This window comes from Xanthocytophaga agilis (genome assembly GCF_030068605.1).
Classification (GTDB): Bacteria; Bacteroidota; Bacteroidia; order Cytophagales; family 172606-1; genus Xanthocytophaga; species Xanthocytophaga agilis.
This window is the reverse complement of record NZ_JASJOU010000014.1, coordinates 1-115,343: the sequence shown is the minus strand read 5'-3', so window position 1 is coordinate 115,343 and position 115,343 is coordinate 1. Positions and strand designations below refer to the sequence as shown.

The following is a 115,343-nucleotide window of genomic DNA, read 5'->3' as shown; positions in this document are numbered from 1 at the left end:
GGAATTTCAATTATAATTTCTTTCTCAATTTCAAGAAAACATTCGGCAGTATCTAACCAGCCATCTTCCATTCCAAAAAGTATATAAATATTGGTTATTGTTTTTCCAGTAAGATCCTGAATAGTAACAAGATCTTCGTCATCTTCACTTTGCATAAGTAATCGAATATAACGATTCTGTAAAATTAAGAAGACATTTGCATAAAGTGTATGTTATGTATTATTTCCATTTCTTTTGTTAGACTGTACTCAGTATTGGATGTATATACCTCATCCTCGTTAGAATAAGGCATATACATCAAGACTCTTACAGATTTATTCCACCGGCAACTTCTATCCGCTGACCATTTACCCATTTTGCATCTTCTGAGCACAGAAAGGCAACCACACTGCCAATGTCATCAGCATTACCTACTCTTCCTAGAGCAGTCTGTGATGCGAGGAAATTTTTTGTTTGTGGGTTGTTTCGGATAGTAGCATTATTGAAGTCCGTTTCGATAGGTCCGGGAGCTACCACATTAGCCCGAATACCACGTTGTCCGTATTCTTTGGCAATATATCGGGTAAATACTTCAACAGCTCCTTTGCTGGCTGCATATACAGCATAACCGGGAACATAGAAACGAGCAGCACCAGAGGAAATAAATACCACGCCTCCCTTGTTGTTCATCATGCGTAAAGCCTTTTGTGTCAGAAAAAATACGCCTTTGAAATGGATGTTTACAAACTCATCAAAGGTATCTTCTGTTAACTGATCAATCGGAATAGAGGCTCCAATACCTGCATTGTTGATTAGAAAGTCAAACGTATCAGTTGACCAGATTGTGTTTAGTGTTTCCTTCACCTGTTGCAGAAACCCATCAAAGGCAGATATTTGGGCAACATCGAACTGTAGCGCTACCGCTTTACCACCTGATTGCGTTATGTCAGCCACTACCTTATCTGCTTCTGCTTTATTGGAAAGGTAGGTAAGTACTACATCTATTCCTTTGCCGGCCAGAGCCAATGCCATGTCTTTTCCCAGGCCACGGCTACCACCTGTGACCAATGCTATTTTTCGCGTTGTCATTGTTTAGTTGTTTTATGTATGACAAAGGTAATTCTTCAGACAGGGGAGCACCTAATACAATTCAAAGCAAAGCTTACGAAATTCAATCAATCCGAAATTGAGTTGGGCTTATCTGAAGATGCTTTTTAAAGAAGTTATTAAAATGTGTAGCCTCATTGAATCCTAGTGTATAGGCTATTTCTGAAACGTTCCAATGAGTACCTTTCAGAAGTATCTTGGCTTCCTGCAAAATGCGTTCGGCAATGATACCAGAGGTAGTTTTTTCGGTCGTCTCCCGTAAGGCCTTATTCAGATGATTCACATGGACAGACATCTGCCCGGCAAAATCAGCAGGGGTATGTAAGGCTACTCTTTGATTTGGGTTATCAATAGGAAACTGGCGTTCTAATAGCTCCAGAAACAGAAGAGCTATTCTCTGGGCAGCGTTGGGTTCTGTCTTTTTTATTTTTGGAGCAGGATGCATCTTCATCGCGCTAAGCAGAAGCTCAAACACCAGAACCCGTAACGCATCATATTTTTCCAGATATTCTGCAACCAGTTCATCCTGCATTTTTTCATAAATAGCACATGCCTTCATACATTCTTCATCTGATAATTCAAAGATATGGTTGCCATCCGGTTGAAATACTTTGTAGCCTTGTGGATTGCCAAAGTGATGAAAGAATGCAGAAGTAAATATGGAAATATATCCTGTCTGCTGATCGTCCAGCATTTCCATACTATAGGGGATCTGTGGACTGGAAAACAACAATGCCTGCTTTTTTATTTCTATGCTCTGATCTGCATAGTGAATCTTACGTCTACCAATGATCAGGCTCACTTTAAAGTAATCTCTGCGACTAAAAGGCAACAGGGAAACTTTTTTGCTTATAACATCTTCTATACGGAATACATTAAAATGTCCGATATCCTTTCTGAGTGTATCGGGCACCCAGTTAAATTTCTCCTGATAAAAGTCTTCCAGCGTTTGTGTCATTCTGCAATATTACGAAAATCAAAGCATGATTCTCTGCAGAATGTTTTCAAAAAACACTATTATCGAGATAAGATTTTATAAAGTAGCTTGTCAGAAGGTATATTTTCAATATTTCTCTTTTGGTCATTGCCATTAATACACACAAATAGTTGTATTTTCCATCAACCAATTATCCATCTACAAGCCTCTATGCCTGTCTGTAAGAACTGTACCCATACATTTAATGGATTGTTTTGTGACCAATGTGGTCAGCAGGAAAACAATGGTCGTTTTACCGGAAAGGAATTAGCAGGAGACTTTATTGCACAGGTATTTACATTTGAACTGCCTTTACTTCACACCATACAGCAGTTGCTAACCCGGCCTGGACGGTTTTGTGCAGAATATATACGAGGAAAACGTAAGCCCTATACCTCGCCTATCCAGTATTTTCTGATTATGGCTGGCTTGCATTTGCTGGTTCGGGTACTCACTAAATTTGATCCTATTGCCAACCAGTACAAGGCTATGGGCACCAAACCACCTACAGATAAAGCAATCCAAAGAGGAGAATCTGTTGGACACTTTATTTCAGAAAATCTAAACAACTTCTTCTTTATCCTGGTATTTATTTTTGCTTTCTTTTCCTGGCTCTTCTTTCGAAAGTCTAAGTTTACTTATACTGAAAATGTTGTCTTTGCCTTTTATATAGCAGGTACCTATACAATTTTTCCTACTATAGCCATATTTCTAAGTTATATTCACCCTTCCCTTTATTACTGTCTGTATCTATTTACAATCGTCTATCTATCCTGGTCACTTGTCGATTTTCATCAGCCTGTGAATCGTTTATTGGGTACTCTGAAAGGAGTTATTACCTCTGTGTTGAGTTATATTGTCTATATCCTTTTTGCCAGTACCGTTGGTATGATGTATTTCCACTGGATTCGTTAAAGAGATGGGGCTGATGCATTTTGCGACCACTTTGTATCCAGAACATCTATTAACTCTATTTTGATGGAACTCCCATTTAGCAGGATACCTTTAATAATAGTAGAAGCTCAGGTAGTTTACACTTTCTACACTTGATTACACTTGCGGTTACAGCATAATTATTTGATAATGAAACAAGTAACACCGAATACACATTTTTGCCATTTTTCGCAAAAGTTCCCAGGAACTATAAAGCAATAGCTATACTCCCTTCTATATATAGTATTATATTATAATAAATACACGTATATGAGAGATAAGTGTAACCCGTGTAACTACCCTTGTTTATAGAGACTTATCTGTGTAACCACAAATGTAACCAAGTGTTACCAGGTGTAACAGAGTTAAAGTTCGGGTAAGATGCGGGTAAAATTTTGGATAGACTTAACTAATTGAAAATGTAGTTAGGTAAGAAGGGTAAGATCTCTTATATATATTTAGATAATTTATTATAAAAAATAGTATATATAGTATACGTTTCCCATCATTCCTGCCTGTCAGGAGGGTTTTTGTCGAAAAAATCCTGTACATCTTACCTCATTTGGTTATCAGTAAGTTAAACCTACCCTGGATGTCACTCAAACCTACCAAGCCAACCCAAAAATCTTTCGTTGCAAATACAGAATGCGTTTTCTCATCTACAATTTTCATTTACATTCCTTTGTAGCATAGCTACTCTTTTTCATTATATTGCATATGAACCAATATTTCACAATCTTAATACATATTTACAACTACAACTTGATTAACTTAAAAACTAGTTAAATGAAACAAAAGTATTTACTTCTGTTATCAGCTTTCCTATTTCCTCTGCTTACAACTGCTCAGATCACACTGACTAAAAAAGATAAAATACAGAAGGTAGATGCTGCTCATCTCCTGGAAGTCAAAACCACCCATACATTGCTTTTGTCATGGTACGACTACAACTCTCACATACGCAAAAAAAAGTATGTAGGCTATGATAAATATCTTGTTTCATCTGTTAACAGTTTTGAGCTAAAAAGTGATAGCCTCTATATGAATGTACGATTACTAGATTCGTATCAGGATACACTTACAGGCCAGAAATATACCGTATCTGAGGCAAGCAAATATAAATTATACGCAACACGATCTATAAAAGCCATTCGCAAAGACACTTCTTTTCATTTTGCACTAGCGGATATTACAGAAATGCAGGTTCAGACCAAACAACCTGCAGGAGGAGGATTTGGTATTGCCGGATTGTATCTATTTTCAGCCATTTCTGCCGGAGGAGCTATCATTTCTGCCATCAATGGAAGTGAAGTAACGTATGTAATGCTTGGCATGGCAGTGGTGTGTTATGGAGCAGCAAGATATGTACAACACAGAGTACAATGGTGGGATGATTTTAAGATACAAAAAAAGAAATGGAGAATCACCGCTTCCTAATCCTATCTGCAAACTCAATTCTATCACCCAATGAAAATACTGTTTGAAACGGAAAGACTACAACTAAGAGAGATGTGTGAAGAAGACTGGACAAATGTATTTCAGATGAATACGAGTCCCGAAGTAATGCGGCTGATAGGTGACGGAAAAATAAAAACAGAGATAGAAGAAAGAACAGGCTTTACCAGAATCCTGCAAAACTACCATACGGGAACAGGCTTGGGTATCTGGGCTGTTGTAAAACGTAACAACAATCTTTTTATAGGCGCTGCTGGCATTACACCTTTGGCAGAAACAAATGAATTCCAGATAGGCTATCGGCTACAAGAACACTACTGGGGACAAGGTTATGCTACTGAAATAGCAAAAGGGCTGGTAGAGTACAGCTTCTTACAATTGCATCTTGACCGGATTGCAGCGACAACCAATCGGAATAACTATGCATCTATACGTGTACTGGAAAAGGCAGGTTTTCGTCTGGAAAAAACAATTATGTCAGCAAACTGGCCGATGAATTACTTTGTTCTTACTAAGCATTGAGAGTATGTTTACCCATTATCCGTATTACTCCTCTTGACTTATATCCAGATCATTAACGATTACGCTCACTATACATAGTTTCTGTATTTACCTTGCTCTCCTGACATCCCTTAACAGATGGTCTGTTGACTCTTATACATTCCTGTTATATTTCCAGAATTCTGTTTCTACATATTCTTATGGCTAACATAAAACGTATAACAGGGAGATAAGCTAAAGTAAACTCTGTTTACAGTTCATAATTAAAGTACGAAAAGCAAACTTCCCTCAGGTTGCCATATACTTCACATAATTTACTTTCTGTAATACTATTGGCAGACAACTCTACCAATGTGTCTGTCTGTATTGCAGGCAAGGTAGCAGCCTGTGTAAGTTCGTCTGTAATCACGACATAACTATGGCTTTCTATATGGTTTTTAAGCAGTCGATGGGCAACAACGACAGACTCGCCATATAGTTTTACGAATCCTCCAATTTTAAATTCACTGATCGTGCCATAATGGGCTATCATCTTTAAGGAAAGAGCTGTATGTTCTATCTCCAGATGAGACAACACCTCATTAAATGCATTGCGCATTTGTTCAAACTGCTTCAGAATCATAGAGACAGAAGGAGGCGGTCCATACCTATAGAAAAGGACAGCATCCCCTTCTACTTCTGCTATTTTCATATCCAGTTCATTAGCCTGAATAATAGCAGAAAGCAAACGATATACAATCGACTGTCCTAATCGGATATCTGTTTGGGACACAAATTCAGAATAGCCACTTATATCAGGGATTAGGATAAGCCCATCTCGTACAACCGACAATTCCGGACTATCTGAATAAAATGTACTTTGTGTAAGGGGTAAAGTTTGTATTGTCATTGAAAGAGCTTTGGATTACTATATAACACACATTGTATATATCCACGTTCCATGCTGGTTGAATGGATATGACAAAGGTGAGAGAAAGAATCCAGTAAAAAGTAGCCGAACCCCGTTTGGTTGTATCCAAAAATACGAAAAATTGCCAATCACATGACTTCTAATCAATGAGATACATATTTCAGTCCTATCACAGAACCAATCAGCGTACAAATAAAAAATAATCGCCAAAAGTTTGCAGGATCTTTAAAGACAATGATTCCAACCAGCACAGTACCCACAGCTCCAATCCCTGTCCATACAGCATACGCAGTACCGATGGGCAAGGTTTGTATTGCTTTCATCAGTAAGCCCAGACTAATCACCATGGATAACAGAAAACCTCCAAACCAGTAATACATCTCAGCTCCCTCTGTCTCCTTCACTTTCCCCAAACAGGAAGCAAATACCACTTCAAACATACCTGCAACAATCAATATAATCCAATTCATAGTTTTGCTGTTTTTTTCTGCAAAGGTCACAAATCGGATTGAGCAATAATTTTACAAATGATAAAAAATGCAGTGTGTTGCTTTTTGAAAGAAAAGAAAGCTACTGATTTGAACATCAGTGTAGAGTGGTAAATGTAAGAAAAATAAACTCTGCACCTCTGTTCTCTCCTGAAAGGGTTTCTCCATCCTTACATCTCTCTCCGTTATTGTCCTTCTGAAAGAATCTTGTGACAAATAGAGCCATGTTTCGTTTCTAAGAGAAAGAATATGCTCCAATCGGAAAGGCCGCCGGTCTTGTCACGAGTTCCTTTCAGGAGGACAACGAGGGGTTTACTTGTACTATGCTTTTCAGTTTTTGGTGTTAGATAAGAAGGTGCATAACTAAATAGAAAGTAACTGGTTCGAATGTCCACCGTGCCAGAAACGTTCTTCATTTCCAGAAAAAATGGTACAAGAAAGGGCGGTTGCTTTGAAAAACAGAAAAGAGAAAACCTTAATTTAACAAATTTGGAAAGACGCTGTTTGTATACTGAGATTTATCATGAGAACACATCATCTAAGCTCTGCCCGAATTCTGCTTAATGTAACCTGCGTGATTCCCAGATACGAAGCGATATGCCCTAACTGTACTCTCTGCAATAAATCAGGACTGTGTTTCATCAATTCTTTATACCGCTCCAGAGCCGTTCTAAACTGTCTGGAGATGAGCCTTTCCTCTGTCTTAACCAATTCCTGTTCGGCAAACTTTCTTCCCCAATTGGCAATATGGATGTCTTCATCAAACAGGTGCCTCAGTCGTTGTGTATTGAGTTCATACAAATCGGATTTTTCCAGCAGTTCTATATTTTCATATCCTTTCTGATCCTCTACATAACTTTTCATGGAAATAACCGTATCTCCTTCCTTTCCAAACCAGAACGTTATCTCCGTATTTTCCAAACTGGCATAAGCCCTGGCAATACCTTTCTGTATAAAATAGATATTCGACTCAACCTTATCTGCTTTTAATAAAATATATCCTTTGGGATAGCTCACACTGCCAACGCTTTCTTTTAAAGCCTTCTTTGACTTTTCGGGTATTTGATAGATTTTATCCAGAATTGCGTCTATATCCATTCTGTAGCGACTTTGTGGGAATAAACGATTATGATTTCTGTGATTAACATATCAACGTTTCCGGATACTATATCAATAATCGGAATTTGTTCCAGAATTATTACTTATCCCATGATCATGACTCGTGTTGTGATCATCATTACTAAACGAATCATACGTTGTTCCAAAATCATGAGTTGTCTCGTGACTATAAGATGTATCAAAATTAGTATTTACTTCGTGATCATGCGTCATCTTATGGGTATGATCCATTTCAGAGCTATGTTGCTGGTGATCAATTGTAGGATTGTTTTCTGCCACATCAGATATACTATTACTATGCAAAGTATCCTGTTCATTAGTGTATATTTGTACCCCTAGTTGCTCTCCTGCATCTATCAGATAACTTGTTTCTGCCACATCATACTGAACAAACGTAAAATCTGCTTCGGAATTTGTGGGTGCAACTTGCTGATCCTGCGTACTTGATTTCTTCTTGCCTCGTATAAGATCAACAATTCGTTGAAGGAGACTTTTCAGCAAGCTATAAAATGAGTGATTGTTTGTATTCATATGCATGGTAGTTGTTGTATCTATAACAGATCTTAAAGGGTATGGGAAAATTAACTAATTTTTCTGCATAGTGCAGAGGATTTCTTATATAGGCCTGAAATTGCTTCACTCTGCACATAGTTAAGCCAGTGTTGTTGCTTTGACCTGAACTATGCGCATGAAACTTTTTGCGGTGAATTCCGATCAAACACAAAACTTGCGGTTAATTCTATGCAAAAACTTTTTTGCGGTTAATTCAACTCATCGGCAAATTTGCGGTAAACTCCAGGCAAAACTATTTTCTTCCAGATAAACCAAACCACTTCTTCCATTTGCCGTTTGCATAGAACTATGCACAGGATCCAATCATGAAACAAACTATGCTCAACTAAAAACCTGCCTGTAAGTATGCACAGACAAATATCAATTCACTCTTCTATAACTTCCGCAAACATGGTAAATATACCCTATACTATATTTATCTATAGATTTATACCCTCAGGCTCTGCTTTCTTCTGAAGCCGGTAGTCTCTTGGACTAACGCCTACATATTTTTTGAACAATTTACTCAAATGGCTTTCATCTGTAAATGCCAGTTCGTAGGCAATCTCGGATACAGTGAGGTCACTGAATTCCAATCGCGTTTGTACCAGTTTGAGTTTATACTGAATAATGTGCTGGTGAATGCTTTCACCTGTGTGCTTTTTAAAATACTCTCCGATATAGGTTGGTGAAATAGCAAACTGTTCGGCCAGATGTTCACGGGTCAACAGTGTAGGATTATGAATATTGGCATGGATATAATTGACCATCTTATTAAATATAACTGCCGAAGGCTTGGTAATCACCTCTGCTGAAACTTCATTTTCTACATTCCTGACTATAATATTCAGTATAATCAGTAATGTATTCCTCAGGTTGTCCTGATAGTAAGGGCTCTTTCGGGTATATTCATTGAGCATATTGCTCATCAATGCACACACCATCATACTATCGTTATCATCTTTCACCAGAGGTCCTCCATATTGGTTATGGTTGTGAAAGATAAATTCCAGCTTCTGAAGCCATTCCTTTAGAAGCAATTGCTCAGCTGGATTTTTCTGCTCATGAAAAAACAATTCGTTAAACCGTACAAAGCAGAATTTGGAATGTCCTTTTACATACAACGAATGACTATCCTGAGGAGTAAGCAGGAACAGCTGGCCCTTTGGATATTCGCGGCTATGTTCATTGATCCGTTGCAGAACAGAACCTGCCTGAATACAGAGTAATTCAAAGAAATTATGCTTGTGTGGAGGGTTCTCCCAATCATCTACTTCAAAAACAAGTACCTCGAAAGGCTGGACAGGCTGTTCTGTTTTCATTTCTACTTGCTTACATTAACTTCCACCGAATATACAGACGATACCTCATTTCATACAAGTTACAGAGCGACGCATTGCCGTTACTTTGTACCATTAATCAACATAAACAACAACCGTATGAAACGTGTTATAAAATCTGTAGTACTCGGTACAGTAATGTTTACCTCTTCTCTTTTTCTATTAGGTAGCTGTAAAAACGACGACGAAAAACCAGTCAAAGAAGTTCCGTCAACCCTAACCTTTTTCAGTGGCGCCCTCTATCCGGAAGGCATCGCCTATCATAGTCAGTCACAAACTTTTGTTATAAGCTCTATTAAACAAGGTACTATAGGCACAGTAGATTTTACAGGTAAGTATACCCTACTTGTCAATGATCCTTCACTGATCTCTACATATGGAATCAAAGTGTCTGGCAACTTTGCGTATGTATGTACCGGAGATATTGGAAATGGGGCAAAGTCCAGCAGTGCGACTACAGGCAAGGTAGCCAAGGTATTAAAAATTGATCTGAGCCAGAAACGGCTTGTGCAAACCTATGACCTGAGTTCGTTAGTTACCGGGGCTGTTTTTCCGAATGATTTGGCGATAGATGATGCAGAAAATATCTATGTAACCGAATCCTTTCAAGGCTTCCTTTACAAAATAGATAAGTCAGGTAAAACCAGCATTTTCCTGGAAAACGAACTATTCAAAGGAGAAGGATTTAACCTTAATGGAATTGTCTTTCACAAGGGAGGTTATTTACTGGTTGATAAGACCAATACAGGCAAAATTCTGAAAGTGAATCTAAGCAATAAATCTGTATCAGAAGTAACTTTACCTTCTACTATAGAAGGTGCTGACGGACTCGCTTTAAATGGAGAAAGCCTGTATATAGTAGGCTACAGTTCAGGAGTGATCTCAGAACTAAAAAGTACTGATAACTGGCAAACAGCTACTGTTGTGGCTACAGATACCATTGGCTACGAAGGCCCTACAGCTGCCACCATAGCCGAAGGCAAAACGTATGTTCTGAATGCAAAGGTACTGGAGATGATCAACAACCCAGCTACGGCTTCCAGCAAAACATTTACCATAAAGCAGTATCAGGCTCAGTAGATTATTCAGGCAGTTACAGATAACTCACTAAGTTTTTAACTCAGTCAACTTAGTGAGTTATCTTTCTCTTTCTGAAAGACATGCATCCTTTGTATCCTCCTGAAAAGATTAGTATTTCTTTTTTGTGGCGTTGAAAGTATCTATTCTCAGTATGTCCTCCCCTTGTCCCTCTTAAAATCATGCAAGAAACTCGTCCTTCCCTGTCCTTCTGAAAGAAACTTCCCACCACAGCGGGACAGGTGTGACAAATAGAGCCCTGCTTGGCTTCTGAGAGAAAAAATATACTACAGTTGGAAAGGCCGCCAGTCTTGTCACATCTGTCCCGACAACAGCCTACCACGTCTTGCTGTGAACGGGAAGTTTCTTCCAGAAGGATAAAAGGGTAGAGTGTTCTTTTCAGAAAGTGTTTCTGAGTAGTCCTTCTGGAAGAACAAAAGCGGGAGACAAGGATGTATTCCTTTCAGGAAAACAGAAAAATAGAATTTGGTTTTCTAAAGCTGGTATTACTCCCATAACAGAATTACTTATTTGAGGATTCAAATATACTTTAGGCATAACTATCTAATCTATCTCTGAAACTATGATATATGCTTGCAAAAAAGACATTACAAGAGCACATGACAGAAAATCGTACCCCATCTGAGATAGATCTGCCAATGCCTAAACCTAAACTAAGTGATAGAATAACAACAATAAGTAAAATCCAAATTCTTCCCCAAATCTCCGAGTGTATTGTTTGAGCTAAATAATACTGTGCAACTCTACATATCCATAGTTATGGGTAAAGAACATATTACTATAATAGGCACCCAAAACAGACCTGCCATCATTTGTATCAATCCTTGTATAAATAATTTCAGAGCCAAAGGACATTTTTCTATTTTGTACTGCCCATGCTTGCTAGAAAACACACCATTCAGGAATAGAAGCAAAAATGGGTTAATACAGGTACTGGTAAACCAAATTTTATAAAGATAGATTCTGCCCATTGGAATCAACAGATAATTTTTTCTGATAAATACATCTATTGATATCTTGGGTTTATTAAAAGTAAGTACCAAAACCATTTATTTAGCTATACTGTTTGCATGCCAATTATGTACTATCACAAGGAAAAATTAACGTATAAACCAACATTCCTATTTCTCACTGTTTTTGTATCTTACATTACCTGAAAACAAACCAAATTCATGTTAAAGAAGCTTATTAAAATTACAAACTCCAGAAACTTTGTTGAAAATGGCCATTTATTCATTAAGGAAGTAGTTGCAAAAGAGGAGAGTATAAAGATAGGATTCGAGATCCACGACACCTATTCATTAACCACAATCCTGCGCTATGAAGGTGAGATTTTTTGTGAAGGCTGGGGAGTTGACGCAAAGGACTTACATACTTACAAAAGACCCTATAATCAGATCAATCTCTATACAAATCATCCTTTGTTATGGAATTACGCAAATAGCCTTATTATAAAACTTGAGCGCCAATCTGCCAATGTTTCCGAATTACTGGGAGATTTATTTATTGCACATGATAAAGCTTGTGGCAACTGGGTGGACTTTCATTGGATAGCTAACAGCATCCCTGAATATTTAAATACAAAAGGAGCAAGCATTTCTGTTCCAGAACCATTGCTGGATATTTATATTACTATTATTGAAAAACATAACTTATTATACTCTATTGAAGAGGGGCATCAGAACAGGAATGAGAATGACAGAGTACTTATTTTTGGCAACCCAGTGATCAGTCCGGATGATTACAATTTTGGCCAACCGTATGTGGTAGCCCAAAGTTTTACAGAAACGATAATCGAACGAAACATTCCTCTACCAGGTACGGACGAGGATTGATTAGAATATAATTTATTACTACCCCAAAGCATCAGCCAGTTGCCTCAAACGCCTGATGATAGCGCACTATACCGCAGGGGACATCCCCTTTGAGGGCAATAGCCTGAAAATATTCTGGTGGTATGTCAGGCAGTACTAATTCAGGATCCGCTTTAAACCCAAAAAGCCCATAATACGCAGGTTCACCTAGTACAACACATCCAGCAGCGCCTAACTGCTGCAATTTAGTTAATGCCATATTTACCAAACTTGAACCAATACCCTGACGCTGCCGGGTAGTTTCTACAGAAACAGGCCCTAATCCATACCAACCCATCTCTCCTGAAGAAATAGACACAGGTGAAACAGCTACATGACCTACTACTTGCCCTGCCTCTAATGCCACCAATGATATCGTCAGTTGCCTGGCTTCTCGCAAAGCCCGAATGATAAAGTGTTCCGTATGCGACGAATGCAGTTCATCAGCAAACGCAGCTTGTGTTAATTGATCTATTGCGTCCCAGTCCTCAGGTTCTTCCGGACGAATTTCTATTTTGTTGTTATTCATAAACCAAGCTTTTTATATGATTCAGACACGTTCTGTCTTACTATCAGATATAGACAAAGGAAATGTAGTCTGTCTGTTTGAAAGATAAGCTAAAGAACGACTCTCTCAAATGTAGCGTTTTACAAGCCACATAGGATTAATCTAGTAAACACCAAAATTTAACTTGCTGTTTAACAAGCAATTGCATATCTTTTATAAGATTATTTTTTAGCTATTTTTTTACTCACAAACTTCTACTCAGATGCAGACCCTTACTCCTTTTCCCAAAAGATTTTTTCACCTGTTCGATTTTACTAATCTGCCAGCAAAGTGCTGGTTATGGATGGTGGCCTTCCTTCTTACACTATCTTGTCTAGCCCAACCTACCCCTGAACAAATTAGTAAGATTGTAGCTAGTAATGGTTCCACAATGGATTTCTTTGGTTACCGGATGGCCTTGTATGGAAACACATTGGTGTTTGGAACCCTGGGCAGGTATAATGAGTATGGAGCTGCTTACATATTTACATTCACCAATGGTAGCTGGCAACAAACTGCTAAACTGACCTCGACAGACCAGCAAGCTGGTGATTTTTTTGGGGATGCTGTAGCTACTAACGGCGCTACAATTGTGATAGGAGCAAAGAATCACACGATAAACGGGAGTATTTACCAGGGAGCAGCGTATGTTTTTTCATTGGTGAATGGTGTCTGGCAGCAGTCAGCCAAGCTTACTTCTACGGATAGTGATATGCTTGATAATTTTGGTTCTGCAGTGACTATGTCTGACAGTACGCTTATGATTGGCGCTCCACAGGCTGCTGGAAACGGACGCTATGAGCATGGTGCAGTGTATGTATTTACACAAGACAATGGTAGTTGGTTGCAAACCGCAAAAATTACAATTGACCCACAGGAAGCAGAGGAATACAATCAAAATTATGGAATGTATTTTGGACGTGTAATAGCCATTGATGGTAATAGGTGTGTGATAGGAAAAATAGGAGCTGTTTATGTATTTACATTCATGAATGGCAACTGGCAACAAACAGGTAAATTGATTAGTGATGGCGAAAGTGATGTATTTGGCTATTTTGGTTATTTTACAGACATATCTGGAAACAATATCATTGTAAGTGAACATGTAGCCACAGTGAATGGACACGAATATCAGGGAGCCGTTTACCTATTTATGTTAGAAAATGGCATTTGGCAACAAAAGAATAAGTTTACAGATAATACTGTACAAAATTTTGGAAATTCGGTAGCAATAGATGGAAATACAGGGATTGCAACCATTGTTGGAGCTGCTTACATTTTTAACCTGAGTAATAATACCTGGCGTCAGACAGCCATACTTCGTGGATCTCCTTATGATGGATTTGGCTCTTCTACAATCATTGAAGACAGTGTTCTTGTAATTGGCGCTGCAGGAACTGAGGTAAATGGAAATCCTGGTCAGGGAGTTGCCTATTGGTATAAGGTAAAGAACTTTACACTGGACGCCCCAGATCCGTTATCAGTAACTTTAAGTCAAACATTAACGAAAGCAGATACAGCCGTTCTTCATTTGTCCTGGCAAGATCCCGGAGATGAGACAGGCTATATACTTGAGTCTGTTGTCGGTACTTTTGATAACGGAAATGAAGTAACCCGAGATACCCTGCCTGCTGACCTTACACACACTACCTTTCGGGCAGCGCGTTTACTGGATAGTTCATTGCGGTCTTTCCGTTTGTATGCATTTACTACACAAGGCATTTCGTCATATACCAGTTCAGTTTCCGTACAGGTGCCTCCACCTATCCCATTCCGTCTCAATGCAGGAGCACGCAAAATTGTGCACTCAGGTGGATACACATTCGCTCCAGATCAGTTTTTCAGCGAATATTCAGATCGACGCTACTTCCAGAAAGCAGAGATAGCAGGCACAGTTAATGACTTGGTCTATCAGGCCTTTCGTAGTGGTGAAATGTTCAACTACAACATTCCTGTCATCAATGGTCAGTATATAGTTACACTTAACTTTGCTGAATTGTATTTCAGTTCTCCCGGTCAACGGGTGTTTTCTGTTAATATTGAAGGTGGTGTTAGTGAACTGGTTAACTTTGATGTATTTGTAGCCGCAGGAGGAGCCAATAAGGCACTAGCCCGTCATTTTCCAATAACCGTTACTGATGGATTTCTCACTGTTGAGTTTACCAGTCAGATAAGTAAAGCTATGATTGCAGCCATACAGCTTACGTCCATTTCCTCTGCCCGAACAAATACACAAACTTTACTCAGTAAAAGAACAGAAATCTCCAACTTACCCATTTATCCTAATCCAGTCAGAGACTGGCTTACAATACCTATAAATCCAGAATCGGAACAGGTAACTGTAAAAGTTATTAATCAGTTAGGTATGAATGTATATGAGCAACTATACCAACCAGCAGATAAAACAATTCTACTATCATTGGGACACCTACCTGCAGGACCTTATGTTATACTACTTCAGGATAAAACAGGAACAATGCATGCTACTCCTGTAATTAAGCAATAAAGAATAGAAACAGTTAATAAACAGGAGAGATAGACTTTAGGGTATCCTCTCTCCTGTTTTGACAGGTATTCCTCTGGTACCTGATTATATAGCTGTATTTTGCTTCGATAAATGAAGCTTGGTAATGTGAACATTGCGACTACTCATACACTGGTGCAAATGTCAGAGAGAATAGATATAATCATCAAAAGAGAAATCATTCAGAACTGTTATTATAGTAACAACTTAAGTAGGTGTTAGTTCATAGTTATTCTTTTTAGTTATAAAATTAAGGATAAGTAAGTTTTCGTATTTACCTATTAGATTACATTCTACCAATAGATAGAAGGTAACCTACTACTTTCTGTATCAGAATTCTTACACAGGACAAACTACTATGAAAACATTAGTCATACTACTTTTTTATAGTTTGCTCTCCTATACAGGGCTTTTTATAGCTCAAGCTCAGAATACTCAAAACGGTCTCAGTCCCCTGGAACTAGTTAACCAGCAGATTGAAGGCTGGAATACTCACAATGCTACTTTATTTGCCATGCCCTATTCCGATACTACCCAGTTGTTTATTTTTCCACAAAAGTCACTGAAAGCGTTCCGATCTATTAAAGAATTACAACAATATTATGCAGATTTCTTTACCAAAAACCCTGTTGTACAGTGTCAGATAAAGGGGCAGATTGTATTAGGAAATACAGTTGTCCTGAACGAATATATTACGGGCAGAGCTGATGGAAAAATTCTGGAGTCTATTGTTACCTATAAAATCAGTAATGGTAAAATTGTATCAGTCTATTTTGACAGAAAAGAAGTTAGATAATTTAATAACTATAAAGGTTTACTAAATATAGAAAAAGAAATTACCAATGAAAATGTAAAGGTTAGGATTGAAGGTATGCGCGGGTCTCACATATTATATACACTTTTTGAAAACTATTTACCTGGTTTGAAGTTGTATACTGAATCTGTGAGAATGATACCCATGATTGAATTTACACGGGAATAATTCTGAAGCTAATAGGCAAAAGCGAAAGTTTATTACCTGATTAAATCCTTACTTTAATTCGGTAATAAACTTTCGCTCAATTCTATCTGACAGTTTTATGACGTAGTATTCTTTGTCTTTTGTACAAGAATGTTGCTTTTGGAATTATTTTTAGAGATGTCTTGTCTGGTAGCTTCTTACCAGAAAACTGGTGAGTCCCAATACAAAGCTTATCACCAGTAACTGTCCGGTATAGAGAGGTAAGTTATCATGAGCTACAGCTCCTAAATAATCCAGCATAGGCACTTTGTTTATAATGGCATAGGTAAGGATAAAGAATAAAATCTCAAATAACTTTTTACCTCCACTTACTATTCCCAAACAAACAGATAACAAAACAATCAATACAGCCCCGGAAAGAATCGTACTAACGGCATACATATCCTTGGTTATCAGGTAACGTCCAATAACAGGCAGGGCTAAACTTATTGCCAGGATAATGCCAGCCAGCATCTGAGCAGGCAACATACGCTGTAATGGTTTATAAGAAGAATACGTAAAGTAATGCAATCGATTGGTTTTCTCTTTTGTGGCCAGGTCAGACCATCTGTTTACCTGCAAAAACCATATAATAGGCAGCAGAATAGAATGACTAATCTCCAGTGGGACAAATAGCATACTAATCCATAGTCCTCCAATCAGGAGCCATAGCCATCGATTCCCCTTTCTGAGTAATAACAGTAATTCTGTTTTTATAAACGGTATAATACTATAATTTGTCACCAATGCGGGCAATGAAGCTCTGTTAATAGTAACAGGAACAATGTCAGTGGACTCTATTGAAGGCAGATGACCAAACATTTTCTTTTTTGCAGCTACTTGCCGGAAATCAAACCGATGGAAGAAAAAAGAAGACACATAAACCAATCCAAGGCTCAACCCCATCCATACCAGACGGCTCAGTAAAAAAATAGACGTCCAATGCACTCCGTCCCATGTAAACGTCTGGAAAGGCTTTTTATGTTTGGAAAAGATGAACCCAAATGAAATATCATCAACCCGTGTATGAAACTGTGTATCTACTGTCTCCCGTATACTGGCAAGCACACATTTGAGGCCGAATGGATCAATAACATATGTCAGAGAATCATTGGATTGATTTTGCGTGCTTGTCATTATCATACTAAACAAGAAAAAAAACACCAGATATTGTATCCACAGATGTTTCCGGAAAAACACTTCCCCTACCACAGCAAGTCCTGAGATGACAAACAAGGCAGGTATCGGAAAAAACAGATAAGGCAAGATGAAGTTTGAAAAGATAAAGGGCTGATCGGTTGTGCGCAGAAAAAACATTCCTATACTCACTATAAAGGTGCACCCCGCAATGGTAAGCAAGACGATGAAATTACTCAACATTTTACTTAGCAGATAAGCAAAATTGGTAATAGGAGTAGTCGCAATAATTAACCCTACTTCTGTCTCAATATCCTTTTTAATACCGCTGTTTATCAGAAAATAGCCATACAAAGACAGCATAACAGAAGTCATTATAGCTGACACATAACCAACCCAGGCAGCATTATAGATCGGTTTGTATCCTACCATGTTCAATGTAGTGTAAGAAGCAGTGGGTTCAGGCACAAAGGAGTAGGCAACATAAATAGTCACTGCCAGTGTAATCAGAAAAGCATAACTACGGGTGCGTTGCTGATAGTCGGCTTTTAAAATGCTATATAGGTATCTCACAGGCTTATTTGACGTTTGGGGTTAAAAACAAATAAGCATCTTCCAACGTAGCAGTTACTGGCGTAGAGTTTGGAGCTATACCAGTGTGTTGACACAAATAACGCACCCTGGTATACTCATTTTGCCGACTAGTACCAATGACCTGATATTTCTGCTTAAAATCAGACAGAGCTGACTTGTCTATCTGAACCTCAAATATTTTACCCTCCGCCTGTTTGATAATATCAGGAAGAAAACCTTTTGTAATCAGTCTCCCACTCTGCATAACGGCAACCTGATCAGCAATCGTTTCGATGTCTGACACGATATGAGAAGAAAGAATGATAATACAATCTGAAGCCAGGTCAGTAAGCAGGTGCCGAAACCGTACCCTTTCTTCCGGGTCCAACCCAACTGTAGGCTCATCCAATATGAGCACCTTAGGATCATTTAGTAATGCTTGTGCAATGCCTATTCGCTGTTTCATTCCACCTGAATAACTTCCAATAGGTCGTTTTGCATCAGCAGTTAAGTTCACACCATCCAGCAATATATCAATCCGTTTTCGTAAGTCAGCGCCTCCTACACCCTTCATGGCTGCGATATATTCCAGAAACTCATAGGCATTCAGATTGGGATATACCCCAAAATCCTGTGGAAGGTAGCCTAGAATCTTACGGATATAATTGGGATTGTTCACAATATCTTCACCATCCAGAAATAGAGTGCCTTTGGTAGGTTTACTGATGGTAGCAATTATTTTCATCAATGTGGACTTACCAGCCCCATTAGGCCCCAATAACCCTAAAATGCCTCTGTCAATGGTAATAGAATAGTCGATTAATCCTGCTTTCTGTTTAGTGTATTGTTTGGTAAGGTCTTTAATTACTAGAGTCATCTTGTTTATTTTGCGGACGGGTAGCGAAAGGGTTTGGTACAACAAATATGAATGAAATTTAATGTCTTTTAAAACTTTCAATAGTATCCGTTTAACAAAAAGATTACCTTTTTGTAATTATATCTGTACTTCTAATCCAGTAAAGAATAGCCTCATATAGTAACATGATTACATTTTTCTATTCATTAAGAAAACGAATGGGATTTTCATCTCAGAAATTGATAACAAAAGAATCCTCTTACCGATCATTAGATATCAATCTACACAAAAAGGTTACAGTTGACTTGTGATTTAGTATCAGGAAGAAATTTTATTGATTAATTCTAGTAAGGACAAAACAACCCAATATTACCAGAAGCGTTGGGCAAATTGTTGTGCAAGAAAAAAGGGTTACAGCTTTTTACAGCTATAACCCTTTGATACTTAAGTGGACTCGTAGGGAGTCAGAAATCATCGAATTTAGCCAAATTTCCAGCATTTCCGGAATGGGCAAGCGAATCCATTTTAAATCCTCAAAAAAATTTATGCTGCTTCTTCTAGCATAATTTCTTCTTCTGATTCAAAATGATTGGCATATTCACTTGCCGACAACTTTGACAAAAGAATACTAATCTGTTCGTCTTTCCTTGCCAACATCTCATCTTTTCTGGCTAATTCATCAAGTAATTTAGAAACTTGAGTTTTAAGCCACTCTACAATATCACCATCTCTTGAATTTTCGATCTGTTCAATTGAATTTAATCTACTTTCAATATCTTCAACTGTGGTATCATAAAGCTCTGCAAGTTTCCTTTTATTCTCATCTGTAGGTTTTGCAATTCCTGCCTCATAGTTATATACCGCCGTCTTACTAACTCCTAAAAAAAGTGCCGTTTCTGCTACAGAAAGACGCTTTTGTGTTCGTAGTTGTTTAATAGTACGCTCCATGAATGAAATGTATACAAGTTGTTTTACCGTGTTTTTCAATTATTTTTCAATTGAAAGTTTGCAAATAACAATTCAATTGAATTATATTGCCATCAAATTTACATGTAATTTTACATATCACAAATAATATGCAAACAATTGTGATGGGTACGCCACGAAAACAACTTAAGAAAGACTTGCGAGAGCGAGTGAATTTATTGAAAAAGAGCTTACCCTCTGATTGGAGAGAAAGGCTTGTAATTAAGTATCCTGAATATGACAGGCTGCATTATGCTACCTTCTTCAATAATATATATAGAGGGTATTCTACAGATGAGAAGATTACTGAAATCTTAGAAGAAATAGTAGCAGAATATCAAGCAAGTTTAGAAACTCAACCAGACACACCAGCAGAAAAGGTGTGATCTGTTTTTTATGAATGCAACCCTATTTGTGTTCTAAGGAGTTTTATTAGTTGCAACAAACAGGCTTTCAGTAATATGTCTTTTTCCCTATACAATAGAATTCTGGTAGGGTTGCAAGCCTTAACCGGAATCAAATTGCAACCCTAAATTCATCATATATGCAACAAGCAGCCTCTATACATACTGATAAAAAATTGAGTCGTACCGAAGCTTTAGATGTGCTTCATACTCTTTTAGATCAAATAGTAAAGATCAAAGATAGGATAAGCTATTTAAGCCCGCGTAGGCACGATATAAAGAAAGTGCCAGGCTTCAGAAGGGATGCCACTTGGCAACTGGTGTATAATGGTTTGGGTGGTGCTCTGGAATTAGAGAGAAAGGAGTTGGAAGAACTGGAAAGAAAGTTGGGAGATCATGTGAAAAAGTACTTTCCAGATTCCATACTCCCACTATAAAAAAAGCTGTCTAGTGGACAGCCTTTAGTTTGAATATCCCTGATGTGGATAGATATATGTTTCACCTTTAAACCTAAACAGACAGAAAGGCAAATCTAGGTTAATACACATATCACTCAACCTTCCAATTGCGCAATAAAGAAGGTTAGCCGTAAGTGTTCGGTGGCTTGGTAAGTAGCTAAAGTAGCTATTTTCTATTAAAAAGCCCAAAAAAGCCGAAAATTTATAGGGGTGGTAAGGGTATGCCCTTTTTTTATGCCTTTGCAAAATGACACGTTCTTCTGCTCTTAAAGCGTCTATTCTTTAGAATCGTTCTTTTTCTAGCTATGCTAAGTTCTTTATGTTCTTAGTTCTTAGCTAAAAGTTCTTAGGACTTAAGTCCTTAAGAACTTTGCGCAAATGCGAAAAATCTTAGCAAAACCCTTCAAAACCAGAATTTTATGAAAAAAAAGATTGAATACGACCCCTACAATTCTTCCTACATGTTTGTGTTGCACCTAAACCCAGTTCATCAAGAACACCTATCGAAACCATATGAAGCGTTGAAAGTACCTCGATTTTCAAAGCGTAAAGATTGGGCTGAATCAAATGATAGAGATTCCGTTTTAGAAGGCTTGCTTTATCGTCACCAGCAAATGTTTTTAGAGAATAAAGTACTGTTTATTGAAGTTCACAAACGGGATAATAAGACGTTGGTGTGGGAAAATACACCTGTTATCATGAGTGTATATCAGGATGGGATTGAGGTACACAGTATGTTAGATGTTAGCCAACGAGTACAGGATTACTACCAAAAATGTCTTGATTCGATTAAAGCAGGTAAGTTGTATGAAGTGAAACCCAAAAGCAACCATGCAGGTAAATCTTACGATAAATTTTTAGAAGGTATGCTACGTTCTGCAACCCAATTCAGAACTGTGAAAGACCTACAGAACTTCTGTAGAGAATGGGTCAACTCTCAACGTGCCTCACAAGGCCAGATGGAAGCATTTTTCCGTGATTATAAAAACCGTTGGTTAATTGATAACACTGTTTCCAATGCCAATCAAATACAACCATCCTAAAGCCAGAAAGAAGAGCAAGGAACTACTAGCACAGTATCAGGAGTGCTGGCGTTGCAAAAATGCGTTTGGCTTGTCAGTTCATCATGATGACAGAAACCGTCTGAATAATAAAGACAGTAATGTTTTTGTACTATGTGAAAGGTGTCATGCACGTGTCCATTCACAGGATAAAAAGTATGGAAAGAAAAGAGGGAAAGTAACCTATTCCCTCTTTTCAGAAAAGCAACTAAAGGAACTTACCATAAAACGACCTAAAAAATAGATATCTATTTTCTGGATATCAGTTTCCTGGAGCTGACAAAATAGATATCTACTCTTTGCCGGATCACTCCGGAAGTACCTTCTTCAGCTGCATAAAAAGATATCTTTCAAACAATCCAAAACAACTAACCTTTTCACATATGGCCGATCAAAAGAGTGGCTTTATACTTCGCCTGGATGACCAAACTGAAAATACACTACAGGCTATTGAAACTAAAATGAATGCTAACACTCGCACAGCCTGTATCAAAGAAATAATCAATAACTATTCAAAGCTGCAAAGGACAATAGAGCAACTATTGAAGGAAAAGAACGAAATGCAATCCGAATTAAACCAATTGCACGAAATCATGAGGTTAAGAGAAAGATTATCTGAAACTGAAGCAGTCTACTATCAGAATCAGCATGCAAAAAAGATAAATAATCATAAAATAAAATCGAACTACTGAAATGAGAGGACAATCACCATTTGATAAAGAACAAATACTGAATGATGCCAGATTTGCACCAAAAGAAGATATTTCTGAGATAGAAAAAATTGCCTGGAAGGATGGAAAGCTACAAATAGTTCCATCTTCTTTCTATGCTCAGTTTACACAGAAGCAGTTAAGCCAGTTCGGGCATGTTTACGGAGTTTACACGCTACCTACTACAGAACTTATTAATGTTCTAAGAAGCTTCATTACGGGTACATATGGTTCCCTAGATAATGTGATTGAAATAGGAGCTGGTAACGGTGCTATAGGCCGCGCATTGGGTATACCTATGACAGATAGCTATCAGCAGGAAGATGAAGACATAAAGCAGATCTATGATGAATTGCAGCAACCAGTAGTAAGCTATGTGGAAGATGTAGTAAGAATGGATGCACTGGCAGCTGTAGCCCACTACAAGCCCAAAGTAATTATAGGTAGCTGGATTACTCATAAATGGAAGAAGGGTCTGAAAACTGGCAATGAAAAAGGGGTGATAGAAGAAAAGCTTTTTGATCATGGAGCACGTTGCTACATCCATTTAGGCAATCACAATATACATGGCGAAAAACCACTACTGAAGGCTTGGCAAGACTATAAGATTTTGACCTTCCCTAATATCCTGTTTAGTCGGGCTGTTAATCCTGATAAAAATTGTATGTACCTATTTAAAAGATAAAACCTATGGAAAAAGAAGGAGAAAAACCACGAAACTTAATAGAAGCCTTACAAGATGAATGCAACCGGGTTCGCCAAATAGTTTCTGTTTACAAAGACAATGCGCCTGGTGGCTTGTTTGCTGCTTTATTAATGGAAGTAGATATTAAGCTTGCCGAAGAATCTATTTCTCAAATGGATACAGTCAGTATGATACGCTTGTTAACAAAACTAAAGGAATGGGAATTAGAATGAATTGTTATGATTAAGTATTATACCACTTGTATTGTGCAACCCTGTTTACATTCGTTCACATGAACAAACTATTTATATTTATTCTGGCAGTAGCCCTGCTTTGTATCCTTGGTAACCAGATCAATAATCTAGCGTATGTGTTAACAGTTGGTTCACCTGATTATTCGGCTGTCTTTGGCATTGATGTTAGAAGGATTGCAGGTATTACGTGGGCTGTAGGCATTGAATTAGGCGTACTAATATCCGTACTGAAGGGTGCAAAGAAACAGGCAGCTGTACTGGCTGTACTTTCCTGCCTTGTGAACGTAATTGCAAACCAGATGGCAAACTACTCCTATAGTATGGCAGTTGCCAAACTGATTGTTTACAGCATGTCAGGGTATCTGCTTTGGTATTTTTCGGAACTGGGTAAAACCTATTTTGAAACAAAACCAGTAAATACAGGTAAACAGCCAGTTTACACAGAAACTGAAACAAGTGCTGTTTCAGAAACTCTCAGTGAACAACTGGTTTACGCATCTGAGACAACCATAGACAACTTAGCAACAATTCCAGTAAACAATAGTAAACCAATGTTAAAAAAAGCAGGTAAACAAGATGTAAATTTGGAAAATCGCAGTAAGGAAAATGAAACTTGGAATTGTGATTATTGCAACTACAATTATACAGGACCGAACGTCCGGCAGAACCGTTATAATCATGTAAAGCGTAAACATCCAGATCTAATAGTTACTAGTTTTGTGTAATTATGCACTGGTTCGGAAATCGTTTATCACACCATTTAGTTAATTGCTCGCTTTTATTCTCTGCAGCATAATAACCTTCATTAGGGATATAAACACATGAACAACGTTCAGTTAATAGTTTTAACGTAGGGCCATCTTTGTACACTAAACCTGTTTCAATTATTTCCTTAACAAAAACTTCAGTATCAACTGATATTTGTATTGATGATAAAGATCGATTTATTTTCCCAATGTATATAGAATTATATTTGCACAAATAAGCAATAATATGATGTTGCGCGTCTGATAAAGCGACAGGTAGCCATTCACTATTTCCTTTTTGCTTCTGAAGTTTATTATTTGTTAACTTAATATATTCATAATTCCACCCACGTACTCCATCAATGTATACAAGATTAGCAAAAAGGAAAGCATTCATGCCTTCCAATTCAAGATCATCACCAAAAATCTCACTTGATAATTTATACTTATAAGACAGTCTTGTCCAAATTATCTCAAGTAGTTTTAATAGTGGATTTTCAGAACTAGATAAGAAAAATGGCCACTGATATTCTGTCATTCTTCCAGCATAAGGTAAACAATTTGCTTTTACTAAGCTGAATTGATTATTTAAGATCAAATCAGGAAAGTTTAGTGGCCCAAATCCAGGTTTCATATTAAGAGTTTTTGATTTATTTGCTGAGAGAAACTTTACAAAACCTTGCCTAAGTCCATATTCTGAGGTAAAGCCATTATATCCGAATACAATTCTAGCGGGCATTAAGGCTTCTAGCCTTGACATATGATATATGAGTTCTGTTGTTGAGCTTTTAAATGTTTTTCGAGTTCGGCCTCTCTCAAAAATATCTTCTTGGCAAATTCCTCTATAGGAATTTCGAAACATTCTCTTTGAATAATCTGGATAAGACTTGAATTCGGAAATATCATAGACATTCTTTAGATTCGAATAAGCAGATTCAAGTTGTGCTGTATTTAAGGTTTTTTTGACTTGTATTACTGCAATTACTTTATCAAACTCTACATCATATTGGTCTGTATAAGGCAACTGTTTTCCATGTCCTTCAATTATCATAATATCTAACTCCTCACTTCTTGTTCCATTTGCGGTACGAATAAAGGAATTCTTTACTATGTTGATATTAAAACCCTTAAACAATGCCTTTTCAAGAATATTACCAACTAATCCTTCATGCATATTTCCTATAGTAGGCCTATGTTTAATCTTTAATGAGTCAAGTCTCTTTACCTCAGCATCTTTTAATTCTTGGAGCAGATCTGCGACTGTATTTATCATATATCTTTATTCGTTTTTAATCAATGAAACTAGTGTGATGATTCATTGCTGTGGATAAGTCTGATTCATGCACTAACCTAAATATAATAAATTACTTTATATAAGGAAAGATGGCTTTGATCGGACAATTAGGTAGTATTTCCCTGTAAACAGTGAATTTTCAGGGATTATTGCATAATTCTTTATAAATACTTTTGTTTCCCGCCTTTGTAAGCCCACGCACATTTTCCCGTTTTAACCTCTGACAATCAAACTATTATGTCAACACGAATTTTGGCAAACTTGCTAAATATTGTGCTTTCCTTACACTCAGTAAGCAAACGCTTCAATGTCGTTGTGTTCACAATTTTCGCTTTGAGACCTTTGTGTTACCAAACTAAAGAAAAAGTCTTGTAAACAGGCTAAAAACAAAGCAAATGCAAGGAAACACCGTTACTCCCACAGCCGATACTACGCACGTAGCAGGTGAAGAAAATCCAATCTTACAGGCAGCCCCTGCCACTAAAAAGGATACCCAAGGACCAATGGGATTCCGGCCAGATACACAAGCAATTCGGCAGCTGATTGAAAATGAAGCTGCCGAAACTGGCAAATCAAATAGTAAGATAATAAATGAGTTGATTGCAAAGAGTATCGATGCAGATAAACAGGTACAGGCCATGTTCCAAAAGGCTCAAAGTGTAGCTCAGAAACTGGCTGAAGCGCAAGAGCGCATTACTCAACTGGAAACTGAACTGGAAGCAATGCAACAGGCTGTAGCTGCTCCGAGTAAAGAACGGATAAGTGTAAAAGATGTGGTAAAGCATTGTTTTAATCGTGCTCAATCCTATGGTTACTTTGGCTCATTGAAGCATTTGGAAACAGGTCTTACTTTCTAATCTGGCTTATGAAGTTTCCTAAACTATTATCCTTCTTTCAGAGAAGAAAGAAGTTAGAAAGCAGGCTTGAATCGGTAGAAACCGCACAGGTGGTTTTACTTAATCAGGCAATCATGCAACAGCAGGTTAACATCCATCAACAGGCATTAAATAAGGTATCCTTAAAAAGCAATATGCTTACCCTGATTACGCTTGTGTTATTGCTTGGACTTGTTGCCTACCTACTTTTCAAAAAGCCAGTACGCCCAATATTCCTAGAAACTCTGTAGATATCTTTTTTGCCCTGAGTCCTGGCATTCCGGAATAGAAATAGATATCTATTTTTCATCCTGAAGGCAGCTCAGCTGCACAAAATAGATATCTAACCCGACACGGCTCCTTGCCGATCAGCTATATACATCCTTTCACATTGATATCTTTCCCAATGAGTGATATAATAAAAAATGAAGATGGTAGTGTAACTGTTTCGCCCGAAACACTGCTTACATGGGTAACTGAAAAAAATGAACTAATAGAGCAGCTACAGCAGGCAATTACTGAAAGAGATGCTGTCAGTGCAGATCTATATAAAATCCTTACGGGTATGCAGCCCATCTGCAAAATGCTTGGTATTGATTCCGGAAAAGCTCCTGGCACTATGCAACTAATGCAGATGCTTCCTAAGCTTTTAAATAATCCTTCCGGTATGTTTGACGGAATCGGGGAAGTACTGGAAAAATACCAGCACTTATTTTTCAATCAGATACCTGTAAAAAAATAAGCTATGCTTTCTACAGACGAACTTTTAGCGCAACTAGCAACACCTACACAGGTAAAATATAGACCGGGTGAAGAACCTGTAACCGGGCATACTGCAACTACTACAGATACTACTGAAATTGAGGGGGAATCGAACAGCACACACACTTCTGATCCCATATCTGAAACGGCTGAAACAGATATCCCCTCATTTTCTACTGATGACTTTGCAGATGAAGCAATACAGCCACCCGCTGACACTGTAAAGGATAAGAACTTTTGGACGAAACAAGCTAAATTCTGGCTTGGTACGTTCAATATGCTTCAGAAAAAAGCCCTGCCTTTCATCTATAAGAAAAGCATCTTAAAAGAGGGTGACAGTGTAATTCTCAATGATTGGAGGGAGAAAAAGCGTAAGAATCCCAATTTATTAATTGAGGACGCTATTACAGAAGATGACCTGTTATTTCACGCACTTGACAGATATGAACAGCTAGATGCAGCATGCAGTAGTATTGCTTTCACCGAAGAAGAAATGCAGACACTAACTGAACCGTTAGCAGCTGTACTGGAAAAGCACCAGGCAGGAGGCAGCAGCCCTGAAACACAGCTGGCTATTGCCCTTGTTATTGTCATGCTCCCGCGTCTGTTACCGTTCTTCCCTGGCTTATCTAACTTTACTTTACCTACTCGTTAATCGTATCAGATAGCAATGGAATTTCGGCCAAACAGTGTAATTCTCTCAGTAGGTCGGCCCCGAACTGGCAAAACTACTTTTATGCTTCAGCTGATTAAAGCTCTCAGTAAAAACAAAGGGGTTTTGATTTATGATGTAAACAACGAAGATGCATACAGGCAGTTTCCAAAGATGGAATTTAAGAATTTGCCCCGTTGGAAATCTACAGGAGTTTACCGCATATTCCATCCAGATACAGACAGCTTTATTGATGCTATTCCTGCGAATGTTTACAATGCCTGTGTAGTATTAGAAGATGCGACAGCGTATGTAAACTCAAACATACAGGAGTCTTTAAACTGGCTACTTGTTGACAGAAGACACCGCAATGTAGATTTGATTCTAACCTTTCATTCCTTCCGGGTAATTCCACCAAAAGTTTTAGACAAGTGTAATTATATCATTGTGGGCAAAACAGGAGATGCAGAAAAGTATCTGAAGAATCTGGAAAAGTTGCCCAATCCTGAAGAATTTATGAAAGTGTGGCAAAGGGTAATGAAGCATGAAAGTAACTTTTACCGCGAAGTAGTTGCTACGAATGCGTAACTGATATGTGCATAGGTATATGCTGGCATTTATGGAAACAATCAAAGGACGGACTTACGGGAAATCTGAACTGGCAGACATGTATAGTATCTCTGTCAGAACCTTAACCCGTTGGTTACAACCCTATCAAAGCCAGTTAACTCAGATCGGGTATAAACACACTTGTAGAACGCTTAACCCTAAGATTGTCACCTTTATTTTCTCAGTTCTGGGTGAACCTGAAACTGATAGAAACTGACACAAACCGACATATCAGGAAACATCCTACCATAACTCACCACAGCCGGACACTGACAAAAGCTGTCTGTTTAGATTAGCAGCCGTTTTTAATTGAATCATACTAAACTAACTTAATCAAATCTCCGCATGAAAGCCCATCTTATCAATTTCGGTGTAACAGTTGTTGCCGTGGCTGTAGTTGTGATCGGATTCCATTACTGGAAAGAACACAAAGCTAAAAAGGAAACTACTACTCCTGCTGTTTAATCGCCCTACCTCTCAGGTAAAGAACACAATGACTATTCTCACCTAAAGGGTAAAAACATGTTTACAAACAAGCAGCTATCTGCTTCCACATTGCAAGAGATAGCAAATCAAGAACTTTCTTATTTCACAGGTAATACTCAAGAAACAACTATGAACAATGATGTACAAGCCTACCTTGGGGATGGCGACGATTTATTACACTTTGGTGGTTCAGCCATAGATTCTACCAAGTCTTTTGCTTCTGCTTTCCCTTCTGGTGATGGACTTCGCCAGTTCGGTATTCGCTTGAAAAACACACACGAAACACTTGCTTTGACTGCCCTTTTGTTTGCAGGATATCATGAAGATATAACTACAAACAACCTGAATCGTGGTGTTGTGAAAACAGGTGCTTTTAAATCCGTTGAAAATGCTGATGGTTTGACAGCTTCAGCACAGCTGCCAGGTAAAACAGTAGAAGAGTTTTTGGAGTGGTTGAAATATGTTCCTTCTCAGCTGGTAATGATGAAGTTGCGTACTGATAACATCGAGCAAATCGGTAAACCTATCTCAATCAAAACGCTTTCTCCTTTCCAGGATCTGCCTACAGATTATATCCAGCCTGAGAATGCGCAGGATCAGTATTCTAACAATGAGAAAGTTGTAACCTTCATGGTTGAAAAGCAATTAGACTTCTCTCGTCGTTTTGAATATTCGGTTGAGCCTGGAACAACTGTAACAATCGTGTACTACATCGGTGCAACATTGGATACAGCAGTTGCCTTGGAACGCAAACGTGCAAAAGCAAAAGTTACAATGAATTTCATCGGTTCTGATGGAATCAACCAACTTGGACAGCTTCAGGCAGCACGCCAATTAGGAATGTAATTTATTCTGAAGGGTAGTATTTAACCATAGAAAAAAGGGCTGCCGGGTGCATTATCTTGGTAGCCCTTTTTTGCTAAACGACAAAGAACTATGAGCCAAGAAGCACTAGAACAGCTGTTAAGCGAAATCATACAGGTTAATCCTGAAGAGGTAAAAGCTGTTCTGAGTAAATACAAAATAACTAATGTCCCTAGTCCAAGGGTATTGGTACTGGCTATAGTAAAACATGGTGAAAGTTTTCTGAATGATTTGGTGAGTGTGGCAATATCCAGCGAAGTAGCAACTGTAGAAACTCTGTCTTTTACGGGTATATCAACTGATATCTTAGATAAATATGGTGCTAAAGAGACTATGGCTGCCAATGTGCAAACTTCGATTGATAATGCAGCAGCTGAAAAGGCATATGCAGAGCAGCAAGCCAAACAGGAGAAGTTGAAAAATATCATCTGGACAGGTATACAGGCAGTTCAGACCGGGGTAAAATATATCCAAAACAGCAAAAACGGGACTTTTACCAAAGAGGAAGAATCAGCCTATGATATTGCTCTGAAGAAAAAAGAGGAAGAAGAAAACAGTAAGATTCTAGGCATGCCAAAGTATTACTTCATGGCCGGGGCTGCACTGCTTTTTCTTATGATCGTTTTTGGCGTTGTGATCTATCTCAAAAAGAAGAAAAGCAAGTAACCATATACGCTACAATCAATCTGGAGCTATTCCCATGTTTTCTATCAATTTACCTAATCCGTTTGGAGGGAAAAACTCAAATCCACAGGGCACCAATCATACTCCTTTAGCCGTGGGCTTACTTGTCATTTTGCTACTGGTAGGGCTTTATATCGTGTTTCAGAACCCAAAATCAACTTAAGAATGAATACGCGCATGCGAAGCCATTGGGCAAAAGGCATTACCTCTATTCGAGTAGTAGAAAAACTGCCAAGAAACAGCCCGGCAGCTGTCAACAAGCGAACCGGGGAAATGCTGGTCATGCGTAGCTATTGGGAATCATTGAATGATGACCAGAAAAAGTTTATCCGTGAGCATGAAAATGCACATCTGACAGCCCAAACCAAAAACGAGTTACTAGCCGATGAAATAGCTTTTAGCGAGTATGTAAAGGGAGGAAACAGCCTGAAAAACGCTGTCAATGTACTAGCAGATACCCTACAGCCCAACAGCAACCCTGAGCACTACAAAAGATTATATAATCAGACAGTACGCGCCCTAGCACATGATAAAAAAATCAGTCTTACTGAAGCTGAAAAGCTTTTAAAACAAAAGGCAACTACAATGAACACAGGCATAATGAACAATACATTATTAGCAAACGGCAGATTATACAGGCAATACCAGCCAAATCGGGTGTATAATGCCAGTCACAACTTTGAACAAGAGCATGAAATGTTCTTAGGAGGGTTAGGCCGTGCCCTTGGAAATATTGGAAAGTCAGTGGCAGGTGTAGCAACCTTTGGGCTTACCAATAAGGTGATAAAAACAGCTGACGACAAAGACCGGGAAAAGGCAGCAAAGGAAACAGCTGTACAGCAGACAGCAGCAGCAGAACTGGCGCAACAAACATCCTTGGTTCAGCAGCAGCAAAAAGATGCATTAGCAGCACAGCAACTGGCCGTGAAAGAAGCAGAACTAAAGGCTGCCAGTGATAAAGAAAAGAAAAAACTGTACTGGATTATGGGTGGTGGCGGTGCTGCACTTCTCATTGTCATCATTATTCTATTTATGACCAAAAAATAACCCTTTCATCCTATGAGTCAATTTGTAGATAATGGGGGTTTAGGTCTGATTAGTTCAGGTCTTAACACAATTGGAGGGATCTTCTCAGGAGCACAGGCCAATAAGGTTGCTAATACCAACCTGAAGGCTGTACAGGAGCAGACAAAAGCCATACAGGCACAGAATGAGATTGAGAAGACCAAGCTTGCACAGATTCAGGCAGCAGCTTTGCTACCCAAAACAACAACAGAAGAAAAAAAGCCTAATCAGCTTTTGTGGTGGGGTTTGGGTATAGTAGGCACTATCCTTTCTGGTCTGGTCATCTTTTTTGCAACCCGTAAAAGATAAACCCCACTAGATAAGCTATGATACCATTGATTGCAGCAGCAGCCGTTTCAGTTGTTGGTTCGGTTGTAAAATCGGGACAATCCGTGAAGGCTGCACAGACTGAGTTAAAAAATGCTACAGCACAGACAGACGCTATGCGGGCTGCTTTTGAAATGGAGAAAACCAAACTGGCACAAATCCAAGCATCAGGACAACAGCAGCTACAGGCAATACAGCAGCCCACGGATGAGCAGGCAAACAAGAAAAAGAAAATTCTTCTCTATGGTGGCATAGCTGCCGGAGCACTCCTGCTAATAGGTTTAATCATCTTTTTTGTCACACGCAAAAAGCAATAATCATGTATAAGAACCCCATTTTCTCCGACCAACCGACCAATTACTATGTAGATCACATGGGTCGTATTGTATTGGTTGAGTCAGAACCCGGTGCAGATGTTGAAATCAATATCAACATTGGTCAGGTGGACGAAATGAAACGGCAGGTATATAACCGACTGGTTCAGAATAAAACGGCGAATGATTTAAACAATGGTACTGGTAAATCAGGCACTATTGAAGTGAGGCCGTTTCTACTCAAAGAAGCATTTCAGCCTGTTATTGATGCAGCTAAACAGCAAGCACAAGAAGCACAGGTAAAACGTGAACTGGTAAAGAAAAGCTTTCAAAAGAAGCTTTCAGACACAGCAACAAAACTGGCTAATGATAGCAAAACGCTCACCTCTCAGATTTTGAATGTAAAGCCTTCTGCTTTATCTGAGTCCACAGAAGAATCACAGCCAGAATATGAAGCAAATACACTGGAAAAGAAATTAAAGCTTAAACCATGGATGAAATATACACTCATCGGTTTAGCGGTAGTAGGTGTGCTGGCTATTCTCTATGTGCTTTCGGGTGAAGAATCTGCCAAAGCATCCGCAGGCTAGAAGATATCTATTAAGCAGCTGCCGGTAACCTAGAGCTGACAAAATAGATATCTTTTTTGGGCGACGACCTGGAATCCGGAGCGTCAAAAAGATATCAAACTACAACTATGAAAGTACTGGAATGAAACAGAAACTATCTAAAAAAACAATACAAATGCTGGTAGTGGGCACAATCGCTATTGGGCTTGCTGTCTGGTTTTTCATTATTGTTCCCATGCGTCGCAAAAAGCAGCAGGAAGAAGAAGCGGAAACATACGCACCAAATCCACAGGCATTGGCACAGGCTCAATCAAAGCCTAAGAATAATACACCTCGCTTTCCCATTGTCTGGCTCGAATATAACCCGAATACGCTAACCCTTCAGCAGCAGTTGAATGTGTATGCAGCCAAGTTTACCCACCCAACCACTAAAGCCAAAGTAAGCAAGATTGCTGAAGATGGCTATTTGGGGCCGGAAACAGCGGGTTTACTAGCGGTTTGGTTTCCTGGTATAGCTAAAGACGTTACAACATCTAAAACGCTTTCCAATGCTCAATTTGCCATTCTAATGACTGGCCCAGCTGTAGCCCCTATCACTGCTAAAACGCTATAGTCATGTTTTGGTCACTATTCACAGCCGGAGCAGGTAAGGCAGGGGGTAGCCTCTTGTCATCCAAACCCTTTCAGATATTTCTGATTGTGATAATTGTAGTTGTGGTGATCTGGTATGTAGGCCGGAAAATGGGACTGGAAGAAGCTGCTAAAGAAAAACCACTACCCAACTCAGGAAGTGGTATTCCACAGGTTAAGAATCCGGATGGTACAGTTAGTAGCTGGTCACCTAAAGCCCTTGCAGATGAAATCTACAGCAAGCTGAATGGTATCACTACTTCTGGTATTTCCAAAATGAATACCCTTAATAAAATCATGGTACTGACAGATGACCAATGCACCGCCCTATACAACTACTTCAATAAGCAGTATGGAAAAGGAGAAACATTGACTCAGTGGATAGAGGGAGAATGGTTTATGAGTGCCAAAGACAAAATTGTAACACGCCTTAAATCATTAGGCTTAGACTAATTACCATAATGGGAGATTTCTTTCAATCCAAGTTTGTAACCGATCTGGTTAATAAGAATCAGCTACCTACAGTCAATGTAGAAGTTCAGGTAAACACCAAAACTATTATTGAACTGGCAGCAGCTGCCTTTGCAGTAGCACTGGCCATAATGCTAATCGGTAAAGTAATCTCGGCTTTATCCAAATAAGAGAACGAGAAGGGAAGATGAAAACGGCGAAGCTGAAGACCGCAGAGATGCTTTTGGTCCGGGATGAGTTCACCAGTGATTATACAACTGGTAAGTTGTATGTCAATGGTAAATTCTTCTGCTATACAGTAGAAGACATGGTAAGAACCGGGGAAATAACCTTAGTGAAGGTACCCGGACTTACAGCCATTCCAGAGGGTAGCTATAAAATAGAAAACACCTATTCTGCCAAGTTTGGTGTAATGATGCTGTTAGTGCTCAATGTTCGCGGTTTTTCTGGAATCAGGATACACAATGGAGTATCAGCACAAAGTACTGAAGGCTGTATAGTTGCCTCTTATACTCGTTTGAAAAATGGAAAATTGGTTAAGGATTCAGCCTGGAAAGATTTGCGTGATAAACTGGCTGGGTATGATACAATCGAACTGAAGATCAAAAACGGGGCTGTTATTCGTCTTACCCTTCTCACTCTCCTATTGATCGGGCTTGGTGCCTATTATCTGTATCAGAAAGGCACTTTCAAACAATTGTCAAAAGTTCTTTCTCCTGCCTGGTAAGGAATTACGATGGAAAAGCAAAAAACAAACTGGCTCATTATACTAGGTTTTGCTTTTAGTATGATCTGGCTTTTTCGCCGTCAGATATTTGCTAAGTATAAATCCTATTTAGGGCAAAACTCTTTACCTCGTGGCCTGAGAAACAATAATCCGGGTAATCTGAAGTATGTAGCCTCTAACGATTGGACGGGTAAAATTCCTTTGGCTCAAAATACTGATAAGACCTTTGAGCAGTTTAAAGAGTTCCGCTATGGTGTGGCAGCCCTTCTGAAACTGCTTAGAAAATACATTCAGACAGGCCGGGCGACTACCATACGAGGTATTATTACTCTATATGCACCTACAACTGAGAATAACACCAGCAATTACATACAAACCGTTGCAGCCCGTCTGGGTACTTCTCCTGACAGCCCTTTACAGGCAAATGAAAACACACTAAAGGCACTAGCAAAAGTTATTGCACGGGTGGAAATAGGTAGAGAATTGTCAGATACAGAACTAAAACATGGTTATCACTTAATTTAATCCTCTTTCAATAATGCCAGCAGAAAACAGTATTCCATACACGGAAAAAAAATACAGAGACGGGAATTTTCAGAATCTGACAGATGAAATGTTATACAGACTTTTAGTAGCACATGTCAGACCTACCCGAAAACCTGTTTCTGGTGATACGATCCAGAATACAACCTATGCATTACCACTAAATGCAATATGGTTTTCTGTTGCTCCAGCCAGTGTAGATGATGAATTTGATATCAATTGGAGTCCTGCCAAACAGAGCACAGGAATAAAAATCTGTTATGCAACACCCGAATCTATTGCGATTAAACCAGAAGTGGATGGGCAGCCGATCACTATTACAGTACGTGGAATAGCAGTAGTGTCCTATCTAACAGAACTTCCACAAGATAACACGAGTGATTCAGGTTCTGAAGAACCGAATTTGTGATTTTCATTTCATTCTAAATACTACAGTCTATGAGTGGCTTTACTGGCTCTTTCTTCAAAATAATTATAAATGGTGAGGGTGAACAACCGATAACCTACCCGGCACCTGTTCTTTCTATTGAGAACACAAACCCGTTTGCATCTATCTTGTCTTGGCCTGCTATTTCCCGCAATGATTTGAATATCTATTATGTAGATATTGCCTTTGATGCAGCCTTTACTAATCTGTATGTAGATTCTCAAACTGTAGATAAAGGGACAAATACAGGAACTATCAGCTATACTGAACCGGGTGTAAATCCACAAACTCAGTATTACGCACGAGCACGGGCATTATACAATGATGGTGGTTTGTCTGCTTATTCCAATGTGGTTAGTTGGATTACACCAGCGGAAAACACTAATCCGGGTTTCTCTCAACTGACAATGCCTACTCAGATTACAGGAATGTCTGCACGGCTTGCCTGGACAGGTGCTAATTCTCCAAGCTATGAAGTATTTGTTGCTACCGATGAAAATTATACAAATAAGATTGTCGACGGACAAATAGTAACAGATACATTCTATGAGCTATCAGGTTTAATTCCTGATCAGGAATACTTTGGTAAAATCGTTCCTCTGGGTGGCACTGAGTCAAATAGTGTATTCTGGGTAGCAAGAGACAGAGGCGTACAAGATGGTGAATTTCAGTTGTCCGGGCTGTTAGGGTTTGACTTAGGTATGGGAACTTCTGTCAATATAAGTCTTTCCAATCCAGATTTGCAGCCATATAACGGGCTTTCTGCACGTTTGTCATTCCGCAACACAGGTTTTGAGGGTGCGTCTTTAGCCCCGATTGACTTTCAATTTGATACTTCCGCACATGCGCAGGCTACTTTTCAATTCGAAGATGACGACTTTGTTAGTTCCTATGACAGAATGGATAATGGAGGGAATGCGCCTTACTCACAGCAAGTAGATGTACTTATTTACAGAACGGCTGAAGGTGTAGGCAGCGCGGTTGCATTAGGAAGCTTTAAAATAGAGTTACACAGGGAGTTTTTGGGTTCAGATACTGAAGGTAACCTCATATATGATATTCGTTATGTATTCTCTGTTTATGATGGATCAGAAGCCCATTTAACAACTATTTCAGGTGGTATTATTAATACACCTGACTATGAGAATGCAGGTACTATGCCTTATACTTTCTCTCTACCACTGGCATACAATATACAAGGCTCCTGGAATATCTGATATCTAACCCACTAGAGAATACTACGGTATGTGAACTGTAGTATTCTTTCCCAAAGTAAACCATTCTACAAAAGAAGATCCACTGATGAACTCTTCACTGATGAACTCACAGAGTCCCCAAACCAAAACCCTGTTTTGGATTAATCACCGTTTAAGACAACCCCTTTGCAGTGCATTAGGCATTGTACAACTACTTCACCAAGAAGACTTACAACCCCAAGTAAAAAACCTTGTGCAACTATTAGAAGCACAGCTGACCAAAATAGATCAATTAACTAAGCAAGCTGTAACTGATGTAGTAAAAGACATAAGCGAACAAGTACAGCGTGAATCTGGTGTATACTAACATGAAAAAAACATCCATCATCTTTCTTTCTGTACTGTCTGTAGCTGCCCTGGCAGTAGTGCTGTATATGAAGTTTTTCAAAGTAGACTTTGCCATTATTCAGGTTGACAAAGTGCTGTTTAATGTCACCTTCCGCTTTATGGGTAAAACCTATACTGTCAACCGATCAGAACAGAATAGTGCTATTACTCAAGGCAGTTTTACCCTAAACATTTCTAAAACTTCCCTTACCAGTTCTACTCTTCATTTTGAGATCAAACGCAATGGAAAGATTGTAAGAACTGAGAACGTGTATTTTATCTAGGCATCCTATCTGACAACCATTTTGCTCATCCCTTTTAATACTACAACTGTGTCCAGCCTCATTTTAGATATCCTTCAGGTTTCGATTCTCTTGCAAGCCCTGCCAGAGTTTACCGCTGTGCCTGCTAATAGTACGTGGTGGCAATACTGCTTAATAGTACTTGTATTGGCAATAGGCCATGCCCTGAAGGAAGGTATCAAAAGGCATTTTGAAAAGCAGGCTGAAAAAGAAAAGGAACTGGCAAAAACAGACGAAGAAAAATTAGATGAAGCTATCCGGCTAATAGAAAAGGGTGAAAAGCTTAAACAACTCCTATTACGCAAAAACGAAGATTCCGAATGAGACTTAAAAAATTATCTATTTCACAACTAGCGTTTACGTTGGTAGCAGTCCTACTGGCTTTAGGCAGTTTACGACATTGTGAGCAGAAACAAAATATTATCTATCTGCAAAATCAGGTAAAACAAGCTGAAGCCAAACGTATTGCACAGGCCAGTGATCATACAAAGCAGCTGACAGCTTTAGAAGTGCAAAATGATAGTCTTTTGGTTAATTCCCGTCTTCAGAAGCAGGTAAATTATAAGCTACTCAATTACGGTCAACGGTTAGATAGTGCCTTACAGATTCAAATAGATTCTACTCGTCGAATTAAACAGGAAGCTACCTATCTACGCAAGCAGGAACAGCAAAGCCGTAAGTATGTACAGCAAATGTTTTTAGTCCTGGCAGATGGACAAGAGCATATCAGATCAGTGGTTGATTCTGTACGCATGGAATCCCGATTGCTTGCAGATCGGTATTATTCCCTTTCTGTAAAACTAGCTGATTCCAGCAGGTTTGCACAAAAGACCCTTTCTATCTATAAGGCTATCCAAGCTGATTCTCTTTCTATAAAACCATCTTCAGACAATACCATTCACCCAAAGAGGAAGCGAAATAGTAGTTCAATAGATCAAAAACGCCGTCAACGTCAGCAAGCCAGACGGCTAAAGAAACAAAGACGAAAAACTTTAATACGTGGATAAAAACTTTACTACACTACAAAATGAGATTAATTATTTGGATTCTGATATTGATGCTGATAGGGTTTGGTACTGGATTGATTGTAAAAAAATGTGCTACAAAAAAACAGTTTAGGGAAAATGGGAGGCATTACTATACCTCTGTTTCTGGTGCTCCGTGGATGCCTGATACAGTTAAAAGGCTTCATATTGATCCCATTCAGCCCACAGGAAAACTGGTGATTCCAGTACAAACAGATATTGCACTAGTGGCCGATACAGCCCTAAGAAAGTCTTTAGAAAAGAAAGATATCATCATAGGAGTAAAACATCTGCCTAAACCATCAAGAAAGGAAAGAAGACGTGCCAGACGCATAAAGAAAGACACTCTTATGCCTGTCATGGATTTACTAGTGATTCAAACCATTTCACCCATTGGCAAAATCAACACCAATCAGTATCCGGCGAGGTGGATACAGCCGGGAAAGTGGGAAATAACCCCGCAGGGGCTGCATATTGATTCTACCGCATTCCGCAAAAGAAAACGACTCTTTAAATAATTACGCAACAATTTATCAATTCTCTCACAATCAATTTTATACAACTATGGCTAAGACTAAAAAATCATCGTCAAAAAAAACAACTTCTACAAAACGCTCTTTTACTGCTAAGCAGAAAGAAGCTCAAAAGAAAATTGGGGAAGTAAATTTCCAAGCCCGCAAAATCATTTATGAGGCTGGTAAAAAGGGTGCTCTTATGCCCTCATGGAAAGCAGCTAGTAAACAAGCAGTAAAGAAAGTATACGGCAAATAAGCTGTACATTTTCCATTGTTTCATCCCTAGTAAAACAAGTTATGATTAAAGTAAAAAACCCTATAGCCAAGCTGAAAAGCAAGGAAATGAACGTAGGACATTCAATTAAAAAAAATGGCACCAAAAGGAAAACCAACAACAAAGGCAAAAAAGCCAGCAGCAAAAAATAAGAATCTCCCCAAGGAGAGAATAATTACTGCAGGTGGTGTCAATGCCAAAGTGTCGGACGTTGGAAATATTGCAGCTGGTGGCCGTCGTCATCGATATGCCGTTCATTTTCCCATCCATACCGAAACAGCAGAAAAACTGTTAAGTCGTGAGCAACAGCAGAAATACACAGATACCTACAAGCTGGTATCTGAATACAGTCTGGCAGGTTTGGAGTTTGGAAACTGGACCACTCATGAGGAAAGGGCAAATTTCCTTATCTCTACTCGTGAAAGCTTGAAAGATCTGCATAAGGTTCTAGGCTTTAAAAATCTGGGTTTAGATCACAGAGTTTCTATTGCATTTGGGGCACGTGGTCTAGGAGGAAAAGCTATGGCACATTTTGAGGCTAATAGTTTTGCAATCAATCTAACTAGAACCAAAGGCTATGGTTCTTTTGCACATGAGTACGGGCATGCGCTGGATTATTTCTTTGGTTCATTTGTCGATCAACAGCCCTATTCTGCTTGGTTATCAGGTGGTCAAAGCGAAGCCCAAAACCTGAATCAAACCGGGCAGATGCGCAAAGTTTGTGATCAGATCATAAATCGTTTTTACAGGGATGAAAAAGGGAATGAGACAACAACCATTACCCGAATGAGACCAAAAGTGAAGGGTGAATACTGGTATAGACGAAATGAAATCTTTGCCCGTCTGTTTGAACAATACATACACTTTGAACTCTCACGTCTGAACCTGAAGAATCAGTATCTGACAGACAGAAAATATGCTGAATCGGTAGCCTACGCAACCGAGAAAGATTTTAAGGCTATTGCACCCCTGTATAAAAAATTGCTTGTCCTGATGCGTAAGCACATTAACGGCAAATAGATATCTATTTTTCCTCTGGAAACGCAGCGCCTGGAACAAAATAGATATCTATTCCTCTCCGGATCTGGCTTGGCCCGGAGCTGAGCCGCCCGAAAATAGATATCTTTTACTTAAAACGACTATGATGCAATTATGAAAGAAAGAATTCAAAAAACAGTAACTCTGATTATAGAAACATTTCATGAACTACCCGGCCTGTTATTGGGTCTTATCGGGTTTCTGCTTTTCTCGGCTCAAATGGGCTTTGATGTATCCGTACTTCAGGTACTACCTTATGCAGCTATTAATATCATTTTTGCTGAATTCGTGGCATACTGGGGCGTTCGGCTTGGTTTTCCATACCTGTACAATGCTCATAAGGTACTTATTAAACTGACAGTTGAAGAAATTACAGGTTTATCAGAAACAGAATACAAACACATATTCCAATGCGTAAAATACTACTATATATTATTGCTTACCTTATTCTCTGCTATGGTAATTGTTTTGCTTCAGCTCAGATACTAAACAGTGAATCCAAGCCAGCCAAATTATCTGCAGATTCTGTGAGACTCAAACTGAAGCAGGTTTTCACTTCCTATGTAGGTACCAAAGAACTCACTGGCAACAATGACGGTGAAATAGTAGAAAGCTTCTTGGCTTCAGTAGGTCTGCCAAAAGGGTATGCATGGTGTGCAGCTTTTGTAAAACACTGCCTGGACAAAGTAAATGTTAAAACCAAAATTACTGCCTGGGCACCTTCAGCCGTACCACGGAATTTATGCGTGTGGATGCAAGGTAAAGTAATTAAGCGACTGCCTAAATGTGGGGATGTGTTTGGGGTGTACTATGCCAATTTGAAGCGTATCGGGCATGTGGGCTTTATAAGAGAATGGAAAGCTGACAGTCCGTATGCTGCGACTACTGAAGGGAATACCAACAGTCAGAACAGCCGGGAGGGCAATGGGGTCTATGAACGCATCCGTTTGAAAAGACAGATTCATTTGGTTACAGATTGGATTGACTAAATACATTTAATAAATGTATTTACCCGGAAAATATATTTCTGAAGAAAAAAATAAAAAAGGTATTTGATAGAAAAATCTATTTCAAATACCTTTTTTATTTTACCAGTAACATTTAAATTAAAGCAACCACTTTAAATTTAACATTTATGCTAACCGCCGAAGAATGGAATAAACAAGGTATAGAATCTTATAAAAAAGAAGACTACGAAAATGCAATTAAAGATTTTACTCAAGCACTTGCACTTGATGAGAAAAATGAAAAATACTGGCATAATCGAGGGATTGCATATAGTTATTTAAAAGATTACGAAAATGCAATTAAAGATTTCACTCAAGCACTTATGCTTAATGAGAACGATATTGACTATTGGTATAATCGAGGGATTGCATATAGTGATTTAAAAGACTATGAAAATGCCATCAAGGACTTCACTCAAGCACTTGTGCTTGATAAGAACGATGTCCAATGTTGGCATAATCGAGGAGTTACATATGGTGATTTAAAAGACTATGAAAATTCTATCAAGGATTTTACTCAAGCACTTGTGCTTGATGAGAACTATGTCCAATGTTGGCACAATCGAGGGATTGCATATAATAGAATAAAAGACTATGAAAATGCCATCAAGGACTTCACTCAAGCACTTGTGCTTGATGAGAACTATGTCCAATGTTGGCACAATCGAGGGATTGCATATAATAGAATAAAAGACTATGAAAATGCCATCAAGGACTACACTCAAGCACTTATGCTTGATGGGAAAAATGACCAATGTTGGTACAATCGAGGAGTTACATATGGTGATTTAAAAGACTACGAAAATGCCATCAAGGACTACACTCAAGCACTTGTGCTTGATGGGAAAAATGCCCAATATTGGTATAATCGAGGAGTTGCATATAGTGATTTAAAAGACTACGAAAATGCCATCAAGGACTACACTCAAGCACTTGTGCTTGATGGGAAAAATGATAAATATTGGTCGAATCGAGGGATTGCATATAATGGAATAAAAGACTATGAAAATGCTATCAAGGATTTCACTCAAGCACTTGTGCTTGATGAGAACGATATTAACTATTGGTACAATCGAGGAGTTGCATATGGTAGTTTAAAAGACTACGAAAATTCTATCAAGGATTTTACTCAAGCACTTGTGCTTAATGAGAACGATGACAAATGTTGGTATAATCGAGGAGTTGCACATAATAAAATTGAAGACTATAATAACGCAATTAAAGATTTCACTCAAGCACTTGTACTTAATGAGAACGATATTAGCTATTGGTACAATCGAGGAGTTGCATATGATAAAAATGAAGATCATGAAAATGCTATCAAGGATTTTACTCAAGCACTTGTGCTTGATGAGAACGATGACAAATGTTGGTGCAATCGAGGAGTTGCATACAATAGAATAAAAGATTACGAAAATGCAATTAAAGATTTCACTCAAGCACTTGTGCTTGATGAGAAAAATGACCAATACTGGCACAATCGAGGAATTGTAAATTTTATTTTGGGAAATTACGATAAAGCTCTAATTGATGTCAATCAAGCGATTAATCTTAACCCAAATGGAATAACATACTGGCTTTTGAAGGGAGACATCTACAATCTTTTGTTACAGGACATTACATCAGCACAAGAAAACTACTACAGAGGCATTTATCTACATTCTTTTAATGATAAAATCTATATAATTGAATTACAAGCAACTCTCTATTTTTTTACCTCTAAAATTGAAGCCCCTTATTTAGTAAAACAACTTGCCAGACAGTATACTCCCAATTATCAATCTTCTAAAGAGATCTATGCTTTAATTCAACAAGTACATGAGATAGATAAAGCTCAACACTATTTTGCGTATCAATTGAGTTTGCCTATTGCAGAACCATCTGTAGAAGATCTAAAAATCCACACAAAAGCTCTTACAGACAACTCCAACAATAAGGCAAATTTTATATCTTATTGTTATTATACTTTATTAAGTCATTATTACAATGGAGATCCAGTCATGACCTATAGACTATGTGATGAATTATTTGAATTAGATCAATTAGAATGTCTTAATATCTCAATGCAGTATTACTTTGTCCGTTCTGCTTATGAAATACTCAGTCCAGAAAAAGAGAGTATATTAAAAGCAGCATTGATAGATGCAGATAAAATTTTTAATAGTTTAATGCAATGCTCGAACTTTGATATATACTATAGTGGCCAGATTTATTATTTGGCAAACAATTTAGGAAAAGCCAAAGTCTGCTTTGAAAAATCAAAAAGCTTCCCCCCTTCTGCTTTTATGCTAGTACTACTACATAAAGAAAGCTCAGATATTGAGACATTCAAACAGAATATTCAAAGCTTTCTGAAAGATAAGAATATGTATAAAGCATATTTGTATGGTCTAGAAAAAACCGAACTTACCAAAGAAATATCGAACTCCTTAGAAAAAACATATCAATATGCCCATTATTCTGAAATTAGTAAGGCATTAGAATTAGTACGAGAGTACCTAAACATCTCTATAAATAAAATTCAAGATCTTCCTTTTTATGAAATCTACAAGTTTAAATTATCAGAATCTGATGAAAAACTTATAAGAGAATATTTTAGAAAAAAATATCTAGAAGGATTAAAAGCTGATTTATTGGAACTCTTAAAAATTCAGATACAAAAATTGAATAAAGAAGAGTTAGAAAAAGAAATACAAGAACATGAAAAGGAAGAAATAAGGACTTTGTTTGATAGACTGTCAAAGTTTAACAAAGACAAATTAGAAAAGGAGTTAGGGCTACTTATACATGAGTGGAAGTATGATCATAATATATATACTACACTAATACAATACTCCTATTTACAACAACAACTAGACATCCATACTACATTTACTTTGCATACCTACATTGATTTAAATAATGCAAGAAAAGCCATACTCAATGAATATCAGGAAGAATTAGGAATAGATCTCAATAAAAAATTAGTAGAGTATATTACAGCCTTAGGACCTGTTTCGGCACTCGGCACCTATATTGCAACACTTTTACATTTGCCTGCTGGAATAGCAGCATTTGGCTCTTTTGTGACAGTAGGAACAGCTGCAATATTTTCAAGAGGAATAATCATTTATATTAATAAAGCTCTTAGTAGCGATTTAAAAGATGTCACATACGAAAGATTCAAAGAAAACTTTTTAAATGTACTAGATTCTATGGCAGAAGATATAGAAGAAGACATATATAACAAAGAAGAAATCCTGCTAAATCTACAAACATGGACAAAAGAGAACAAATCAGCCATTAAAAACCAATTCAAGAAAACGACAAATTAAATTATTCCTTTTGACCAAATTCTCAACATGTATAAAATCCACAAAAAGTACAAAGTCCTACTATCTATCATAACATAGAAAAAATAGGACTTGTCCAGTATAGTGAAATAAGTGGATTTATGTTAAGAAACTTTTTTGAGAAAGATGTATCTACTGTCAACTGATAAAGTCTTTGATATAACTAGTTTAAATACAAGAAATGCCCAACTAAAAATTGGGCATTTCTTAAAAGCAATAGAAATAATATTTAGTTAATAGAGTTATTTATAGTTGTTTTACTCTTATAATCTACTAATCTTTCTCTACAAAGCCTTCCCCTTACTACAGCAGGTAAGACACCAAATCTATGAGCATATATTCTTATATTATCATCATTAAAAGGACGAACACGTCGCACAAATAATTTCCAAGCATCTTCTGCAATTAGATTGTTAGCAGCAAAAACATCAGCTTCCTTTTCAATAATGTTTTGTTCAGTTAATATAACAGTTTCTGTATCATCTATGTATATAACTTCATTTTTACCTAAATGTAATTGAACGTGCCCCAATTCATGAAATAAGGTGAATATAAAATTATCTATTCGCTTATGTCTTAAAGTTAGAGTAATTACTGGATTTTTAGTTCCCCAAAATGCCACACCATCTACATTTACTCCTTCTGGTTTTTCCTTTATCTGAAAAATGATACCATATTTTCCTAAAGCTCCTTTAGTTTTTTCAATGACATTTTGATTTACTAAAAATATATCCTTTAACTCTCCTATCAAATTATCGATAAATTCAGGTTTATATGAACTTACTTGTTCTTGATTAGCACAATAACGAACATAATTAATCCACGTTAGTAGATTAACTTCATTTGTATTTAACGTAACTGACTGACGATAATATTGCAAAGAAGGACGTTCCATCAGTCGTTCCAGATCTTCCCACGTAGAAATATTAAAAATTGATTTTATACGTTCGATACTTCCTTCAATACTATCATCTAAAGCATTGGCTTTTCGTAAATAATTAACATTTACAAACTGCTTTATATAAGCCCATAGTTGTACTGACTCTGTTTTAGCCATAACTTTTTCACTTGTTCTAGCTTTTGCTAAATCAAAATCAGCCTGTAAGCTAGTCCAAAACGAAGCATCTATATTTAAACTTGCTTCAAGAAGTACAGCCAATTCACTACTTACTATACGTTTGCCATTAATTACTTCATTCAACTGAGTTACAGGTAGTCCTATATCTCCTGCAAAATCCTTTTGCTTAATACCTCTTGCTTCCAACTCATCTTTTAGAACTTCACCTGGATGTAGGGGTTCATCAGATTGAAGTATTTGTTCATTTTTTGAATAAATTGCCATTTTTATTTCTTCCTTTCAGTTTATATAAATATTAAGCGTAATGATTACTCAGGCGGATTATTCGAATAATTTCCCGAATAACCGTTTCACCTTCCAAGATTCGTTCAATTGAAAATTCTAGCCTGTATTGGCTATCCACTCTAATTGAGAATAATCCCGCTTTATCTCCTTGTAACGCTTCAAAGTTCAAACTATTAAGTCTATAAAAGTCTTCAGTTTTGGAACAACTATCTATAATCTGAACCTTTTGTTTAAATTTCTTTATCACTGCTTCTTGATACTTTGGTTTACCCTTAGGTTTTTTCCCCTCAAATAACAAGGCTAAGTCATCATCATCAATATATACATCTATCATAACGAAAAAATATATTCACATAAACAGTGATTTTATATAAAATTTGCTTTTCACAAAAATAGTGAATATTTTTACAACCGCAAAATTTATTTACCATTTTCACTGACAATTATGACTGCTATTTATTCGCCTGTGATGAAACTGCGTGCTTCAGAAATGCAAGCTTTAAAAATGCTATCAACTCCTGTTAAAGAAAATATTATTCCTGTGATTCAACTCCTTCCTATTAAGGATGAAATTGAGCAATTGAAATATTTAAGTACTCGTGTAAGAGAACTTTTAGGGGCATTTATAGGAAGCAACATGAAATTTTATGCAGATTTTGACTTGATTGAGTCAGATAGTAGTTCTGACTTAAGTTATATAAGTAAATTCCTAAGTATGGTGTCTCAACAACAGATTGGTTTTATACCTGTAATAACCTTTGTGCAAGAATCACCCGCATATCTTCAACTAATTAAGGATAATTATCTTCACCATGGAATCTGTGTTAAGCCACCACAATATAGACTTAGAACAGTTGCCATTGATATATTTTGCAACTACTTGAATGATGCTCTAAGTAGTTATATGAAGCATTTTAATATAGATGAATCAATGGTAGATATATTATTGGATCTAAATTTCATTGATCATTTCGATTTTGACCCCTCTGATGACGGCTTTACATTACCAGAAAGAATAATTCAAATAATTAGTGGAATCTCAAATAAGGAAAAGTTTAGATCAATAATTATATCTGGAGGCTCCTTTCCTGAAGATTTAACTGGTTATGTTCAGGATACAGAAACATACAGCGCAAGACATGAATGGGATATCTGGAAGGAAATAAGAGCTGCACTGCCAGATCTTCCACTGAGATATGCCGATTATGGAAATATTCATCCAACATTTAATCCACAACAGGAGAGCCATCAGGGCACATGCTCAATTAAATACACAACCGAAGATGATTTTCTTGTCTACAAAGGAAGGTTATCGAATAAGCATGAAGATGGACATGGACAATATGTTAATAAAAGTAAAGCTCTATTAGTCAATCCCGTTTATTCCGGCCCTAACTTCAGTTGGGGAGACAAGATGATTAATGATATTGCAAATGGAATAACACCACCTGTAAAAACAAGGAAAACTTTGACAAGAAGAACTTCAACAAGAAAATCTTCAAATCAAACTGAACCAAAAATTCCAACTGGAAATGCAGGTCAGTGGGTACAATTCACTTTTAATCATCATATGACTAAGATCACTCAACTAATGGGAGTATCAGTAGTAGAAATAGTAGTAGGAAACTCTTCTTTCCAATTGGATCTTTTAAGTAGATAGTATTTTACTTCTTTGGATAATTGGTCAAGTGTAAACTTTTCTACTAAAAACTTCCATAGCAACCATTTACGCTTAGTTGTCATACCCTTATGAAGATTATGCTTTTTCAACAAATCAATTATTTCTTCTTTCCACAGAAATTGTGCGAGAGAAAAAGCATTAATTTCATAATTCCTGTTTTCTTCACGAACAATTTTTTTAACAATAGAGCCATTTTCTATTGATATAACCCAAATTCCCCAAAAATCCGGGACTAGAGAGCTTACTTTTTTTAAATGAGTATTACCAGTAACTATAGTTATATAATCAAATACTTTATTATAATTTGTGATTTGTCTAGGAAGTCGAACTAATGAATCTGCATCACTTTTTATTTCAAAAGCAGTAAGAGAACCATTTATTACGGCCAGATCTGCTATACTATCTCCATTACAAAAATGTAACTCTTTTAAAATACGTGTATGATTATCTTCTTTGTGTCTTAATTCACTTTGTACAGCTAAAAGTATATCGTTTGCTTTCATAAAATGTTCGCTTGACACTGGCAAACTAACAATAATTTGTTTGCTACACAAACAAATTTGCTTTATATCAAGATCTTCTAATAATTTTAATGTGATTAGATGGCACAAAGATACTATTTAACATTAGATATCTATTTGTACAGCATTATTATTCAAAATGGCGAACAAGTAGCGAAATAGATATCTATTTCGCTACTTGTTCGTATCCAAGATGTATAATCAAGTATATTGTTACTCCCAAAGCCCTGTTTTCTTCAGTTCCAATTCTATCCGTTTTTCAGTCACCTTTACATAAGCCTTTTGTGTGGTTTTGATGTTAGCATGTCCTAGCATCTTGCTAACAGATTCAATACTAACACCTGCATCAATCCATAACTGACCAGCAGTCTTTCTGGCAACTCTACTGGATAGCTTCATTCTGATACCACAAATCTTGGCTATACTCTTAAGTTGTTCGTTATACTTAGCATTGGAAATAACAGGTGGGATACCTTCATATTTAGCCAGTATGAGTTTAAGCTTTTCCATAACTGGAATGATGGCTTCTATATTAGTTTTCTGCCTTTCCTTCTTTATCCATTTACCTACTATATCAGTATCCGGTTTGAAGTTCACCAGATCAATGTAACTGAAGCCTGTATATATCTGAATTAATAGTCTGTCAGCTGCATGCTGTAAAGATTCAGATGTGAAGATAGTACTCTCGATCTTGTGGACCTCATAGCTAGATAGTACGGGGGTACTTTGATCCTCCCCATTTATCCAGGTGATATCCTGCAAAGGGTTAGCTTTTATCTTCTTTCTTTTTTTTGCCCAAGTCAGCGTTTCTTTCACAAGACGTAAGTGTTTGATTTTGTAATTATGGTCTGTGGTGATTTTATACTGAAGAAATATTTCCAGGTCATCCATGAATGATTCATCTATTTCTTCAACTGCAATATTTGCCTGTTCAGTTTCCGCCAAAAAGCGGATAATATTCTGCCTTCTCGACTTTTCATTTTTTAGTGAATTTGGCTTCAAACGCAATTTCTTTTCATTGAAGTGTTCAGTAAGCAAATCTTTCAAAAAAATTATCTTTTCTGGCTTAGCAAAGAATATGTCTTTGATTGCTTGGGGAAGTATAGGCTTGTCCTGTGCCTGTAGCTGAAGCCTGATATTAAGTAGTCTTGCCATTATTTGCTCTAAATGAGCATTAAGAAATTCTGCCTGTTTGCCTGTGGCTTGCTGGTTAGCTTGATCCCATTCATTAGGATGAACAGAACATCTACAGGAAAACTCAGCTTTGTAAGGGTGTTTAGAAATACTGCACCAGATAGGGCACTCACCTTTGCGATTGGCTTGATTCTTACGCAGCCAATAGAGAATAGTCATTTTTTAAGCATGTTACTAAGAGAAAAACGTTAAAACCGTTTTATCTCTTTTTTGTAAAAAAGTAACTACACTGCAATTCGCTTATTTACGCATTTACGTAATCTTTCATTTTTCAATGAAAATGAGCAAGCGAATCCAGACAAAATGGGTTAAAAACCGGGTTAAAACAGGTCTAAACAGGGTTTGACAGAAGGCTATCGGAAAGGGCAGAAAACAAAAAAGCCCGTCAGGGGCGATTCTGCGGGCTAAATTCTGTAGATGTGGACTCGTAGGGAGTCGAACCCCAAACCTTCTGATCCGTAGTCAGATGCTCTATCCAATTGAGCTACGAGTCCGTATAAACATAAAACGTGTTGTTCTATCGTTTACGGGCTGCAAAGGTAGAGATAAAAATATAAACTCCAAAAAAAATCTTTAAAGATTTAAATTTTCTCCGGAAAGTCTCTTTTTTTGCAGAAAAACTACATGATTCACAGATAATGATTGGTCAACCTACAGATGAGACATGGATGTATCGGGCACTTGAACTTGCCTATTATGCTTTTGAGGAAGGAGAAATACCTGTAGGGGCGATTGTTGTAGCCGAAGGAAAAATCATTGGCAAAGGATATAACCAGACCGAAAAGCTGCATGATGTGACAGCACATGCAGAAATGCTGGCGATTACAGCTGCGGCTCAGCATCTCAATGCCAAATACCTGAACCGGTGTACGCTGTATGTCACTCTGGAGCCTTGTGTAATGTGTGCAGGAGCACTATTCTGGTCGCAGATAGGACGACTGGTTTATGGAGCTTCGGATGATAAAAGAGGGTATGTAGGCAAAGACACTAACTTGCTTCACCCCAAAACACAGGTAGTATCAGGTGTGCTGGCAGCAGAATCCGAATCGCTGATGAAAGCCTTTTTTCAACGCCTTAGAAACTAATCATACAACGGGCGAATAGGAGTCAAAGAATGCTTCTTTTATGAAAGAAAAGCCAATTCAATGAAACTAATTGTTTTTTCTCGTGTTAATTAAAATACTAAACAAAGATTATCCATAACCCTTTTTTAGTATTAACAACTTATACTATTTTTCAACTTTCAACCTTAAACTATTTATTTTTATGGCATTTGAATTAGCTCCCCTTCCGTACGCTCATGATGCGCTGGAACCATTTATTGACAAAGCAACTATGGAAATTCACCATGGCAAACACCACCAGGCTTATGTGACAAACTTAAATAACGCGGTAAATGGGACTGACCTGGCCAATCTAAGCCTTGAAGATTTGATTAAGAATATAAGCAAATACCCAGCACCTGTTCGCAACAACGGTGGAGGTCACTGGAACCACACTTTCTTCTGGAACATCCTGAAGAAAAATGAAGGTGGCAAACCTACAGGTTCACTGGCAGCTGCTATTGACAAAAAATTTGGTTCTTTTGATGCATTCAAAGAAGAATTTACTAAAGCAGGTGTAGGTCGTTTTGGTTCTGGCTGGGCATGGTTAATTGTTGAACCTAGTGGAGAACTGGCAATCACTTCTACTCCTAATCAGGACAACCCTCTGATGGATGTAGCTGAGAAAAAAGGAACTCCTGTATTGGGTCTGGATGTATGGGAACATGCCTATTACCTGAAATATCAGAACAAGCGTCCTGATTATATCGGTGCATTCTGGAACGTAGTAAACTGGGATGCAGCAAATCAACACTATGAAGCAGCTAAAAAATAAGCTTTAATTTATAAAAATAACAAAAGCCCGCTATTTTTGGCGGGCTTTTTGCTTGTAAATACTTTTATGACCATGCAATTTATATAGCCTCTATAATTGATCCGGCTATTCTGAAACTGAAATTAAATTAGTATTTACTCTGCTTTCTGTTTTGATTCAATGCTTACGATTAAGGATAACGATACAACAAACGAACTTCCTCCTTTTCTCAATACCTGGCCTCGGATGTACAGCTTTGTCCTTTTGAATCTGGTAGCACTTATTCTGCTGTTTTACTGGTTCACAAAGGCATTTGAGTAAAATATACTTACCGTTCACCACGTAAGTATTGTAACTGTGGCAAAAATGCTATCTTTTTGCAGCCAGGATATTTCAGCTGTTCCTGTCTAAATAGCTTTATACATTCGAAAACCACCTTTCGGAACCGGAATGACCAAACTTGACTGGCTGGTACTTATAGCCACTATCACTCTTATTGTTGTATACGGCATCTGGAAAGGGCGCCGTAATCGTGATATGCAGGATTACCTCCTGGCAAGCCGCTCCCTTCCCTGGTATATTGTTTGTCTGTCAATTATGGGCACTCAGGCCAGTGCAATTACATTTCTGTCTGCACCGGGTCAGGCGTATGGTGATGGGATGCGCTTTGTGCAGTTTTACTTCGGCCTTCCATTAGCAATGGTAGTGTTGTCAATAACAGCAGTTCCTATCTATCACCGATTGCATGTTTATACAGCCTATGAGTACCTTGAAAGTCGGTTTGACTTGAAAACCCGTACGCTGGCAGCGGCCTTGTTCCTTATTCAAAGAGGCATTTCTACAGGTGTGAGTATTTATGCTCCGGCAATTGTGTTGTCATCAATTTTGGGTTGGAGTGTACAATGGACCTGTGTACTTAACGGTATACTGGTATTGCTGTATACTGTAAGTGGTGGCACCAAAGCTGTAAGCTATACCCAACTTACCCAGATGATTATTATTCTGAGCGGAATGGCGGTGGCCGGCTTTCTGACTGTGCAGCTACTGCCGCCGGATATAACCTTTGCAGATGCATTGCGTGTAGCAGGCAAAGCTGACAAGCTCAATGTAATAGATTTAAAGTTTGATCCCAATAATCAGTATAATATCTGGTCAGGGCTTATAGGCGGTTTCTTTCTGTCTCTCTCCTACTTTGGTGCTGATCAGTCACAGGTGGGGCGTTATCTGTCCGGAAGTTCTGTAACTCAAAGCCGTCTAGGCCTGTTAATGAATGGTATTGTGAAGATTCCTATGCAGTTTGGCATTCTGTTTATCGGGGCTATGGTATTTGTCTTCTATTTGTTTGTACAACCGCCTCTGTTTTTCAACCATATAGAACTGGATGCACTACACGATCATGGGTATACACAGCAGGTAAATGCACTCCAATACCAACAGGATTCCCTTTTCAAGATACAACAGCATGACCTTCGCACACTAATACAAGCCATGCGGGATAATAAAGGAGTAGGAGAAGCTGAACAGAAGTTTCATATTACCCGTTCGCAAATGCAGCAGGTACGTACTCAGGTTACTAATCTGATTAAGAAAGATAAGAAGGTAGAAAAAGTAGAGGACACCAATTATGTATTTCTCTCCTTTGTCACACGTTTTCTTCCTTCCGGGTTGGTAGGCTTGCTAATTGCCATTGTGTTACTGGCTTCTATGTCCTCCGTAGCCGGAGCTCTAAACTCGCTTACATCTACTACTATTATAGACGTATACAAACGCATTTTGTGCCCCGACTTATCAGAAGCCCGTTACCTGACTGCGTCTCGCTGGATTACTGTTGGCTGGGGAGTATTTAGCATTGTTGTGGCTTTGTATGCAGGCCAATTGGGCAATCTACTGGAGGCTGTTAACCGTCTGGGGTCATTGTTTTATGGTGTAATTCTGGGAATTTTCCTTTGTGCCTTCTATATACGCCGCATTCGTAGCTATGCAGTATTCTATGGAGCTATTCTGGCTCAGATTACTGTTTTTCTGCTATACTGGCTGACTCCTATTGCGTTCTTGTGGTATAATGTAATTGGATGTATTCTGGTGATTATTTTTGCCTTCCCTATAGAATTGTTTCAAAAGAAAGCAGAGGTATTACAGGAAAGCGAAACGGTAATCGAATGATCTTCCTCTATCTGTAAAGAGAGACTCAGCCTATAAAAATTGTAACAACTTATTTATACCTCTATGTCGGGTCATGCTTCATTTTATTTGTTGAATCAGGAACATTTAAAAGCCGTTGAAAAAGCATGGAAACCTGTTGAGGCCAGATTGTGGTGGGGACGTAAGAAAACAACGTTTCCTTTCATAAAAGACTTTTACACCTATACAACTTTTTTAGAAAGCTATCCTTATTCTGGATGGATATATACACAAGTCTTTCTATACTTTGATGATGTTTTTGCCTATCATGACCTGGAACTGGCAAAGGAAGCAAACCGCATAAGCACGGGAGGAGCAACAATTACTCTGTTTACTCACAGGGATAAAGAGAAAATTATTCATAAACTTGCACCCTCGCAATTGTCCATAGACAAGCTGCGTTATTTTGCAGAAGAATATTACGAAACTCCGGAAGAAAAACAGTCAAGTGGAGAATCACTACTAATGGCTATAGAACTTCTGCATAACTGCCTGCAAAAGATAGAACCAGGAAAAATTCTTATGTTACATGTCGGATAGTACACCTCTTACTTCAAATCAACCCATACCTCCTAATCCGGGTCAGGTTATTCTTATTAATAAGCCTTTACGCTGGACGTCTTTTGATGTTGTTAAAAAACTCAAATTCGCTATAAAAGCCAAAAAAATTGGACATGCAGGTACACTTGATCCGCTGGCAACAGGTCTGCTGATACTTTGTACCGAAAAAATGACCAAACAGATTGATACCTACCAGGCTCAGGAAAAGGAATATACAGGTAAACTGGTATTGGGTAAAACAACACCTTCTATTGATCTGGAAACAGAGTTTGATGCAGAATACCCCACAGATCATATTACGGTGGAGAAAATTCATGAAGCAGCACAAAAACTTACAGGTGAAATACAACAGATCCCTCCAATCTTTTCTGCTATCCGTATTGATGGCAAACGAGCCTATCATAAAGCACGTAAGGGTAAAACAGAGGCAGATTTAGAGATTAAACCTCGTACAGTACTGATTTCAGCATTTGAGATTACTGAGATACAGTTACCGGAAGTAAGCTTTCGGATTGTATGCAGCAAAGGCACCTATATACGAAGTATGGTACGTGATTTCGGGCAACTGCTCGACTCTGGAGCCTATATGTCTGAATTATGCAGGACCCGTATCGGAGAGTTTCGGTTAGAAAATGCACAGAGCATTGAAGATTTTATAAATTTGCACAAAAAGGATGTGTAAGCAGATAAGAGTATAGTGAGATTGTGAGTTTTATTGCTGAAATTCTTTATCTGTCTTTAATCAGTTACCAGATGAATATTTACCATACATTAGAAGAATTTCACAAACTGTCAAATGCTATTGTTACCAGTGGTACATTTGATGGAGTACATCTGGGTCATCAGAAGATTCTGGCACGATTACGCGAAATAGCTCAGACTACTAGTGGAGAAAGTGTAGTAATTACCTATTGGCCTCATCCACGTACAGTGGTATCAGAGGCCACAGATTTACACCTTCTGTCTACCATAGAAGAAAAGATAGAACTGCTTCAACAACAGGGAGTACAGCATCTGTTAATCATACCCTTTACCCGTGATTTTTCTGAGTTAACTTCTGAACAGTTTATCCGCCAGATACTAGTAGATAAGATTGGTACCCAGAAGCTAGTCATTGGTTATGATCACCGGTTTGGACGTAATAGAGAAGGTAGCTTCGAGCATTTATCACAGAATGCATCACTGTATGGCTTTGAAGTGGAGGAAATCCCCCGCCAGGATGTAGACCATGTTGGGGTTAGTTCATCCAAGATTCGGCAGGCGTTATTGGAAGGTAATGTACATATAGCTGCAGAGTACCTGGGCAGGGCTTACAGCCTGACAGGAGTAGTGGTAAAAGGGAATCAGTTGGGTCGTACCATTGGTTATCCTACGGCTAATATACATGTTTCAGAGTCCTATAAGTTGATTCCTGCCGATGGAGTATATGCGGTACAGGTACAACTGAATGACAAAATCCATGGCGGAATGATGAATATCGGTATGCGTCCTACTATACATGGTACACATCGTACAGCAGAAGTAAATATCTTTAATTTTGATGAAGATATTTATGGCACAGACATTACAGTTTCCTTCATTGAAAAGATTCGCAATGAGGAGAAGTTCAATGGTCTCGACGCCCTAAAAGCTCAATTGCTACAGGATAAGCAAACTGCCCTGCAATTACTAAAGAAATACTAGTAACGACAGGGCAGTAATGCCATTATATACTCAGAAAATATCAGACAAGAACTTCTTTCTGTAATCTGCGTGCGTTTTCTCTCTCTTTGCGTTGTTTTACGGATATAAGCTGCAGGTTATTGGTACTTGGCAGCAAAGGGTTCTGAGAAATAACTACTAGGTTACGATCTGCCAGATCAAATGGTGCCACAAAACAGCAATAAACCAACCGGGCGATAGAGATCTGTTTTTTCTGTCGGTTCTTTGTCAGATTTACAGATAGGTATCTGCCGGTGTGTCCTTCCGAATCTTTTGTCTTACCACTATTCAGACGCAAAGCCATAATTTGCTCAGGCAACCATATCTTACCCCGTGTAGCACTACTCCAGCCAGCCAGCTTTTTGACTCTACCCAGATTAGATACCTGATACAACCCCTGATAGTGTGTCAGATTTGCCCATCGTTCCCCTTTCATATCATCCAGTGAAAGATTCAGATAAGGAGGAATTAGTTCTTTGTCTACTTCGGGTTTACCAGCCTTTTCCCATAAAGAATGATTAAACTCTTTATTACTGGCAGTTTCTATCTCCTTCTCTTTTTTCGCAGCTTGAAGAGCAGGGTCAACCAGTCGCCAGTGATATCCTCCTGCTGTATAGCTTTTACCAGACACAGTAGTGTATATGCTACCAGAGGGAATGGCTGTTGCTTTCTCAGCAGCATAAATACTTTCAAAACGTGCGATCTCAGTACCACTTACTGTATATTGTATCACAGCTTGCTTATGGTCCGCACGCCAGCTCCTAGCTCTGCCTTTCGCAAACATTTTATACTTCTGTTCGCTGATAGATAGCAGTTCCAGATTAGTATAGTGTACATTAAGGCTGTTACAGTCTTTATACGAAACTACCAAGCTATAGTCTTCCAGATCAAACGGCCTCACAAACAGATAATATACCAATCGCGCCAAAGCTATCCGTTTCTTTTTTCCTTCTTTACCTAGCGAACAGTTGATATGGATTGACTCTGTATTCAGATAGGTATTCTTGCTTTTGGTTACAAAAAGCCGCATAATTCGCTCGGGTTGCATCCGAAAACGCCCCTGAGGCATTTCTACTCGTCGGGACAGAGACTTCAATCGTCCATAATTAGACAGATGATAGTTTTCAAATCCTGGTATTTCTTTCCATTCCTCGCGGGGAAAATCCCGTAGAGAATGACTTGTCAGAACATTGATAACAGAATCAAATGTGATTCTCCGTTCTGGTGTGATTTGTTTGATTTTCTCAGCCATAAATTTTCACGGATCACGTTCAGATTTTATACAGCAAAGACAAACTATCTTTTTCCCTATACTATAGGCATTCCCCATTAAGCGACGAAACGCCATATTGTTGAGGCCAAACCGATTATTTCATCCAGAACTATAAATCAGGTTTTCTAATCTTGTTCTGGTGACATAAAACAAAAACACCAGAAGTGATTTGCTTCTGGTGCTTTTGGTTAGTTAGATTTCTTTTATTCGTCTGTGTTTTCCTGAGGAAGTATGTTAGGAACACGAATGACAAACTCTGTCCACTTATCCAGTTCCGATTCAACAGAGATATGTCCTTTTAGCCGTTCTATTACATCTCTTACAATATAAAGTCCCAGTCCTGAACCTTTGCTCGTCATAGACGCTCTATAAAACATATCAAATATTTTACCCAGATTTTCTTTTGAGATGCCCATTCCATTGTCCTTAAATACCATAATAGCCATTTGTGCATTTACGGTGATCTGAATATGGATCTGAGGTGTACGGTTGGCAGAAGATCTATACTTTACAGCATTAGAAATCAGATTATTAAAAATGATCTTCAAACGAAATTCATCTGAGTAGAAAGGTATATGCTGATTAATCGTGACCTTTTTTTCTATGTTATCAAATCCATCAATAAACTTTAACCCATCCATAGTTTCCTGAATAAGTTGTCCAAAGTCTATCGGGTCCTGAACTACTTCAATACGGGAGTTACGAGAATAGTTGATAATATCCTGAATAAATGTATCCAGACGGGCAATACTTTTTTCCATCAGGTTCAGATAATGTACTCTTTCCTTTTCTTCATCTTCGGAGCGGCATATATCTATCAACCCCAAGACCGATGTCAAAGGAGATCGCAAATCATGGGAAGCCCGGTAGACAAAACTATCCAACTCAGCATTAATCTTTTTCAGATCCTCATTTTGTTGTCTGAGCTGCTCTTCGATCTTCTTCCGTTCAGTAATGTCCTGGATCACACCAATCATGCGTAAAGGACGTCCTAATGCATCCCGTTCGATCACCTTTCCTCTACTCTGGAACCATAAGTACTCATCATTCCGGCCCATGGCTCTATATTCGGCCTGATATACTTCTACTTCTCCGTTAATATGCTGTAACTGTGCCTCCAATACAGCCTCTCTATCATCCGGATGTACTTTCTCCAGCCACTGTTCGGATCTGTCTACAATCTCATCTTTATGAAAGCCCAGTATTTCTTTGGCTCGAGTACTGAAGTAAACCTGGTTAGTAAGCATATTTCGATCCCATAGCCCTTCTCCACTTCCTTCCAGAGCAAACTGCCATCGTTGCTCGCTTTCCATAATCCGTTCGTTCAGCTCCAGCGTATTTTCCAGTGATTGCCGGAGTTCTTCTTCACTTGTAAGCAATCTGTCATTGATCTCATTGGAGAGTATAAGTAACTCCCTAATCTTATTTTGTGCTAACTTTTGTTCTGTGATATCATAACAGGCTCCTACTACTCGTACCACCTTCCCTGAATCATCATATACAGGTTGTCCGATTCCAATTACCCAGCGAAATGCAATATCTCTTGGTAAGATACGCATCTCTATCTCATAGGACTCTCCAAAGAAAATGGCTGCCTCTCCCAATGCTTTCAGAGAAGCCCTAAACTCAGGATCAATCATTTCATAGAATGTACTGAGATGAGGTGCCTTTGAGGTATCATCCAAACCAAATATATGAAACAACTCCTCAGACCATTCCAGGGTCCGGGTTGCCACATCTACCTCCCAAATACCTAATCTGGCAATTCGTTGTGCTTCTCTTAGTTTAGACTGGCTGGCTTGTAATTCTTTATTTAGTTGTTGTGTTTCCTGAAGCAATCTGCTTTTTTCTTCCTCTGCCACTTTCAGTTGTGTAATATCATAACATACGCCTCTTAAGCGACTTACTACTCCAGTCTCATCAACTATAGGCTGTCCCATCATAAAGAGCCAGCGAAAGTCCCCATCAGGCCTCCATATCTTTAATTCAAGTCTATACTCTTGTTGTTTTTCAAACGCGTTTTGCGAAGATGCTATAAGCAGGTCTCTATATTCCGGATCAATAGCCTCTATCAATGCTTCTCTACTTAATGATCCTTGTTCTTTTGTTATACCAAAAATGTGAAATAACTCATCTGACCATTCAGCATAATCCAATCCAAGGTCATATTCCCACATCCCTAACCTGGCAATTTTCTGTGCCTCCTGTAATTTGGCTTCACTTCTCTGCAATTCAGTGTTCAGCAGTTGCATATCCAGAAGAACCTTATTCTTTTCTTCCTCAATCTGCATCCGCTCGGTTATATCTATCAGAATTGCACAGACATTGTTTGTACCTTCTATTTTATTAAGATTGCAGAAAAACCATCGTGGCCCCTGATCGGAATAATTTTGGACAAATTCAACCTGCTCTATAACTCCTTCTTCCAGACAACGTTTTAACAGATTGAGCCAATTTTCCCGTACAGCTTCAGCAATAGGTAGTTCGGAAGCTTTTTTGCCACTAAGTTCATCTACAGTTAGACCAAATCTTTTAGCCAGATAGTTATTAGGCAATAACAGGGAATAATCATCTTCCTGTACCTCATAAATACATATAAAAAACTGTGCAGCATCAAAGAAAGCCTGCAAGAGGTTTTTCTGACGATTTATCTCCAATTCAGCTTGCTTTTGTTCGGTGCGGCCATTAACTATCACAATGACACCTGTCATCTCGCCATCTCTGTTCCGAAAAGGACTGAAAGATCCGGAAACCCATAATTCTCTCCCTTCAAGAGTTATCTTTGTATCTGGATATATGATAGTTTCACCAGTTAACGCCCGTTTCAGAATTTCACCAAAAGGAGCATCTTCACCATAAATCTCAGGAAACAGTTCTATGGGTGATTGTCCAATTATATCTTTTGCCAACCGTCCAGTTCGCCGTTCCAGGTATTTATTCCAGACAAGATACCTGCAATCATTATCAAAAACGATAATACCTTCATTGGCATTGTCAATAATCAGTCTGTTAAATTCTTCACTGGCAGCCAGCTCATTATTTAATTCGACTGTCTTATCCAGTGTCTGCATTAATTCTTCTTCACTTGCCTGAAGTTCCTCATTGAAACGTTGTGTTTCTTCCAACAGTAAAGCTGCTTCCTGTTCAGCTTTCTTCTTATCTGTAATGTCCAGTAGACACCCAACTAACCCATTTACATTTCTATCAGTATCATAGGTTAGCCGAAACTGATTATATACCCAGTGATACTGATCGTCTGCAAACAAAAACCGACATTCTATAGACAGAAACCCTACATCAAAAATATGCGTCAGCCCAGACAAAATGATATTTTTATCCTCTGGATGGATATGAGCCATCCAGAACTCTGGATCGTTCACAAACTGTTGTGCAGAGTATCCCATCATAAACCATACATTCTCACTCATATAGGTAATATGATAAGGAGGCATATGAGAGGCTGCATAGATTACAGAAGAAGTCTCCTTTAGCAAATATTCAAGGCGTTCTCTTGCATCCTGTGCCTGCATTTTATCAGTCAGATCACGGGCTGTGATTAATAACGTTGGAAGGCTCCCTACAGATACCTTAGAGATAAATAATTCCACATCCAGCCTGGATTCATCCTGACGCAAGAACTTTCCGATCAATGGCTGGGCAGGTTCTCCATCTGTTGCTTTCTGCATCTGCTGGAGAATCATATCTTCTTCAGGCGCTACGATCACGTCTGTAACAAGCGTTCCAAGCAGTAATGAAGGATTGTCAATACCCAGAAGCTTTGCGCCTGCCTGGTTAGCATACTGAATAATACCACTTTCTACAATAAACATCCCGTCAGGAACCACATCACTCACAAGACGAAATAAGTTAAACTCCTGTTCCTGTGCAGATGTTCCTTTAGGTATAGATCTGGTCCGACGGCCTCCACTTTTGGATTCTGAAGCAACTTGTCTAAATGCAGAAAGATTCTGTATAGCCTGAGACAATTGTTCTTTCAATTGTTTCTTTGTATCGTCTACCTGATTAATCTTCTGCAAATTAGGTTGCAACTGATCTAATATCATTCGCAATTGAGACAATAGTTGCTCAGTTTCATCCTCATAAGCATGTGCAACAGTCAACTCAGACATAGGAACGTTTATGAATTCGTTTAAATAATTCTAAAGAAATATACTTGTACGTCAGAACTTCTGCTTCCGTTCTTTGATTTATAAAGCTACTCAATTCGTTTTCTCAGGCATAATAATGCTCATCCTCAGCTTTATTGTTAGCAATAAGATTAGGGACTATCCTATTTTGCTAGTGTCTTTTCATGAGAAGTTAGTTTGTATAATTTTATAAAGCTGCAAAGACATCTTTTGGGCTGCAACTTAGTTTGTATATCAATAGCTGGAGATATAAAGGCTGAATTATAACTTTTTTCTATATAGATTGTTTGCTTCAAAACTGGTATATTCTGTAAGTAATTCATGCCAAACAATGTACTTCCCCGGAAAAAATACAATAATTGGCTGATATTCAAAACAGTACAAGTATATTCTATAGATCACAAACCAGATTTCCAGCTTCTATCCTGCAAAATCTTATCTATGTATAAGTCCTACATACATAAGGTCACCGGATCTCCGTCGAAAAATCTTTTCGGAATCCTAAATTATCTGCTTTTCAGAATAAAACCGCCTTTTTCTTTGTTCTTGTTGGAAGCCTGCTATAGTTTAAAGAGGTAAACGACTCCGGGCTCCAGAAGTAGACGAACTATACGAAACTGTCAACTTCTCGTCTGTACAGGACGTCAAAAAATAAAATGCTAAGACAAGATCCCGTGGAGATCATTATACAATCAGTGCGTTTACAGCTAATACAGCCAGTAACCCTACGACAGAAACAATAGTTTCCATTACAGTCCAGGTACGCAAGGTTTGCTTTACAGTGAGATTAAAATACTCCTTGAACATCCAGAATCCACCATCATTGATATGAGATAACATCAGGCTACCCGCTCCAATGGATAATACCATTAGTTCGGGTTTAATACCTGTTTGTTGCTGAATCATAGGCGCCAATATACCTACAGCGGTCAGACCTGCCACAGTTGCAGATCCTACACAAATACGAACAGCACCAGCCATCAGCCAACCTAGTACCAGAGGAGATATAGGTAGAGTAATCAGGCGTTCTGCGATGTATTGACTGATTCCACTATCATTTAAAACCTGTTTCAAAGCTCCTGCTCCTGCAATGATTAACAAAATCACAGAAGTAGCTTTAAAAGCTTCTTCCAACTGAAGCATCATAGTCTTCATTGTTTTGCCTCTCCGTAATCCCAGCAGATACACTGCCAGTAATACAGAAATCAGCATAGCAATATAAGGTTCTGCAACCAGCTGAATAATTACTGAATCGAACTCAAATTTTTTAATAACAGAGGTAAGAGACAACAATACCAATGGCAGTAATGTAACAAATAAGCTAACTCCCAAACCTGGTAATTCGGAATCCTTTAAAGGAGTAGCCTGAAAAAGAGATGGTTTAACCAAAGGCTGAATATTTCGTAACGTTCTTCCAAATAGAGGCCCTGCTACTACAATAGCAGGTATAGCCACCAGAAATCCATATAATAATGTTTCACCTATATCGGCTTTAAGCTGGATAGAAATTGCCAGTGGAGAAGGGTGAGGAGGCAGATAGCCATGTGCTACAGACAAAGCAGAACACATAGGTATGGCAATATATAATAGTGGCAACTGAGTGGTTGAGGCAATAGTAAAGATCAGTGGCACAATGATAATAAATCCAGCATTGTAAAAAAGAGGAATACCAATGATAAAACCAGCCAGTGCAACACCCCATTGAATGTAGCGCCTGCCAAATACTTGTATCAGGGCTTGTGTGACACGTTGTGCAGCACCACTTTCTGCAACTACCTTACCAAGCATGGCTCCAAACCCCATAATCAATATCAAATCGCCAAGTGTGCCTCCAATTCCTGTTTGAATAGATTTGCCAATACTAGTCACAGACATGCCTGTGGCAAGGCCTAGCCCAATAGAAACCAGAATAAACGAGATAAATGTGTCCAGCCGGACATAGGAAATAAGAAAAATTAACAGAAGAATTCCTGATAACGCTAAAAATACAGGCATAATAAGTGGTCGAAGTGGCTTGTTAAAAGCAATTTAATGCTATATATTTGTTAAATCCAATTAAAAAAGAAAAAAAGAAAAGTTTTTCTATCCCCAAACCAGGGAAATTCGGCGCAGAATCAAATCATATGAATGACCTACTTATCTATCTAACTCAAAACCAATCAGATATTTATCATTCTTCGTATTAATCCAATTGCCACTCTGTTACAAACTAAATTCTATGTCTTTAGATCCTCACACACTTTCCCTTGCCAAACGCATATGGGATTACCACCACGTACACCATACTATTCAACCAGCTGACTGTATACTTGTATTAGGAAGCCATGATACCCGGGTTGCCGAACGGGGAGCACAACTTCTGCTTGATGGATATGCCCCATTGCTGATATTCTCCGGAGGATTAGGTCGACTTACAGAAGGCCTATGGGCCGACTCTGAAGCTGAAATCTTTTCCCGTATTGCAATGGACATGGGAGTACCTCCGGAAAAGATTCTAACAGAAAGCAGATCCCGAAATACAGGTGAAAACATTTCTCTAACCTATGCCCTACTTCGTCATCATAAGATAGATATAAAAAGTTTGATTCTGGTACAAAAGCCCTATATGGAACGTAGAGCCTATGCTACTTTTCAGAAACAATGGCCAGGGCCTGAGATTGATATACGGGTCACGTCTCCACAAATTGAGTTTGAAGACTATGCAACTCCAGACATCCAGTTGGAAGATGTGATTCACATTATGATCGGTGATCTTCAGCGCATTCAACTCTATCCCAAAAAAGGATTTCAAAGTTATCAGGATATTCCAGAAGATATATGGGATGCTTATAACCAACTGGTGGAGATGGGCTTTGATGAGCACCTGATTTATGAGAAATAAATTAGCTTACTTATTACTGAAATAAATTAGCTACTATATAGTTTGTTTTATAACATAACTATATAGTGGCTAATTAGTAAAAAGTGGAAAAGAAACAACACATTCACCAATGGTTATTATTTACAAGTATTCGTGTGTAACCAACCAGTTAACTATACGTTTCAAAGCTTCTACATTACGATCTACACCAAGAAGAACATTCACAGTGTCTTTAATTCCGATATCTACAAGTTGCTGATTATTATCTTTTAATGTGGTTATCTGACAATTTTTTGCGTTGTTTCCTCCTGTAAAACTAACTTTAGCTACAACCACTCCGGTGGGTAAACTAATTTCATACGTATCCAGGTCTGACCGAGTAGTTACATCTTTAAAGGCCCCTATGATCTTAAACCCTTGCTCTATAGTTTTATCTTCCTTGAAAGATATTGGAGAAAAACGGTCTCTACTTACAAGTGTATAGTCAACAGCAACCTTAGGGCTTCTTCCTTTTTTGGCAATAAACTCTGTAACCATTTTGGAATCTAACTGGTCATTTACAATAATTCCACTGTTACCAATCAACTTTGCAAATGATTTCTCAGCACCAAGCTTTGAAAGAGCAAATATTCCGAGTTGGCCTGTAGTCAAAAAAGTTATTCGATAATAATAGGTTGAGTTATCATTTGCATTGTCTTCATATTCTGTTGCAACCGTTGCAATAGCCAGCTTTTCTCCACCTATCGAGAATACTTCATACGTACTTGTCAGCCCCATATTCTCTTTATCTTTTATCCTATTGACTTTTGCCAGATCTTTGCCATCAATTTTAATAATACCATCTTTATACTCTACTTTTTGAGCATACACAGAGCTAACGACAAAGACTAAGACTAAAACTTTGACTACTAATTGTTTCATAAACAAGTGGGTGAAATGAATAAAGAAAAATTATTGAGAAGTTATTTTCTATAGTTTTACCAAACCTACCCACTGCCATAAATCTTTTATTTACGAAATCATACTTTCTGTTTCTAGCAGATAAGATCTCTCGTCCCAGCTTATACAACCATTAATTATTCAGATTCATCAAAGTAAACAACCAATCAGTATATAAAATAAAACTTTAAGCTCTTTTATCTACTATGAAACTTATACTCAACGTTCTCCAAATAATTTTACCTTTAAACTTCTATATCGTGTACGTCCCACAGGTAATAACTCTCCATTAGTAAGCAGAACTTTGTAGCTACTACCTGACTGGACTATAATTTCTTTGATCTGTGAAGTCTCCACCAGATACGATTTATGGATTCGTTCAAAGGTATGAGGTAAAAGTTGTTCCAGCCGTTCCAGCGATTTATCATGGATTTCTCTTTTTCCATTTTGCAAATGAAGCTCCGAATAAATTCCAGCCCCTTTGATATAACAAATCTCCTGAACATCTATAAGTATGCTATTTCCTCTCTTTTTCACAGCCAGAAACCTTACTCCCATGGTAGTGACTTTCTCTTTAGCAGAAACTCGTAAAAAAGCCTGACTTAACCGGTCTTCACTAAAAGGCTTTGGTACAAAATCCAGTACACCATACTCAAAGGCGGTAATAGCTTTGTCTTTATAAGCAGAAACAATAATGGTATGAAAGGATTCTGCAACAACAGCTTTTAATAACTCAAAGCCATCTGCACCATTCAGGTTCAGATCAAGCAACACCAGATCAAAGGTATGTGTATTCAAATAAGATTGGCCCTCCTCCAACGATTCACAGATATAAAGTGCTTCCAGTATATCTGTAAAAAACTGACGTGTCATTCGTTCCAGTCGTCGGGAAATACGCCCTTCATCTTCTACAATAAGGATTTTCATTGTAGTAATTATGCTTCTGTTTTAAATAAGAATTGAGGAAACACACAAATACCCTATATTGTTATAATTATTTTAGGTTTATTATAAAACTATTCAGTTAAAACAGCATCTATATTGGTAATCTACAACTATAAACCTACACTCACCAAAGATGAAAAATATAGTATTTATCTGGGCAATGAGCTTCTGCCTGGTAACTGTCTATGGAAAAGGTACTTCTAAAAAACTATTTCTCTCCAGTACAAAAAAAACACACACTGTTTTCATTGAAATAAATGATCAGTTAGCTTATCTGTTCAGATTAGGTTACTGGAATAAACCAATGGGGTCTAGTTATAGCCTCATCCAGACTGATACATTATCAAGGCAGAGTAGTACAGATGCATATCTTTTCATTGGCACAAACACAAAGATCCAAAAAGATCAGAATAAGTTGTATGTACTCTTATCAGATACACCTGACAAGAAAGTCTTAAAGATAGAAATAGATACTGTTACTAATGAAATAGAAATTAACCAATACATAAATAATGGCTATTGGCATACTAACTTTTCTACCTTGAGTGTAGAAGTCAATGCTATGTATCCTATTGATCACTATAGCTTCTATGAAGGATACAGATACTGGGATAGGTTTACGAATACCCAGATTTATTATCAGGACTTCAGAGCTTTTGCAGATAACAAACTCAAAATTATACGAGACAGTGTCATAGAAGCCAAAAGTTCCCGAAGTCAACTTACTCAGCACACAGTCAACAACATTTCTACTATCTCTTATACAGAATTAAAAAATAACATGATAGAGTTATCTGACGACAGTGAAAGAGGTTATTTTAGCACCATAGTCCATGCCGTTTGTATGCAACGTACAGATCTTCTTTTTAAACTAGCAGACGATAATCCTTCTCTAAAAGAAAAACTTTTGTATGCTATTCAGGGAAAGGAATCTATCCAGAAAATCAGAGCAGCAGAAACCAATTCGCCTTTTAAAAGAGAAGTTATCAAAGACCGCAGACAAACTACAGCCATGCTGATTAAAGTTGGTACATTGTATGCAGTATTAGGAGTATTAGTTGTCTATCTGATAGCACGGTGAGGATGATAAATGGTAATGGTACTCTTCCAACCTTCTGGGACTGCACAACTTTCCAAACTCCATAACGAACCATAATTTTCTGTCAGCCGGGCTTGTATGTATTTCAAACCTGTACCTGTCTTCCCTATCAGAACAGGACGATTTCTGGCAAAGACAGTCAGTTCGTATTTTTTTGTTTGTGGAGTAGATTCAAAATATAACTGAAATCGAATGGAGCCATCCTCTAATGGCAAGCTATGGGTAATACCATTTTCCAGAATCGTATGTAAAATTGCTGGTGGTATATACTCTTCCTGATCAATGTTTAATTCTTTCCATTGGTAGTTAATTTCCTTACGATATTTCATCACTATCAGATGGCTTTGGCATAGTTCTATTTCTTGCCGGACAGGAATCAGGGAATGCTCAGCCACTACACTGAGCAATTCAAATTCTTTTGCTAGTGCTTCAATAAAAACCACACCCTCTTTAGGAGACTCTTCGACCCAATCGATAAGAGAGGTTAGTGTGTTCATCAGAAAGTGAGGTTGAATATGCTTTCTCAATAATTCATTTTTTAATCTCTCCGAAAGCAACAACGACGACTCATACGCTTTTTCCTGTTCACGGGTACGTACAGCCATCAGGTACAACATACACAAAACAATCAATACAAAACTTACAAACAGACTGATATCATAATACAGGAATATATGTACTATAAAACTGGCCAGTAAGCCCACCAACACAATTAAAGCCTCTTTGAAATACCTTTGGAGTGCAAATACAGTTATACCAACAGAAAAAACCCACATACATAACGTAAGTAGCTGTGCTGTCAGATCATAATGCCCATAGTACAGTATATATAACACCAGCAGACAAAATCCCAGCACAGATAAAAGAACGGGCTTTTGGGGTACTGAAAATTGTATAGCAAAATACCAGGGTACTAAAAAAGCAATTATAAGTGTGAGAACACCTATAACCTCCAGCCGTATATAAAAATGAGTGTAAGGAATATCTATATAGAATTTCAGGTATTCCAGCATCAGTAATGCACAAAAAAGAAAGCAAGCCATACCAAACATCAATACGGCAGATCTCTTTCGGTTTTGGCTATACAAAAACACATAATACAAGGCTGCCATAAGAAGTGCGCCAGCCAGCGTACACATAAAGCAGGTCTGCAATAAAGGTGATCGTATCAGAGAGGTATAGTCAGTAACCCGAACATGAACTCGCCGGTAGTTATCACTTATATATGCCTGTGACATACGCAAAGCTATTGTATGGGTACCAGTCACTACGGCAGAATCAGGAAGTAGGTAATAAGTATCAACAATTCCAGGAACTTCAGAACGCAGACTATCTTGTACAATACCATTCTTTCCAATTAGTTTTCCATCCCAATAACACTCAAATGCACCAAATGAATGAATAGCAAGACCCAAATGACCTGTAGATGACTGAGGCAATGTAATAGTAAATCTTATCCAGAACACCTTATTTTTTGTATCACTTCTTTGCAACATCCAGTTGCTATCATTATAGTTTGTAGCAGCCCATTGCAGGTTATCACCTATCTGAAACCGTGGTTTCGAAATTATTGGTTTAACAGGTGGATTGACAACAGATTGAGACTGGCAGGAAAATAAAAGAGCAATACAGACAAAATACCAACTCAATACATACAGTTGCTTCATATGAGGTTTTAATTTCCTAAAGGTAAAACGAATAACTGTACACTCTCAAATACCTCTCAGTCATTCACAAGAATATAGAGTAGTTCAGCTAGTTTTCCATAACAAAGCCTACCCTTGTTTATACTATTGCAAAAAACTACTATCCACCCAGGCAATCTGTGTAAACTATGAAATCTATCTTCATTTTCGTATTTGTACTTCTTACTACCTGTAGTTATGCACAGACAGATAAGATCAAACGTATTGACTCATTGTTACAAGCTGCAAACCAACGCGGAATCTTTAATGGCAATGCACTTGTGTCCCAAAAAGGCAAAATTATCTATCTGTCTTCGTTTGGCTACGCCGATGCGACAAAAAGCAAAATACTTACTCCTACAATGCGTTTTGATATAGGTTCCATCTCGAAAGAGTTTAATGGAGTAAGTATCATGATTTTAAAAGAAAAAGGAAAACTAAAGTTGGAGGACAAAGTATCAAAATACCTTTCTTTTCTTCCATCCTGGGCGGATAAAGTCCAGATCAAACACCTGATTCAGTATACCAGTGGCTTACCTGCCTCCAATGCAAGTTCCGAAGAAGAAGTTCGCACCTTTCTGACTCAGCTACCTAAACTGGAATTTGAACCAGGTACTGCTTTTATTTACAGTTACCTCAATGTGTATCTGCAACGTTGGATCATTGAAAAGATCTCCGGACTGACCTATACGGAATTTGTAAAGAAGTATATTTTCAAACCTTGTAAAATGTCTCAGACAGTTATTGACGCTTATACTGTCGATGTAACTACGGCGCGTCCTTTTGATAACAATTTTGTAGAGCCTGCTAACTTTACTCAAAGCCTTACCGGATGGCTTAGATTACCAGTAGAAGATCTCTATAAGTGGACTATTAACTTGCATTCATATCAACTCATTTCTGAAACTTCTTTTAAGGAACTGGCAGAAAGTTTTGGAGATAATGAAACCAGTCTTGGAAGTACTGAATTTGAAAACCAGCAACTTACCTGGCATCAACATCATGGCTCCAACTTTAACTATGAGGCTTTGATGTCCTGCAATGTGAAAGAAGGCATCACCATTATTCTGATGACCAACAACCAGAACTTTAAAGTGTATCCACTGAAAGATGCTATCCATGCTATTTTACATGACAAGCCCTATTCTCTACCCAAAAAATCAGTATATCTGGACCTACGGGAAAAGGTTCTGAAAGATTTTGAACAGGGGCTGGCCTTTTATCGTCATATTCGGGAAACACAACAAGACATCTATGACTTTTCATTTGAAATTGGCGATCTCATCAGCACAGGCAAATACCTGATGCGAAGACAAAAATTTGATGAAGCAATCCGTATTTTCCAACTAAGCCTGTTACTGAACGGCAAGTCTGAGGATATATCCTATAACTATGAACTTACAGGTGAATGTTATATGCGAAAGGGACTCCACCAAATGGCAATTCTCTTTTATACTAAAGCAACAGAGACAAATCCTCAGAATAAAAATGCCCAGGGAATGCGAGATAAACTGTTAAGTCAGTTGTAAAACTTTATCTCATACAGATCTTCACTACCAGCCTGATGTTCATACTTATAACATCGGGCTTTTTTGTTTCTCTCATCAAATCCATAAAATTTTCTTAGCTTTGCCATTCCTGGAGGTAGTAAGCGATACAACTCGTAGTGTTTACTTTAAAAGGGAATCCGGTGTAAATCCGGAACAGTCTCCGCTGCTGTAACCCCGTACTATCCAAGACTGACAAGATTATTATTCCACTGTTCATTTTTTGTACTGAGCGGGAAGGAGTCAGATCTGGGGAAGTCAGAAGACCTGCCTGTTGGGGTTTCATACTTATCGCTTTCGGAAGAAAGGCGCATGTATTCATGAAAACAAAACAAAACCTAACCCGAAGCAGCCACAAAAGGATTTTGCCGCTGTCTTCACTGGTTCGCTGTTCATGTTGGCTGGTAGCTCTCTACTGTCTGATAGGAATGTTGACCAGTTGCCGTTCCTCATCTCAATCGGATACTGTAGAGGAAACCACTGCGAACCAGCAAAACTATTTTCCAGAGAAAGTACAGATAGAGTATGCCAAAGGATTTACCCTCCAATACTTCAATCATTACAAGATAGTGCATATCTTCAATCCTTTTGAAGCGAAAGGAGATACAGCACGTTACCTTTTGTTACAACGTGGCACCCCACGTCCTGCAGGCTATGATCAATATCACAAAATTGAGATACCTGTCCGTAGTCTGGTTGGTATGTCGTCTATGCATGTAGGTCTGGTCAGTTTTCTTGATGCGCAGAATACATTAGTTGGACTGGGCAATCTGAAATATGTTTCCTCACCAGAAGTACTCAAACGAATTGCCAAAGGAGAAATTACAGAAGTTGGCAACGATCAAGCTATCAATGAAGAAAAGCTGATTGCGATGCATCCTGACCTGGTTATGACAGTAGGAAGCGCAACAGCCCGGATGGATCACTACAAAACCCTTACAGATGCAGGACTTCCTGTGCTGATTAATTCTGAATGGGTAGAAACTACTCCATTGGCACGTGCTGAATGGGTGAAACTAATGGCAGCCTTACTCAACAAAGAAGCACTGGTAAATGAAAAGTTTGTAAAAATTGCACGGGAATATAAACGGTTGTCAGACCTAACCCGCAATGTGAAACATAAGCCAAGTATCATTACTGGTATGACATACAAGGATACTTGGTTTCTTCCAGATGGTGATAGCTACATGGCTCACTTTTTTGAAGATGCAGGCACAGATTATCATTGGCGAAATGAGAAAACTACAGGTAGCCTACCTCTCAGTTTTGAAGCTGTGTATCCGATAGCACTGGAAGCTGAATACTGGCTCAATGTAGGATTCATTGATACCAAACAAGATATTCTGGCCAAAGACAAACGATATGGGGACTTTACCTCTTTTAAAACAGGCAAAGTCTATAATTATAACAAACGAACTAATGAACAGGGAGCTAATGATTACTGGGAGTCTGGTGCGGTAAGTCCTCACCTGATACTGGCAGATATGATTAAAATACTTCATCCGGAATTACTGCCTGATCACGAACTGGTGTATTACAAACAGGTACAATGATTTCCAATACTGAAGCTAGCCGTACTATGTCCAAATCCCATTCCTCCTTCCGGAAGATCGTGGTGAGTTCGTTAATTCTGCTCATCATTGCAGGCTTTCTGCTGGACATTATGCTGGGCTCTGTGTCTATTCCTTTTCGGGAGGTAGTACGTATTCTGTTTGAGCAAACATCCGAACAAACAGCCTGGCTTTATATTGTCCAGAAGATCCGTATTCCCAAAGCTATTACAGCTGTGTTGGTTGGATGTGGCTTATCTGTAAGTGGTCTCCAGATGCAAACGTTGTTTCGCAATCCACTGGCAGGGCCTTCGGAACTAGGTATTACAGCAGGAGCAGCACTGGGAGTAGCTGTTATTATGCTTTCCAATGGACATATTACCAGTATGCCTGCTATCCGGCAACTGGGCTTTTCTGGTAGCTGGTTGATAGTGGTGGCAGCTTCAATGGGTTCGGCTTTGGTTTTATTTCTGGTAGTATTGATTGCAGGACGTATACGAGACAATGTAGTATTGTTGATTGTAGGGGTTATGATTGGAACCATTACCCTGTCTGTCATTAGTATATGGCAGTATTTTAGTCAACCTGAACAGTTACAGGAATATATACTATGGACATTCGGATCATTGGGCGGGGTAACAGAATATCATTTATATGTACTGACGGGTACAGTAGTAGTGGGGCTGGTATTAGCATTTGCCTCATCCAAAGCATTGAATGTTTTGTTATTAGGTGAAAATTATGCCCGAAGTATGGGCTTGACAGTAGGTTGGGCACGAGCCATTATTCTGGCAAGTACCAGTCTGCTTACTGGTAGTATTACAGCCTTCTGTGGACCTATTGGCTTTATTGGTATCGCCGTACCACAGCTAACACGTTCGTTATTCAATACTTCCAATCATCGGGTATTGATTCCCTGCACTTGCCTGATTGGTACATTGTTAATGCTAGCCTGTGATATTATTGCACATATGCCAGGTAGCCAGACAGTATTGCCGATCAATATAGTGACATCACTGTTGGGTGCTCCTGTTGTGATATGGATTATTGTGACCCGAAGCAATCTAAGAGCATCCTTTGTATGACAGCAAGAAAATCTATACTCACTGCTGTCGATTTGTCAATTGGCTATCGTCTATCTAAAGGGCAAACATATAAAATAGCTGGTCCTTTACAGCTGAACTTATGGCAGGGAGAGCTGGTATGCCTGCTAGGCCCAAATGGGGCAGGTAAGTCTACGCTGATGCGTACACTTGCAGGTCTACATCCTGCGCTGGAAGGTTATATTAGTATTACCAATTTACCATTGTCTGATTTAAAACCCCAGGATTTGGCTCGAAAACTAAGTATGGTACTTACAGAACGAGTAGAAGCAGGAAATCTGACAGTCTATGAACTAGTAGCATTGGGGCGTTACCCCTATACAAGCTGGCTGGGCAATCTCACAGCAGAAGACGTGATCAAGGTATATGAAGCAATGGATGTGATAGGTATAACAGCCTACCAACATCGTTCTATTCAGTACCTGAGCGATGGGGAACGCCAAAAAGTAATGCTGGCCCGTGCCTTGGCACAGGATACGGATATGATTATGCTTGATGAACCAACAGCCCATCTGGATTTACCCAGTCGTGTGGAAATGATGCAATTGCTGCATCAACTGGCAAAGAAAACCCAGAAAGCTATTCTGCTCTCCACTCATGAACTGGACTTAGCATTACAGGCAGCAGACAAAGTATGGATCTTACTACCTGATGGCAGCTTAGAGGTGGGTACACCTGAAGACCTTGTACTCAAAGGAGCCTTTGAATCAGCCTTCGCCCGCAAAGGACTTCACTTTGACCAAACAACAGGAAGCTTTGTATTACATAACGATAGCCAGGGTCCTGTCATTGGACTTAGTGGTCATAAGGATTTGGTATTCTGGACACGTCGCGCACTACAACGGGAAGGTTTTTGTATCGAAACAGACCAGACAAGTGCATATAGAATAGAGGCTTTATTTACTAACAATCAACCTGACTGGACTCTTTATCAGAACGGAATTTCTGTAAAATACAACTCTATGGCTGAAGTGCTAGCTGCACTTCAACTATGGAAAAAACAAATAAGTACAATTACCTGATACTAATTTAAATCAAAAATACCAGTAGAAGCTTGTTTAGCTTTCACATACAGGTGTTTACCTCTTCGATCTGATCAGGTAGACTTAAAAGGGAATCCGGTGCAAATCCGGAGCAGTCCCCGCTGCTGTAATCCTGTTTACAAAGCTTTTGATATACTATGTCACTGTCTGTTATCAGATGGGAAGACAATCAAAAGTCAGGAGAGCCAGAAGACCTGCCTGGATGAAATTTACACCCGCTGAGCTTTCGGGAGAAAAGTACAGTGCATAGTACTCATCATCAATCTATTATTAAGATTGAAGTGATATGCCTGTCCTTGCGTTCAGCTCATTGTTTTTATTCATTTAATTAAATTGAACTGTGAACTTAAGGCTATCTATTATTCTATTTATATTCGCTGTTATTCTGTTTCTTGTAACTGTTCAATCAGGTATTGCTCAACAACAGGTAGCTGATTCTATCCGGTCTTATCAATTAAAAGAAACAGTAGTTACGGCAACCCGTTCTTCTATAGAAAAAGAACGAATCCCTCAGCAAATCGATATTATCTCCCAAAGGGATATTAAACAAACATCCTTTATAGATGCTATAGATCTGGTAAAAAAGAACTCTTCAGTCAGTGTATTGCAGTATCCTGGTTTGCTGGGAGGTGTAAGCATACGGGGATTTCGGCCTCAGTTTAGTGGAATCAATCAACGGACACTGTTACTGATAGATGGTCGCCCGGCAGGTACCGTAAACCTGGCAACCATTGATCCGGGTAGTATTGAACGTATTGAAGTACTTAAAGGACCAGCCTCTGCACTCTATGGAGCTCAGGCAATGGGTGGTGTGGTGAATGTCATTACCCGAAAATCAACAGATAAAATTCACTCTTCTCTTTTGGCAGACTATGGTTCCTATAGTTCCTTACGTATTGGTGGTCAAACGGGAGGCAATCTGACAGAGAAGCTGGACTTTGATTTGTCTTTTCAATCCTTTAGTCGCAATGATGACTATAAAACCGGAAAAGACAACTGGTTGCGCAATGCACTTCATGGAGGTACGGCCATCAAATATTATATAAAACAACCTGCTACTGAAATCAATGACAGCCGTGGTGATGGAATCCGCAGAGATTATACACAACTGAGTTATTATTCGGGTTCACTACGGGCAGGTTATCAGCTTACTTCCAACTGGCGTCTGGATGTTCGGGGAGAACGTTTTCTGGCACGTGGTATAGAATCACCTAGTGACATTGAATATGGAAATACCCAGCCTAGTACCAAAGACATTGGTCGGGCAAATGGCGAAGTAAGTCTGGCTGGCACAATGGGCATTCACCAGCTTAGCCTAAAGGGGTATACTGCTCAGGAAACATCTGATAATTATACACTCGAAAATAATGGTGTAAAAATACCACCTTATCGTTCTTACCAAAGTCAATCTTCCTGGAAGGGAATACAGGTAAAAGATGTACTGAAACTAGGTATTCATCAACTTACTCTGGGTATAGACTATACCAGTGTATCTATTCAAACACATTCCTATTCCAATGATACGACAGAAACAAGACCTTACAGTCCTAACTATGCATTACGCTCAACAGCCATTTATGCACAAGGTCAGTTTTTCTTCCTGAGTAACCGCCTGACAGTAACGCCAGGCCTCCGGTTTGACAGAATTACATTTGATGTAAAAACGACTCCACTTCTTACTACCTATACGCCAGGCAAAGAAACCAATCCTTTTCTCAGTCCAAGTTTGGGTGCACAATACCAGATTATCGAACCACTGAAAGTACATGCAACTATTGGTCGTGCGTTTGTGACTCCGGATGCCTATCAGGTAGCTGGATTTTCTCAATCAGGTAGTAATAAATCTGTTGCGATTACCCAAGGCAACCCAGATCTGACCAATGAAAACAGCATCACCTGGGATGCAGGAATCCGATTTGTTAAACCTGCTATTGGACTTACTGCAGATATCACCTATTTCTCTACAGTAGTACAAGATCGTATTACAAGTCGTACTACTCGTTATACAACACCTGAATTTACTACCAGTGGAGATACAGTCAAATCCCGAACAACCTATGTAAACGCGAATAAAGGTGAGATACGCGGTCTGGAAGCAGAGGTAGCCTATGACTTTGGGGCATTGAAAGAGTATGCTTACTCATTGCGTGTATTTGCAAACGCTACTTCGATCTCCTATGCAAAGGAAATCACCGTAGCCACAGATGGTACTACAACTCGCAAAGACATTTACAATGTAGCATCGCTTACTATGAATTACGGTATTGAATACAATAACCTCAAAGGTGCTTCTTTACGACTCAGTGGACGTTATGTCGGTCATCGAAAGGATACAGACTATAATGATTTGTTATATCCGGAAATTCAGTATCCGGTCTTTATGGTGATTGATATGGCAGCATCTTATACCTATGCCCATCAGCACACAATAAGTCTGCTGGTAAACAATCTCACAGACGAAAACTACTATGAAAAACGAGGCTATAATATGCCAGGCAGAAATTTCACATTGCGTTACAGTTTTACCTTCTAATATAGAATTAAAGTTATAAGAGAATGGTAATCAATCTCTTATAACTTTACTATTAAATTTCACAAAATCATGAAAATATATACACGTAAAGGAGACAAAGGTACTACAGGACTTTTCGGAGGCAAGCGTGTGGACAAAGACGATGTCCGCGTTGAATGTATTGGCACACTGGATGAAGTTAATTCAACTATTGGGCTACTTCGTGTCAAACTAGGTTCTGAGCATGAGTGGCAGGCAAATCTGCATAAAATTCAGAAAGATATGATGGATATGATGTCACATCTGGCCCGCCCTTCGGATACAAAAAAAGTAAACACGAATCCTATACCTGAGGATGGCGCTGAGTTTTGTGAGAACTGGATTGATGAGTTAGAATCAAAGATGACCTCTCCGTCAGACTATTTTTTACTACCAGGTGGTAATGAGATCTCCGCTTTGTGTCATATGGTCCGTACCCAGATGCGTCGTGGTGAACGTAGCCTCACATCATTAATTAAAACAGATGAGGTACATGAGGCAATACCTGCCTATATCAACCGGCTATCTGACTTGTTTTTTACATTAGCCAGAGCTGAAATGGACAAAGCAGGAGTAGCAGAAGAAAAATGGCAATTATTCCTATACAAACGCTTTAAAGATAAAGCCTAATGATCAGGAAAAGTCCAACAGGAATATATTTCTGTAAGACACCTTTTATTCGGAACAATTCTCCAAATTGGACAGACCCCAGTATATCTTTTGGAATTTCTTTCTTTTTATTGTTTTTTTCTCTTTTTGAAAAGAGAAAAAAACAATACTTTTGTACCCATCTTTGTGTCCAATAAACTCTCGTATCAGGTAACATATTAAGCAGTTATACACTTCTAATCCTTCTTCGATATACTTATATCAAATAAGCGTAAACATACTTGCATTATCAGGAGAATCCAATTCTCTGAATCTATCTGATGTTTTCACTAAACTGTTGCATTTTTATGCAATGAATATTCCTGTATAGTATGTATGAATTCACTTCATTCATATAAGATAATGCGCACTTTACTAGTAAGTTATAGTGAAAAAATATAGTTGAATCCGAACTTTATTTCGGATAAATTTAAGACCCCGTTATTTAGTAAATCTAATCATACTCAACATCACACAAACAAAACAATGGTTTAATCCTATGACTAAGCAACTGAGTAGACAGTTAATTACATTGGAGCAGTGGCAGGATATTTTTCCTACACAATGGCGCAGAATCCAACATCGTAAATTGGATCATATGTGTCAAACGGTTGAAAATTTCTACAAGCAGACTCTCGATATAAGACTGCTGTTTGATAAAGATGGTCAATCCACCTTTTTCCGAAACGTATACTATCAGGACGCATCTATCAAGGTAGGAGATATTACTCTACGTTTGGAAGCAAGATCAGGCGGCTATCAATTAGGAAAGGATCCTGTTAGAAAGCTATCTGATTTTATTCAGGCTCTTACTGCTCAAACTGGAAATACACTTCAGTGGCAGGATGAAGTATGGGATGTGCTGGAAAAACGTAAAAGTCGTATTGAACAGGCATCATCCAAATAAAATTATTCTCTATCAAAAATCGGATCAAGGTTGCTTATACAATCTGTTGTTTGACATTTTAATTTGTAAATGATTCATTATACAATAACAATGTAAAGGATCTGCTTTAAAAAGGATTAAAAGTATAGAAAATAAGCCTTGCCTGGCATTCACCGGACAAGGCTTATTTTCTATACTTTTTTTTCTTTACTTTACAGAAGTATCTGAGAAACAAATATACAATCAGTATCTGTTTTATTATTTTTCCATCCGGTTTCTTCAATCAGACGCGGAGAGTGACAAAGACATACTTTATCAGGCAAATCCATTCCATATTGTTTACCTTATCATTTATATAATGGAGGCAGCTCTGCATTTCTCCAAAAGAATAACACTATTTGTTAGAATACTGGCAAGTATTACCATTGTACTTGCTATTCTTGGTCTCATAGGCTGGCTATTTAACTACTTACCTCTACGTACTTTCTTAATCAGCAATGCTGTAATGAAAGTCAATACAGCAATTTTACTGATTTTAGCAGCAGGTAACCTTATTCAGATGGCAGGTAAGAGACCTTATTTCTGGCTAGTGCTTCTTTTGTCCGGAATTATTGTACTGATTAGCATTGCCATTATGCTTGAACACTGGCACATTCTTGCATTGAATCTGGATGAGTTGCTGGGAACTGATTCCAAAATAGGTTCCTCCTCTCCAGGCAGAATATCCATTGCAGGCGCAATCTGTTTTTTCTGTATTGGAATAGCCTTTCCCTGTTTTATTTACAAAAGGTATAGGGCAGGCCATATACTTTCCATTATTGTATTTTTGACTGGCTACCTGATCTTTCTGGGACATCTGTTTCAGATCAATGACTATTACGATTTCAAAAGCTATTCGGCTATGTCTGTGCATAGCAGTTTTGCATTTCTGTGTCTAGCCCAAGGGCTCCTCCTTTTATATCCTCAACATGGCATTGTATCTATCGTTACAGGTCCTTATCTGGGTAATCTGATGGCCCGTTATGTATTTGGTATTGCGATGCTAGGAGTTCCACCCATTATTGTACTCTATCTGTACGGACTCAATCAGAACATATATACTCCTGCCATGGGAGCGTTGTTTATCCTGATATTCTTTTTTACTACTATTTTCCTAATCTATCATTTTATTTTTTCCAAGGTAAACCGCTTGGATCAGGAACTTCACAAAAGATATGAACAATTATTGTTAGGAGAAGAACTGAGTCAAGTTGGAAGTTATGAGACTGAGTATAAAAATTTTACTTTTCGAGGCACTCCACAACTTTACCGCATCTTTGGCTGGCCAACTGTACTAGCCTATACAGACAGCTCTCTGGATCTTTTGTATAAGATTATTCATCCGGATGATGTAGAGCGTGTCAGGATAGTTGTGGACAAGGCCCTTAAAGAGATTGCCCCCTATAGCATAAATTACAGAGTAATCCTTCCGGATGGGCAACTAAAATATATTTATATCAAGGCTCGTGTATATAAAAATCAGGATGGTATTTTATGTGCAAAAGGCACTGCGATGGATGTAACAGTGACCAAACAACAGGAGGCTCAATTACAGGAACTTAACCGTGAGCTAACCTTGCGAAATGAAGCAATACAATCTACCAATGAAGAATTACAGGTGATGAGTGAGGAACTAAGTTTAAGTAATGGAGCCTTACGGGTAAGCAATGAAGAACTAACAGCGTTAAAAGCAGATCTTGAGTTTAAAGTTTCTGAACGAACAGCACATCTGGAAAGAACACTTTCCGAACTGAAACAGAGAAATGAGGAACTGGATCAGTATGTATATAAAGTATCACACGACATCCGCTCTCCGGTAGCCTCTATTGCAGGTCTCCTTAGTTTGATAGAGGCAGAATCTGATCTGGAGAAGAAACACCAGTATATTCAGCTCATAGGTAATCGGGTAGATAGGCTTGAAGAATTTATCAACTCAATCCTGAACCATTCTCGTAGTTTGTTTAATGCACTGGAGTATAAACCCGTTTCCCTAAACAAAATAATTCAGCAATGTCTACACGAACTGGAATATTATCCTGGCTTTGACCAAGTTCAGGTTGTCATTGATATGCCAGCATCAGACATCATTCAAAGTGATGAACTTCAGTTATTAATTATCTTTAAAAACTTATTATCTAATGCCATCAAATACCACAATCCCCGTACTGAAAGCAAAGTATGGATATGTGTGAGTTATACAGATGAGTATACAAACATTCAGATACAGGACAATGGAATAGGCATTGCGCCGGAATATCTGGGAAAAATATTTCAAATGTTTTTTCGTGCTACCCAACGAGCAGATGGGTCAGGGTTGGGCCTTTATATCGTGCGACAGGCAGTGGACAGACTTCATGGAAAAATTACAGTACAGAGTGAAGAAGGCAATGGCACAAAGTTTACTATTGTCCTGCCAGTTGCTCATGCAAACTCCTGAGAGGAGATAGCGGTACCAGAATCTACCTCTAAATCGAGGAAATTACCTACTAATTATATTTTTTCTTTGAAAATCCTGTAGTAAGTTCTAATTTTCGCCCGCCAAAATAGTATCTCGTTAAGCAGAGAGAGTTCAATATTTTGTATCACCAATTTAACCTTGATCATGACTTTTATTGAAGAAATCAGAGCCAGACAAATTCTGGATTCCCGTGGCAATCCTACTGTAGAAGTGGATGTAATCACTGCAAATGGAAAATTAGGCCGTGCGGCTGTACCATCAGGAGCATCTACGGGAACCCACGAGGCCGTAGAATTGCGCGATGATGATAAAAAAGTATATGTGGGCAAAGGTGTATTGAAAGCCGTTGCCAATGTAAATGAAATTATTGCAGAAGAACTGACTGGTTATTCTGTATTTGAACAAAATATGCTGGACCAACTGATGTTGGAACTGGATGGCACTCCTAACAAAGGTAAATTGGGAGCTAATGCCATTCTGGGCGTTTCTCTGGCTATTGCCAAAGCAGCAGCACAGGAAGCAGGCTTACCACTGTTCCGTTATCTGGGTGGTGTAAATGCCAATACTCTTCCTTTACCAATGATGAACATCCTGAATGGAGGTAGCCATGCGGATAACTCCATCGACTTTCAGGAATTTATGATTATGCCTGTAAAAGCCGAGACCTTCTCTGAGTCTTTACGTATGGGTGTAGAAGTATTCCATAACCTGAAGAAAGTATTGAAGGATAAAGGAATGAGTACTAACGTAGGAGATGAAGGTGGTTTTGCTCCTAATATCCCTTCTAACGTAGGTGCTATTGAAGTAGTATTACAGGCTATTGAGAAGGCCGGTTACAGACCAGGTGAAGATATCTTCATCGCACTGGACGCAGCCAGCTCTGAGTTCTATGATGCAGACAGCAAAACATATCACTTCAAAAAATCTACAGGAGAAAAACTGACGTCTTCTCAGATGGCTAACTACTGGAAAGAGTGGGTTGATAAATATCCTATCCTTTCCATTGAAGATGGTATGGCAGAAGATGACTGGGCAGGCTGGAAAGAACTGACAGACTTGACTGGTAAAAAAATCCAGTTAGTGGGTGACGATTTATTTGTAACAAACGTAACTCGTCTGCAAGATGGTATCAATCAGGGCGTTGCTAACTCTATTCTGGTTAAAGTAAATCAGATTGGTTCATTGACTGAGACTATCAATGCGGTAAATCTGGCAAAACGCAATAAATATAAGAGTGTAATGTCACACCGTTCCGGAGAAACAGAAGACAGCACTATCGCAGATCTTGCAGTTGCTCTGAATACTGGTCAAATCAAAACGGGTTCAGCATCTCGTTCTGATCGGATGGCAAAATACAATCAATTGTTACGTATCGAAGAAGAACTGGGCAATACAGCTTATTTCCCAGGCATCAACTTTTAATTTATTGTTACTGGCTACAGGTATTCTACCTTGTAGCCAGTATTTCTCAGAGCTTCGTGTTGTAGATTATTGTTCTATGCCTGTTAAACTCCCCCCCTTTACCCGCAACTTTTATTTTGCTACCTCTGCGGTCTTCCTTGTATGGATGCTGTTATTTGATACCAATGACATGATTTCTCAGTTCAAACTCTGGAGACAGACAGTTGAACTGGAAGAACAAAAAAAACACTATGTAAAAGAAGTATTAAAAGTAAAGAAAGAACGTGAAGAGTTGATGGGAAGTCCCCGATTGCTTGAAAAGTTTGCACGGGAACGCTATCTAATGAAAAAGAATACAGAAGATGTCTTTGTTATTGTAGAAGAAAAGGAATAATCTTACCTAACAAGCACTATAAGCCCTCTTACTTTTATCTATAAGTAAGCTAGACAAGACAATCCTATTACCCCACTCTTTTGAAGAGGCATATATAGTCCAATCAATACCCTAAATTTAGTTTTACTTATCGAGCAACTGTGTTATCCGCATTCTCCAAACTTACATTTTTAAGCCATTCAGGAGGAGGAGTATTACGGTTTGTGCGCTTTTGCAGAGATTGTCTCTTATCAGATTTAACGGACTGATCCTTGTATGACCTTCCGATCAGTAATAACGTAAAAAGTAAAAAAATACCAGATAAGAAGAACAGATTTGTATTTTTTCTTTCCATAATGGTTTCTAAAATCATACATTTGCTTGAAATGTGGCGCAAGGTAAATAGAAATACTGAAAAAAAGATTGCAAATCAACAAAAAACTGTCTCTGATAATATATTTAAGTAATAAATAATTATTAGCAAGTTTGTAGTGAAACAGGTGGAAAACCAGCTATATCCCTTGTCTCATCCAGCGATGTTTTATTCATGGTAAAAATATTATTTGTTTGTCTAGGAAATATATGCCGTTCTCCTCTTGCAGAAGGCATCTTTAACCATCTTGCTTTGAAAAAAGGCTTGCAGAACGTTCTTATTAGTCGTTCAGCGGGTACTGCTGATTATCATATTGGCGAACCTGCCGATCGTCGCACCATTAAGGTAGCACGTAAGCATGGTATTGAGATCCACCACGCGGGAAGTCAGCTCAGTGAGAATGACTTTCAGGAATATGATTATATTGTGGCAATGGATCATTCAAATTATCTAAATATTACACGGCATCCAGGCTATATTTCCAGTCGGGCAGTAGTAGTGATGATGCGAAATTTTGATACAGCAGCCTCAGATCTCAATGTCCCTGACCCATACTTTGGTAGTATGGATGGTTTTGAGCGGGTATATCATATGTTGATGAAGGCCAATGAAGGCTTTATTGAGTTTCTGGTTGAGAAACATCATCTCAATAAAACTTCAGGAGAACAATAGCTTTCTTACTATCCTCTTCAGCTAAACATATTCTGGCTTATGGATTTTCGTGGTTTACATGAAGAGTATATTCAATTTTTGGAGACAATCTTTTTTACAACCCTTGGTAAGGAAGTGTCCATATTGGAGTATCAGTTTCTATCTGGTGGATGTATCAATCAAACTATACAGGCAACTACCAGTGCCGGGACTTTTTTTGTTAAGTGGAATGAAAGCATGGAGGAGGATTTTTTTGCTTGTGAAGCAAAAGGATTAACTCTATTAAAAGAAGCCGGAGAAATATCTGTTCCAGAAGTGATAGGATATGGTCAAAACGGACAAAAAACCTATCTGATACTGGAGTTTCTGCCCTTCACGTACGCCAAAAGTAACTATTGGGCAGATCTTGGAACTTCTCTGGCCCGTTTGCACACACATTCTCAACCAGAATTCGGACTTTCCTACCCCAACTATATTGGGTCACTCCCACAAACGAATACTGCCTATACCAATGGAGTTGACTTTTTTATAGAGTGTCGTTTAAAGCCACAAGTGGGCCTGGCAGTTTATAATCAACTTATGCCTCAGACACTCTATACTAAATTTCAACATCTTTACACCCGATTGCCAGATATCTTTCCAAACGAAAAACCGGCACTTCTTCATGGAGATCTCTGGCATGGCAATGTGCTGATTGGTAAAGATGGTTATGCCACCCTTATAGATCCTGCAGTGTACTATGGTAACAGAGAAGCCGAAATCGCTTTTACGTATCTATTTGGAGGTTTTGAGCCTGATTTTTACGATGCTTATGTTGAAGCTACTCCATTAGAACCAGGCTTTACAGAACGTAAAGCTATTTATAACCTGTACCCGCTTCTGGTACATTTGAATTTGTTTGGCTCTGGCTATCTTTCTGGAATAGAACAAACCTTACAACCCTTCTGAAAATCTTTTTCCGATAAAATAGTTGTATTCCGACAGCTAAAATTACCATAAAACATACAAGCTGAAGGTATTAGTTTCTATTAATACCCACACGAATTTCATTTCAGGTGTGGATTGCAATATTCTGAGAACCAGCAAAAAATAATCGACGGTTTCTTCTTGCAAAACCTCTGTTTTTTTCTGTAACTTTTCCCGCTTTTTATTCTACACTCATTTTAACCACTATGAAACAAAACATTGGTGCCCTCTGGATGTTGGGCGTCATTTTTCTGCTTATTTCCTGCAGGGGCAATAAAGTAGAGATTAACGGACGCAACTTTCAGGATGAGATTGCCCAGCAACAAAATCTCATATTTACTTTCTCTCATGATCTGGTAGGTGACACTCTGATAGACAAATGGGATACTACTCACTACATTGAATTTGAACCACATGTGCGTGGCAAATTCAAATGGACAGCCCCTAATGAGTTGTCGTTCTCTCCTGATGCAGGCTTTGCACCCAGCACTGACTATGAAGCCAAAGTAACTGATGATCTCACCAGCCACATAAAGACGCTGGATAAAGAGAAACAAGAAAAATTGTCAGTTGGAAGTATTGAGCCCATTAAGTTTCATACACCATATCTGAACCTGGCAGGAACAGATATGTACTGGGTGAAAAATAGTGAGGGAAATACAGAACTACGTTTTAATGTCAATTTCAACTATCGGGTCAACCCTATGCAATTGGGAAGCCTGTTAGCTATGAATATTGATGGCAAGAATGTTACAGCCAAAGTTTTGAGCACTGAAATTGCCTCTGCTATTCCGGTAGCAGTAGTACAAGGTGGTGCAAACTTTGACAAGAAATCTGTTCAGCTTACTATCCGGGAAGGCTTAAAATGCGCTGAGAGTGCTTATACAACACCGAAACCACTGGAATTTAAAACAGAAGCACCAGACAAAAGCGATTTTCAGGTAGTACAGGTGCTCAATGAATATGAATATGAAAAAGGAGTGATTCGGGTGTATACTAATCAAACTGTAGAGGAAGGAGATATCCAACGACACATTACTCTCTCTCCATCTGCCAGCTTTACCATTGAAAAACAGGATTATGGATTTGATATCAAGGGTAGTTTTAAAGAAGGTAATTATGATTTGATTATTTCCAAACGGCTTAGAGGTATTTTCGGAGGATCACTCAAAGAAGATTTTACTCAGGTAGTTGTATTCGGAGAAATGAAGCCAACCATTGCCTTTACACATAAAAAATCCATCTATCTATCCAGTAAAGGTAGTAAAAACATAGGTGTACGTATTATCAATGTGCCAAAGATTGAGGTTAAGATCTTTAAGGTATATGAGAATAATATCAATGCCTTCTTTAACCAGAACAGCTATGACTATTCCTATGAATATGAATCTGATTATGGTCCTTCGTATTATTTTGATGAATATGCTAGTCCATATGGAGACATTGTCTATGAGAAGAAGATCCTGACTAATACACTACCTAAGGGCAATGGCGTCCACTTATTAAATCTGGACTTTGCCCAGTTTGATGATTTCAAGGGTATCTATATTGTGAAAGTGCGTTCAGATGATGAACAATACCTGCAAGCCACACAATTGGTCTCTATTTCAGATATTGGCTTTATGGTTAAGGAAACGCCTGACGAAGTGTATGTATTTGCCAATTCGATTCTTTCCGCTCAACCGATGACAGGAGTTAAGGTGAATCTGGTAAGTACTAATAATCAGGTATTGGCAACAGGAGAAACAGATGGAGATGGAGTAGCCAAGTTTGCAGACATCCGGAAAAAGTTTCCCAAATTCAGCATTGGGATGATTACGGGTACTGTCGATAAAGATTTCAATTATTTGCTCTTTAGTCAGACTTCTGTAGGTACTTCCCGTTATGAAGTAGGGGGTATTCATGAAAATCTGTCAGGCTATCAGGCTTTTATTTATGGTGATCGGAATATATATCGTCCGGGAGAAACCATCAATCTGAATACTGTAATCCGGGATGGCAAATGGAAAAGTGCAGGTAACATTCCGGTTAAAGTCCGGATTGTTCTTCCTAACGGCAAAGAATACATTACCCAGAAAGGCACACTTAATGATCAGGGTGCATTCTTAACCTCTGTAAAACTTCCGGTTAGCGCCATTACCGGAACCTACAATGCAGAGGTGTATACATCCAATGATGTATTGCTTACCAGCCGTTCCATGAGTATTGAAGAATTTATCCCTGATCGCATCAAGGTAACAGTTAAGACCAGCAAGCCTTTTGTAAAATCAGGAGACGAGCTTATGGCAACAGCTACTGCAGTAAACCTGTTTGGTCCTCCGGCAGCTAACCGCTCCTATGAAATGGCCTTTAACCTGACAAAGAAATACTTCTCTGCTAAAGAATATCCAGACTATATCTTCTCTCCTGCCAGTGAAAAACCTTTCCGTTTTGAACAGGATGTGCGCCAGGGTACTACCAATGACGAAGGTATTGCAGAAGAGTCCTTTACTATACCAGAAGATTTTCAGGATATAGGGGTACTGGAAGGAAGCATATTTACCACTGTATTTGATGAAACCGGACGACCAGTAAACCGTGTCAGCCGCTTTGATGCCTATACTCAGGATGTGTTCTATGGAATGAAACTGGCAGATTCGTATGTAAATACAAAAGAACCCGTACAACTACCACTGATTGCTGTAAACAAAGATGGTAAAGCATTGCAAGGTGTAAAAGCGCACTTGCAGGTAGTAAAGTTAAACTGGCAAACTGTATTACAAAAAAATGATTATGGACAGCTTAGCTATGTATCGCAAAAGAAAGAACAGGTACTGATAGATCGTTCTATTACCATCAATGGCACAAGCACCAACTTTAGTTTTGTACCAAGCGTATCCGGAGAATACGAAGTTCGCCTGATGCGGCCAGGTGCAGAAAACTATATCTCAACAGAACTCTATGCGTACGGATGGGGAATGACAGCCAATACTTCATTTGAAGTAAACCGTGAAGGACAAATTACTATTGAGACAAATAAAACGGCCTATCAGGTGGGTGAAACAGCCGAAGTGTTGATGAAAACACCATTCCCTGGCCGGATACTGGTGAGTGTAGAACGCAATCGTGTGTTTGAGTACTACTACGTCAATACAGACAAACGGTCGGCTAAAATCAGCATCCCAATAAAAGCAGACCATCTGCCTAACATGTATATTTCGGCTACTCTGATCAAGCCACTGGATGATGGCGCAATGCCATTGACAGTAGCCCATGGCTATGCAGGAATAACAGTAGAAGATCCGGATCGTAAAATGCCTGTTGAGATTGTGGCCTCTGCCCAGTCTCGTTCGCAAACAAAGCAGACGATTACAATTAAAACCCGTCCGAATGCGGAAGTTACGCTGGCTGTTGTAGATGAGGGTATTCTTCAGTTAACCAACTACAAAACACCTGACCCACATGGTTATTTCTTCCAGAAGCGGGCGTTAGAAGTAAATGCATACGACTTGTATCCACAATTGTTCCCTGATCTGAGAGTAAGCAAAAGCAGTGTGGGTGGGGATGGTGCTGGTCTGGAAAAACGTGTCAACCCCTTAACTAACAAGCGGGTAAAACTGGTATCCTTCTGGAGTGGCAAACTTACGGCTGATGGTAGTGGAGAAATCACCTATACGATTGATGTACCTCAGTTTTCAGGAGATCTGCGCATCATGGCAGTTGCTTATAAGGATGATGCATTTGGTTCTGCTAACATCAATATGAAAGTAGCAGATCCAGTAGTCATCAGTAGTTCGCTGCCACGATTCTTTAGCCCTGGTGACCAGTTGGAAATGCCGGTAACATTGAGCAATACGACAAATAAAGCAGGCAGCCTGACAGCTAAAGTAAAAGTAACAGGTAATTTATCTGTAGAAGGAGAAGCATCTCAAACTGTCAATGTAGGTCCTAATAGCGAAGGCCGTGTAACTTTTGCGATCAATGCAAAAGATGCTGTTGGTGCCGGACAGGTGATTGTGGAAGTAAATGGATTAGGAGGAACCTATACTGAGAAGAATGATATTACTATCCGTCCGATTCAGTCATTGCTTAAACGTAATGGCTCGGGTGTAGTGGCAGGTAGTACTAAAAACTTCAATCTGACTACTGATTTTATTCCTTCAACCACTACTGGTAAGCTGGTAGTGTCCCGTTCACCGTTGGTACAGTTTGCCGATGATCTGGATGAATTGTTGTGGTATCCATATGGTTGTGTAGAACAAACGACCTCTACAGCATTCCCTCAGCTCTATTTTGCAGAACTGAGCAAATCGCTTTCCAAAGGCAAAGCCAATGCCACACAAACATCTGTAGCCAACTACAATGTTCAGGAAGCCATAAACCGACTGCAAACATTTCAGATGTATAACGGAGGATTAAGCTACTGGCCGGAAGGTGGACAGGCAAGCTGGTGGGGAACAACCTATGCAGCTCACTTCCTGATTGAAGCCCAACGTGCCGGATTTGATGTGAGTGAGACATTCCTGGATAAAATCCTTTCTTTCTTGCAACAGAAAGTAAAGCAGAAAGACCTGGAGGAATATTTCTATTACAATGCATCTAACACACGTCAAACTAAACAGATTGCGCCAAAAGAGATTGCTTATTCCTTGTATGTACTGGCCTTAGCCCGTCGTCAGGATGTACCTACCATGAATTACTACAAGGCAAGTAAGGCATTGCTTGCCATTGACTCACGCTATCTGTTGGCAGCAGCTTATCAGATGTTAGGTGATGGTACTTCTGCTAAAAACATTGTTCCGTCAGCTTTTTCAGGAGAGCGATCTGTACAGGCTCTTGGTGGTAGCTTCTATTCTTATATTCGTGATGAGGCGATTTCATTGAATGCACTTATTGACAGCGATCCTAAGAACCTGCAAATCCCGATAATGGCAAAACATTTGTCAGAACAGATGAAGCAGAAATCATATATGAATACACAGGAACGTGCCTTTGGCTTACTGGCTCTGGGTAAATTGGCGAAAGGCTCTAATGCTGCCAATGTAACGGGAGAAGTAAAAGCAGGTAATACATCATTAGGAGAAGCAGGCGAACAGGATCTGGTAGCCAGCAAGGGTGTAATTAATCAGACTATCAGTATATCACCGAATGGTTCGGGTAGCTTGTATTACTTCTGGCAAGCAGAGGGATTAACCCGAAGCAGCACAGTGAAAGAAGAAGATAGCTTTCTGCAAGTACGTAAAACATTCTATGACCGCTTTGGCAATCCTATCTCTGGCAATTCATTCAAACAGAATGATATGGTAGTGATTAAGATAACTCTGGCAACAACAGATGGTTCTACTGTACCCAATGTGGTCATTACAGATATGTTACCCGCTGGATTTGAAATTGAAAATCCACGCATCTCAGAAGTACCGTCCATGAACTGGGCAAAGGATGTCACCAATCCTGAATATTCGGATATCCGTGATGACCGGATTAATCTGTTTGCTACAGCAACCAGCTATCCACGGAACTATTATTATGTAGTGCGGGCTGTTTCTACAGGAACCTTCCGTATGGGCCCTGTACAGGCTGACGCTATGTACAATGGTGAATATCATTCCGTAAATGGAGCTGGACAGATTAAAGTAGTGAGTCGCACAAATGATTCGGATAGTACAGGTAATTAATCCTTCCGATAAATCTGCTCTTTACACAAACAGGCAAGTCAATTATGATTTGCCTGTTTGTTTTTTAAGGAAGTTATTATTTATATATCTTAGACCACCTTATGAATTAAAACAGGTTATGTAGTCTATGAAAGGAGAAACCAACCAGAATGCACTTCATCTTATCAAATTCATTTATTTAACTCCATTATTACTATTGCCATTCTTATCTCAGGCTCAGAATATATATCCTCAAAATCATAAAAAAGCGGACAGTTTATTTTATTGGGCTAACGCTACTCTTAAATGGATGTTACCACCTCCAGATACAGCTATTACAATAGCTATCCAGGCTTATACAAAGGCGATTCAATATGATACAACTCATTGGTCAGCTTATCGAAACCGAGCCAGACTTTACCTCCAGAGAAGCGAATATCTGAAAGCTATTAATGATCTTACTAACAGTTTATGTTATGCCCCTCCTGGCCACACAGAACTTCATTCTATGTTAGCAGAAGCATACTATCATACTGAAGATTATAAAGCAGCAATTATAGAGTGGGCAATCTCCATAGAAGATCTCCCTAATGTCGAGAGCTTCTGGATAGGACTAGCTAAATCCTATTGGAAATTAGGTCAACGTCAGAAAGCATGTGTGTATTTTCAAAAAGCTGTTGCTATTGATAAAAGAGCACTGGAAGATAAAGGATTTCTGGAATGCAACTGACCTTATTCTACTATTTTCAGCCCAGTCCAATACCATAGTAGTATTGCCAGCCCTGCTAGTATTACTCCAACTACACTGTATTTAATACTTGTACTAACTATCTCCTTCCTCTCAAATACCACTGCTAGTTCAGGTTGTCCGGGAGGGTACAGCATCTGTATTCGTTGTCCTACTAAATAGTTTCTATACTCACTTCCATATAATGTAAAAGCCATCGTTTGATTTGATCCGATTTCAAATTCAGCAACAGGTACAGTGTATTCTCCTCCTTCGCGATCGGCAGTATCGCCATTCCAGCTGGCATTCACGACTTTTGTTATTTGTGCCTCTACCCTACTATATGTTTTCGCTTTTCGTATCCATCGTATCTGTGCCAGAGCGACAAGAAATGCTGCCACACTTCCAACTATACATATCCCAAAGAGAACGATTACAACCATAAAAAAGTAGAACAGATAAAACAGTATTGACACTAAATAAAGGGGAATTTCTCATTTTCAGAAATTTTCAGATTATCTATTGTAAATACAGAATGCAATCTGTCGCCATCATTTCTTCTGGAACCAGCTTTTTATTGTTTTTCCCGTTGTGTTAAGGAATTTCTTGATTCCATTCTCTTTCTTCTCCTCTTCACCAATCAGATAGGCATATGGTTGTAAAGACTCTACATTGTCACAAACAATTTTTGTAATGCCTAACAACGGAATGGCCAGGATCATGCCGGGTATCCCCCACACCATCTCCCCTGCTACCAATCCCACAATGGTAAACAAGGGGTTGATATTTACAGCGGAACCCACAATCAGAGGTTCCAATATATATGATTGTATAAACTGTACCAATCCATAGGTAATCAGAATCCCTATAATAGTATTGGTATTACCTCCCTGCACCAGAGACATAACAATGGTAAGTGTGGTACCCGTCAGATTTCCAACAAAAGGAACGATTTCCAGAATACCACAGAGTATAGCAAAAAAGAGAGCATTCTTTACTCCCACGACGGTAAACCCGATCCCATACATCACCCATAGAGACACAACCATCATAGAAAGTCCGCTCAAATACTTTTGTGTCACCTGTTGCACATTATTTACAATTTCAAGTGCTTTGGGTTCTTCCTTCTTCGGAACCAATCGTATAATAAAGCCTTTCAATCTGCTGCGGAAACAGATAAGCAGGAAGATATACACCAGTACCAGAATAGTATCTGTCAACACACCACCTAATCCGGCAAGGAAACCAGTGACAAGAGAAGCAAGTTTTCCAGGAGAAGAAGCCTGTTGTTCTTTGATCATTTTTTCCTGTTTATCAGGTGAAATACCCAACTGATCTGTAATAAGCTGCTGAACCTGATGGTATCGTTCGGTGACCTGCTTTTCAATCTGAGAAGTATTTTTGGCAAGATCAGATACCTGCAAGCTGATCAGAAAAAAGATCAATGCAAAAAAACCTACCAGTAGCAATATCGAAAGTACAATTGCAACAACTTCATGAATACCTTTATCTCTTAGCCATTTTGTAAAAGGCAATAAGAGCATAGCCAGTAATGCAGCAAATGTCAAAGGTATCAGGAAAGGTCTTGCATAGACCAGAATAACAACAATCAACACTAGGATTGCCAGTATACTAACTGTTTTGGTTAATCGTGGATAATTATTCATACCGAGTAGAAATAAATCTATCTCAGAAATAAGTATACCAGGCTGTAGTATAAATAGAGTTTCTACATTTTGGGTATGTTTTCACCATATATCTCTGTCTTCCTTTCTACACATTCTTCCTGAATATCCTATTTCCCTACAACAACTTACAGGACGGTAATTATTCTAAAGTTACATTTTCTACTCCAAACAGATCAAGAAACAATACTAACCCAAATACACTCGTATGAAAATTAAAAACACAGAAGGTCTTACCGTACAGGATATTCTAGGAGAAATTCAATATGGAGGCAAATTTGTATACTTCGAATTTACAGTCTCCATTCTTGTTATGACATTTAAGAAACCTACTGATATCTATTTTATCAGAAGTGGCGAATCCCATTGGGGGAAAAGTCTCCCATTTACCCTACTTTCTTTATTTCTTGGCTGGTGGGGATTCCCCTGGGGCATTATCTACACTCCAATGGCTTTAATTACAAACTTATCAGGAGGTAAAGATGTAACTCAACAGGTTTTACAATCCATTTCAAGTTCACCCGTAGATTCTATAAACTAGCATACAAAACCTTACTTAAAGTATTTCCATAAATGAAAAAAGCGTATGATAATCATACGCTTTTTGAGTATATATTGTAATTATACCAGCTTTTTATAACGGATGCGATGAGGAGTAATATCACCAAGACGTTTTCTCTTGTTCTCTTCGTATTCAGAGAAGTTTCCTTCAAACCAGTATACCTGTGAATCTCCTTCAAAAGCCAGGATATGTGTACAGATACGATCCAGGAACCAACGGTCGTGAGAAATAATTACAGCACAACCTGCAAAGTTTTCCAGACCTTCTTCAAGCGCACGCATGGTGTTTACATCCAGATCGTTGGTAGGTTCGTCAAGCAACAGCAGATTACCACCATCTTTCAATGTCATTGCCAGATGTACTCGGTTGCGTTCTCCCCCTGACAGGGCACCTACTTTCTTTTCCTGATCATTTCCGGTAAAGTTAAAGCGACTCACATAGGCACGGGAGTTTACCATACGTCCGCCTAACATCATCTGCTCTGTACCTCCAGTAATAGTCTCAAATACACTTTTAGTGGGGTCCAGTTTGTCATGTTCCTGATCAACGTAGGCAATTTTTACTGTATCTCCTACTTCAAATGTACCTGCATCTGGTTTCTCCTGATTAGTTATCAGTTTGAATAAAGTTGTCTTACCAGCACCATTAGGTCCAATGATCCCTACAATTCCTGCCTGAGGTAAAGAAAAATTCAGGCTTTCAAATAACAGTTTATCACCAAACGATTTAGCCACATTCTGAACCTCAATCACTTTTGCACCTAACCGTGGTCCTGGCGGGATAAACAGTTCCAGTTTATCTTCTTTCTGTTTTGCCTCTTCACCAAGCAGTTTATCATATGCCTGCAAACGAGCTTTGGATTTAGCTTGTCTTGCTTTTGGTGCCATACGTACCCAGTCCAACTCACGTTCCAGCGTTTTCTGGCGTTTGGATTCCTGCTTTTCCTCTTTAGCTAAGCGGTCTTTTTTCTGTTCCAGCCAGGAAGAATAGTTTCCTTTCCATGGAATACCTTCTCCACGATCCAGTTCCAGAATCCAACCTGCTACATTATCCAGGAAGTATCGGTCGTGCGTTACAGCAATGACTGTCCCTTTGTAATGTTGTAAGTGTTGTTCCAGCCACAAAACGGACTCTGCATCCAGGTGGTTGGTAGGCTCATCCAGCAACAATACATCAGGCTCTTGAAGCAACAAACGACACATAGCCACACGACGTTTTTCACCACCAGATAAGTGCTTGATCAATGCATCGGGTGGAGGACAACGAAGAGCATCCATGGCTTTCTCCAGCTTATTGTCAAGATTCCATGCATCTACTGCATCCAGCTTCTCCTGTACCTGAGCCTGACGAGTCAGTAACTTGTCATAATCAGCATCCGGATCGGCAAATTTTTCATTGATCTCGTCAAACTCTTTCAGCAGATCCACAATTTCTTTGGTTCCTTCTTTTACAACGTCAATGACAGTCTTTTCAGGATCAAACTGAGGTTCCTGCTCCAGCATACCTACTGTATAGCCCGGAGAGAATACTACCTCACCCAGATAGTTTTTATCTATCCCTGCAATAATTTTCAGCAAAGTTGACTTACCAGATCCGTTCAAACCTAAGACACCTATTTTGGCACCATAGAAAAATGACAGATAGATATCTTTCAGAACCTGCTTGTTGGTAGACGGGTAAATCTTGCTTACCCGGTTCATAGAAAATATAATTTTCTCGTTACTCATAATGCGTTCTCCTAAATAGGTTAATATACGTTTGTTTTGAAAAACAGCTCAGACCTTCTAAAGGCAAATATGTAGATTTTAATGGTATTCACTACTCCTTGATTAGCAAGCAGATACTACGATCACAAAGAAAAGATCGGCTATTTTCCTTTTTTTAGTTCACGGAATATGCTTACTTGTTCAGTGTTTTTTTACTAAAATAGCATCTCCCGTTTTTTGAGTGGGACAAATATCTGAAAAATACTGTAACGAAGTATTGTATACTTTTTTTTAAAAAACATTATTTTGCAGTAACAAAAAAATAAAGTATTATTCAGATAAATTGGGTTGCCTTGTTGGTAATCTTTGGTATTTCCATTATTTTTCAAACTCAAATCGTCTGTCCGTCAAGACTTTCGATACTGAACGAAGTATTGCTTCCTAAACAGTATAGTAAATTTTAATACAACCAAACCATGAACAACGTTGACTGGTCTGACGAATACGGATACGTCAGTGAAGGAAAAGTATATCTGAAGGGTTATTTTGATTTTCCCGACCGTGAAATTGGCGAAGTACGCCAAAGTATAGAGGCCAGTGTGGAATACTTCCGCAAACGCTATGAAGTTGCACAACAAAAAGTTGCGGAACTGTATAACCTTGTAGAAAATGCTCAGAACAAAGGTTCTTACCTGATGAAACTGGTTCATCTGCGTAATTACTTTGCTGATTATGATGCACTGGGGGATTTTCCTGCCCTTTACAAAAAACTGGATATACTCGAAGAAGATCTCCGCAAGAACATATCTGTTAACCGGGACCGAAATCTTGAGATCAAACAAGCCCTGCTTTTAGAAGCGGAACCTCATCGCCTGAGCGAAGAATGGAAAGAAGCTGCGGACAAATTGCATGAGATAAAAGAAAAGTGGATTAAAACCGGTGCAGTTGCCAAAGAACTGGAAGAAGAAATTGAAGGATCTTTCCGCAAAGTACTGGATGATTTCTTTGCCCGCAGAAAGGACTTCTTCAACCAGAAGATGCTCGAACAGAAGACACGGATGGACTCGTATATGGAGATTATTTATCAAGCCGAACGGCTCAAATACTCTCAGGATTGGGATGCTACAGTGACTGCATTTAAGGCGCTTCAGGAACGCTGGAAAAACGTAGGCAAACTCCCACCGGATAAGGTTACCAAACTCTGGAAACGATTCCGCAAAGCTACAGATATTTTCTTTGAACGATATAATCAGGCCAAAGGCTTACCTCCACGCTTTACCAAACGTGTTGATCCTAAACAGGCGGCTCAGGAAAAAATGACTGCAGAAGCAGAATCATTATTTACACAGCCGGATATGAATGTGGCGGCGGAACGAGCCAAAGCATTGCTGATGGAGTGGAAAAACCTTAATGTTCCTTCCTTTAAGCAAGATAGAGCACTGGGTGAACGTTTCCGTCTGGCGTGTGACAAAATATTTGAAATGAATTATCTAATGCGTGTGATCAAACGGAAGCATTTCTTCTTTGAGAAAAAGTCAAAAGAAGAGCAGCTTACCATCAAGGTAGCCACCATGAGTGATCTTGTGCGCAAAGATAAACAACAGCTAGAATTGCAGGAAAGTGAAGCAGCAGGTGGCTCTGTTAGTCAAACAAGTAGCTATAACCGACAAGGATACGGCGATGACCAGAATCAGGATAATAAGCGGCCAGCAACTAATCTGAACGTGCAAAAACGGAAGATTCAGGTAAAAGAAAATTTATTGAATCAGTTTAAAAATGAGTTGGCAGAGATACGAACCAACCGTCCGTATCGTTAAAAATGCGTAATATTGGCCTGTTCAAAAAAATTATAGTATTTTATTTTATTATTTGAAACATTTTTTGAACTTTTCGGTATTAGATTTTGTAGCTTTTCCAGCAAAGAAAAGCAGTATCGCATTAATCTGTTTTCAAACCAATTTTTATTTTATCATAGATAAAAGAGAATGCCTATGTATTGGACATTAGAATTAGCTTCTTACCTAGAAGATGCTCCCTGGCCTGCAACCAAAGATGAATTAATTGATTTTGCTATTCGTTCAGGTGCTCCCACCGAAGTAGTTGAAAACCTCCAGGAACTAGAAGATGACGGTCAGCCTTATGAGAGTATTGAAGAGATTTGGCCTGACTACCCAACAAAAGATGATTTCTTCTTCAATGAAGATGAGTATTAAAATGAATCTATAATCGCGGCTTTTTCTATCTGGCATTGACGCAAGATAAATATTTCTATAAACAAAAAAACCTGCTCTTCTTTTGAAAAGCAGGTTTTTTTGTTTGTGCAACTCTTTATTATCTGATAATTCGTATCTCAGTACGGCGGTTGGCCTGATGTTGTTCTTCATTACAGTTTACATCATCACGACAATCGTTTGCTAGGTGAGTCTCACCATAAAACTCCTTCATTCTAATTCGGGAAGCACTTACACCTTTATTAATCAGGTAGCTCACAGATTCTTGCAAGCGACGACGTGATAATGCATAATTGTAATTTTGAGATGCTCTTGAATCAGCAAAAGAAGCCACAGCTATTTTGATACCCGGGTTTTGCTTTAACGTTTCTACCAGCTCATCCAGTACAGGGGCTGCATCTGAACGTATCTCTGATTTATTTAGATCAAAATAGATCAGCCGTACATCTGCAGGATCAATTCGATTAGGAAGCTTATAGGTAATCAGTTCACATTCTTTTGTGATATTACGGCCGTTCTTTACTACATAAAATTCAGTACGACGGTTTAACTGATGTTGTACTTCTGTACAGGCAATACCATCTTTACAATCGTTTACAGGTGCATTCTCGCTATTGCTTTCTTTTGATAAACGAGTTTTCGTTACACCGTTTTTCACTAGGTAATTGTATACTGCATCAGATCGCTTTGCGGAAAGCTTTATGTTATAGGGATCATTGGTACCACGTGCATCTGTATAGGAAGATACGATAATCTCAATATCCGGATATTTCTTCATCAGCTTTACTACAGATGTCAGTACAGGTTTGGCATCAGCCCGAACGGAAGCTTTGTCAAAATCATAATACACATTATCCAGTGAATACAGTTTGCGGTTTTCATCACAATCGGCAGGCAGTTTTTTCTTGCCTCCGTTAGGATCTTTCAGCTTCGCAATCAGATCCGGATCTGTAATGAACTGTAATGATTCATTGATCTTGTCGCCAGGCTTGCGATCTGTAGTACTTATATTTTTGGTTACTGTTGCGGTATCTTTCTTACCAGTAATCGTATAGTTCTTATCAGGATTTAGATTGAAGGTATATAACCCATTTGTATTCTTACCAGGTACTAACCCATCTTTCCCTTCTTCTTTTACTGTGATAGGAACATCTCGTAAAGTATCCTGTGTATTTTCGTTTTCATACGCGTATACAAACAACTGAATTGGAGCAGCCAATTTGCGGAACATATAAATATCATCATCAGCCCCACCCTTGCCACGATTGGAGCTAAAGTATCCCTGACGCCCGGTAGAGTCTACGATCATACCAAAATCATCCTTTTTAGAGTTGATAGGGAAACCAATATTTTCCACAGTCCCCAGTGAATTCAAATCTGTCTCAAAAATATCCAGACCACCTAATCCAGCATGTCCATTTGAGGAAAAATATAGTTTGTTGGTATTATCTACATATGGAAACATCTCATTGCCTTCTGTATTTACAGCCTTACCCAGGTTCTCAGGGGTACTCCATTTTCCATCCGTTCCTTTGGCTACTTTATAGATGTCTGTTCCTCCAAATCCACCAGGCATATCTGAAACAAAGTACAACGTATTTCCGTCCGGGCTTAAAGCTGGATGCCCTACAGAATAGTTTTTATTGTTAAATGGCAATTCTTTAGGCCGACTCCATTCCCCATCTTTTTTCTCACTGGTATAAATCTTCAGTTTTACTATGCCATCATCCCCTTTTTGCGAACTACCCAGATAATTGTTTCGGGTAAAATAGATAGTATTTCCATCTTTCGTAAAGGCAGCAGGCCCTTCATGAAACTTACTGTTAATCTTTTTATCAAAAGGCGTAACACGGGTATCCTGATTTACGCCTCCATTGTCTTTTGGAAAGTTATCACCATAGTATCCCAGTGTACTGTTATCATTACTAGTTTGGCGTGTCTGGTCTGAGTGCAGATTTTGTTGTTTGGTTTTATACGAATCGGCAGACGAATAACGATCTACCCCTGTATCTGTATCATAAGGCAGAGCCCGCACACCTGTTGAATCAACATAAAACAGATCTAGGAAGGCTGTGTTATTCCAGGCATATACTTTTTTCGAACTTTTATCAGGACGTCGTCCAGAGACAAATACTAGCCCTTTATCATAATAGGTTGGGCTAAAGTCTGACTGGTCTGAGTTGATATCTACTTTAAAAATCTTATACTCTAAGGAATCTGCATACAATTCTCCCAGATTGTTATAGGCTTGTGTAAAGGCTGTTCCTCTTGGATCTCCCGAATTAAGCAGTTGGTATTTGCTATACCATACTTTGGCCTCTTCGTATTTACCATTTTCAGATAACATCTGAGCATAGGCAAATGCGGACTTGGCATCATTGGGATCTTTTGCAACAACCTCTCCATACAGTCGTTCGGCATTCTTGCTGTCTCCTACTTTCCGATACGAATCAGCCAGATTCTTTTTTACCGAAAGATCTGTACTATCCTGTTGTAAGTATTGCTCATACAGATCGATAGCTGTAGCATATTTCAGGCGGGAATACGCCTTATCCCCCTGAGCTTTTAACCCTAATGCCTGGGAGAATGCCTGATAACTGAGGAAACATGTAAGCAGCAATGTCCAAAAAGTAATTTTTTTTGTCATTTCCATGAATATTTATACGCAGAATGCCTTATTGTACTTTAGCAGTTTAAATTCTTGTCAGATGTTTTCACTCTTCTACTCAGCTTGTGTACTTGCCGATTATTAGAAATAACGTGGCGACAACACCTTAGCCTTATCAAAGCTAAATTCATATCGTAACATGATCTCATGTGTACCTGCATTGTATCGTTGTAATGCATTGAGACCATAGTCATACGCATACCCCAAACGTAGCTGAGGAGTAATCTGAAACTCAACCATACCCAGAATAGCCGTTCCTGTTCTATAAGAAGCTCCTACAGCAAACCGATCATAGAACCAGAAATTGGTATTAAGATCAAATTGAAGTGGCGCTCCTTTTACAAATTTTGCCAGTACAGAAGGTTTCCACACTACAGAAGGACTCAGCTGCACTACATAACCTGTCATTAAGAAAACGTGCCGGAACTTCATAGCCCGTTCGTTCGGATCAGCAGATGTGATAATACGTTGATCTGTCAGTGTATATTTAACCAGGTTCGGAAGTGATGCGCCAAGGTAAAAACGATCCGTAGAATAATAGATTCCCGCTCCCACAACTGGTGCATACCGCACATAGTCATTAGGTACAGTGGGGTCAGGTGTATGATTAGGGTTAAGCACCATCTTGGAATACTCCCCATTGAAGTAAAGCACTCCACCCTGAATTCCAAAGGCGAGTGTTCCTTTTTTATTAAACCGGATCCGATAGGAATATACGCCAGAAATACCTCGTGTAGCTGTCAAACCTATATTATCATTAAATAATGATAGCCCTATCCCGATCTTCTCTTTACGGATTGGCATATCGGCTGTCAGGGTCTGTGTTACCGGAGCACCTTCCATACCTACCCACTGGTTTCTGTACAGACCGGTAATACTCAGTACATCCCGACTCCCCGCATAGGCAGGATTTACAGCCATCATATTGAACATATACTGGCTATATTGAGCATCTTGTTGAGCAAAGCTGGAGATCATGCCCCCACAAAAGAACAGGAACAATAGTATCTTTTTTCTCATTGGTACCTTCAATTACGAAACTTGGAAATAGTATCTTATATATATGAAAACCTGTCTTTATACCGAATCTTGTCTGATAAAATAACTCAGACAAGATTCGGCAGAGAACATTACCGAATTATAGTCATGTAACGTGATTTATTGAAACCGCTGTTCTTGAATTTAATGATGTAGAAGTACGTTCCATCTGGTAACTCTTCCCCTACACGCACACCTCTGTTTGACTTGCCATTCCAGTCGCTGGTAGCATATGGGAAGTCATTTGCCACACCAGTATAAGTACTCTTGAAGTCCTTGGATTCATAAACCAGATTACCCCAGCGGTTAAATACCTGCAAATGAATCTGATCATTGTTCGGATTCTCAATCACAAAGAAGTCATGCTGTCCATCGCCATTTGGTGTAAAGCCTTCCGGTATGAATGGAGGTCTTACAATAAAGCGTACGACAGCGGTATCACATAAATGGTTATCTGTCATACCCAGGCTTGGATTACGAGTGGTAATATCACAGATTACATACACCAGTGAATCCAAACCTTCATAACTGCCTGTTGATGAGTAATAGATTATACCATCTGTTACAGTAGCGGTACCATGTGCAGGAGGTGTAATGATAGTGATAGCCTTTGGATCTAACTCAGAGAAAGCAGGATCAAACGTACCATTATCCGGATCAGAATCATTGGCTGCTGCATCTATAGGTACATTCGGTGTATTAGGTACTACTACTTGTTCATCATCAAAGGCCAATGGGCGGTTAATGATTACCAATGTATAGGTAGAATCAACCAGAGACTCAGAGTTCTCATTGTCTATCACACTATACTTAAATGAATCTAAGCCTGAATAGCCAATAATAGGTTCATAAAACAATGTATCTGCCTGTGTAGAATCCAACACTGTCTCGAGTACTATAGGTACAGGGACTTTGTTACCATTACCATCCGTACCTATATAATATAGAGTTCCATTACTTGGAAAATCTTTTATCTTGTATTTTACAACTTTACCATCTTCATCTGTCCCTACCAATGGTTTATCCAGAAATACCATCTGCAAAGGTTTTCCCGATGGCTCAGGAGGTGATGGACGATTTGGATTGATCAGTGTATCTATTACATTATGCGCTACTGGCGGAATATTTATCGTAATGAATAAAGTAGCTGTTGCACATCCTTTTGGATCCAGATTATCACATACAGTATACGTGTAGGTATCTGTACCTAAGAAGTCAGCCCTTGGGTAATACGTATAGGTTCCATCAGAATTAACATCAATACTGCCCCCTTGAGTAGTTGGCCAATTAGCTACTGGAGCTATTGAAAGCATTCCTTTAGGTGTATCATTATAAAGAAGATTCTTAGGATCATCAGAATCTCCAGTTACTTCAAATGAAGTAACATTAAAGTTTACCCGTATTGAATCATTTTTTGCTACTGGTGGAATATGTCCTGTAGGCAATACTGGGTTGACAAGTATTGTAATGGTAGCAGCAGACTTAAGATTTACAGCATTGGTAATAATATAGGTATAAGTATCAATGCCTACAAAATCTGTTTTAGGTGTGTAGGTAAAAGAACCATCTCCATTGATTGTAATCACACCACCTTGCGCAGTTGGAGCATTTGTTTCAGCTGTCACTACCAGTTCACTCTTCTTACCTGGTGAGGGATTAATATCATTGACCAATACACCTTCTGATACAAGAACGGATAACTGTTTATTTTGAATGGTAGTATAGTTATCATTTCTAGCAATAGGAGGTTTGGCTCCTTTACCTGTTGTATCATTTACAACAATGGTAATAACAGCAGTTGAGCAAAGGTTTGGAGCTACATTATCATTATCACAGACTTGATATGTAAATGTATCTACTCCTGTAAAACCAGTTGGTGGCGTATAGGTATAAAACCCTCCGTTTTGAGTAGAGTTACCACCAGTTATATCAATTGTACCACCTTGACTTGTTGCAGCCTTAGTTACACCTTTTATAGCAAGTATATCTCCAGCATCCGGATCACTGTCATTGGACAAGGCATTTCCTGAAACAGGAGTATTGATTAGAGTCACATTGTAGTCATTCTGAGCCAATGGAGCATCTGGAACAGGAGAAATATTGATAATTACTCGTACCGCATCATCACTGAAATTCCCTACTGACCCTGCAGCATAGACTTTCAAACCTGTAACATATGGACTACCGTTTTCATTTGGTACTGGCTCATAAACCAATTTATCCAAATCTACCAGTGCAATCACGTCACCTATAGCAACTGCAACTCCATTGTATTTCAATGTTCCTTTATGCGGTAAAGAATCAATCTTGATCTGAGTCAGTAGACCAGCACTTGGCGGATAGGCAAATGCTGCTTGTAGCTGAGTCACAAAATTATCAGATGGATCAGCAAAGTTCTCTACTGTTGGAGTCCCTACCTTATTATCTTCGGGGAATGTAACTGTAACAGTAGCCCCAGGATTTAGCACAGGCTTTTCTGGTACTACAGTTACGGTTACAGTAGCTGTAGTTGTTGTTGACCCACCTTGAGTAATAGTATAAGTAAATGTATAAACAGCTGCCGGACACGCTGCACTCGCAAAATTGATAGTCGGTGCATTGGGATTAGTATTATCAACAGAAGCTGTGAAACAAGGATCAGAAGGAGAACCAATGGTTAATGTAGTAGGTGTATTGGATACAATAGTATCATTGGCTAATACAGGAATATTTATTGTAGACCCTTGTACTACAAGGATTGGGCTAGTCGGCACAGCCGGATCATCTTTCGCTTCAATCACATTGACTGTCATTGTATAGACAGGACTCTCCGTGTTGTATGTATCTCTTACTGCAAAAGTAAATGTAGTATAAGGCACACCGCTTTCTGTAGACTGATATACCAGTTGGTTCAGGTTAGCTACAGGAATCACAGTCCCAACTGTTACAGGATTTCCATTGTATGTTAATGTTCCTTTAGCAGGCAATGTTTTGATTACAACAGACCCTAAGGTTCCTGATCCACTTGTGATTGTAAAATCACCTGCAGCAAATGGACGACCCACATTTACAGCAGTAATAATGCTTTCATCTGCTGAAGTAGGTTGTACAATAGTAAAGGTTACCCGGGCAGTATCTGATGTAACAGTAGATACACCACCTATATTGGTATCAAATACATAGTCAAAGAAGTAATTACCTGGTGTACAACCATTCGCATCTGGTGTAAATGTAACCGTGTTGTCAGCATTTACGGTTGTAGTTCCGCATGTTGTAGTACCAGATGTTGGCTGAACTGTCACCCGAACTATCGGCGTACCAGTTGCAGCTAGCCTATCATTAGCTATAACATTAATTGGGGCAGCAATACTCACATTGGCGTCATCTATTGCATCGACAATACTGAATGTAATTGTACCTGCTGTAGCAACCGGACTTTGAGAGTTATTTCCATCGATAGCCAGATACTGCATAGTAGGGTTAGGTGTTCCTGAGCGATTCACTACAGGCACAAACTGTAGATTTGGAATGTCTGTAGCTGAGATTACCGCCCCAATCACAACAGGAGTTCCATTTAATAAGATTTGTCCATCTGTTGCCAGAGGCAATTGATAGATAACAATTTTCTGCAGTGTTCCATCTCCACCAGCCAGATCAAAATCAGGTGAACCACCTTGACCTGCTGTTTGGCTAAAAGTATATGACGATGGGTCTAGTGTTTTGTTAACTTTAACAACTATCGTTTTAGAAACCGGGACAATGGTATTGACAATAGTAAATGTTACTACTGCATTATTGGAAGTTACACCTACCACGTTATCTGTAAAATTATAGACAAAGGAATAGGTTCCAGTTGTACAAGGTCCAGTACCAGCATCTATCAAAAATGTTGGAGTAAGTGTACCATTATTTACTGCAGTAACAGTAAAACATGGGGAAGATTGACTTACTACATTTAATGTCACTGCATTTCCTGTAATATGTGTATCATTGGCTAGCGCATCTACAGCAGTAGGTGCACCTATCTGTACAGCAGTTATTGGGTTAGCCAGCGGTAAATCGTCAATGGCTTCAATATCATACACAATTACTGTAATGGTATTAGCTGCAATACTGTATACACCTGTATTATCACGCACCTTAAATTGGAAAGATGTATAAGGGTTACCTATTTCATCTATTACAGGTGTATAGACTAAATTAGGAATATCTGCTGTAGCAATCTCTTGCCCAACGGTTACTGCAACTCCATTCAGCGTCAATGCTCCTTTAGCAGGTAAAGAAGTAATAGTTACACTTGCCAGAGAATTACCAGCATCGGCATCAGCAAATCCAAAGTCACCTGTAGTGAATGTATAGGAAGAAGGATGTAGTGTTGTATTTTTACGAATACGAATTGTTTTATCACTGGCAGTAGGAGCATTATTGCTACAAGCTGAAAATATCGTTTTATTTAAAAAGTTATACGTTCCGGAAGTTGCAGCAAGGGTATAGTTGATTGTGCCTGTTTCAACAGGTGTTCCTCCGGTGGTGGACATCAATTCCAATGAATCGAAAAATCCATTGTATCCATATACTGCTCCAGAACCTACTGTACCATCTGCATTTACAGTGGCACCAGATACAGCCTCTTTGGCATCAGGACAACCATCTCCATCTGAATCCAGATCGAACTGGCTGAGGAGGCCATCTCCATCCGGGTCCAGGCTTGCATATATAGTACGAATGCCACTGGCTGTTAAACCCAATGCACCCAGAGCCGGATCATCTGCATCCTGCCAGTTTGCTACTCCATCACCATCCTCATCTCCGGATGGGTCAGCAGGAAGGCCAGCACACGAATAGTCATTATAAGGAAACACCCCTGCATAGGTAATCACAAAGTCATCTCCATTGATACCCAACTGAGCATCCCGAAGTTCAAACACTGCCGTAGGAGCAGTAGCCCGGAAAACTACCTGACGACGATCCCATAAATCTTTTTTATTATGACCTGATTTAGGGTCTCCATCTTTATATACCACATATCCTTCACCTACAGGTTGCGCATCTGCACCATCAAAAGGGGCAGCATTATCAACATAGAACTGCATAATTCCATCTTCTGGTGCCGCAGGATCTGTCAGTATTGGGTTAATAGCATTGGAAGTATAGGATACCAGAATATAGTCACGTCCGGGAGTTAAACCAGAAATAGTCTGACGGCAGATAACATACTGAACCCCTAAACTATTTCCATTGGAATATAAATAGGTATCAGAGGCAGGTACATTAAAAGGTGCATCCCCGGCAAAAGGTCCCTGTACCACACGATAGCCACTAGGTACACTATATTCTGGTACAGCAGGATCTGTAGGGTCAATTGGAGAATAGGTAACTACACCTCGCTGAATCGCAATCCGTGTATCAACCGGATATACATTGTATCCATTGTAAGCAACCCCACTTGTCCATGTTCCACCACCCCAAGTCCCTCCCGGAGCTATATATTGCGGATCAGGAGTAGTAGAGGCAGGGATACCTTGATTAAAGTTACCATTGACAATCAGGTTTGAAGCTGTGTTAATGACACCTGTACCACCACAACCAGCTTCCATAATATCCAGAATACCATCATTGTCATCATCCAGATCTGTAATATCAGCAATGCCATCACTATCTGTATCAGGCATTGAATTTACCTGAATGGTAACGGTAGCAGTATTAGATTGCCTTACAGGTGAACCATTATCAATTAGATTGTATGTAAATGTAAATGCTCCTGTAAAACCTGGTGCAGACATAAAACTAAATTGTCCATTGTCTGCAATAACGAGTTTTCCTTGTGCTGTGTTATAAGAAACCAGATCTGTCTCTACAGTGATACGTGTACCTGCATCCGGGTCAGAGTCTACTCCAGCTCCAGTATTATCAGTGATCACATTTCCGTACATCAAAACACTTTGCTTGGCAGTATAGGAATTGTTGGTTGCAGTAGGAGCATTGTTTGTATTGTTGATGGTTACATCTTCTAGTGTTGCTGCAGCCCCATTGTAATTACTACCTCCTACAGTGCCACTTCCATCAGTATATGTACCTCCAGGAGTAATTTTTACAGCAGGAGTTGCCGCTGATGTTGGATCATCAAAATAAGCACTTGCCGAGTTATTGTAAGTACCTATAGTTTGTGATCCATTAAAATTCACCTGAAAATATAATTCGATTGCACTATTGGGAGGTAAGGTATAATTTCCAAATGTGAGATTTGTAGAACCTGCCCCCGGCACTACTCCTCCACCAGAGGCGGTACCATCCAGGTTGGTATAGGTAGATCCTGTATAGGTTACTCCAGCTCCGATCAAAGCAAGATCATCACGAACTTCAACACCGGTTGCAGTTCCAGGCCCTGAGTTTTGAACAGTAATGATATAATAGAAGCTTCGTGGAGTTCCCTGAGTAATAGGTCCTATAGGTTCTACCCGTTTACTTACAGTAATAATAGGTTTATCTGTAATAGAGGAAACAAAAGACAGAGTGGTTGGAGAAAAAGTGGTTGAACTTCCGTTATTACCAGAAGTAGCACCATTGGCCGGAAATTCTGTTAATGCCGTAGATACAGTTGTACCATTCAACCCAGGACTCAAATCAATACTTGGAGAAGATCCGGTAGGAACAGCAACAAATCCGCCACCACCACCACCGCCTGGTCCTTCAGACTCTCCTGTAATGGTAATAGTTGGTACCTGGCTGCCTCCATTTCCTCCTTTTGCAACTACAGATACTCCTGTCAAAGTGGTCGCATCTACAACGATAGTTCCGGCAGCACCGCCACCACTGGCTGCATCAATATTCTGATTAGTTGTATTAGAGCCATTTTGGCCATTCGCAGACAAGCTACCTGTGCCTGTTACAGTATTAGCCAACAAATAAATTAAGCCGCCGCCATTACCCCCATTGCCTCCTGAATTACTATTTGCATCACCGGCACCACCTCCACCACCAAAGAAAATACGACTTCCAGGAGCAGCAGTTAATGGACGTCCCCCCAAACCTCCTACTTCATTCCTTTTATTATCTCCCCAGGCAACGTTACCAGGCCCAACAGTTAAAGCATCCATATTATTAATACCTCTAGTATATCCTCCTCTTCCTCCACCCTGTGAAGTAGTCAAGGAATTACTATTAGCAGCATACCCTGGATCAAGTGCCCATGCAGCAGCTCCTGAACATGCTGGACACATAACTCCCTGCCCTGTCCATAGAGCAACATTTCCACCATTAGCACCACCTCCTCCGCCAGCATTGTGCGTATTACCACCACCACCGCCATTGGCTGGAGCTCCTCGTCCGTATCTACCACCTAGTAAATCATATTCAGGCTGATATCCAGCAATTCCTTCTCCTTTTTCTCCCCCATTTAAACTACTGGAAGTTATATAACTGGTATATGGGCCGTTACTTACTAACGCACTTGCATTATCTACCGCTCCTCCTCTAAATCCTAATGCATCAACCGTAATTGTACCATTAACAGTAATCGTAGTTTGTGCATGAATCGCAACAATTCCTCCTACAATGCCATCCCATGCTGGCGCAGTAACAGAAGCGCCTGCATTAACTGTTAAGGTTGAGTATTGAGGTACTTTTACAACTTGTACATGTCCAGTTGCAGTATAGCTATTGGCAAAGGTACCATACACACGAAACGTGTTGCCGTTGATACCTGTAACATATTTGAATTCATACTTTCCTGCATTATTATAATTAGATACACTACCATAATTTATATCATCTGTGGTAGTAATGCTGGCTCCCTGCATCTGGATGATCATTATCAAATCTCCGTTTTGCAACCCGCCTAAGTCGCTTGCAATATTATTTACAGTAGCAGTATTGGCTCCAGCAGTAATGTTTGCTGTTAGGCGTGTATATTTATTGACGACTAATCCGGAAGTTGAAACTGTCAAAGGACCATCTTTTCCAGGTTGTGCCTGAGAGATATTACAGATAAAAAAAAGTGAAAGAAGAAAAAATAATGGCTGGCGTAAGACTAATCTTCCCATAATGTAGAGTTGTTTCATATCATTTGTGCAACTTGGAATTCTGTAAAAGCCTCTAAGTCTGTAAGTAACAAAATTTATCACCTTTCAGTACAGTAGTTCAGTATATCAAAGTAATCCTTTTAAAATGAAAGGGTTACAATAGTTTTATTTACTTTCTTACATATGCAAGTTTATGCTGTGCACTAAAATCACAAGCAATAATACAAGAAAATTGCATATATAAAAAAAATACAACAAGCTTATTATAAGCCCATTATATTTTCTCACTAATGCAATTCCTATTTTAAATTGAGAAATATTTACAGTTTCCGTCTAATAAATTACAAATTAGAACACAAATCATACATCTGTAATTATATTGTGAAGTTACTTATTAGCAGTAGAAAGGATAAAGATCCCTAATTAGAGACATACTGAGCCCATTCCAGATCTTCGGGAGTAGTAATCTTTATATTCCGGTAATCACCTTCAATTAATAAAATTCTATGCCCGGCAGCTTCTGCTACACTTGCATCATCTGTAAATAGTTCAGACTCTGGCACTTCAAATGCTTTTTTAATGAGAGAGGTCTGGAATGTTTGTGGTGTTTGAATTAGGCGAAAATCAGCCCGGTTTACACTTTGTGTAGTTCCATCTGATAGAACTTGACGAATAGAATCCTTTAAAGATACTGCTGCAACTGCAGAACCGTTTTCTTTTGCAACCTGGAAACTACGCTGTATTACGTTTATAGGGACAAATGGACGTACGCCATCATGAATAGCAACTACACCTTCTACATCATTGATTACCTGAAGGCCATTCTTAACAGACTGAAAGCGTGTTTTTCCTCCGGTCACTATTTTTGCATCAATCGTAAAAGCATATTTTTCTCTTAAATTCTCCCATGTCGCTATTTGTTCTACAGGTAATGCAAGAACTATCTGAATATGTTGGGAATATTCATAAAAACGTCTTATGGTATGCATCAAAATAGGTAATCCTCTGACTTCCAGAAATTGTTTAGGTATATCAGATCTCATACGGCTTCCAGAACCTCCAGCCACTATAATTACATATTCCATATTTGTTGTATAATTAACTATATTTTCTTGTGTTGAATAATTAGTTCTAAAATAGAATTAAAATAACTGGAAATAAAACTATTTATAGAGGGTAAGAAGGGTAGGAAGCGGGTAGGTTGCGGGTAAGATCTAAGTAACTGATAATCAGTTAGGGTAAGAAGGGGTAAGAATATTTTCTAGTCTACGTGTGTTATATATAATATAAAAAGAAAATACTAAATATAGTATATACTAACCCTTTCTGCTCCTATTCTTCTGCTACCGTTTAGCCCTAAACATCCTACCCTTCTTACCCTAACTGATTATCAGTTACTTAGATCTTACCCGCAACCTACCCGCTTCCTACCCTCCTTACCCACATATAAGGAAATGCTATTCTTAAAAAAGAAAAACCTGGCATTTAATAGTATATCAAATGCCAGGTTTTAAATTTATATAGAAATAAACTATGCGCCTTCAGATACCTTTAATTCAGGTTTAGAAGTAAGAGAAGCGAAAATAAAATCACGGTTCATTAAAGCAATATTGCTCATAGAGATTCCTTTTGGACATTCAATAGAGCAAGCCCCTGTATTTGTACATGCACCAAAACCTTCGGCATCCATCTGAGCTACCATATTTTCTGCCCGACGTTCCCGCTCAGGTTGTCCCTGAGGTAATAAAGCCAGGTGAGAAATTTTAGCACTTACAAACAACATAGCGGAAGCATTTTTACAAGCTGCTACACACGCACCACATCCGATGCAAGCTGCAGAGTTAAACGCCTCATCTGATTCCGTTTTGGGAATAAGTATCTCATTCGCATCTGGAGCAGAACCAGTATTCACAGAAACGAACCCACCAGCATGGTTGATACGATCAAAAGCAGAACGATCGACAACCAAATCCTTAAGAAGTGGAAATGCAGCTGCACGCCATGGTTCTATTATAATAGTTTCGCCATCTTTAAAATGACGCATGTGCAACTGGCATGTAGTGGTCTGCATCGGTCCATGCGGACGACCATTTATGTATAAACTACATGCCCCACAAATTCCTTCACGACAATCATGATCAAAAGCAACCGGATCTTCTCCTTTTCTGGCTAACTCTTCATTCAACACATCAAGCATTTCCAGAAAAGACATCTCCGGATTGATATCCACTTTATAATCCACCAATTTGCCACTGGCAGAAGCATCACTCTGACGCCATATTTTCAGATTCAGTTTCATATGTATCGTGTTAACCTTATCCAGCAGAAAAGGTTTTATTTTTTTAATAAGTTAAGAGAAGCCTCTTATTTATAGCTTCGTTTTGTCAGTTTCACATTTTCGAAGATCAATTCTTCTTTGTGTAATTCTTCTTCCTGACCTGGTCCTTTGTATTCCCAGCAAGAAACATAGGCATAATGCTCATCATCCCGTTCTGCTTCCCCATCTTCAGATTGGTACTCTTCACGGAAGTGCCCGCCACACGATTCGTTACGAGCCAAAGCATCATCTACCATTAACTCACCTAATTCAATAAAGTCAGCAACGCGGTGTGCTTTCTCCAAACTCTGGTTTAGTTCTTCATTTTTGCCCAACACTCTTACATTTTTCCAGAAATCAGCTTTGATCTCTTTAATCTTTTGTTTGGCAATCTTCAGACCTTCCGCATTCCGTGCCATTCCGCAATATTCCCACATTACCTTTCCTAATTCCTTATGCAGGTCATCCACTGTTTTAGTTCCATTAATAGATAATAACTTTTTAGTCATATCCATTACTTCCTGTTCTGCCTTTTTAAATTCAGGATGATCTACAGATACTTTGTCTGTAGCAGGGTTCATACCAGCCAGATAATCACCGATAGTATAAGGAATCACAAAATAACCATCTGCTAATCCCTGCATCAACGCGCTTGCCCCTAGACGGTTAGCTCCATGATCAGAGAAATTAGCTTCTCCCAATGCATATAACCCTGGTATATTTGTCATCAGGTTATAATCAACCCACAATCCACCCATTGTATAGTGAACGGCAGGATAGATACGCATAGGCATTTTGTATGGATTTTCACCTGTGATCTTCTCATACATATCAAACAGGTTACCATATTTCTCAGAAATCTTCTGCTCTCCATCGCGTTTGATAGCATCTGCGAAATCCAGATAAACTGCCAGTTTAGTAGGTCCTACCCCACGTCCTTCATCACATACCATTTTAGCATTTCGTGAAGCCACATCCCGAGGTACCAGGTTACCAAATGACCGATAACGGCGCTCCAGGTAATAATCACGTTCGTCTTCAGGAATCTGATCAGGAGGTCTGTTATCACCCACTTTTTTAGGGACCCAAACCCGTCCATCATTCCGCAACGATTCGGACATCAGTGTAAGTTTAGACTGATAGTCTCCGGATACCGGAATACAGGTAGGGTGAATCTGAGTATAACAAGGATTACTAAATAAAGCTCCTTTTTTATGTGCACGCCATGCAGCAGTCACATTGCTGTTCATTGCATTGGTAGAAAGGAAAAATACGTTTCCATATCCTCCAGTACATAGCAATACAGCATCACCAGCATGAGACTCTATTTTTCCTGTCACCAGATTGCGTGTGATAATACCACGTGCTTTACCATCAATAGTAACTACATCCAACATCTCAGTACGTGTATACATAGTAACTTTTCCGCTAGCAATCTGGCGGTTCAGTGCACTATAAGCACCCAACAACAACTGCTGACCGGTTTGACCCCGTGCGTAGAATGTACGGGACACCTGCGCTCCACCAAATGAACGGTTAGCCAGTGTTCCACCATATTCACGGGCAAAAGGTACTCCTTGTGCAACAGCCTGATCAATGATATTAACACTCACCTCTGCCAGACGATATACGTTTGCTTCACGTGCACGGTAGTCTCCCCCTTTGATTGTATCATAAAAAAGCCGATAAACACTATCACCATCGTTTTGATAGTTTTTAGCAGCGTTAATCCCACCCTGTGCAGCAATTGAGTGTGCACGGCGTGGGCTATCGTGAAATGAAAATGCTTTTACATTGTATCCTAATTCAGCCAGAGAAGCCGCTGCAGCAGCTCCTGCCAATCCTGTACCAACAACAATAACGGTGTATTTACGCTTGTTGGCAGGGTTTACCAACTTCAGATTAAATTTATGTTTAGTCCATTTTTCTGCTAAAGGACCTTCTGGAATTTTTGAATCTAATTTCATACAGGTGAAACAATTAAGATTTCAGATTTTTGCTCCATATTATTCAGACATTCAGCGCTGTATTTATCGGAGTCTTATATTTTGAAGAATAACTGACAGTTAATTATCCCTGTAAAAACATATAAACAGGAATTATAGCAAAGCCTGCAGGTACTATAATAGAGAAAGCAAGGCCTAAACCTTTCAGAAAAGGAGTGTATTTGGGATGATTGACTCCTAGTGTACGAAATGCACTCTGAAAACCATGTGAGAGGTGGAATGCCAGCGCAATCATGGAAACCACATACAACACTACTAACCACCATTCCTGAAATGCAGCTTTTGTAGTTGTATACAAGTCAAGATAATCCTGAGTTGCGTCATGTTCTACATAAGAACCAATCCCGAAATCTGTTAATTTCATTCTTCCCCAAAAATTCACTAAGTGAACAACAAGAAAGACCAGAATGATCGTTCCCAAAATCCCCATATTACGGGAACTCCAGGTGCTACTATTATTCACATATGCATACCCTTGAGGACGAGCCTTACGGTTACGAATTGTTAAAAATAAACTAACAAAGATGTGGGTCAGAATAAAAGCAAAGTTTAGAATGGAAACTGTCTGGATCAAAGGATTGTGTCCCATAAACTTTGCATATGTATTAAAAGCTACCCCTCCATCGCTTTTCAATAATTGTAGATTCCCTACCAAATGCACTACCAAAAATATTATTAAAAACAGGCCACTAAGTGCCATCAGAACTTTGCGGCCAATGGTACTGGTTAAAGCGTTTACTAACCAATTCATAAATGTTATAACTCGATAGTTTTTTGACGTGAAACAGATATTATTTTGATATTTTACTATCGCTCAAAAGTACATTTGGAAATAATAGCATGCAAAAGAATCCATTTATTTTGACTCAATCTAAATAACCTACCTGAATGGAAATCAGAGTCTCCCAAACATTTATAGAATCTATTCCTATAAACTGAATAAACCTTACAAGCATTTCTGTTCTTTTTCTACACTCTATCATATAAAGATCTACTAATTTGATGAAAGCTCTTTGGAACAAATACAATCTGCGGAATCCAAAATAGAAACTTGTCTACCACTGACTTGCAAGTTGTCCTATGTTTGTTTTTTGTATTCTATCAGTAAATAAAACACTCTGTACTTGCATATTGTTTTAAAGATTTACATCCTTTAATTACTTAATCACTTTTACAATTTGCATTGCAGTAATATTTCAGCTAAAAGTGCTTTTGCTACTATTCATAGTAAGATTTACTTCACAATAAAATCTATTCAAACTTTATTTCTCCAGATATAATTTCACTGTTACTATAAGCGTTTTGTAATCAAACTACAATCCACTTATGAAACACTATATACTATTCTTTCCACTATTTATCTCTATAGTACTTTTATCACAGATGTCTTATGCAACACATTTACGTGCAGGACAAATTACAGCTATACGAGATACAAACTATTCCAATACCCCTACCTATATCTTCACGCTAACTCTCTATAGAGATGCTTGCCCGACTTGTGCTGATCAGCTTAAATCTACTATTGTTTTACTTCCTATTATAAATGGACAAAGATTGTCACCTATTGCTAAACTGGAAGCAGATCTTAATCTCCCAAGACGTGTAGTAGGCAATGAAATTGAAGAACTTACTTATACTTTCAACTATACTTTTCCAAGTTCAGGCTCCTATGTCATTTACTTCCAGGAGGAATATCGAAATGCGGAAATTGTGAATATGAGTAATTCAGTTGTTACACCTTTTTATGTGGAGACTGTACTCAATATTGTGCCCAGCATTGGCTCCAACAGCACTCCCCAACTACGAAATCCCCCTGTAGATAATGCCGAAGTGGGACAAAAATTTACTTATAACCCCGCTGCCTTTGATCCCGATGGCGATAGCCTCTCCTACAAAATGATCATTCCCAGACAAACTGCTTTATTGACAGTAGCTAACTACCGCTCGCCTGAGACCGTAGCTCCACCTGTGGGAATTCCTGAAGCCGGATCAGGTACCCCTACCTTTGTGCTCAATCCTCTCAATGGAGACATTACCTGGGATGCCCCCAGTGCCTATGGTATCGGTTCGAAAGGATATGCTGAATACAACATTGCCTTTGTGGTCGAAGAGTGGCGAAAAACCGCTGCCGATCACATCAAAATCGGAGAGATTGTCCGCGATATGCAGATTACTGTCAGAGAGCAACCCAACAAACGACCTGAACTGATTATTCCCAAAGATACCTGTATTGTCGCCGGTACAGTGCTCAAAGCCATCATTCGGGCAACCGATCCGGATCAAAATCAATCCATTCGCATTTCTTCCGAATCGGCTATTTTCTCTACTTCCACTGCCTTGTTCCCTAATCAGCCAGCCGCTACGCTCGATCCACCCAACCATCCACCCAAAGTCCGCGACCAGTACCAGTATCAGGGAAATCCGGCACAAAGCAATTTTGAGTGGAAAACCGTTTGTGAACAGGTGCGGGCTCAACCCTATGATGTGGTTTTCAAAGCAGAAGACAATGCTCCGGTTCCCAACCAGCTGACCGATACTAAAACCTGGCGTATCACAGTGGTGG

105 protein-coding genes, 1 tRNA gene, 1 pseudogene and 2 riboswitches (1 of these 109 running past the window's edge) are annotated in these 115,343 nt (G+C 38.9%); of the genes and pseudogenes, 72 read left to right on the top strand and 35 right to left on the bottom strand.

What is annotated here, in order from left to right; genetic code table 11:
* The 3 genes from QNI22_RS30415 to QNI22_RS30405 all read right to left on the bottom strand — a co-directional run.
* On the bottom strand, positions 1-155 hold the 5' portion of the coding sequence (locus tag QNI22_RS30415; protein ID WP_314516803.1) for a hypothetical protein. It extends 109 nt beyond the left edge of the window; the window shows 155 of its 264 coding nt (coding positions 1-155); its start codon is at positions 153-155; its stop codon lies beyond the left edge, outside the window.
* A gap of 151 nt (positions 156-306) precedes the next feature.
* Positions 307-1,068, bottom strand: coding sequence for an SDR family NAD(P)-dependent oxidoreductase (locus tag QNI22_RS30410; RefSeq protein WP_314516801.1), 762 nt, complete (start codon positions 1,066-1,068; stop codon positions 307-309).
* An 82-nt stretch (positions 1,069-1,150) separates the two neighbouring features.
* Positions 1,151-2,044, bottom strand: a complete 894-nt coding sequence (locus QNI22_RS30405; protein ID WP_314516799.1) for a helix-turn-helix domain-containing protein — start codon at positions 2,042-2,044, stop codon at positions 1,151-1,153.
* A gap of 189 nt (positions 2,045-2,233) precedes the next feature.
* On the opposite strand from QNI22_RS30405, the gene QNI22_RS30400 reads away from it, so the two are divergent.
* The 3 genes from QNI22_RS30400 to QNI22_RS30390 all read left to right on the top strand — a co-directional run bounded on the left by QNI22_RS30400 (position 2,234) and on the right by QNI22_RS30390 (position 4,972).
* The gene (locus QNI22_RS30400; protein ID WP_314516798.1) at positions 2,234-2,977 is read left to right on the top strand and encodes a DUF3667 domain-containing protein; all 744 of its coding nucleotides are present in this window, start codon (positions 2,234-2,236) and stop codon (positions 2,975-2,977) included.
* Positions 2,978-3,781: 804 nt separating this feature from the next.
* Positions 3,782-4,432 (top strand): hypothetical protein, encoded by a 651-nt coding sequence (locus QNI22_RS30395; protein ID WP_314516797.1) that lies wholly within the window; start codon positions 3,782-3,784, stop codon positions 4,430-4,432.
* Positions 4,433-4,462: 30 nt separating this feature from the next.
* Positions 4,463-4,972 carry a GNAT family N-acetyltransferase gene (locus tag QNI22_RS30390; RefSeq protein WP_314516796.1) on the top strand — a complete coding sequence of 170 codons (510 nt, stop codon included), beginning with the start codon at positions 4,463-4,465 and terminating at the stop codon, positions 4,970-4,972.
* Positions 4,973-5,201: 229 nt separating this feature from the next.
* Here the strand turns inward: QNI22_RS30390 and QNI22_RS30385 are convergent, their stop codons facing one another.
* From QNI22_RS30385 to QNI22_RS30365, 5 genes are all read right to left on the bottom strand, one after another.
* On the bottom strand, positions 5,202-5,840 hold the full coding sequence (locus QNI22_RS30385; RefSeq protein WP_314516795.1) for a DUF2652 domain-containing protein: 639 nt from the start codon (positions 5,838-5,840) through the stop codon (positions 5,202-5,204).
* Between the two features lie 164 nt (positions 5,841-6,004).
* Complete coding sequence (locus QNI22_RS30380; RefSeq protein WP_314516793.1) at positions 6,005-6,331, bottom strand: DMT family transporter; 327 nt, start codon at positions 6,329-6,331, stop codon at positions 6,005-6,007.
* A gap of 552 nt (positions 6,332-6,883) precedes the next feature.
* The gene (locus QNI22_RS30375; protein ID WP_314516791.1) at positions 6,884-7,447 is read right to left on the bottom strand and encodes a Crp/Fnr family transcriptional regulator; all 564 of its coding nucleotides are present in this window, start codon (positions 7,445-7,447) and stop codon (positions 6,884-6,886) included.
* 72 nt (positions 7,448-7,519) lie between these two features.
* A complete protein-coding gene (locus QNI22_RS30370) occupies positions 7,520-7,999 on the bottom strand; it encodes a hypothetical protein (RefSeq protein ID WP_314516790.1) in 480 nt (159 codons plus the stop codon).
* A 461-nt stretch (positions 8,000-8,460) separates the two neighbouring features.
* Positions 8,461-9,342 (bottom strand): AraC family transcriptional regulator, encoded by an 882-nt coding sequence (locus QNI22_RS30365; protein ID WP_314516789.1) that lies wholly within the window; start codon positions 9,340-9,342, stop codon positions 8,461-8,463.
* A 117-nt stretch (positions 9,343-9,459) separates the two neighbouring features.
* On the opposite strand from QNI22_RS30365, the gene QNI22_RS30360 reads away from it, so the two are divergent.
* Together QNI22_RS30360 and QNI22_RS30355 are read left to right on the top strand one after the other, a co-directional pair.
* Positions 9,460-10,440 (top strand): hypothetical protein, encoded by a 981-nt coding sequence (locus QNI22_RS30360; RefSeq protein ID WP_314516788.1) that lies wholly within the window; start codon positions 9,460-9,462, stop codon positions 10,438-10,440.
* Between the two features lie 1,190 nt (positions 10,441-11,630).
* Positions 11,631-12,293: a hypothetical protein gene (locus QNI22_RS30355; RefSeq protein WP_314516787.1), complete on the top strand. Its 663-nt coding sequence runs from the start codon at positions 11,631-11,633 to the stop codon at positions 12,291-12,293.
* Between the two features lie 31 nt (positions 12,294-12,324).
* Here the strand turns inward: QNI22_RS30355 and QNI22_RS30350 are convergent, their stop codons facing one another.
* Entirely contained in the window at positions 12,325-12,840 is a 516-nt protein-coding gene (locus QNI22_RS30350; protein WP_314516785.1) for a GNAT family N-acetyltransferase, read from the bottom strand.
* 241 nt (positions 12,841-13,081) lie between these two features.
* Here QNI22_RS30350 and QNI22_RS30345 point away from each other — a divergent pair, with 241 nt between their 5' ends.
* Together QNI22_RS30345 and QNI22_RS30340 are read left to right on the top strand one after the other, a co-directional pair.
* Positions 13,082-15,364 carry a malectin domain-containing carbohydrate-binding protein gene (locus QNI22_RS30345; RefSeq protein ID WP_314516783.1) on the top strand — a complete coding sequence of 761 codons (2,283 nt, stop codon included), beginning with the start codon at positions 13,082-13,084 and terminating at the stop codon, positions 15,362-15,364.
* 376 nt (positions 15,365-15,740) lie between these two features.
* The gene (locus QNI22_RS30340) at positions 15,741-16,178 is read left to right on the top strand and encodes a nuclear transport factor 2 family protein (protein ID WP_314516782.1); all 438 of its coding nucleotides are present in this window, start codon (positions 15,741-15,743) and stop codon (positions 16,176-16,178) included.
* Positions 16,179-16,514: 336 nt separating this feature from the next.
* Here the strand turns inward: QNI22_RS30340 and QNI22_RS30335 are convergent, their stop codons facing one another.
* The 3 genes from QNI22_RS30335 to QNI22_RS30325 all read right to left on the bottom strand — a co-directional run bounded on the left by QNI22_RS30335 (position 16,515) and on the right by QNI22_RS30325 (position 19,896).
* Positions 16,515-18,092 carry a hypothetical protein gene (locus QNI22_RS30335; protein ID WP_314516781.1) on the bottom strand — a complete coding sequence of 526 codons (1,578 nt, stop codon included), beginning with the start codon at positions 18,090-18,092 and terminating at the stop codon, positions 16,515-16,517.
* A gap of 4 nt (positions 18,093-18,096) precedes the next feature.
* A complete protein-coding gene (locus QNI22_RS30330) occupies positions 18,097-18,969 on the bottom strand; it encodes an ABC transporter ATP-binding protein (protein ID WP_314516779.1) in 873 nt (290 codons plus the stop codon).
* A gap of 522 nt (positions 18,970-19,491) precedes the next feature.
* Complete coding sequence (locus QNI22_RS30325; RefSeq protein ID WP_314516777.1) at positions 19,492-19,896, bottom strand: helix-turn-helix transcriptional regulator; 405 nt, start codon at positions 19,894-19,896, stop codon at positions 19,492-19,494.
* A gap of 128 nt (positions 19,897-20,024) precedes the next feature.
* Between QNI22_RS30325 and QNI22_RS30320 the strand changes: the two genes are divergently transcribed.
* From QNI22_RS30320 to QNI22_RS30285, 8 genes are all read left to right on the top strand, one after another.
* Positions 20,025-20,300, top strand: a complete 276-nt coding sequence (locus QNI22_RS30320) for a hypothetical protein (protein ID WP_314516775.1) — start codon at positions 20,025-20,027, stop codon at positions 20,298-20,300.
* A 158-nt stretch (positions 20,301-20,458) separates the two neighbouring features.
* A complete protein-coding gene (locus QNI22_RS30315; protein ID WP_314516773.1) occupies positions 20,459-20,755 on the top strand; it encodes a hypothetical protein in 297 nt (98 codons plus the stop codon).
* A 440-nt stretch (positions 20,756-21,195) separates the two neighbouring features.
* The gene (locus tag QNI22_RS30310) at positions 21,196-21,819 is read left to right on the top strand and encodes a hypothetical protein (protein WP_313997821.1); all 624 of its coding nucleotides are present in this window, start codon (positions 21,196-21,198) and stop codon (positions 21,817-21,819) included.
* Positions 21,794-22,081, top strand: coding sequence for a hypothetical protein (locus QNI22_RS30305; RefSeq protein ID WP_314516772.1), 288 nt, complete (start codon positions 21,794-21,796; stop codon positions 22,079-22,081). Before QNI22_RS30310 ends, QNI22_RS30305 begins: the two co-directional genes overlap by 26 nt.
* A gap of 139 nt (positions 22,082-22,220) precedes the next feature.
* Positions 22,221-22,529, top strand: a complete 309-nt coding sequence (locus QNI22_RS30300; protein WP_314516771.1) for a hypothetical protein — start codon at positions 22,221-22,223, stop codon at positions 22,527-22,529.
* A gap of 1 nt (position 22,530) precedes the next feature.
* Positions 22,531-23,232: a hypothetical protein gene (locus tag QNI22_RS30295; RefSeq protein WP_314516770.1), complete on the top strand. Its 702-nt coding sequence runs from the start codon at positions 22,531-22,533 to the stop codon at positions 23,230-23,232.
* 5 nt (positions 23,233-23,237) lie between these two features.
* Positions 23,238-23,465 (top strand): hypothetical protein, encoded by a 228-nt coding sequence (locus tag QNI22_RS30290; RefSeq protein ID WP_314516768.1) that lies wholly within the window; start codon positions 23,238-23,240, stop codon positions 23,463-23,465.
* 59 nt (positions 23,466-23,524) lie between these two features.
* Positions 23,525-24,211 carry a hypothetical protein gene (locus tag QNI22_RS30285; protein ID WP_314516767.1) on the top strand — a complete coding sequence of 229 codons (687 nt, stop codon included), beginning with the start codon at positions 23,525-23,527 and terminating at the stop codon, positions 24,209-24,211.
* Here QNI22_RS30285 and QNI22_RS30280 read toward each other — a convergent pair.
* The gene (locus QNI22_RS30280; RefSeq protein WP_314516766.1) at positions 24,198-25,505 is read right to left on the bottom strand and encodes a DUF6602 domain-containing protein; all 1,308 of its coding nucleotides are present in this window, start codon (positions 25,503-25,505) and stop codon (positions 24,198-24,200) included. The genes QNI22_RS30285 and QNI22_RS30280 overlap by 14 nt on opposite strands.
* Before the next feature lie 416 nt (positions 25,506-25,921).
* On the opposite strand from QNI22_RS30280, the gene QNI22_RS30275 reads away from it, so the two are divergent.
* The 30 genes from QNI22_RS30275 (at position 25,922) to QNI22_RS30130 (ending at position 44,589) form a co-directional block, all read left to right on the top strand.
* A complete protein-coding gene (locus tag QNI22_RS30275; protein WP_314516765.1) occupies positions 25,922-26,383 on the top strand; it encodes a hypothetical protein in 462 nt (153 codons plus the stop codon).
* A gap of 8 nt (positions 26,384-26,391) precedes the next feature.
* A complete protein-coding gene (locus QNI22_RS30270; RefSeq protein ID WP_314516764.1) occupies positions 26,392-26,652 on the top strand; it encodes a hypothetical protein in 261 nt (86 codons plus the stop codon).
* A 155-nt stretch (positions 26,653-26,807) separates the two neighbouring features.
* Positions 26,808-27,143, top strand: coding sequence for a hypothetical protein (locus tag QNI22_RS30265; protein ID WP_313997797.1), 336 nt, complete (start codon positions 26,808-26,810; stop codon positions 27,141-27,143).
* Positions 27,144-27,146: 3 nt separating this feature from the next.
* On the top strand, positions 27,147-27,818 hold the full coding sequence (locus QNI22_RS30260) for a hypothetical protein (RefSeq protein WP_314516763.1): 672 nt from the start codon (positions 27,147-27,149) through the stop codon (positions 27,816-27,818).
* Between the two features lie 81 nt (positions 27,819-27,899).
* Positions 27,900-28,403, top strand: coding sequence for a hypothetical protein (locus QNI22_RS30255; protein WP_314516762.1), 504 nt, complete (start codon positions 27,900-27,902; stop codon positions 28,401-28,403).
* Between the two features lie 31 nt (positions 28,404-28,434).
* Positions 28,435-28,641, top strand: a complete 207-nt coding sequence (locus QNI22_RS30250) for a DUF4248 domain-containing protein (RefSeq protein WP_313997791.1) — start codon at positions 28,435-28,437, stop codon at positions 28,639-28,641.
* A gap of 305 nt (positions 28,642-28,946) precedes the next feature.
* Complete coding sequence (locus QNI22_RS30245) at positions 28,947-29,756, top strand: hypothetical protein (RefSeq protein WP_313997789.1); 810 nt, start codon at positions 28,947-28,949, stop codon at positions 29,754-29,756.
* A gap of 90 nt (positions 29,757-29,846) precedes the next feature.
* Positions 29,847-30,440 carry a hypothetical protein gene (locus tag QNI22_RS30240; protein ID WP_314516760.1) on the top strand — a complete coding sequence of 198 codons (594 nt, stop codon included), beginning with the start codon at positions 29,847-29,849 and terminating at the stop codon, positions 30,438-30,440.
* A 34-nt stretch (positions 30,441-30,474) separates the two neighbouring features.
* Positions 30,475-30,621 carry a hypothetical protein gene (locus QNI22_RS30235; RefSeq protein WP_314516758.1) on the top strand — a complete coding sequence of 49 codons (147 nt, stop codon included), beginning with the start codon at positions 30,475-30,477 and terminating at the stop codon, positions 30,619-30,621.
* A gap of 2 nt (positions 30,622-30,623) precedes the next feature.
* Positions 30,624-31,505 (top strand): hypothetical protein, encoded by an 882-nt coding sequence (locus tag QNI22_RS30230; protein ID WP_314516756.1) that lies wholly within the window; start codon positions 30,624-30,626, stop codon positions 31,503-31,505.
* Positions 31,506-31,517: 12 nt separating this feature from the next.
* Positions 31,518-31,832: a hypothetical protein gene (locus tag QNI22_RS30225; RefSeq protein ID WP_314516754.1), complete on the top strand. Its 315-nt coding sequence runs from the start codon at positions 31,518-31,520 to the stop codon at positions 31,830-31,832.
* Positions 31,833-31,849: 17 nt separating this feature from the next.
* Positions 31,850-32,167 carry a hypothetical protein gene (locus tag QNI22_RS30220; protein ID WP_314516752.1) on the top strand — a complete coding sequence of 106 codons (318 nt, stop codon included), beginning with the start codon at positions 31,850-31,852 and terminating at the stop codon, positions 32,165-32,167.
* A 2-nt stretch (positions 32,168-32,169) separates the two neighbouring features.
* Entirely contained in the window at positions 32,170-32,754 is a 585-nt protein-coding gene (locus QNI22_RS30215) for a hypothetical protein (RefSeq protein ID WP_314516750.1), read from the top strand.
* Positions 32,755-32,875: 121 nt separating this feature from the next.
* Positions 32,876-33,346, top strand: coding sequence for a hypothetical protein (locus QNI22_RS30210; protein WP_314516748.1), 471 nt, complete (start codon positions 32,876-32,878; stop codon positions 33,344-33,346).
* Positions 33,347-33,348: 2 nt separating this feature from the next.
* Positions 33,349-33,816 carry a hypothetical protein gene (locus tag QNI22_RS30205; protein WP_314516745.1) on the top strand — a complete coding sequence of 156 codons (468 nt, stop codon included), beginning with the start codon at positions 33,349-33,351 and terminating at the stop codon, positions 33,814-33,816.
* A gap of 8 nt (positions 33,817-33,824) precedes the next feature.
* Positions 33,825-34,004, top strand: coding sequence for a hypothetical protein (locus tag QNI22_RS30200; protein WP_313997768.1), 180 nt, complete (start codon positions 33,825-33,827; stop codon positions 34,002-34,004).
* Positions 34,005-34,021: 17 nt separating this feature from the next.
* Positions 34,022-34,561 (top strand): DUF5675 family protein, encoded by a 540-nt coding sequence (locus QNI22_RS30195; RefSeq protein ID WP_314516743.1) that lies wholly within the window; start codon positions 34,022-34,024, stop codon positions 34,559-34,561.
* 9 nt (positions 34,562-34,570) lie between these two features.
* Entirely contained in the window at positions 34,571-35,086 is a 516-nt protein-coding gene (locus QNI22_RS30190) for a hypothetical protein (RefSeq protein WP_314516741.1), read from the top strand.
* 13 nt (positions 35,087-35,099) lie between these two features.
* Positions 35,100-35,513: a hypothetical protein gene (locus QNI22_RS30185; protein WP_314516739.1), complete on the top strand. Its 414-nt coding sequence runs from the start codon at positions 35,100-35,102 to the stop codon at positions 35,511-35,513.
* A gap of 29 nt (positions 35,514-35,542) precedes the next feature.
* The gene (locus tag QNI22_RS30180; protein ID WP_314516738.1) at positions 35,543-36,748 is read left to right on the top strand and encodes a hypothetical protein; all 1,206 of its coding nucleotides are present in this window, start codon (positions 35,543-35,545) and stop codon (positions 36,746-36,748) included.
* Between the two features lie 100 nt (positions 36,749-36,848).
* On the top strand, positions 36,849-37,094 hold the full coding sequence (locus QNI22_RS30175; protein WP_314516737.1) for a hypothetical protein: 246 nt from the start codon (positions 36,849-36,851) through the stop codon (positions 37,092-37,094).
* A gap of 1 nt (position 37,095) precedes the next feature.
* A complete protein-coding gene (locus QNI22_RS30170; RefSeq protein ID WP_314516735.1) occupies positions 37,096-37,398 on the top strand; it encodes a hypothetical protein in 303 nt (100 codons plus the stop codon).
* Between the two features lie 48 nt (positions 37,399-37,446).
* Positions 37,447-37,740, top strand: a complete 294-nt coding sequence (locus QNI22_RS30165; RefSeq protein ID WP_314516733.1) for a hypothetical protein — start codon at positions 37,447-37,449, stop codon at positions 37,738-37,740.
* Positions 37,737-38,423, top strand: coding sequence for a hypothetical protein (locus QNI22_RS30160; protein WP_314516731.1), 687 nt, complete (start codon positions 37,737-37,739; stop codon positions 38,421-38,423). Before QNI22_RS30165 ends, QNI22_RS30160 begins: the two co-directional genes overlap by 4 nt.
* A 20-nt stretch (positions 38,424-38,443) precedes the next feature.
* Positions 38,444-38,959 (top strand): hypothetical protein, encoded by a 516-nt coding sequence (locus tag QNI22_RS30155; protein ID WP_314516730.1) that lies wholly within the window; start codon positions 38,444-38,446, stop codon positions 38,957-38,959.
* 46 nt (positions 38,960-39,005) lie between these two features.
* Complete coding sequence (locus QNI22_RS30150; protein WP_313997748.1) at positions 39,006-39,212, top strand: hypothetical protein; 207 nt, start codon at positions 39,006-39,008, stop codon at positions 39,210-39,212.
* A gap of 114 nt (positions 39,213-39,326) precedes the next feature.
* Positions 39,327-40,250 (top strand): LPD1 domain-containing protein, encoded by a 924-nt coding sequence (locus QNI22_RS30145; protein ID WP_314516728.1) that lies wholly within the window; start codon positions 39,327-39,329, stop codon positions 40,248-40,250.
* Between the two features lie 132 nt (positions 40,251-40,382).
* Positions 40,383-40,757 (top strand): hypothetical protein, encoded by a 375-nt coding sequence (locus QNI22_RS30140; protein WP_314516727.1) that lies wholly within the window; start codon positions 40,383-40,385, stop codon positions 40,755-40,757.
* Between the two features lie 38 nt (positions 40,758-40,795).
* Positions 40,796-41,257: a hypothetical protein gene (locus QNI22_RS30135; protein ID WP_314516725.1), complete on the top strand. Its 462-nt coding sequence runs from the start codon at positions 40,796-40,798 to the stop codon at positions 41,255-41,257.
* 146 nt (positions 41,258-41,403) lie between these two features.
* Positions 41,404-44,589, top strand: a complete 3,186-nt coding sequence (locus QNI22_RS30130) for a tetratricopeptide repeat protein (protein ID WP_314516724.1) — start codon at positions 41,404-41,406, stop codon at positions 44,587-44,589.
* 247 nt (positions 44,590-44,836) lie between these two features.
* Here QNI22_RS30130 and QNI22_RS30125 read toward each other — a convergent pair whose 3' ends face one another.
* Both QNI22_RS30125 and QNI22_RS30120 read right to left on the bottom strand, forming a co-directional pair.
* Positions 44,837-45,949 (bottom strand): HigA family addiction module antitoxin, encoded by a 1,113-nt coding sequence (locus QNI22_RS30125; RefSeq protein ID WP_314516723.1) that lies wholly within the window; start codon positions 45,947-45,949, stop codon positions 44,837-44,839.
* A gap of 31 nt (positions 45,950-45,980) precedes the next feature.
* The gene (locus tag QNI22_RS30120) at positions 45,981-46,304 is read right to left on the bottom strand and encodes a type II toxin-antitoxin system RelE/ParE family toxin (protein ID WP_314516722.1); all 324 of its coding nucleotides are present in this window, start codon (positions 46,302-46,304) and stop codon (positions 45,981-45,983) included.
* Between the two features lie 111 nt (positions 46,305-46,415).
* Here QNI22_RS30120 and QNI22_RS30115 point away from each other — a divergent pair, with 111 nt between their 5' ends.
* Positions 46,416-47,630, top strand: coding sequence for a beta family protein (locus QNI22_RS30115; protein WP_314516720.1), 1,215 nt, complete (start codon positions 46,416-46,418; stop codon positions 47,628-47,630).
* Here QNI22_RS30115 and QNI22_RS30110 read toward each other — a convergent pair.
* From QNI22_RS30110 to QNI22_RS30100, 3 genes are all read right to left on the bottom strand, one after another.
* Positions 47,555-48,154 carry a sce7726 family protein gene (locus QNI22_RS30110; RefSeq protein WP_314516718.1) on the bottom strand — a complete coding sequence of 200 codons (600 nt, stop codon included), beginning with the start codon at positions 48,152-48,154 and terminating at the stop codon, positions 47,555-47,557. The two genes, QNI22_RS30115 and QNI22_RS30110, sit on opposite strands and share 76 nt — an antisense overlap.
* A gap of 231 nt (positions 48,155-48,385) precedes the next feature.
* The gene (locus QNI22_RS30105) at positions 48,386-49,525 is read right to left on the bottom strand and encodes a site-specific integrase (protein ID WP_314516716.1); all 1,140 of its coding nucleotides are present in this window, start codon (positions 49,523-49,525) and stop codon (positions 48,386-48,388) included.
* Between the two features lie 261 nt (positions 49,526-49,786).
* Positions 49,787-49,860, bottom strand: a tRNA-Arg gene (locus tag QNI22_RS30100).
* 144 nt (positions 49,861-50,004) lie between these two features.
* On the opposite strand from QNI22_RS30100, the gene tadA reads away from it, so the two are divergent.
* The 6 genes from tadA to QNI22_RS30070 all read left to right on the top strand — a co-directional run bounded on the left by tadA (position 50,005) and on the right by QNI22_RS30070 (position 55,648).
* On the top strand, positions 50,005-50,451 hold the full coding sequence (gene tadA, locus QNI22_RS30095) for a tRNA adenosine(34) deaminase TadA (RefSeq protein WP_314516714.1): 447 nt from the start codon (positions 50,005-50,007) through the stop codon (positions 50,449-50,451).
* 181 nt (positions 50,452-50,632) lie between these two features.
* Positions 50,633-51,244 (top strand): superoxide dismutase, encoded by a 612-nt coding sequence (locus QNI22_RS30090; RefSeq protein ID WP_313987811.1) that lies wholly within the window; start codon positions 50,633-50,635, stop codon positions 51,242-51,244.
* A 429-nt stretch (positions 51,245-51,673) separates the two neighbouring features.
* On the top strand, positions 51,674-53,386 hold the full coding sequence (locus QNI22_RS30085) for a sodium:solute symporter family protein (RefSeq protein WP_314516711.1): 1,713 nt from the start codon (positions 51,674-51,676) through the stop codon (positions 53,384-53,386).
* A gap of 63 nt (positions 53,387-53,449) precedes the next feature.
* The gene (locus QNI22_RS30080; protein ID WP_314516710.1) at positions 53,450-53,944 is read left to right on the top strand and encodes a hypothetical protein; all 495 of its coding nucleotides are present in this window, start codon (positions 53,450-53,452) and stop codon (positions 53,942-53,944) included.
* Positions 53,934-54,647 (top strand): tRNA pseudouridine(55) synthase TruB, encoded by a 714-nt coding sequence (truB, locus tag QNI22_RS30075; protein WP_314516709.1) that lies wholly within the window; start codon positions 53,934-53,936, stop codon positions 54,645-54,647. The genes QNI22_RS30080 and truB overlap by 11 nt, the downstream gene beginning before the upstream one ends.
* Positions 54,648-54,718: 71 nt before the next feature.
* Positions 54,719-55,648, top strand: coding sequence for a bifunctional riboflavin kinase/FAD synthetase (locus QNI22_RS30070; RefSeq protein WP_314516708.1), 930 nt, complete (start codon positions 54,719-54,721; stop codon positions 55,646-55,648).
* A gap of 40 nt (positions 55,649-55,688) precedes the next feature.
* Here the strand turns inward: QNI22_RS30070 and QNI22_RS30065 are convergent, their stop codons facing one another.
* The 3 genes from QNI22_RS30065 to QNI22_RS30055 all read right to left on the bottom strand — a co-directional run bounded on the left by QNI22_RS30065 (position 55,689) and on the right by QNI22_RS30055 (position 63,082).
* Positions 55,689-56,918, bottom strand: coding sequence for an NUMOD4 domain-containing protein (locus tag QNI22_RS30065; RefSeq protein WP_314516705.1), 1,230 nt, complete (start codon positions 56,916-56,918; stop codon positions 55,689-55,691).
* A 224-nt stretch (positions 56,919-57,142) separates the two neighbouring features.
* A complete protein-coding gene (locus QNI22_RS30060; RefSeq protein WP_314516703.1) occupies positions 57,143-61,069 on the bottom strand; it encodes a PAS domain-containing sensor histidine kinase in 3,927 nt (1,308 codons plus the stop codon).
* 702 nt (positions 61,070-61,771) lie between these two features.
* Positions 61,772-63,082: a gluconate:H+ symporter gene (locus QNI22_RS30055; RefSeq protein ID WP_314516701.1), complete on the bottom strand. Its 1,311-nt coding sequence runs from the start codon at positions 63,080-63,082 to the stop codon at positions 61,772-61,774.
* Between the two features lie 223 nt (positions 63,083-63,305).
* Between QNI22_RS30055 and QNI22_RS30050 the strand changes: the two genes are divergently transcribed.
* Positions 63,306-63,968 carry a YdcF family protein gene (locus tag QNI22_RS30050; protein WP_314516700.1) on the top strand — a complete coding sequence of 221 codons (663 nt, stop codon included), beginning with the start codon at positions 63,306-63,308 and terminating at the stop codon, positions 63,966-63,968.
* A gap of 120 nt (positions 63,969-64,088) precedes the next feature.
* On the opposite strand, the gene QNI22_RS30045 is transcribed toward QNI22_RS30050, so the two are convergent.
* Both QNI22_RS30045 and QNI22_RS30040 read right to left on the bottom strand, forming a co-directional pair.
* On the bottom strand, positions 64,089-64,868 hold the full coding sequence (locus QNI22_RS30045; protein WP_314516699.1) for a hypothetical protein: 780 nt from the start codon (positions 64,866-64,868) through the stop codon (positions 64,089-64,091).
* 237 nt (positions 64,869-65,105) lie between these two features.
* Positions 65,106-65,813 carry a LytR/AlgR family response regulator transcription factor gene (locus QNI22_RS30040; protein ID WP_314516698.1) on the bottom strand — a complete coding sequence of 236 codons (708 nt, stop codon included), beginning with the start codon at positions 65,811-65,813 and terminating at the stop codon, positions 65,106-65,108.
* Between the two features lie 151 nt (positions 65,814-65,964).
* Here QNI22_RS30040 and QNI22_RS30035 point away from each other — a divergent pair, with 151 nt between their 5' ends.
* The gene (locus QNI22_RS30035; RefSeq protein WP_314516697.1) at positions 65,965-66,912 is read left to right on the top strand and encodes a hypothetical protein; all 948 of its coding nucleotides are present in this window, start codon (positions 65,965-65,967) and stop codon (positions 66,910-66,912) included.
* On the opposite strand, the gene QNI22_RS30030 is transcribed toward QNI22_RS30035, so the two are convergent.
* The gene (locus tag QNI22_RS30030) at positions 66,894-68,597 is read right to left on the bottom strand and encodes a histidine kinase (RefSeq protein ID WP_314516695.1); all 1,704 of its coding nucleotides are present in this window, start codon (positions 68,595-68,597) and stop codon (positions 66,894-66,896) included. The genes QNI22_RS30035 and QNI22_RS30030 overlap by 19 nt on opposite strands.
* A 167-nt stretch (positions 68,598-68,764) precedes the next feature.
* Here QNI22_RS30030 and QNI22_RS30025 point away from each other — a divergent pair, with 167 nt between their 5' ends.
* From QNI22_RS30025 to QNI22_RS29980, 10 genes are all read left to right on the top strand, one after another.
* Positions 68,765-70,144, top strand: a complete 1,380-nt coding sequence (locus tag QNI22_RS30025) for a serine hydrolase domain-containing protein (RefSeq protein WP_314516693.1) — start codon at positions 68,765-68,767, stop codon at positions 70,142-70,144.
* A 96-nt stretch (positions 70,145-70,240) separates the two neighbouring features.
* Positions 70,241-70,451: riboswitch (cobalamin riboswitch) on the top strand.
* Positions 70,452-70,482: 31 nt separating this feature from the next.
* Positions 70,483-71,715, top strand: a complete 1,233-nt coding sequence (locus tag QNI22_RS30020; RefSeq protein ID WP_314516691.1) for an ABC transporter substrate-binding protein — start codon at positions 70,483-70,485, stop codon at positions 71,713-71,715.
* Entirely contained in the window at positions 71,712-72,797 is a 1,086-nt protein-coding gene (locus tag QNI22_RS30015; protein ID WP_314516689.1) for a FecCD family ABC transporter permease, read from the top strand. The genes QNI22_RS30020 and QNI22_RS30015 overlap by 4 nt, the downstream gene beginning before the upstream one ends.
* Entirely contained in the window at positions 72,794-73,837 is a 1,044-nt protein-coding gene (locus tag QNI22_RS30010) for an ABC transporter ATP-binding protein (RefSeq protein ID WP_314516688.1), read from the top strand. Before QNI22_RS30015 ends, QNI22_RS30010 begins: the two co-directional genes overlap by 4 nt.
* A 34-nt stretch (positions 73,838-73,871) precedes the next feature.
* Positions 73,872-74,074: riboswitch (cobalamin riboswitch) on the top strand.
* Between the two features lie 124 nt (positions 74,075-74,198).
* Entirely contained in the window at positions 74,199-76,391 is a 2,193-nt protein-coding gene (locus tag QNI22_RS30005) for a TonB-dependent receptor (protein WP_314516687.1), read from the top strand.
* 69 nt (positions 76,392-76,460) lie between these two features.
* Positions 76,461-77,039: a cob(I)yrinic acid a,c-diamide adenosyltransferase gene (locus QNI22_RS30000; RefSeq protein WP_314516686.1), complete on the top strand. Its 579-nt coding sequence runs from the start codon at positions 76,461-76,463 to the stop codon at positions 77,037-77,039.
* A gap of 517 nt (positions 77,040-77,556) precedes the next feature.
* Positions 77,557-77,964, top strand: coding sequence for a hypothetical protein (locus QNI22_RS29995; RefSeq protein WP_313987856.1), 408 nt, complete (start codon positions 77,557-77,559; stop codon positions 77,962-77,964).
* Between the two features lie 337 nt (positions 77,965-78,301).
* Entirely contained in the window at positions 78,302-80,419 is a 2,118-nt protein-coding gene (locus QNI22_RS29990) for a sensor histidine kinase (RefSeq protein WP_314516683.1), read from the top strand.
* 165 nt (positions 80,420-80,584) lie between these two features.
* Positions 80,585-81,862, top strand: coding sequence for a phosphopyruvate hydratase (gene eno, locus QNI22_RS29985; RefSeq protein WP_314516681.1), 1,278 nt, complete (start codon positions 80,585-80,587; stop codon positions 81,860-81,862).
* A 4-nt stretch (positions 81,863-81,866) separates the two neighbouring features.
* Entirely contained in the window at positions 81,867-82,235 is a 369-nt protein-coding gene (locus QNI22_RS29980; protein ID WP_314516679.1) for an FtsB family cell division protein, read from the top strand.
* Between the two features lie 127 nt (positions 82,236-82,362).
* Here the strand turns inward: QNI22_RS29980 and QNI22_RS29975 are convergent, their stop codons facing one another.
* Positions 82,363-82,569: a hypothetical protein gene (locus QNI22_RS29975; RefSeq protein WP_314516677.1), complete on the bottom strand. Its 207-nt coding sequence runs from the start codon at positions 82,567-82,569 to the stop codon at positions 82,363-82,365.
* Between the two features lie 192 nt (positions 82,570-82,761).
* Here QNI22_RS29975 and QNI22_RS29970 point away from each other — a divergent pair, with 192 nt between their 5' ends.
* The 4 genes from QNI22_RS29970 (at position 82,762) to QNI22_RS29955 (ending at position 90,567) form a co-directional block, all read left to right on the top strand.
* A complete protein-coding gene (locus tag QNI22_RS29970; protein WP_314516675.1) occupies positions 82,762-83,259 on the top strand; it encodes a low molecular weight protein-tyrosine-phosphatase in 498 nt (165 codons plus the stop codon).
* Between the two features lie 39 nt (positions 83,260-83,298).
* On the top strand, positions 83,299-84,186 hold the full coding sequence (locus tag QNI22_RS29965; protein WP_314516673.1) for a fructosamine kinase family protein: 888 nt from the start codon (positions 83,299-83,301) through the stop codon (positions 84,184-84,186).
* A gap of 224 nt (positions 84,187-84,410) precedes the next feature.
* Positions 84,411-89,858, top strand: coding sequence for an alpha-2-macroglobulin family protein (locus QNI22_RS29960; RefSeq protein ID WP_314516672.1), 5,448 nt, complete (start codon positions 84,411-84,413; stop codon positions 89,856-89,858).
* A 127-nt stretch (positions 89,859-89,985) separates the two neighbouring features.
* Positions 89,986-90,567 carry a tetratricopeptide repeat protein gene (locus tag QNI22_RS29955; RefSeq protein WP_314516670.1) on the top strand — a complete coding sequence of 194 codons (582 nt, stop codon included), beginning with the start codon at positions 89,986-89,988 and terminating at the stop codon, positions 90,565-90,567.
* A gap of 2 nt (positions 90,568-90,569) precedes the next feature.
* Here the strand turns inward: QNI22_RS29955 and QNI22_RS29950 are convergent, their stop codons facing one another.
* Complete coding sequence (locus tag QNI22_RS29950; RefSeq protein ID WP_314516668.1) at positions 90,570-91,007, bottom strand: DUF3592 domain-containing protein; 438 nt, start codon at positions 91,005-91,007, stop codon at positions 90,570-90,572.
* A gap of 108 nt (positions 91,008-91,115) precedes the next feature.
* Positions 91,116-92,231 carry an AI-2E family transporter gene (locus tag QNI22_RS29945; protein WP_314516666.1) on the bottom strand — a complete coding sequence of 372 codons (1,116 nt, stop codon included), beginning with the start codon at positions 92,229-92,231 and terminating at the stop codon, positions 91,116-91,118.
* Between the two features lie 226 nt (positions 92,232-92,457).
* Between QNI22_RS29945 and QNI22_RS29940 the strand changes: the two genes are divergently transcribed.
* Entirely contained in the window at positions 92,458-92,790 is a 333-nt protein-coding gene (locus tag QNI22_RS29940) for a hypothetical protein (RefSeq protein WP_314516664.1), read from the top strand.
* 80 nt (positions 92,791-92,870) lie between these two features.
* Here the strand turns inward: QNI22_RS29940 and ettA are convergent, their stop codons facing one another.
* Complete coding sequence (ettA, locus tag QNI22_RS29935; RefSeq protein WP_314516662.1) at positions 92,871-94,538, bottom strand: energy-dependent translational throttle protein EttA; 1,668 nt, start codon at positions 94,536-94,538, stop codon at positions 92,871-92,873.
* A 455-nt stretch (positions 94,539-94,993) separates the two neighbouring features.
* Between ettA and QNI22_RS29930 the strand changes: the two genes are divergently transcribed.
* Both QNI22_RS29930 and QNI22_RS29925 read left to right on the top strand, forming a co-directional pair.
* Entirely contained in the window at positions 94,994-96,334 is a 1,341-nt protein-coding gene (locus tag QNI22_RS29930) for a DUF349 domain-containing protein (protein ID WP_314516660.1), read from the top strand.
* A 174-nt stretch (positions 96,335-96,508) separates the two neighbouring features.
* Positions 96,509-96,730, top strand: coding sequence for a DUF2795 domain-containing protein (locus QNI22_RS29925; RefSeq protein ID WP_313987890.1), 222 nt, complete (start codon positions 96,509-96,511; stop codon positions 96,728-96,730).
* A gap of 118 nt (positions 96,731-96,848) precedes the next feature.
* Here the strand turns inward: QNI22_RS29925 and QNI22_RS29920 are convergent, their stop codons facing one another.
* The 7 genes from QNI22_RS29920 to QNI22_RS29890 form a co-directional block, all read right to left on the bottom strand.
* Positions 96,849-99,395, bottom strand: coding sequence for an OmpA family protein (locus tag QNI22_RS29920; protein WP_314516658.1), 2,547 nt, complete (start codon positions 99,393-99,395; stop codon positions 96,849-96,851).
* Positions 99,396-99,497: 102 nt separating this feature from the next.
* Positions 99,498-100,436 carry a PorP/SprF family type IX secretion system membrane protein gene (locus QNI22_RS29915; protein WP_314031563.1) on the bottom strand — a complete coding sequence of 313 codons (939 nt, stop codon included), beginning with the start codon at positions 100,434-100,436 and terminating at the stop codon, positions 99,498-99,500.
* A gap of 110 nt (positions 100,437-100,546) precedes the next feature.
* The gene (locus QNI22_RS29910; RefSeq protein WP_314516656.1) at positions 100,547-108,493 is read right to left on the bottom strand and encodes an Ig-like domain-containing protein; all 7,947 of its coding nucleotides are present in this window, start codon (positions 108,491-108,493) and stop codon (positions 100,547-100,549) included.
* A 380-nt stretch (positions 108,494-108,873) separates the two neighbouring features.
* Positions 108,874-109,539, bottom strand: a complete 666-nt coding sequence (locus QNI22_RS29905) for a 2-C-methyl-D-erythritol 4-phosphate cytidylyltransferase (RefSeq protein WP_314516654.1) — start codon at positions 109,537-109,539, stop codon at positions 108,874-108,876.
* 446 nt (positions 109,540-109,985) lie between these two features.
* On the bottom strand, positions 109,986-110,753 hold the full coding sequence (locus tag QNI22_RS29900; protein WP_313987903.1) for a succinate dehydrogenase/fumarate reductase iron-sulfur subunit: 768 nt from the start codon (positions 110,751-110,753) through the stop codon (positions 109,986-109,988).
* A gap of 65 nt (positions 110,754-110,818) precedes the next feature.
* Positions 110,819-112,738 carry a fumarate reductase/succinate dehydrogenase flavoprotein subunit gene (locus QNI22_RS29895; RefSeq protein ID WP_314516651.1) on the bottom strand — a complete coding sequence of 640 codons (1,920 nt, stop codon included), beginning with the start codon at positions 112,736-112,738 and terminating at the stop codon, positions 110,819-110,821.
* A gap of 103 nt (positions 112,739-112,841) precedes the next feature.
* A complete protein-coding gene (locus QNI22_RS29890) occupies positions 112,842-113,528 on the bottom strand; it encodes a succinate dehydrogenase cytochrome b subunit (RefSeq protein ID WP_314516649.1) in 687 nt (228 codons plus the stop codon).
* A 575-nt stretch (positions 113,529-114,103) separates the two neighbouring features.
* Here QNI22_RS29890 and QNI22_RS29885 point away from each other — a divergent pair.
* Positions 114,104-115,343, top strand: a pseudogene (locus QNI22_RS29885) (hypothetical protein); the annotation flags it as partial.

Bases quoted from the DNA above. Each gene is read 5' to 3' on its own strand.
- QNI22_RS30410 (WP_314516801.1), bottom strand. From the start codon at position 1,068: ATGACAACGCGAAAAATAGCATTGGTCACAGGTGGTAGCCGTGGCCTG.
- QNI22_RS30405 (WP_314516799.1), bottom strand. From the start codon at position 2,044: ATGACACAAACGCTGGAAGACTTTTATCAGGAGAAATTTAACTGGGTG.
- QNI22_RS30400 (WP_314516798.1), top strand. From the start codon at position 2,234: ATGCCTGTCTGTAAGAACTGTACCCATACATTTAATGGATTGTTTTGT.
- QNI22_RS30395 (WP_314516797.1), top strand. From the start codon at position 3,782: ATGAAACAAAAGTATTTACTTCTGTTATCAGCTTTCCTATTTCCTCTG.
- QNI22_RS30390 (WP_314516796.1), top strand. From the start codon at position 4,463: ATGAAAATACTGTTTGAAACGGAAAGACTACAACTAAGAGAGATGTGT.
- QNI22_RS30385 (WP_314516795.1), bottom strand. From the start codon at position 5,840: ATGACAATACAAACTTTACCCCTTACACAAAGTACATTTTATTCAGAT.
- QNI22_RS30380 (WP_314516793.1), bottom strand. From the start codon at position 6,331: ATGAATTGGATTATATTGATTGTTGCAGGTATGTTTGAAGTGGTATTT.
- QNI22_RS30375 (WP_314516791.1), bottom strand. From the start codon at position 7,447: ATGGATATAGACGCAATTCTGGATAAAATCTATCAAATACCCGAAAAG.
- QNI22_RS30370 (WP_314516790.1), bottom strand. From the start codon at position 7,999: ATGAATACAAACAATCACTCATTTTATAGCTTGCTGAAAAGTCTCCTT.
- QNI22_RS30365 (WP_314516789.1), bottom strand. From the start codon at position 9,342: ATGAAAACAGAACAGCCTGTCCAGCCTTTCGAGGTACTTGTTTTTGAA.
- QNI22_RS30360 (WP_314516788.1), top strand. From the start codon at position 9,460: ATGAAACGTGTTATAAAATCTGTAGTACTCGGTACAGTAATGTTTACC.
- QNI22_RS30355 (WP_314516787.1), top strand. From the start codon at position 11,631: ATGTTAAAGAAGCTTATTAAAATTACAAACTCCAGAAACTTTGTTGAA.
- QNI22_RS30350 (WP_314516785.1), bottom strand. From the start codon at position 12,840: ATGAATAACAACAAAATAGAAATTCGTCCGGAAGAACCTGAGGACTGG.
- QNI22_RS30345 (WP_314516783.1), top strand. From the start codon at position 13,082: ATGCAGACCCTTACTCCTTTTCCCAAAAGATTTTTTCACCTGTTCGAT.
- QNI22_RS30340 (WP_314516782.1), top strand. From the start codon at position 15,741: ATGAAAACATTAGTCATACTACTTTTTTATAGTTTGCTCTCCTATACA.
- QNI22_RS30330 (WP_314516779.1), bottom strand. From the start codon at position 18,969: ATGACTCTAGTAATTAAAGACCTTACCAAACAATACACTAAACAGAAA.
- QNI22_RS30325 (WP_314516777.1), bottom strand. From the start codon at position 19,896: ATGGAGCGTACTATTAAACAACTACGAACACAAAAGCGTCTTTCTGTA.
- QNI22_RS30320 (WP_314516775.1), top strand. From the start codon at position 20,025: ATGCAAACAATTGTGATGGGTACGCCACGAAAACAACTTAAGAAAGAC.
- QNI22_RS30315 (WP_314516773.1), top strand. From the start codon at position 20,459: ATGCAACAAGCAGCCTCTATACATACTGATAAAAAATTGAGTCGTACC.
- QNI22_RS30310 (WP_313997821.1), top strand. From the start codon at position 21,196: ATGAAAAAAAAGATTGAATACGACCCCTACAATTCTTCCTACATGTTT.
- QNI22_RS30305 (WP_314516772.1), top strand. From the start codon at position 21,794: ATGCCAATCAAATACAACCATCCTAAAGCCAGAAAGAAGAGCAAGGAA.
- QNI22_RS30300 (WP_314516771.1), top strand. From the start codon at position 22,221: ATGGCCGATCAAAAGAGTGGCTTTATACTTCGCCTGGATGACCAAACT.
- QNI22_RS30295 (WP_314516770.1), top strand. From the start codon at position 22,531: ATGAGAGGACAATCACCATTTGATAAAGAACAAATACTGAATGATGCC.
- QNI22_RS30290 (WP_314516768.1), top strand. From the start codon at position 23,238: ATGGAAAAAGAAGGAGAAAAACCACGAAACTTAATAGAAGCCTTACAA.
- QNI22_RS30285 (WP_314516767.1), top strand. From the start codon at position 23,525: ATGAACAAACTATTTATATTTATTCTGGCAGTAGCCCTGCTTTGTATC.
- QNI22_RS30280 (WP_314516766.1), bottom strand. From the start codon at position 25,505: ATGATAAATACAGTCGCAGATCTGCTCCAAGAATTAAAAGATGCTGAG.
- QNI22_RS30275 (WP_314516765.1), top strand. From the start codon at position 25,922: ATGCAAGGAAACACCGTTACTCCCACAGCCGATACTACGCACGTAGCA.
- QNI22_RS30270 (WP_314516764.1), top strand. From the start codon at position 26,392: ATGAAGTTTCCTAAACTATTATCCTTCTTTCAGAGAAGAAAGAAGTTA.
- QNI22_RS30265 (WP_313997797.1), top strand. From the start codon at position 26,808: ATGAGTGATATAATAAAAAATGAAGATGGTAGTGTAACTGTTTCGCCC.
- QNI22_RS30260 (WP_314516763.1), top strand. From the start codon at position 27,147: ATGCTTTCTACAGACGAACTTTTAGCGCAACTAGCAACACCTACACAG.
- QNI22_RS30255 (WP_314516762.1), top strand. From the start codon at position 27,900: ATGCTTCAGCTGATTAAAGCTCTCAGTAAAAACAAAGGGGTTTTGATT.
- QNI22_RS30250 (WP_313997791.1), top strand. From the start codon at position 28,435: ATGGAAACAATCAAAGGACGGACTTACGGGAAATCTGAACTGGCAGAC.
- QNI22_RS30245 (WP_313997789.1), top strand. From the start codon at position 28,947: ATGTTTACAAACAAGCAGCTATCTGCTTCCACATTGCAAGAGATAGCA.
- QNI22_RS30240 (WP_314516760.1), top strand. From the start codon at position 29,847: ATGAGCCAAGAAGCACTAGAACAGCTGTTAAGCGAAATCATACAGGTT.
- QNI22_RS30235 (WP_314516758.1), top strand. From the start codon at position 30,475: ATGTTTTCTATCAATTTACCTAATCCGTTTGGAGGGAAAAACTCAAAT.
- QNI22_RS30230 (WP_314516756.1), top strand. From the start codon at position 30,624: ATGAATACGCGCATGCGAAGCCATTGGGCAAAAGGCATTACCTCTATT.
- QNI22_RS30225 (WP_314516754.1), top strand. From the start codon at position 31,518: ATGAGTCAATTTGTAGATAATGGGGGTTTAGGTCTGATTAGTTCAGGT.
- QNI22_RS30220 (WP_314516752.1), top strand. From the start codon at position 31,850: ATGATACCATTGATTGCAGCAGCAGCCGTTTCAGTTGTTGGTTCGGTT.
- QNI22_RS30215 (WP_314516750.1), top strand. From the start codon at position 32,170: ATGTATAAGAACCCCATTTTCTCCGACCAACCGACCAATTACTATGTA.
- QNI22_RS30210 (WP_314516748.1), top strand. From the start codon at position 32,876: ATGAAACAGAAACTATCTAAAAAAACAATACAAATGCTGGTAGTGGGC.
- QNI22_RS30205 (WP_314516745.1), top strand. From the start codon at position 33,349: ATGTTTTGGTCACTATTCACAGCCGGAGCAGGTAAGGCAGGGGGTAGC.
- QNI22_RS30200 (WP_313997768.1), top strand. From the start codon at position 33,825: ATGGGAGATTTCTTTCAATCCAAGTTTGTAACCGATCTGGTTAATAAG.
- QNI22_RS30195 (WP_314516743.1), top strand. From the start codon at position 34,022: ATGAAAACGGCGAAGCTGAAGACCGCAGAGATGCTTTTGGTCCGGGAT.
- QNI22_RS30190 (WP_314516741.1), top strand. From the start codon at position 34,571: ATGGAAAAGCAAAAAACAAACTGGCTCATTATACTAGGTTTTGCTTTT.
- QNI22_RS30185 (WP_314516739.1), top strand. From the start codon at position 35,100: ATGCCAGCAGAAAACAGTATTCCATACACGGAAAAAAAATACAGAGAC.
- QNI22_RS30180 (WP_314516738.1), top strand. From the start codon at position 35,543: ATGAGTGGCTTTACTGGCTCTTTCTTCAAAATAATTATAAATGGTGAG.
- QNI22_RS30175 (WP_314516737.1), top strand. From the start codon at position 36,849: ATGAACTCACAGAGTCCCCAAACCAAAACCCTGTTTTGGATTAATCAC.
- QNI22_RS30170 (WP_314516735.1), top strand. From the start codon at position 37,096: ATGAAAAAAACATCCATCATCTTTCTTTCTGTACTGTCTGTAGCTGCC.
- QNI22_RS30160 (WP_314516731.1), top strand. From the start codon at position 37,737: ATGAGACTTAAAAAATTATCTATTTCACAACTAGCGTTTACGTTGGTA.
- QNI22_RS30155 (WP_314516730.1), top strand. From the start codon at position 38,444: ATGAGATTAATTATTTGGATTCTGATATTGATGCTGATAGGGTTTGGT.
- QNI22_RS30150 (WP_313997748.1), top strand. From the start codon at position 39,006: ATGGCTAAGACTAAAAAATCATCGTCAAAAAAAACAACTTCTACAAAA.
- QNI22_RS30145 (WP_314516728.1), top strand. From the start codon at position 39,327: ATGGCACCAAAAGGAAAACCAACAACAAAGGCAAAAAAGCCAGCAGCA.
- QNI22_RS30140 (WP_314516727.1), top strand. From the start codon at position 40,383: ATGAAAGAAAGAATTCAAAAAACAGTAACTCTGATTATAGAAACATTT.
- QNI22_RS30130 (WP_314516724.1), top strand. From the start codon at position 41,404: ATGCTAACCGCCGAAGAATGGAATAAACAAGGTATAGAATCTTATAAA.
- QNI22_RS30125 (WP_314516723.1), bottom strand. From the start codon at position 45,949: ATGGCAATTTATTCAAAAAATGAACAAATACTTCAATCTGATGAACCC.
- QNI22_RS30120 (WP_314516722.1), bottom strand. From the start codon at position 46,304: ATGATAGATGTATATATTGATGATGATGACTTAGCCTTGTTATTTGAG.
- QNI22_RS30115 (WP_314516720.1), top strand. From the start codon at position 46,416: ATGACTGCTATTTATTCGCCTGTGATGAAACTGCGTGCTTCAGAAATG.
- QNI22_RS30110 (WP_314516718.1), bottom strand. From the start codon at position 48,154: ATGAAAGCAAACGATATACTTTTAGCTGTACAAAGTGAATTAAGACAC.
- QNI22_RS30105 (WP_314516716.1), bottom strand. From the start codon at position 49,525: ATGACTATTCTCTATTGGCTGCGTAAGAATCAAGCCAATCGCAAAGGT.
- tadA (WP_314516714.1), top strand. From the start codon at position 50,005: ATGATTGGTCAACCTACAGATGAGACATGGATGTATCGGGCACTTGAA.
- QNI22_RS30090 (WP_313987811.1), top strand. From the start codon at position 50,633: ATGGCATTTGAATTAGCTCCCCTTCCGTACGCTCATGATGCGCTGGAA.
- QNI22_RS30085 (WP_314516711.1), top strand. From the start codon at position 51,674: ATGACCAAACTTGACTGGCTGGTACTTATAGCCACTATCACTCTTATT.
- QNI22_RS30080 (WP_314516710.1), top strand. From the start codon at position 53,450: ATGTCGGGTCATGCTTCATTTTATTTGTTGAATCAGGAACATTTAAAA.
- truB (WP_314516709.1), top strand. From the start codon at position 53,934: ATGTCGGATAGTACACCTCTTACTTCAAATCAACCCATACCTCCTAAT.
- QNI22_RS30070 (WP_314516708.1), top strand. From the start codon at position 54,719: ATGAATATTTACCATACATTAGAAGAATTTCACAAACTGTCAAATGCT.
- QNI22_RS30065 (WP_314516705.1), bottom strand. From the start codon at position 56,918: ATGGCTGAGAAAATCAAACAAATCACACCAGAACGGAGAATCACATTT.
- QNI22_RS30060 (WP_314516703.1), bottom strand. From the start codon at position 61,069: ATGTCTGAGTTGACTGTTGCACATGCTTATGAGGATGAAACTGAGCAA.
- QNI22_RS30055 (WP_314516701.1), bottom strand. From the start codon at position 63,082: ATGCCTGTATTTTTAGCGTTATCAGGAATTCTTCTGTTAATTTTTCTT.
- QNI22_RS30050 (WP_314516700.1), top strand. From the start codon at position 63,306: ATGTCTTTAGATCCTCACACACTTTCCCTTGCCAAACGCATATGGGAT.
- QNI22_RS30045 (WP_314516699.1), bottom strand. From the start codon at position 64,868: ATGAAACAATTAGTAGTCAAAGTTTTAGTCTTAGTCTTTGTCGTTAGC.
- QNI22_RS30040 (WP_314516698.1), bottom strand. From the start codon at position 65,813: ATGAAAATCCTTATTGTAGAAGATGAAGGGCGTATTTCCCGACGACTG.
- QNI22_RS30035 (WP_314516697.1), top strand. From the start codon at position 65,965: ATGAAAAATATAGTATTTATCTGGGCAATGAGCTTCTGCCTGGTAACT.
- QNI22_RS30030 (WP_314516695.1), bottom strand. From the start codon at position 68,597: ATGAAGCAACTGTATGTATTGAGTTGGTATTTTGTCTGTATTGCTCTT.
- QNI22_RS30025 (WP_314516693.1), top strand. From the start codon at position 68,765: ATGAAATCTATCTTCATTTTCGTATTTGTACTTCTTACTACCTGTAGT.
- QNI22_RS30020 (WP_314516691.1), top strand. From the start codon at position 70,483: ATGAAAACAAAACAAAACCTAACCCGAAGCAGCCACAAAAGGATTTTG.
- QNI22_RS30015 (WP_314516689.1), top strand. From the start codon at position 71,712: ATGATTTCCAATACTGAAGCTAGCCGTACTATGTCCAAATCCCATTCC.
- QNI22_RS30010 (WP_314516688.1), top strand. From the start codon at position 72,794: ATGACAGCAAGAAAATCTATACTCACTGCTGTCGATTTGTCAATTGGC.
- QNI22_RS30000 (WP_314516686.1), top strand. From the start codon at position 76,461: ATGAAAATATATACACGTAAAGGAGACAAAGGTACTACAGGACTTTTC.
- QNI22_RS29995 (WP_313987856.1), top strand. From the start codon at position 77,557: ATGACTAAGCAACTGAGTAGACAGTTAATTACATTGGAGCAGTGGCAG.
- QNI22_RS29990 (WP_314516683.1), top strand. From the start codon at position 78,302: ATGGAGGCAGCTCTGCATTTCTCCAAAAGAATAACACTATTTGTTAGA.
- eno (WP_314516681.1), top strand. From the start codon at position 80,585: ATGACTTTTATTGAAGAAATCAGAGCCAGACAAATTCTGGATTCCCGT.
- QNI22_RS29975 (WP_314516677.1), bottom strand. From the start codon at position 82,569: ATGGAAAGAAAAAATACAAATCTGTTCTTCTTATCTGGTATTTTTTTA.
- QNI22_RS29970 (WP_314516675.1), top strand. From the start codon at position 82,762: ATGGTAAAAATATTATTTGTTTGTCTAGGAAATATATGCCGTTCTCCT.
- QNI22_RS29965 (WP_314516673.1), top strand. From the start codon at position 83,299: ATGGATTTTCGTGGTTTACATGAAGAGTATATTCAATTTTTGGAGACA.
- QNI22_RS29960 (WP_314516672.1), top strand. From the start codon at position 84,411: ATGAAACAAAACATTGGTGCCCTCTGGATGTTGGGCGTCATTTTTCTG.
- QNI22_RS29955 (WP_314516670.1), top strand. From the start codon at position 89,986: ATGAAAGGAGAAACCAACCAGAATGCACTTCATCTTATCAAATTCATT.
- QNI22_RS29950 (WP_314516668.1), bottom strand. From the start codon at position 91,007: ATGGTTGTAATCGTTCTCTTTGGGATATGTATAGTTGGAAGTGTGGCA.
- QNI22_RS29945 (WP_314516666.1), bottom strand. From the start codon at position 92,231: ATGAATAATTATCCACGATTAACCAAAACAGTTAGTATACTGGCAATC.
- QNI22_RS29940 (WP_314516664.1), top strand. From the start codon at position 92,458: ATGAAAATTAAAAACACAGAAGGTCTTACCGTACAGGATATTCTAGGA.
- ettA (WP_314516662.1), bottom strand. From the start codon at position 94,538: ATGAGTAACGAGAAAATTATATTTTCTATGAACCGGGTAAGCAAGATT.
- QNI22_RS29930 (WP_314516660.1), top strand. From the start codon at position 94,994: ATGAACAACGTTGACTGGTCTGACGAATACGGATACGTCAGTGAAGGA.
- QNI22_RS29925 (WP_313987890.1), top strand. From the start codon at position 96,509: ATGTATTGGACATTAGAATTAGCTTCTTACCTAGAAGATGCTCCCTGG.
- QNI22_RS29920 (WP_314516658.1), bottom strand. From the start codon at position 99,395: ATGACAAAAAAAATTACTTTTTGGACATTGCTGCTTACATGTTTCCTC.
- QNI22_RS29915 (WP_314031563.1), bottom strand. From the start codon at position 100,436: ATGAGAAAAAAGATACTATTGTTCCTGTTCTTTTGTGGGGGCATGATC.
- QNI22_RS29910 (WP_314516656.1), bottom strand. From the start codon at position 108,493: ATGAAACAACTCTACATTATGGGAAGATTAGTCTTACGCCAGCCATTA.
- QNI22_RS29905 (WP_314516654.1), bottom strand. From the start codon at position 109,539: ATGGAATATGTAATTATAGTGGCTGGAGGTTCTGGAAGCCGTATGAGA.
- QNI22_RS29900 (WP_313987903.1), bottom strand. From the start codon at position 110,753: ATGAAACTGAATCTGAAAATATGGCGTCAGAGTGATGCTTCTGCCAGT.
- QNI22_RS29895 (WP_314516651.1), bottom strand. From the start codon at position 112,738: ATGAAATTAGATTCAAAAATTCCAGAAGGTCCTTTAGCAGAAAAATGG.
- QNI22_RS29890 (WP_314516649.1), bottom strand. From the start codon at position 113,528: ATGAATTGGTTAGTAAACGCTTTAACCAGTACCATTGGCCGCAAAGTT.